The organism is Ruminococcus sp. NK3A76 (genome assembly GCF_000686125.1).
Lineage (GTDB): Bacteria > Bacillota > Clostridia > Oscillospirales > Ruminococcaceae > NK3A76.
In genome coordinates, this window is record NZ_JMMA01000002.1 from 2,364,531 (window position 1) to 2,479,873 (window position 115,343).

Below are 115,343 nucleotides of genomic sequence, written 5' to 3' on the forward strand. Positions count from 1 at the left end.
TACTTGATGCCGCATTTGCAGGTGTATGTCGTAACACCCTCTGCCGAGCAGGTGGGCTTCTTTGTCACCTTTGATGTATACTCGTGGGTGTGTTCGGAGAAAGCCTTGTCCATCCATTTAAGACGGTCATCGACCCACCTGAGAGTATTCTCGGCATTGTCTGTGCCGTAGGCCTGCGTTTTGTTTATATCTTCCTTGTACTGTGCCAAAACTGCTCTTTCCTCGGCAACTGCTGCCTTGACGTTAGCACTCTCAGCTATCCACTTTTTTGTACAAAGGCTGCGGAACCATTCCTGCTTTGCCAAAAGGATGAACCAGGGGTTTGAACGGTCGCCATACTGTTTTGCAAAGCTCTTTTCGCAGAATGCGCCTGCCCAGTAGCGTGATGTGCTGTCGTTGTATGCCCAGTTGAAGTCCCACGGAGAGGTGAATTGCAGCTTGGGAACTTTGCTGTCCTTTGAGAAATCAACACACATATAGAAGCTGCCCTCGCCGCAGTCGTAGTCGTGAACTATCTCATAAAGCAGATACATATCGACAACTGACTCTATATCGAGAACTGCACAGATAGCTTCCTCGGCGCTCTTGTAGTTTGAAGGCACAAGGTTATTGTCCTTGTCAAGCGCTAAGAACTCATTCTTCTCGGTCGCCCTGTAGATAAGCTCAAAAACATTGTTTAAGTACTTATCTATGTAATCGACCTGGTCTATAGAATATATGTCGTTTTTGATGCTGTATTCAGCCGGCACGAACTGCCTCTCCGTTGCCCTAAGGTCGGTAACTGTAGCGCCCTCGTAATCCATGCAGATATAAGGGTCGCTGTCAGATGTTGCGTAGTTGTCAAGCTCAAGATAATAGCCTATGTCAGTGCCTGTATAGTCCTTTTCAGGCTCTGTAACATCGACTCTGTTTTTATCGACCTGCGACTGCTCGCACAGAAGGTATGTGCCCTGCAGCTTGTCGTTTACATAAAGGTGAACATACTCGCAGTCGGACACGAATGCCGTATCATCGAATATCTCACCAGCCATTCTGAACGCAACGGAGTTTGCGCAGATATTCCAGTCGGTCTTCAGCAGCACCCAGCTTTTGCATTTTGCACCGTCGTTGAGTCCGAGCATATTCTGCTTCTTGTCAAACTTTATGCGGTAAGGAACAGGGTTTTTCTTTATCTGCTCAACATTGCCGTAATAAGCCGAGGAGTTTCCTCTTACCTTTATCCCGGCGGAAACTTCGTTAAGATCGTATTTCTCATCAGCCCCGAACACATCGACAACGCAGTCGGTGTATTCTTCTTTGGAGAGTATCATTTCGCTGTTGTTTTTGGTGGTTATGCTGACTACAGGCAGCTGTGTCTTTGCGTCAACGTCCTTCTCAAACGCCGTCTTTGCAGAAGCATCGACCCCGAGCGACTCGTAGTCATGTGCAGACACATCGGCGATGCTCAGCATACTCACCGACAAAGCCGCCGCACAGGCTGCTGCACTTATTCTATTAAATAGCTTCATAGGTTTCCTCCTTTTATATTATAATTGTGTGTTCATTATAACACATTTTTGATACTTCCGCAAGACAGATAATTGTCCAAATAATGATATGGCGTATTGTAGAAAACAGACAAATACCAAAGCGCCCGACTAAGAGCGCTCCGGCCTGTGTATAGCTTTTCCGTCCTTGTCGGTGATGTCCTCATCTATCACCATATGTCAACGCCGCTTATTTGCTTTGCAAGCTCGGCAGGATAATACGAGTGAACAAGCCCTATCACCACATCGCAGCCCTTTTCTCTTAGCTCGGCGGCTGCCTTGTTTGCGTATGCGGCAGGATTGCAAGTATCACCGCAGAAATGCCTGATATGAGCGGTTTGTATGCTTTAAGGCAACACCGCACGAAGATTGTGCGCAAATTGCACAGTCAGCTTTTTCGTCAGATCGCACAGGTTTTCCGAAGGAATACTACCGTATTTCAAGGAAAAAATGTGTAATATGACGGAAAAGATGCAAGTAAGTTGCGTACAAAGCCTTCAGGCGGTCTTTGTGCGGTGTTGCCTTAACATATATGCGAAGACTTTACCTTCTCACTCCACATCGAGCGCCACTTCTCTGTCGGGTGCAGGAAACTCCTTATCAAGCATTGTCAGCTCATCTTCGGTGAGCTGGATATCTGCTGCCTGAGCGTTTTCTGTGGTGTGCTGTTGCGATGAGCTTTTTGGGATAGCGATAGTGTTTCCGTCACGGACAGCCCACGCAAGCATTATCTGCTGCACTGTGGCGCTGTGAGCTGATGCTATCTGCCGAAGCACCGCATTATCAGTGATGCCACGCCTTAAGCTGCCGTTTATCGCAAGGGGGCAGTAGGCCATGAAAGCTATCCCCCGGCCTTTGAGATACGGCTTAAGGCTGTATTCCGTGCCTCGTGAGCCGATGTGGTAGAGATCCTGAACGGCGGTGCAGTTATTGCCGGAGCTGAGCGCTTCAAGCTCCTGCATATCGGCCGTGTTGAAATTCGACACGCCCCACTCACGGATAAGGCCGCTTATCTTTAGCTCCTGCAAGCACTCCACCGTCTCACGCAGAGGTATCCCCCCTCGCCAGTGGTAGAGATAGAGGTCTAAATAGTCTGTCTTCAGGCGCTTCAAGCTCTCCTCGCATGAGCGGCGCATATTCCTGCGGCCGGCGTTTTGCGGCAGGACTTTCGACACGATAAACAGCCCTTCACGGCCGTAGGGGGTTATCGCTTCGCCCACCGCCGACTCGCTCCTGCCGTCGCCGTACATCTCCGCCGTGTCGATAAGCGTCATGCCGTGCTCGATGCCTGTTCTGAGGGCTTGTATCTCCTGCTCTCTTTTGTCAGCACGGTCGCCTATCTTCCACGTTCCCTGCCCTATCGCAGGCACGCTGATGCCGCTTTTGAGTTTGACTTTTTTCATCACTTTACCTTGACTTTCTTGACTGCCGAATAGCCGCTGTAGAACTTTGTCTTGCCGACTGTCTTATAGCTGCGGACTTTGACGTAGTAGGTCTTGCCCTTTGTCAGCTTAGATATCGTCTTGGAAGTGCCCTTGACGTTTACAGACTTTGTTGCTGCCTTTGTAAACTTAGCACTTGTCGAGTATGTCACCTGATAGCCTGTCACGCCTGCGACCTTGCTGTAGGTGACTTTGAGCTGCTTTGTCTTAGGCGACTTGGCGGTTTTAAGGGTGGTCTTTTTCGGGAGAATCTTGAATGTCTTGCTGACTGTGCCCTTATATGCGCCCTTGCCGGTTATGGAGACAGTCGCAGTACCTACGGCCTTGTTGTTCTTGTAGGTTACGGTGTAGTCTGTGCCGGCTTTAAGGGTCTTGCCGCCGGCTTTAACGACAGGCTTCTGAGTTATGGCCTTGCCGGTGTAGGTCTTGTTGGAAAGACCGGAGACTGTGGCTTTTGCTATGCTTGTGCGTGTCAGCTTTGCGGTGTAGGTGTCCTTGTAGCTGTCACCGCAGGAGCAGGTGTGGAGGGTGTAGCCCTGGGCGTCGTAGGTGGGCTTTATGACCTTTTTGGTATAGGAGTGGGTGTGGGCGGGCTTGACTAAAAGCTCATATTTGATGTTTTTTTCTTTGGCGTATTTTTCGGCAGCAGTGCCGCTGTTGCATTTTATGGTAACTACATCGCAGCCATTGAATGCATCATCGCCGATGCTTGTGACGCTGTTTGGTATGGTTACACTTTTAAGTCCTGGGCAACCCAAAAACGCAGAACCACCGATACTTTTAACGCCGTCAGGCAGTACAACGCTTGTGATGCTTCCGCACATAAATGCATGATGCCAGATACTTGTAACACCGCTCGGAATCGTTATACTCGATTTTCCAATCGGACAGAAAATCAATACAGTTTTATTCTTATTATACAATACATCATCGACGGAGGAATATGCCGTATTATCAGCATCAACACTTATTCTTTTAAGATTTTTGCAGTTGGAAAAAGCATCTTCTCCGATACTTGTCAAGCTTTTAGGGATCGATATTTCCATAATATTGTCACAGCTATGAAACGCTCCACATCCAATGCTTTTAACGCTGTCAGGCAAAGCTATCGCTTTAAGGCTTGTACAAGCATGGAATGCCAACTCTCCAATGCTTGTAATACTGTCCGGCAATGTAACAGATGTCATTTTTTTGCAATAGTAAAAAGCATTATCACCAATGCTTGTTACGCCGTTTGGTATATTCAATCTTTGCTTTGCGCCCGGGCAAGTGATCAATTCGGTTTTATTCTTATTAAATAATACTCCGTCATATGATGAAAAAGCTTTGTTGTTTTCATCAACAGTTATACTCCTAAGGTTTTGGCAGATAAATGCACACACACCAATACTTGTAACGCTGTTGGGAATGGTTATGCTTGTAAGGCTATCACAGCCATAAAACGCAAGATTTCCAATGCTTATAACGCTGTTGGGAATGGTTATACTTGTAAGGCTTTCGCAGTAAGAAAATGCACCCTTACCAATGCTTGTAACGCTGTTGGGAATGGTTATGCTTGTAAGGCTTTTGCAGCCACAAAACGCATAATCACCAATGCTTGTAACGCTGTTGGGAATGGTTATGCTTGTAAGGCTTTCGCAGAGATAAAACGCATCTTCGCCAATATTTGTAACGCTGTTGGGAATGGTTATGCTTTTAAGGCTTTCGCAGACATAAAACGCAAAATCGCCAATGCTTGTGACCTTTTTGCCGTCAATAGTTGAAGGAATAGTTACTTCAGCATCACTGCCTTTATACTCGCTTATCTCTACCGTACCGTCATCAAGCACAGTATACTCATAATCTCCATAGGTAACAGCACTCGCCAAAATATCCGAGCCAAGCGACACCGCCCCCTCCGGCAATACCGCCGCAGTACCGAAAACCATGCACAGTGCAAGGACTGATGATAATATCTTCTTAAGCATACAAAACACTCCTTTGATACAATAAATCTGTTTATATTATAACATATTTACAATATTTCCGCAAGCTCGAATATCTACAAATTGACAGAAAAATGATTGTATAATTCCCACAACCCCCCATTCTCCCCCTCCTCTTTGTCTGTTATCTACAATTTTGCCAGGGGATTTTTGGATAAATGAGCCTTGCAGCTTGCTGTTAAATATGGTATAATGAATGCAAAGCATTCATTATAATTTATCTTTATGCCCTTGCAGATACGCAGATCAAAGATCTGCTCCCTGCAAATCGGGCAATTATACCATATGCGCTTTGCTTATATGGTATAATGAATGCGATGCATTCATTATATTCTATCTTTATGCCCTTGCAGATACGCAGATCAAAGATCTGCTCCCTGCAAATCGGGCAATTATACCATATGCGCTTTGCTTATATGGTATAATAAAATTGTATTATTTAATAAAAAAGGAAGTGTTATCATGCTTAAGAAAATTCTCTCGTCTGCCCTTGCGCTGTGTATGGTCTTCGGCACGGCGGCGGCTCTGCCCGAGGGGAGCGTGTCTGTCGGCTCGCTGATATCGGCAAATGCGAAGACATATAATGAGTACGAATACCAGGTGCTCGCTGACGGCACTGTCGAGATAACAAAATACAACGGCAGCCAGTCGCAGGTACAGATACCTTCAAAGATAGACGGCAAAAAGGTCACATCGCTCGGTGAAAATGCGTTTATACATGATTTTTATTCAATGGACGCAGTTGACCTGACTAAGGTCATCATTCCCGAGGGTGTGAAAAAGATAGGAAGATACTGCTTTTGGTCGCAGTGGTATCTGAGCGATATCTCTATCCCCTCAACTGTCGAGCAGATAGATGCTTTTGCATTCAGCTCTACAGCATGGATGTCCAATAAGACATCAGCGTCTTCTGACCCTGTGATAGTAAACAATATCCTTATCGAAGCTATGAACTGCTCCGGCACGCTGGATATACCATACGGTGTCAAAGCCATTGCAGCCTGTGCATTATCGTCTGAGGATTCTGCCATTACAAAGGTAAACATTCCAAGCACTGTTACCTATATCCACGATAAGGGTCTGGTAGGCACATCGTCGCTCAGAGCGATAACCGTTGACAGGAACAACCCTTCGTATGAGAGCGTAGACGGTGTGCTTTACACAAAGGGCGCTAAAAAACTCATCGCCTGCCCTGCGGCTGTCACCGAGCTGACTGTTCCCGATACTGTAACAAGTATAGGCTCGCGGGCTTTCACAGACTGCCGTGGCATAACGCTCCACTGCAAGAGCGGTTCTGCCGCTGTGCAGTACGCAAAGAGCAACGGCATCAGCTATGACCTCTATGACCTCAGAGATGTCTCGGCACTTGATATCAAGCTCAGCCAGACATCGTATACATACGACGGCAAGGCAAAGACCCCCACGCTGACTATCAAAAACGGCAGCATGGCACTTAAGTCCGGCACCGACTACACCGCTGTGTACAAGAACAACACCAACGAAGGCACGGCATCTGTGACAGTTACCGGCAAGGGCAAATACTCCGGCACGGCAACAAAGAGCTTTAAGATAAGCAGGATAAGCCTTTCCAAGGCCGCTGTGACAGGCATCAAAAACAAATCCTACACCGGCAAGGCTATCAAGCAGTCACCTGTTGTCAAACTTAACGGCAAGACCTTAAAGAGCGGCACAGACTACACTGTGACCTACAAAAACAACAAGGCCGTAGGCACTGCAACTCTCACGATAACCGGCAAGGGCAGCTACAAGGGCAGCATAAAAAAGACATTCAAGATATCCAAGGCATCTGTTGCAAAAGCCAAGGTAACAGGCATCAGCAAGAGATACAAATACACCGGCAAGGCAATAAAGCCTGCTGTAAAAAAAGTCACTGTAGGCGGTGTGACGCTCAAAAAGGGCAGAGACTACACAGTGACCTATAAGAACAACAAAAAGACAGGCACAGCCACAGTCATCATAACCGGCAAGGGCAACTACAAAGGCACGATAAAGAAGACCTTCAAGATACTCTCGGCGCAGGACTACAAGATGTGGCAATACACCAAGCAGGTGGTCACGCTCGTAAACAAGGAGCGCACATCACGAGGTCTTAAGGCGCTCAAGCTCAACGAAACGCTGTACAGCAAGGCCATGATACGCTCAAAGGAGATAGTACAGCTGTTCTCACACGCACGCCCGAACGGAACGATGTGCTTTACAGTGCTTGACGATATAGCTTACTACACCTGTGGTGAAAACATCGCAGGCGGCCAGCGCACACCAAAGGAAGTAGTGTCTGCCTGGATGAACTCCACCGGCCACAGAGAAAACATTCTCAATCCGAGCTATACTGACATCGGCGTAGGGCTCGTTTACAAAGCAAACTCGACATACGGCTATTACTGGACGCAGATATTCATGGGATAGACCGTAGTCGTCAAAGGCAACCGGATATAATAATATCGCCCGGAAGTTTTCTTAAAACGCTTCCGGGCATTTTAGGCAACACCGCTGGGCCATTGTACGTCAGACACGCAGTCAAATTTTTCGTCAGATTGGCTAAATTTGCCGCAGGAATACTAACGTATATTCCGTATACTAAAGTATGCGGAGGTGAATTTGGGTAATATGACGGAAAATTTGCAAGTGGATGGCGTGCAAAGGTATCCGCCGGTGGCCCGGCGGTGTTGCCTTTATTGTTTTTAGCTGAATAATACTCCCCACACCGGGCATAATAATATCAAGATGCAGGCGGCTTATGACATTCTCCGCCTATGCATTTCCTCCTCATATATTTTATTACAGAAAAAGGGGCTGTACAAATTAATGTACAGCCTCCTTTTTCGTGTTCAGTAGAATATCGTCCTGTGGGTCTTTGCAAATTCCTTTGCTTCGGCGTTTAAGTCGGCAAGCAGCTGCTCGTAGCCCTCGGGCGAGAACTCGTGGTGGAGCACCTTTTCATACTCCTCCTCGGTCACGTTGTCGATGCTCTTTTTGCCGAACCATATTATCGTGTAGAGCTCGGGCGGCTCGTCTTTTTTCTTCGGGTATATCTTGTAGTTGAACTCTCTGTAGATGCTGCCCGTCCATATGTTGCCGAAGTCGAAATACGCAAATGTCGGCATATCGAAAAGTCCGTGCATCATAAGGCTTTTTCCTCCTTAACCGTAAAGTGCGAGTGCGTTTTTAAGGGCGGCGTTCTCTATGCTGTCATCAAGCTCGCTTAAGTCATTAACACCGTGAGCCTTAAGCGCTGTTAGCAGAATGCTGTCGCAGAAGACCGGGTTTTTCGGCAGAAGCGGCCCGTGACCGTATGTCGCAAATACATTTTTGTAGCGTGCGCCCTCGCCGCCGTCCTCACCGTTGTTGCCAAAGCCCTTTATCACCCTGCCAAGCGGCTCTACTCCCTTGCCGAGGTAGGTCTTGCCGCTGTGGTTCTCAAATGCTGCAACAGGCGATGCGCCGTTGAGCTCAGTAGAATAAACGATGTTTCCTATCATTCGTGGGCTCGATGCCTTGGTGTAGAAATCGACTGCGCCCAAAAACTTTATATTCTCGCCCTTGTCGGTAATGTAGTAGTTGCCGAGCATCTGATATCCGCCGCAGATAGCGAGCACAGTCGTGTCATTCTCTATCTGCTCGGTAAGCCAGCCGGCCTTGTACTTGAATAAGTCCTCTGTGAGTATGCCCTGCTCAAAATCCTGGCCGCCGCCTATGAAGATGATGTCGTATTTCACGTTTCTGTCAAATTCGCCGAATGAAAGGTCGGTAACATCTACTTCAAAGCCACGCCATTCGAGCCTCTTTCTCATCGAGACAACGTTGCCCGTGTCGCCGTAGAGATTGAGCACATCGTGATAAAGGTGGCATATTTTTATTCTATCCATTTTTTTGCCCTCTTTTATTTGCTATCTTGCGTACTTCTTAAGCTCTACTACCTCGCCGAGCTTGTCCCTGAATGCGAGCATGACTGTGTACGAGAGCACCATGTAGGTGTGCCTGCCGGTGCCTTTCAGCGTCTGGATAAGCGTTCTGTAATCCTTGTCGAGCTGGAATTTCGAGGTGTCGAAGCCTGCGTATTTGAGCCTTACCTCAAGGTCCTCGCCACGCTTGCCGGTGAAGTAATATGTCTGTTTTTCTGTACTTATTTCCTTTATGCGTTCGCTGAGCTTTTCAAACTCAACGTCCCATATCCACGAAACGTCAGTGCCGTCAGCCGAGTTGTCGTTAAGGCCGAAAAGTATATCGTCCTCCCCCGTACAGTGTGCTGTCAGGAAGGATATGACTTCGTTGAAGCCGGCAGGGTTTTTGACAAGTATCATCTCAACGCCCTTGTCAGTGAGCGGTATATGCTCCATTCTGCCGAAAGGTGTCGTGAGCTTGCTCATAGATGAGATAACCGTCTTGTCATCGAGCCCTATCGTTTTGCCTATCGCTGCCGCTGCAAGGCCGTTATATAGATTATACGCCCCGGGGAGGGTAATTTTTGCATCATAGCTGCTGCCGTCTATCGACATGACCACTTCAGCCGATGCTGCCTTGAATTCCTTTACTTGCTCTATAGCAACAAATGGCTTTTCCCTGTGGTAGCCGCAGTTCTCGCAGTAGAAATCGCCGAGGTGGCCGAAGGTGTGGCTGCGGTATTTATACTTGGTCTTGCACTTTATGCAGTAAACGGCATCTGAGATATCTGTCGAGCTTGTGTTGTCAAAGCTCGTGTTGACACCAAAGAATGTCACGTCCTTGTGCTCTGTCGTCTCGGCAAGAGAAGATGTCAGCGAGCAGTCGGCATTGAGCACGAGCGAGGTCTGAGGAACATTCGCAAGCCCCTGCTTGATAAGGTCAAGGGTCGTGAGCACCTCGCCGTAGCGGTCGAGCTGGTCACGGAAGACATTCGTCACCACGACTGTGACATCGAGCTTACCGAAGCTCCTTGTTATATGGCGAAGGCTCGCCTCATCGCATTCGAGCACGGCATAGTCACGCTTCACCTTACCAGTGAGCGACGCAGCATTCATAAAGCAGCTGACAACACCATTTAACATATTAGCGCCGGCCTCGTTTGAAAGGCAGGTATAGCCGTTTGCCGTGAGTATATCGGTTATGGCATGGCAGGTGGTCGTCTTGCCGTTTGTGCCGGTAACGCATATCACCTTGATATCCTTAGCAAGTGCGCCGAGGACGTTCGGGCAGAGCTTAAGTGTCACCACCCCGGGGAGAGACGTGCCGCCTCTGCCCATTATATGAAGCATTTTAGCGGTGAACTTTCCGCACATCACCGCAAACGCCGAGCGTATTCCCATTATCATTCCCTCCGCTTATTTAGTTAACAGTTTACAGTTAACAGTTAATAGTTAAGGTGTCCGCCTTCGGCGGACGATATGTCCATTCAGACTCTTGCCCGAACGTTTTGATTTTATATTAGCGATATTGCCGCCCCGACAAGCCCGAATGAGCATCTATCGCCCGAATGAGCATCTATCGCCCGAATGGCGATAACACAACTGTTAACAGTTAACTATTCACTGTTAACTGTACTCTAACTAATAAATTATACCACACTTGCCGCCTGTTTGCAAGATGTTTTGTGAAAATAAAAAAGCCGAGGGGGTTTATTGAAATGCTCCCCTTTTGTTAGACAATGTGGTATAATAGAAACATACCAATTAGGAATCTAACGAAAGGGGGGGCATTTTTATGCCTAAAGGAATACCCAATAAGAGATACACACCCGAATTTAAGATCAAAGTGGTTGAAACAATGCAGAACGAGAAATTAAGTTATATGGAAACTGCAAGACAATTTGACATTCCACAAGGAGATAAGACAGTTGCGAAGTGGGAGCGCATCTATCTTGAAGAAGGCAAAGAAGGATTTTATGTTGAACGTCGTGGGCGCAAATCAACAGGTCGTCCTCCAAAACTGAAAAAAGAAGTCGAAGAAGACCTCATAGCCGAGGTTCAGCGTCTTCGTGCGGAGAATGCATACTTAAAAAAATTGAATGCCTTGGTTTCCGAAAGGGTACGGCAAGAGAAAAAGCACAAGTGATCTGGGAACTGAGGCATGAATTCAAGATAGGTCTGCTCATTGATGTTGCCGGTATCCCTCGCAGCACCTATTACTATTACAGCAAGCAACTCAATGATCCAAAACCGGATAAATATGCAGCGATCAAGGAAGAGATCCGCAGGATATATGATGAAAGCAAAGGACGCTATGGCTATCGTAGGATAACGAAAGAACTGAGAAAAACGCATAGGATAAACCACAAGACAATTCAGCGATTAATGCGTAAAATGGGTATATTCTGCCGCGTTCGCATGAAGAAATACAACTCATTCAGGGGTGAAGTCGGCAGAATAGCACCAAATCTTCTGGAACGTGATTTTAAAGCGGATAAGCCAAATCAGAAATGGGTCACAGATGTGACAGAGTTTGCTCTGTTTGGTGTCAAGCTGTATCTGTCGCCCATCATCGATCTTTTCAACGGAGAGGTTGTGTCCTACAACCTGAGTTACCACCCTAATTTGAATCAAGTGACCGATATGTTGAATAAAGCATTTGCAAAGATACCGGAAAACACCGGACTCATTTTGCATTCAGATCAGGGCTGGCAGTATCAGCACAAGCAGTACCAGAAAATGCTCAAAGATAAAGGCATAAGACAAAGTATGTCACGAAAGGGAAACTGTCTTGATAACGCCTGCGCAGAAAACTTCTTTGGATTGCTGAAAACAGAACTTCTCTACTTACAGGAATTCTCATCTGTTGAGCACTTCATTTCAGAACTACATTCATACATCGTTTGGTACAACACAAAGCGCATCAAGCTTAAGCTTGATGGAATGTCACCTGTTGAATACAGGCTCAACGCTGCATGACAAAAGCGACCAAGATCTCTCTTAGTCGCTTTGCACAAGTTTTCTTTGAAAAGTTTGTCTAACTTTTTGGGGTCAGTTCAGTTTATTCCCTCGGCTTATAGATCATATTATTACTTGATCTTGACTGCCTTTACAGCGCTGTAGCCGCTGTAGTACTTTGTGCCGCTGACAGTTCTGTATGTACGAACCTTTACATAGTATGTCTTGCCCTTTGTAAGACCAGATATAGTCTTTGTGAGCTTAGCGGAATTCTTGGAAGCCTTTGTCTTGAAGTTCTTGTCTGTAGAGTATGTGATCTGATAGCCTGTAACGTCAGCGACCTTTGTGTATGTTACCTTGAGCTGCTTTGTCTTGGGGCTTGTAGCAGTCTTGAGAGTAGTCTTCTTAGGAAGGATCTTGAATGTAGCCTTTGCTGTGCCTGTGTAAGCGCCCTTGCCTGTTATTTTGACTGTTGCTGTACCTACTGCCTTGTTGCTGCTGAAGGATACAGTGTAGTCTGTGCCGGACTTAAGGGTCTTGCTGCCGAGCTTGACATCAGGAGTCTGTGTGATAGCCTTGCCTGTGTAGTACTTGCTCTTAAGGCCTGTTATAGAAGCCTTTGCGATGCTTGTGCGGACAAGCTTTGCTGTGTATGTGTCCTTATAGCTCTTGCCGCATACCGAGCAGGTGTGCAGTGTGTAGCCCTGTGCATCGTATGTAGGCTTTACTACCTTTGCAGTGTACTTGTGATCACCTGTAGCCTTTATAGCTTCTGTGTATGTGCTGCCGCAGGTCGAGCAGGTAAATGTCTTTACGCCGTCCTTGCCGCAGGTAGCTGTCTTAGTTACCTTAGATGTGTACTTGTGGCCTGTAGCCTTTATCGGCTCGGTGTAGCTGCTGTTGCATACAGAGCAGGTATATGTCTTAACGCCTTCCTTGACGCAGGTAGCAGCCTTTGTGACCTTAGATGTGTACTTGTGGCCTGTCTTCTTTATCACTTCTGTGTACTTATCGCCGCAGGAGCAGGTATATGTCTTTTCGCCGTCCTCTGTGCAGGTAGCTCTCTTTGTGATCTCAGATGTGTAGGAATGCTTGTGGAGCTTATCAGTAAAGCTGTCCTTATAGCTGTTGCCGCATACAGAGCAGGTGTGAAGTGTGTAGCCCTCAGACTCATATGTGGGCTTAACTACCTTCGGGCTGTACTTGTGGCCGGGTGCCTTTATTGTTTCGGTATATGTGTTGCCGCATGAGCAGGTGTAGGTTCTGATACCGTCCTCTGCGCAGGTAGCAGCCTTTGTTATCTTTGAGGTGTATGAATGATTATGTACAGGCTTGGTAAGAAGCTGGCACTTGATCTCGTTCTTGTTAGCATACTTCTCAGCTGTCGAACCGCTGTAGCACTTTATTGTGAGGTTATTGCAGTTCTTGAATGCATCGTAGCCGATGTCTGTAACACTGTCCGGGATAGTTATGCTTGTAAAGCTCTCGCAGCTAATAAATGCGCTTGCACCGATGCTTGTAACACTGTCCGGAACAGTTACGCTCTTAAGGCCTTTACAGAAATAGAAAGCAGACTCATCAATAGTTGTGAGGTTGCTTGAGAAGGTCACAGTTGTAAGGCTCGAGCAGGTCCTGAATGCATTTTTACCTATCTTTGTAACAGTGTTGGGCATTGTTACGCTTGTAAGGTTCGAGCATTCTCTGAATGCCCAGTCGCCTATGTTTGTAACGCCATTGCTGATGACTACCTTCTTGACGTTCTCATATTCCCAGTACCACGGAGCTTCAGTATTGCTTGCATAGCTGTAATCATCCATTGCTCCGCTTCCGCTGATAGTGAGAGTGCCGCTGGCATCAAGCGACCATTTTACATTTTTACCGCAAGTTCCTGAGTTTGCAGCCTGTGCTGCGATAATGCTTCCTGTTTCTGAAACTACTGCCTCCGGCAGAACAGCTGCCGTGCCGAACACCATGCTCAGCGCAAGGGCAGATGACAGAATTTTCTTCAACATAATATCACTCCTTAAAAATTATTAAATGTTATTTATATGTTCATTTATTATGCCATTTTATAGTATAACACATTCCAAAGCTCATGTCAATTATTATTATTAATAAATATTTATTGAAAAATCTCCTGCTTTATGTTATAATAGTATTGACCTTAAGATAAAGGACGGATATATGTATGGATATCACAAACAAATACCTAAACCTCATAGACCTTAACGACTACCCTGTTGACTGGTGGCTCTCGCTGCTGGAGCGGGCTCACGGTATCATTTCAGAACCTGAAAAGTACATGGAAAGCTGCAAGGGCAAGATAATGGGCACGCTTTTCTACGAGCCGTCAACAAGAACGCAGATGTCTTTCCAGACGGCGATGCTCAGACTCGGCGGCACGATAATCGGCTTTGACAACCCTGCCACATCGTCTGTTGCCAAGGGCGAGAACCTTAAGGACACGACAAAGATAGTCTCGGGCTATGCCGATATAATGGTAATGCGCCACCCTCTCGCAGGCTCGGTAAAGGCGGCGGCTCTCACGGCGGAATGCCCTGTGATAAACGCAGGCGACGGCGGCCACCTCCACCCGACACAGACGCTCACCGACCTGCTGACCTTAAAAGAAGAAAAGGGCACTCTCGAAGGGCTGACGATAGGCCTTTGCGGCGACCTTAAAAACGGCCGTACCGTTCACTCGCTCATAAAGGCTATGAGCTGCTTTAAAAACAACCGCTTTATACTCATCTCCACCAAGGAGCTCTCGCTGCCTGTATATATAAAGGATATCCTTTCGGCATCGGGGCTCGACTTCAAGGAGGTGCAGAGCCTTGACGATGCTATGCCAGAGCTCGATGTGCTCTATATGACCCGTATCCAGCAGGAGCGCTTCGCTTCAAAGGAGGATTACTTAGCACAGAAGGGCTTCTATATCCTCGACCGCAAAAAGTTAGAAGCTGCAAAGCATGACCTTGTAGTGCTGCACCCGCTGCCGAGAGTTGACGAGATAGCTATGGAGGTAGATGACGACGAGAGAGCGCTCTACTTCAAGCAGGCAAAGTACGGAATGTATGTCAGAATGGCGCTTATCCTCACAATGCTCGAATCAAAGGACAAGGGCAGGAGCCTGCCGCTCGTTATAGGCAGAAAGCATAAGGGCATATCCTGCTCAAACCCCGGCTGCATCACAAACCACGAGCTTTATCTCCCCCGCTATTTCAAGGGCAACGAAAGCCTGCTCGTCTGCGAATACTGCGACGAGAGAAGACTGGTGTAACAGCGCAAACAGGAGGACAAAATGAATATAGTTGATATAGGCACTAAGCAACTGGTCATCAACGGCAGAATAAAGAATTTCAAAAACACCGTTCATCAGGTATGTATGACTGATTCGTTCGTTATAGTATTGTACTTTGACCCTCAGGAAGATACAGAGCTGAATAATATATGTGCTTATGACTATAACGGAGAGTTCTTATGGAGGATTGAAGACCAGAAGCCGTTTCTTCCTCCCAAAGCTACCGAACAGCCGTATGTAGGAATGCACAGCAGAACCGATGACCGGATACTTGTAAATGACTGGCTGGGACGTTCTTATTTTGTCGATGTCCTTACAGGCAAGATAATATACAGAGGAGAGACATACAAGTAATAATATCCCACACTATTCCAAAACATAAAACAACGCCCCCGAGACTTTCGCAAAGTCCGGGGGCTTAACTATTATAAATATAAATATAATATCCGTGCGGCGCAAGCCAAGTTATGCGAAGCAAAACTTGCGTCCTTTAAGGCAACACCTCACCTGTTACCTGTGACCTGTTACCTGTTACCTGAATAAGCTACCCTACCGTTCCGTCGTCAGCAGCCTGTGCGTCGTCCTCGGGCGGAATGGCTTCGGCGGCTGTCGTCGTGGTAATGTCCTCACGCTTTAGGTTCTTGTCCTCGGCGTTCGGGTCTATCGCATCGGCGAATACCGTGTCGCCGTTCTCGGTGTGGTAGGTGTCTGTCTCAGGGTCCCACTGCGGCTTGGTCGAGAGATACTGCCCCTCGTGGAGCCTGCTGCCGTCCTCAGCAACTATGCCGAGCTCCTTTGCTGTCTTGATCACAGCATCTGCTATGCCCTCGGCGTATGCGTCAAAGTTCTTGTCAAGCAGCTCATTGTCCTTGTCGTTGGTTATAAAGCCCAGCTCTACAAGACAGCTTGGCATATGCGTCTGGCGGTTGACCTGATAGTTGCTCTGCGGCTCGCCTATAAAGCCGTAGTTTACGTTTCTGTTCTCGTTAATACCCACACGGTCGAGCGCTGTGAGTATGTTCGACGCAAGCAGCGTGTCAGCCTCGGGCTCGTGGTTGTTTACCCATATCTCAACGCCCTTGAACCGCTTCTCAGCGCTGTTTCTGTGAATGGACACGAAAAGGTCAGCCTTGGAGTTGTTGGCATTTACGCATATCTCCTCAAGCGAGAGCAGAACGTCGGTGTCTCTTGTCATGGCTACCGTAACGCCCTTTGCTTCGAGGTATTCCTTGACCTTGTTACACATATTGAATGTGTCGTCCTTCTCCCAGCGCTTGCCGGTCGAGTCAGTTGCTCCGCCGTCCTCGCCGCCGTGGCCGGGGTCAAGGCAGACTATGAACTGGTATTGCTGCGGTTCTTTGACCTCCGGCTCTGCTTGCGACAAGTCGTCTTCCTCGGCTGCGGCTGCCGCTTCCGTCACGGAAGAACTGTCGTCCGAGCCCTTTATAGCGCCTGCTATGGCCATAATGCCCTTAACTATGCCGAATATGAGAAGTATCAGCAGCACAAGAGCTATCGCTATCCTGTCCCAGTAGACCTTTACCTGGGTGTGCTGCCCCGGCTTTACAGGGTCACGCCCGTATTTTTCTCTGAATTCTTCGTCTGTCATCTTTTTTCCTCACTACTAACTACTATATAGGCAACACCGCCGGGCCACCGGCGTATACCTTTGCACGCCATCCACTTGCAAATTTTCCGTCATATTACCCAAATTTACCTTGAAATACGTTAGTATTCCTGCGGTAAATTTAGCCAATCTGACGAAAAATTTGACTGCGTGTCTGACGTACAATGGCCCAGCGGTGTTGCCTATATAAAACGTCGTTTCTTTTGTTCATACATATTATTATATCACACTTTTTCGCCTGTTGCAATAAGCTAATTCTTAAAATTGACCCCGGCTTATATGATAATATTGTGTATTCAGCGCATAACACAGCCACATATTCCCTTGACAGCGGCACTCAAAGCTGATATAATAAGTAAAGAAAGTAAACGTTATTCACCGTTTATCAGTAAATCAACTAACCAAATATCTGACAGACCACAAGGAGCGTATTATGGCTGATTCAAAGATAATCTCACGGTTGTTTTTCAGGCTGCTGCCCGTGCAGATAATTCTCGTGGCTATAGGCAGCATAAATTCTATAATCGACGGCATGATAGCAGGCAAGCTCATAGGCCCCCTCGCCCTCAGCGTCATAGGGCTTTATATGCCTGTGATAAAGCTGATAGACACGGTAAATGCCGTGCTTGTAGGCGGCTCGCAGATCTTGTGCGGCCAGTTTCTCGGCAAGGGCGAGCTTGACAAGACGAGCAAGGTCTTCTCGCTCGATATGCTCGTTACGGTGGTGTTCTCGCTGATAGCTTCGCTTCTGATGTTCACCATTCCCGGCACTATAGGCATGGGCATAGGCGCTGACAGCGAGACGATAGACGGGCTTGTTTCATACCTGCGTGCGATGTCCTTCGGCATAACCGGGCAGATACTGGCATCGCAGTTCTCGGTATTTCTACAGCTCGAACAGCAGGAAAAGCGCACCTACGCCGGCATAGCAGCAATGGCTGTATCAAACGTCACACTCAACGTCCTCTTTGTTCAGGTGTTTGATATGGGGCTTTTCGGGCTCGGCCTTTCGACCACGGTGAGCAGCTGGCTTTTCTGCATAATACAGGCGACATACTACTTCACCGGCAAGGCGGCTATACGCTTCAGCCTAAAAGACCTTGAGCCTGCATATCTCAAAGACATGATACGCATAGGCATACCCGGGGCGATAGTTCAGTTCTGCCTGACGATAAGAGGCCTTGCACTCAACAAGATAATCCTCGGCTATGCAGGAAACGAGGCTCTCTCGGCATTCTCGGCGGTGGGCACATTCGGCTGCGCATACTACGCTGCGACCGCAGGCGTGGCATCGGCGACAAGGCTTCTCGTCAGCGTCTACTACGGCGAGGAGGACAGAGCAGGCCTGCTGCTGATAATGAAGACAGCTCTCTGCAAGGGCGTGGCTCTCGTTTCTGCCGTGGCGGCTGTGTCTATAGCACTTGCAGTGCCTTTCACAAACATCTTCTGCGCCGACCATTCAAGCGAGGTCTACAGGCTCACGCTGCAATATTTCAGGATATTCCCCCTGTCGATGCCATTCTCGGCGTTCTGCGTGATATTCAACAACTACTACCAATGCTCGGACAGAATGAAGATAGTACACGTCCTATCTATAATAGACGGCATGATAGGCGTAGTGCTCAGTTCTCTTATACTTGCGCCGCCGCTCGGGGCTATGGGCATATGGCTCTCGCAGGTGATGAACGGCGTTTACACGCTCATTGCTATATACGCATACACCATGATAGTGAACAGGCGCTTCCCGACATCTGTCGAGGATATGCTGATACTTCGTGATGACTTCGGCGTGTCTGAGGACGACAGGCTGGATATCAGCATAAAGAGCAGCGAGGAGGTCATAAACACCTCGCAGCAGGTAGTGGATTTCTGCACGCAGCACGGCATATCCGGCAGGCACTCATTCTACAGCGGCCTGTGCATCGAGGAAATGGCCGGCAATATAGTTCAGCACGGATTTGTCAAGGGCAGGAAAAACAGCATCGACATAAGAGTCGTTTACAAGGACGGCGGCGTGCTGATACGTTTTAAAGACACCTGCCGCCCCTTTGACCCGAAGGAGATGTCAAGTATTTTCTCGCCCGAGGATATCACAAAGAACATAGGCATAAGAATGGTCAGCCGCATAAGCAGCAGAATGGATTACAGCTATGTTTTAGGGCTCAATGTGCTGACAATAAAGATATAAGAATACACAGCAGACATCTCAGTGCGGGGTGTCTGCTCTTTTTATAGGCAACACACTCAATTTCAGCCCGAAAACGCTTGCATTCTGTGAGAAAATGTGTTATAATTGTTGTATCATAACAGCTTTTGCTGAGAATGCTTATGCGTTTATTCATTGATTATGCATAAAAAGTGTATATTTTTAGGAATATACATCGCAATATGCATTTTATGCACTAAAAATGTGTATAAATCTTAAAATATACGCCAAAGTGCTTGACAAAGCTGTGTAATCGTGTATAATGTTATTATACTAAATGATTTAATTACAATTTCGGAGGTAATCAAAATGGATCAGAGCATCAAAAAGGTAGTTTTGGCATATTCGGGCGGTCTTGATACATCTATCATAATCCCGTGGCTGAAGGAAAACTATAACAACTGCGAGGTCATCGCTGTTTCAGGTGACGTTGGTCAGGGCACTGAGCTCGACGGCCTGGAGGAAAAGGCAATAAAGACCGGCGCTTCCAAGCTCTATATCGAGCACCTTACTGAGGAGTTCATCAGAGACTATGTATTCCCGACAGTTCAGGCAGGCGCTATCTATGAGAACAGATATATGCTTGGCACATCCTTTGCTCGTCCTATCATAGCTAAGAGAATAGCTGAGATCGCACTCAAAGAGGGCGCTGACGCTATCTGCCACGGCTGCACAGGCAAGGGCAACGATCAGGTAAGATTTGAGCTTGCTATAAAGGCTTTCGCTCCTGATATGAAGATAATTGCTCCCTGGAGAATATGGGATATCAAGTCAAGAGACGAGGAGATAGACTACGCTGAGGCGCACAATATCCCCTTAAAGATAAACAGAGAAACAAACTATTCTAAGGATAAGAATATATGGCATCTTTCGCACGAGGGCTTAGATCTTGAAGATCCTGCTAACGAGCCCCAGTACGAGAAGCCCGGCTTCCTTGAAATGGGCGTATCTCCTATAAACGCTCCCGACAAGCCCACATATGTGACCATCCACTTCGAGAAGGGCGTTCCTACAGCTATCGACGGCAAGGAAATGGGTCCTGTTGAGATAGTTTCCACACTCAATAAGCTCGGCGGCGAGAACGGCATAGGCCTTGCAGACCTCGTTGAGAACCGTCTTGTAGGTATGAAGTCAAGAGGCGTTTACGAGACCCCCGGCGGTGCTATCCTTTACCACGCACACGAAGTTCTCGAAACTATCACTATAGATAAGGAAACTGCAAGAGTTAAGCAGTATCTCTCAATAAAGTTCGCTGATATAGTTTACAACGGTCAGTGGTTCACTCCTCTGCGTGAGGCTATGAGCGCATTCGTTACCGAGACTCAGAAGACAGTTACAGGTGACGTAAAGCTCAAGCTCTACAAGGGCAACATCATCAATGCAGGCGTTACTTCCCCCTATACTCTCTATGATGAGGAAGTTGCTACATTCGATGAGGACAATGTTTATAACCAGGCTGATTCTGCCGGCTTCATAAACCTCTTCGGTCTCCCGATCAAGGTAAGAGCCAAGCTCGAGCAGAAGAGAGAGCAGAAGTAAGCTCCAGGCCGATAAACTATTGCAGGAGGAATCATTATGAGTGAGAAAATAAACGACTTGCTTGAGCCTGCGATCGACAAAAAGGTAGAGATAACCTATGACAGCCTTCCCGGTTCAAGCTTTGAAGATGTAAACCTCGGCGGCGCTACATTCAACAATGTAAGCCTTAAAAAAGCCGACTTCAACGATGTTAATATGGACGGCACAAAATTCAACGACATATCTATGAAGGGCTCGGAGTTCACCGATATGTATATGGTAAATTCCAAGTTTCTGGGTGTCAATCTGTCAAGCAGCAAGTTCGGCTGCTCGATAATGAACAATGTCGAATTCAAGAACCCCGATCTTAAGAACTCGCTGTTTCTGCACTGCGACCTCTCAAATGTTGAGATAAACGAGTGCATTATCGACGGGCTGAAGATAAACGGTATCGACATACAGAAACTCATTGAGCGCTACGAGGAAGAGAAGTCGTAACCTTAACTTTCAGGGCAAGAAGCAGGATCCTTAACAAAGTGTTCTGTTTCTTGCTTTCACTTTTTATTATACGGGAGAATATATTATGAACGACAGCTCTAAAAAGATGATAAACCTTGTTTTCAGGCTTCTCATTTTCGCCTGCTTCGCAATGGCTATAGTAATGGTAGTCAATATCGTGAAGTTTGCACTTATCATGGACAAGAACGACTCAGCTAAAGTTGATGAATTTGCAGATTCTATAAGAACATTCGCAACGCTCTATAACGGCATATTCTTTGCAACGATAGCAGGTGTGATCTTAAGCATACTCGCAAAATACAAATGCAAAACAGTCTCTCAGGTCGCAAGAACACTCTTCCTTGCAGTCACGGCTGCGGCAATGGGGCTCGCATTCAGGGTGACGAGCGCATTTATCGAGGTGTGCGATGTTTTAGACGAGCTCGATACTACCGACTTCAACAGCATAACGGATTCAAAGCTGATAGATGTTGGTATCTCAGCAGAGCGTGCAGATGAGATAGCCGAGCTTATGAGCAAAGACAGCACACCCGTGTTCCTTGCAGCAGGAATGTGCGTATGCGTGCTCGTGTATCTTATACTCACATTCACATCGCTGCATAACCTCTTGAAGAAAGACAAGTCCGCCGGGCAGTAATGACACCCGGCCGGCCCGTATAGGAGCTATACTATGAACGACAGCATAAAAAAAGCATTCAACGTCCTGTTCAGAACAGTTATATTCTGCCTGTTTGTGGCATCAGTGATGATGGTAGCCCGCTTCTTCGGCGTTTTTGAAGATGCGATCGAGGAAGAGAGCGAAAGGCTCACCGTAAACAAAGAACTCTTTGAAAATCTCGGTTCCTACGCTTCGGTTTACAAGGGCGTGTTCATCGCAGGCATAGCAGCAGCGGTGCTGAGTATCCTCAGCGGAAGATACAAGGCCTCGGGCGCTGCGGTGTTTTTCAGAACTATTATCATCGGCTCGCTCGTGCTGTCAATGTCGGGCGGTGTGCAGGTCTGTGACGCTATAGTTGAGATATGCTCCGTAGTCGATGACATAGACACAAGCAAGTATGAAGACATTGAAGACCTCAGCGATATGGACATTGAGATACTTGTCGATGCAGGCATAGACGAAGACCGTGCAAAGGAGTTATCAGAAGCGTTTGATAACGAGGACGCTGTGATACCGTTTGTTTTAGCACCGTTCTCGACGAGCTTTTTCTACTTCATACTCACCTGCACATCGCTTCACAATCTGCTCAAGAAAAATCCCCAGGGCGCTGACTGCGGCGGCTGTGAAGATGCAAGGAGAGTTGAGATGTACGACCCGGCTATGCTAAACGGCGGCGGACACTACGCACAGCCGCAGCCTATGCAGCAGCCTGTAATGAACAGAATGAACGCTGTTCCCCAGACGGCGCATGACCCGTACATACAAAACATTATAAACGCTGCAAATGCAGCACACCCGGCGCACGACCACCACGACAGCGCCGAGATACACGACCTTGAAGCCGACGGCGAATTCCACAACTACGCACAGGCCGAGGCTGATATGCGTGATGACAGCAGCGATTACATCTCGCAGCTGCAAAGGGAAGAAAACAGAGGTCACCGCATAACGGACGAGGACTTTATGTGACTGTGGAACGGTCACAATGCAAAATGCAAAATGCATAATTAAGGTATCGCCTTCGGCGATGTATTGAAATAATGCTTTGCAGCAAGCGATCACATATTGATATTAAGGAGACAAAACAATGGCAGGAAAAATGTGGGCAGGACGTTTCACCAAGGAAACGGACGAGCGTGTAAATGACTTCAACTCATCTATCAAATTCGACGCAAGAATGTACAGGCAGGATATCGAGGGCTCTATCGCTCACGCTGCCATGCTCGGTGAGTGCGGCATCATTGCAGCTGACGACAGCAAGAAGATAATCGAGGGCTTACAGGGCATCCTCGCTGATATCGAAAGCGGCGCTTTGCAGTTTGACCCGACTGCTGAGGACATCCATATGTTCAACGAAGCAGAGCTTACCAAGCGCATAGGCGACGCAGGCAAGAGACTTCACACCGCACGTTCAAGAAACGACCAGGTGGCTCTTGACATAAGAATGAACTTAAAAGTCGAGATAAGAGAGATACAGGCTCTCACAAAGGAGCTTGTTGAAACGCTTTGCAAGATAGCCGAGAACAACCTCACAACAGTAATGCCCGGCTACACACACCTGCAAAGAGCACAGCCGATAACGCTTGCACATCACATGATGGCTTACGCACAGATGCTGCTGCGTGACCTCGGCAGACTTGAAGACACATACAAGAGAACAAACATCATGCCCCTGGGTTCGGGAGCACTTGCTGCTACCACCTACCCTATCAACAGGCAGCGTGTATGCGACCTGTTAGGCTTTGATGAGATAACACAGAATTCACTTGACGGCGTATCTGACAGAGATTTTTGCATAGAGCTCGCATCGGCTATATCAATACTCATGATGCACCTTTCCAGATTCTCCGAGGAGATAATACTCTGGTGCTCGTGGGAGTTCAAGTTCATCGAGCTTGACGATGCTTATGCCACAGGCTCGTCTATCATGCCGCAGAAGAAAAACCCCGACGTAACAGAGCTTATCAGGGGCAAGACCGGCAGAGTATACGGCGACCTCAACACTCTCCTCGTTATGATGAAGGGTATTTCCCTTGCATACGACAAGGATATGCAGGAGGACAAGGAAGCTATATTCGATGCGATAGACACGGTAAAGCTCTGCCTTACAACATTCATACCCATGCTCGACACCATGAAGGTGCTGCCTGAGAACATGAGAAATGCTGCCGCAAAGGGCTTTATAAACGCCACCGACTGCGCAGACTATCTCGTTAAGAAGGGTCTGCCCTTCAGAGATGCTTACAAGATAACAGGCACTCTCGTTCACACCTGCATCGAGAAGGGGCTGACACTTGAAACTCTCCCGCTTGAAGATTATAAGGCGCTGTGCGAGACATTTGATACGGACGTTTACGACGCTATAAGCCTTGACACCTGCGTTATGCAGAGAAAGGCTGCCGGCGGCCCTGCCCCCGAAAGCGTCAAGTCACAGATAGAATACACAAGGAATGCTCTGAACGCCTATGATAAATGAGCGTTTTGAGCTGCCGGTAAAGGCCGGGCTGATAATACTCTGGGCGGCGGCTGTCGTGGGTATGTATTACCTCTCGGAGGGCGTTTCCGAGCCGCTGGTCGCAAGGTTTTACGGCTTTATGATAGCTGACCCCCTGCTGCTCATGGCAGGCAGCTTCATGGCGGCAAAGATATTCGGCTCACGCTGGGTATACAAGGCGGCAATAATTGTCGTTTCGGCGGTGCTGTATTTTGCATCACCTCTCGGCGGCGTCGTGCCGAACCTTATGATAGTAACAGCTATCAGCGTGATATTCGGCAGCGGCATAGGTGCTGTCTTCTCTGACAGGAGCGGCAGCGATGATGAAAAGGCCGCCAAGGAGCACTACACACCTATCCTCGGCGATGAGAACACCCCTGCAAAAAAGAATAGAAAAAAGAAGGCTAAAAGAAAATGAAAACTAAGATATTTATAGACGGAAAAGAAGGCACGACCGGCTTGCAGATATTCGAGCGCTTTGAAAAAAGAAATGACCTCGATATACTGCTCATTGATGACGACAAGAGAAAAGACGTGACTGAGCGTGCAAGGCTTATAAATGAGAGCGACATCACATTCCTCTGCCTGCCTGATGCGGCAGCGATAGAGGCTGTGAGCTTAGTCACAAACGACAAGGTAAGGATAATCGATGCATCAACTGCCCACAGAACAAACCCTGCGTGGGATTACGGCTTCCCGGAGCTTTCGGCAAAACACAGAGAGGCTATCGCAAACTCAAAGAGAGTTGCAAACCCCGGCTGCTATGCAAGCGGCTTTATAAGCCTTGTATATCCGCTCGTGCAGGCAGGCATCTTAGGCGAGGAGTATCCGCTGACAGCACACGCAGTTTCCGGCTACAGCGGCGGCGGCAAGAAGATGATAGCCGCTATCGAGGGTGCAGACAAGACAAAGGAAATGGCTTCCCCGAGACAGTACGCACTCACTCAGGCGCACAAGCACCTGCCCGAGATGCAGACAGTCTGCGGCCTTAAGTACAAGCCGATGTTCAACCCCATAGTTGACGACTACTACGCAGGCATGGTGGTTTCTGTGCCGCTCGTGACAAGAGCGCTTGCAAAAAAGGTAACTCCGGGGGACGTTCACGAGATACTTTCCGCCCACTACGAGGGTCAGAGGTTTGTGAAGGTAATGGAGCTCGGCGGCAAGGAGACTTTACCGGACGGCTTCTTAGCAGCAAACACACTTGAAGGAACGAACAATATGCAGCTGTTCGTATTCGGCAACGATGAGCAGATACTCGTCGCTTCCCGCCTTGATAACTTAGGCAAGGGTGCAAGCGGTGCTGCTGTACAGAACATGAACATAATGCTTGGAATAGATGAGGGAACAGGACTTGAATAATAAAAAGACAAAGATCATATCAGCATCGCTTATCGCAGCGCTCATTCTCACGCTCGGCTCGTGCGGTCAGCAGGTAGACAAATTAAAGCCCAAAATGAGCACAAGAGCTGAGAGCTCGTCTGTGGCAGACGTTATCGACGAGAGCTCGTCAGGCGACAGCAAGGGCAGCGATGAGAGCAGCAAGGCTGATAAAAAAGACCAGAAGGACAAGACAGACAAAACAGACTCAGTCGCAGACAGCAAGACTGACACTGCCGACAAGACCGACAAAACTGACAAGGACATCACCGACCAGAACGCTGAAAAAAGCAAAGCCGAGCAGGTGTTTGAGCAGATGTCGCTCAATGAGAAGATAGGCCAGCTCTTTATAGTAAACCCTGAGCAGATAGACGGCTATGACGAGACAGTCACGGTATACGACGACACGATGAAGGATATCATCAAAAAATACCCCGTCGGCGGTATAATACAGATGACCTCGAACGTCGAAGACCCCGAGCAGATAACAAAGCTCAACAAAAAGCTCCAGAAGATAAGCAAATACGGACTGTTCATCGCAGTTGACGAGGAGGGCGGCTCGGTAGCGAGGATAGCGCTCGATTACGACTTTGATGTGACACGCTACAGCTCGATGTATGACATCGGCAGCACAGGCGACACAGAGCAGGCAAAGGAGGTCGGCGTGACTATCGGCAAGTATCTTAAGAACTACGGCTTCAATGTTGACTTTGCACCCGATGCAGATGTCTACACCAACCCTGAGAACACAGTGATAGGCAGCAGAGCATTCTCCTCTGACCCGCAGACGGCGTCTGACATGGTCTCTGCCTGCATCGACGGCTTCCACAAGAGCAATACGATATGCGCTATCAAGCACTTCCCCGGGCATGGCGACACGGCTGAGGACACGCACGAGGGCGGCGCAGTTGTAGAAAAGAACTGGGAGGAGCTCAAGGACTGCGAGCTTATCCCCTTCATAAACAGCCTTGACAAGACAGATATGGTAATGGTATCGCACATCTCGCTCCCGAATGTAACAGAGGACGACCTGCCGGCATCGCTTTCAAGGCAGCTCGTGACAGATATGCTAAAGGGCGAACTCGGTTATCAGGGCATCGTCATCACAGACTCGCTCTCAATGGGTGCGATAAGCGACAGCTACGACCCGGCGCAGGCAGCAGTCAAGGCATTTGAAGCAGGCGCAGACATTCTTCTGATGCCCGGCAACTTAGGCGAGGCATTTGACGGCATAAAGGAAGCGCTCAGCACAGGCCTTATATCCGAAGACAGGCTCAACGAGAGCGTTATGAAGATACTCACACTCAAAGAAAAATACGGAATCATATAAAGGAAGATGAGATATGAAAGAGATAACACTTGTGCCCTTTGAGGGGTACAAATACATCGAAGGCGGCGTGTGTGCAGCCAAGGGCTTCAAGGCAAGCGGCACATACTGCGGCATCAAAAAATCGGCTGTTCCCGACGGAAATGAGAGCCCGATATCACAGACCAAGAACGATATAGGCATGGTAGTTTCCGACACAGTGTGTGATGCAGCAGCAGTTTACACACAGAACAAGGTAAAGGGCGCACCGATAACAGTCACAAAGGCAAACCTCGCTAAATCAGGCGGCAAGGCAAAGGCTATAATCGTTAACTCAAAGAACGCTAACACCTGCAACGCTGACGGCGAGCAGAAGGCAAACAAAATGTGCGAGCTCACAGCCTCGGCACTCGGCATAAAGGCAGAGGAAGTAATCGTTGCTTCCACAGGCGTTATAGGGCAGATACTCCCGATAGAGCCTATAGAGCAGGCAGTTCCCGTGCTTGTCAAAGAGCTTGACTACAACGGCAACGAGCAGGCTGCAACAGCTATCATGACAACCGACACAGTCAAGAAAGAGATAGCAGTTGAGTTTGAGATAGGCGGCAAGGTATGCCGCTTAGGCGGCATGGGCAAGGGCAGCGGCATGATACACCCGAACATGGCGACCACCCTCAACTTCTACACCACCGACTGCAAAATATCAGCCGCACTCTTACAGAAGGCGCTTGACGAGACAGTTAAAATAACCTACAACTGCTTATCCGTTGACGGCGACCAGTCAACAAATGACATGGTGTGCGTTTTAGCAAACGGCATGGCAGGCAATGATGATATCACAGACGGCTCTGCTGAGTTTGAGGTGTTCAAGAAGGCTCTTTACATCGCTATGATGAGCATTACAAAGATGCTCGCAAAGGACGGCGAGGGCGCTACAAAGCTGCTTGAAGTAACAGTAAACGGCGCTGACACTCTTGACACAGCTATCACAGTCGCAAAGAGCGTTGTCGGCTCTAACCTCTTAAAGTGCGCTATCTTCGGCGCTGATGCAAACTGGGGTCGTGTGCTCTGCGCTATAGGCTATGCAGATGCTGAGTTTGACATAAACAAGGTAGATGTAAAGATGTCGTCAAAGGCCGGCGAGATACACGTCTGCGAAAACGGCGCAGGGATAGAATTCTCAGAGGAGACTGCAAAGACAGTTCTTTTGGAGGACGAGATAACTATCACGATAGACCTTGGCATGGGTCAAGCTCACGCAACATCGTGGGGCTGCGACCTGACATATGACTATGTAAAGATAAACGGCGATTACCGCAGCTAATGATAATGCATAATTCATAATGCATAATGCATAATGATTGTATCGCCCTTGCGGGCGATGTGATGCCCATTCGGGCTTTTTATCCGCAAATCACTAAAAAGTGAAAAAACAAGTCCAAAGGAAGAGATGAAAATGCAGATAGAAAACAGTATAAGAAGCCAGATACTTATTGATGCACTCCCCTACATACAGAAGTATCATGACAAGATAGTAGTCATCAAGTACGGCGGCAATGCCATGACAAACGATGAGCTGAAGGAAGCGGTCATGAGCGACATCGTGCTGCTTTCAGAGGTAGGCATAAAGGTCGTGCTCGTTCACGGCGGCGGCCCTGAGATAAACGCTATGCTCAAAAGAGTCGGCGTTGAGTCAAGATTTATAAACGGCCTGAGATACACCGATGCTGAGACTATGGATATCGTTAAAATGGTGCTCGGCGGCAAGGTGAACAAGGAGCTCGTTTCAGCACTCCAGCTGCACGGCGGCAAGGCTCTGGGTCTTTGTGGCTGCGACGGCGGCATGATACAGGCAAACAAGCTCCAGGGCGATGTTGATCTTGGTTATGTAGGCGAGATAAAGAAGATAACCACAAAGCCGATACTTGATGCTTTAAACAACGGCTACGTTCCGATAATCGCAACTGTCGGCACGAGCGAGACAGGCCAGGCATACAACATAAATGCCGACACGGCAGCCGCAAGGATAGCAAGCTGCTTAAGAGCCGAGAAGCTCATTCTCATGACCGACATCAAGGGTCTTTTAAAAGACAAGGACGATGACAGCACGCTGATACCCTTTGTAAATGTTTCAGAGGTGTCCTACCTTAAGAGCACAGGCATCATCAGCGGCGGCATGATACCTAAGATAGACTGCTGCGTCGAGGCTATAAGACGAGGGGTAAAGAGAACATCTATCATAGACGGCAGAGTGCCCCACTCGATACTTATCGAGCTTTTAACAAACGAAGGCATCGGCACACAGTTTGACTAAGGGCAGTGACTTATGAACGAACAGCTTTTCCTCGGTATGTCCTATAAATTCAGCGATATGAAAAGCCTTGTCACGGCTATCTCGCAGACCTACTACAAAAGAATGAAGACAGTGCCGATAGCAGGTGTGTTCTTCTTTGCTTTGGGCTTTGCGGCATACTTTACAAGCGATACCTTCACTTGGCGTGAGCTTGTCATAACGAGCCTGATAGCAGCGCTCACATTCATTGCTCCTGCTTTGCTTGCGGCAATAATGGCGCTTGCGGTCAAGGGTGCGGCGATAGACAACTACAGCACGCTCTCGGTTTTTGAGACATTCTACACCGAAGCAAGCTCTGCAGGCACCCAGCAGGCAAACTTTTTCGAGATAGACTGGATAAAGATAACCGACACCGCCGTGATAATCTACGCCGGCAGAGTGTTCACGATCATACCGACAGAGGCGTTTGCACAGAACAATGTAAGGATAGCGGATATCCTCGGCTATATGCAGAGCAAGGGCGCAAATATCCCCTTCTCGCTGTTAGAAAAAGCCGACAGGATACAGAACAACACATCAAACAAATGAAACAGGAAACAGAAGTTTTTAAGCTCAGCTACAAATTTGACAGCGGGATAAAATACATAGCCTCAGCAGGAAGTGTGTATATTGTACGCAACAAGGTGGTCATAATCACACTGTTCCTGCTGCTTGCATACTGCATAACATCGCTTTTCCTGCCAATACCCAAGCCTGCGCTCAATTTACAGCCTATTTTAGTACTTTTGGCGTTTCTCTGCACAGAATCATTTTTAATATCATACATTTATGCTGTGATACAGCTGCGACGAAACAGGCAGCAGATAATAGACGTTCCCTGCACGCTGACGATGTATGAGAGCTTTCTTTGTGAGGAGAGCCCCGTTTCAAAGGCGGAGATAGAGTACAAAAGCATCAGGCAGGTAATAGTCACATTTGAAGCGGTAGCGATAGTTACATCAGAAATGGCAGTGTTTATCCCGATGAACTGCTTTTTTGATAAAGACCTCTGCGGGATACTTACGTTTATGCTAAGCAAGGGCGCAGACGTAAGCGGAGGAACAATGAGATTTGCAAAAATTCTCGACACAATAAAAAACATCTCAGACGATGAAGAATAAAACGAGAGGAATGATAACAATGAACACAATAGAAAAATTCAACTCACACGTTATGCCCAGCTACGGCAGGTTCGACCTTGTTGTCGAGTCGGGCGAAGACCGCACAGCAACTGATGAGAACGGCAAGACCTACATAGATTTCGGCTCAGGGATCGGTACAAACTCCCTCGGCTACTGCAACGACAAGTGGGTAGAGGCTATATGCTCTCAGGCACATAAGATACAGCACACATCTAACTACTACTACACAAAGGTGCAGGCAGACTTTGCAAGCAAGCTGTGCGAGGCAACAGGCTACAGCAAGATGTTTTTCGGCAACTCGGGCGCTGAGGCTAACGAGTGCGCTATCAAGATAGCAAGGAAATACAGCTTTGACAAGTACGGCAAGGAAGCAGAGCGTAACATCATCATTACACTTGTAAACTCCTTCCACGGGCGTACTGTTACCACACTTTCCGCAACAGGGCAGGACGTTTTCCACAACTACTTCTTCCCCTTCACACCCGGCTTTGTAAATGTCAAGGCAAACGACATAGAAGACCTCAAAGAAAAACTCAATGAGAACAAAGGCAAGGTCTGTGCTGTGATGTTCGAGCTCATTCAGGGCGAGGGCGGCGTGTGTGCGCTTGAAAAGGAATTTGTTGATGCTATATTTGCCGAGTGCGAAAAGGAAGATATCCTCACCATCTGCGACGAGGTTCAGACAGGTGTCGGCAGGACAGGTACGTTCCTTGCATCCGAGCAGTTTGGTGTAAAGCCTGACATAACCACCCTTGCAAAGGGTCTTGCAGGCGGCATCCCGATAGGCGTATGCCTTGCAAATGAAAAGTGCTGCGACGTGCTCACAAAGGGCACACACGGCTCGACCTTCGGCGGCAACCCTATCTGCTGCGCAGGCGGCAATGCAGTGCTTGACACTGTGCTTTCCGAGGGCTTCCTTGATGAGGTGACACAGAAGGGCTACTACATCTGGCAAAAGCTCATCGACCACCCCGAGGTCGCAGGCATCAGCGGTCTTGGCATGATGATAGGCATATCCTTAAAGACAAAGAAGGCCGCAGACGTATGCAAGGCTTGTCTTGACAACGGCCTTTTGGTACTCACGGCAAAGGAGAAATTAAGGTTCCTCCCTCCCCTCACGATAACCTATGAGGAGATAGACAAGGGACTTGAAATACTGACAAAAATTCTTGATGAAAAGGAGTAATACAAAATGAATCATCTTCTTAAGCTACTCGACCTCTCAAAGGAGGAGATAATCGAGATACTCAATCTCGCCGACCAGCTCAAATATGAGAACAAGAACGGCATAAAGCACCACCTTTTAAAGGGCAAGACTTTAGGCATGATATTCCAGAAGTCCTCGACACGTACAAGGGTGTCATTCGAGACTGGTATGTACCAGCTCGGCGGTCAGGCACTCTTTCTCTCAAACCGTGACCTTCAGATAGGCCGTGGCGAGCCTGTTCAGGACACAGCCCGTGTGCTCTCACGCTATCTTGACGGCATTATGATCCGTACCTTCGAGCAGAAGGAAGTCGAGGATCTTGCAAACTTCGGCTCTATACCGATAATCAACGGCCTTACAGACTTCTGCCACCCCTGCCAGGTGCTTGCTGACCTTATGACTATCAGGGAGTTCAAGGGTCGCTTTGAAGGCCTTAAGATGTGCTACATCGGCGACGGCAACAACATGGCAAACTCACTTATCGTAGGCGGCCTTAAGGTAGGCATGAGCGTTTCTATCGCCTGCCCCGATGATTACCAGCCCGACCCCGAGGTGCTCGAATTTGCAAAGCAGTACGGCGATATGTTCTCGATGACAAATGTGCCATTAGAGGCTGCAAAGGACGCAGACGTGCTCTTTACTGATGTATGGACATCTATGGGCGAGGAAGCTGAAACAGAAAAGCGCAAGATAGCATTTGCAGGCTATCAGATAAACGACGAGATAATGGCTGCTGCAAAGCCTGACGCAATGGTTCAGCACTGCCTGCCTGCTCACCGTGAGGAGGAGATAACCGAGAAGGTATTCGAGGCTCACGCTGACGAGATATTTGAGGAAGCAGAGAACCGTCTGCACGCTCAGAAGGCAGTTATGGTAAAGGTAATGGGCGGCAAGCCGAAGTACAGCGACGACGTTTGATCGCTGACACCGACAAAAACATATACAGGGGGAGAAAATATGGAATTGCTTCAGCAGCGCTGTGAGCTGTTTATCACAAACAAAAACATCATCAAAAAGACCTTCAAGCTCGAGTCTGAGGAGATCTACGCAGCCTGTGCTGCCATATATACCTCCCGTGGTATAGAGGCTGACAGCGGCGATTTGAAGAAATGCAAAAAGCTCATTGACGAGAGCAAGGGCATTTTCTCGTCATTCAGGGGCAATATGCAGCTTGCAAGTGCAGCACTCTTAGCTGTTAGCAGCAAGCCCAAGGAGCTTTTGAAAGAAGTCTCCGACATATACGAGCTGCTAAAGAAATACTTCACAGGCAGCGAGTATCTTGTGCAGTCAGCATTTATCCTCGCAGAGCAAGCCTACCACGGCGACCTTGACGATATCTGCAAGCGTGCAAAGGGTATTTACAAGAAGATGAAGCGGGAGCACCCCTTCCTCACAGGCAGTGAGGACAGCGTTTTCGCTATCACCCTTGCCATGAGCGAGCGTGACGATAAAGAGCTTGTCAAGGATATGGAGAGCTGCTATGATGCCCTGAAATCCGGCTTCGGCAACAACGCCGTGCAGACGGTGTCGCATATTCTCGCACTTACCGACGGCTCATCTGAAAATAAGGCTTCCAAGTTCCGTGGGCTGTATGACGGGCTTGCAAAATCCGGCAGGAAGTTCGGCAAGACCTATGACCTCCCCGTGCTGGCAGGTCTTTCGGCAACAGGCGTGTCTAACGACAGGATAGTTTCCGATGTGCTCTATGCCGACAGCTTCCTTGATGACCAGAAGGGCTACGGCGGCTTGTTCGGCACTTCCAAGTCAACAAGGCTCATGCACGCCGCACTTATAGTTTCGGGCGTTTACGGCGCTCGGGGCTCGCAGATAGCCGCTATCGCCTCAGCCGCTGCTATAATCGCAGCCGAGCAGGCTATGATGGCAGCCATAATTGCCTCCACAGCCGCTGCGACCGCTGCAAATACAAGCAATTAAAAGTATAAGAGCCTGCGATTAAGTGCAGGCTCTTTTATTCTGTCAAAAAACTGAGGTATAAGTCCGAAGGCTAAGCAAAAGCGAAGGGGCATGGGGGCGCAAAGCCCGAATGGGCATATGCGGCGTAAGCCGCACCTCAACTGTTACCTGTTACCTGTTAACTGTTAACTGTTCCCGTTGCCTGTTACCTGTTAACTGAAATATAGTCATTCACCCCAAACAGCAGCGTCAGCGCCATGTGCTTCTGATAGACCGGCGACTCTAAGCGCTGCGCCTCGCCCTCGTTTGATAAAAAGCCGCACTCGGCCATTACCATCGGGCACTTCGCATTGTCAAGCAGGAAAAGCTCGTCGCCGACCGGCTTTGTCTCACGCTCATTCTCGGGCTGTAGGGTGCTCACCACCCTGCTCTTTATCGCCTCGGCAAGTGCGTGCGACTGCTCGTTCTTTTTTGAGTAAAACATCTGAGCGCCGCTGTACTTTTGGTCGGTGAACTGGTTCTGGTGAATGGATACCGCCACGGCGTTGTCGTAGCCGTTGATTATCGCAAGGCGGTTGTCCATGTCAGACTTTTTCTGCTTCGAGAGCCCTGTCACCCCCTCGTCGTGGATCGACACATCGCTCTCCCTCGTGCAGATGACGTCATAGCCCATGAGTGCTGCCGTGTCTCGCATAGTCTGTGCGATGCTCAGGTTTATCCCCTTTTCCGGCGTGCCGTCAACGCTCACGCAGCCGCCGTCAGCACCGCCGTGGCCTGCATCAAGTATAAGCACCGGCCGCTCAAACGCAGTCGATACCACCCCTGCCGACACAGGGCTTGCAGGCTGCTCGTCTGAGAACACCGCCGCTGCGCATATGCACACTATCGCCCCGAAAAGCATGAAAAGCTGTCCTTTTTTCTTCAAGATATATCACTCTCCCGGTATGGTTTGTACATCTTATGCGAGGATATGCGTGAATATTACTGCGATATATCATTGACCTGCGCCTTTGCTGCTGTTATAATAGTTATAACAAGAGGAGGCGGTCATATGAAAATAGTAAACTGGGCGATAATCGGCACAGGGCGCATTGCCCACACCTTTGCAGAGTCTCTGCACGGCACCGAGGGGGCAAGGCTTTACGCTGTCGGCTCACGCACGCTTTCAAAGGCGCAGGCTTTTGCCGATGAGTTCGGCTTTGAAAAGGCCTACGGCAGCTACGACGAGCTTGTCAGAGACAGCAGGATAGATGTCGTGTATATCGCAACACCCATGTCAAGCCACTATAAAGACACGATGCTCTGCCTTGATAACGGGCTGAATGTCCTTTGCGAAAAGTCCGCCGCACTGAGCTTGTCCGAGCTTGACGAGATGCTTGCAAAGGCCGCAGACAAGGGGCTTTTCTTTATGGAGGCCATGTGGATGAAGTGCCGCCCCGTCTACCTCAAAGCGCTTGACTGGGTAAGGACAGGCAGGATAGGCACGCCGCAGTTTTTAAAGGCCGACTTCAACAACCTCGTAAAGTACGACCGCAGCGACAGGCTGTTCGCTCCCGAATGCGGCGGCGGTGCGCTGCTTGACCTGTCGGTTTATCCGCTGACCTTTGCGCTTGACTTCTTAGGTGCGCAGCCTGAGAATATAACGACCTACGCCCACATCGGCAAGGACGGCGTTGACCTTTCTAACACCATCCTATTAAAATATGAAACCGCCTATGCCGATATCAGCGCCGGCTTCGAGGTGCCTGCTATCAACCGTGCGGTCATCTCTGGCGACAAGGGCAGCATAGTTTTTGCCGACTGGTTCTTCTGCTGCTGCGAGGTGAGCCTTTACGATAGTGAAACAAACCTCGTCGAAAAAAGCGAGATACCAAACGAAGTAAACGGCTATGAGTACGAGATAAGAGAAGTCCACCGCTGCCTGGAGCACGGGCTTATCGAGAGCAGCCTTGTGCCGCACTCATCGACAAGGGCTGTCATGAAGATAATGGACGAATGCCGCACACGCTGGGGCATGAAGTTCCCGGGGGAAAACTAAGAAAAGCGCCGGCTTTGTAAATCTAAGGTTTACTGAACCGGCTAAAAGAATATAGAATAAATAATAAAGTTATTGTGTCTTATCAGAGAAAGCCGATAAGACACAATGTTTTTTGAAGATCATCGCCAAAGGCGATACCTTTATTATTCATTACTCTTTATTCTTTATTATTTCTTATTTTAGAATTGGCGGCAATGACAAAGTCATTACCGCCAATGCGCACTTTATTTTCCGCCCGAAACGGTGAGTCTGTTGAGCGCACGTTTGAGCTTCTGCTCGGCACGCTCGAACTCCTTCTGGCTTTTTTGCTCTCTGATGCGCCTTTCAGCGTCCTCTTTTGAGCGTTTTGCCCTTTCAACGTCTATCTCATCAGCCCACTCGACAGCCGATGCCACAACGACGCATTCGCTGTTGCGCACCTTTATCATGCCTGCCGAAATAGCCGCCACACGGAAAGTCCCGTCCTCCTGCATGACCTTCAAAGGCGAAGCCACAAGGTTTGCAGCGTAGGGTGTGTGCCCTGCAAGTATGCCGACATTTCCTGCCGGTGTCTTGGCTATGAGCTGCTGTGTCTCGCCCTCGAAGAAGGTCTTTTCGGGCGTTATAATCTTTAGCTTAAAAGGTTTCATCACAGCTTCTCCCGTTAATTCATGTTCTTGGCTTTCTCTACAGCCTCGTCTATTGTGCCGACAAAGAGGAATGCAGACTCGGGCAGGTCGTCATGCTTGCCCTCGATTATCTCCTTGAAGCCTCTTATCGTCTCCTTGATAGGAACGTACTTGCCCTGATAGCCTGTGAACTGCTCGGCTACGAAGAACGGCTGCGACAGGAAGCGCTGTATCTTTCTTGCACGGGAAACGGTGAGCTTGTCTTCCTCAGACAATTCGTCCATACCCATGATAGCGATGATATCCTGTAATTCCTTGTATCTCTGGAGGATAGACTGGACCTGTCTTGCCACCTGATAATGCTCGTTGCCGACGATCTCGGGCGAGAGTATCCTCGACGAGGAATCCAGCGGATCAACTGCCGGGAAGATACCCAGCGATGCTATCTGCCTTGAAAGAACCGTCTGCGCATCAAGGTGTGCGAAGGTCGTAGCAGGTGCCGGGTCTGTCAGGTCGTCCGCAGGAACATATACTGCCTGAACGGAAGTGATAGAGCCCTTGTTTGTAGAGGTTATCCTCTCCTGGAGTGCGCCCATCTCTGTTGCAAGTGTCGGCTGATAGCCAACTGCCGAAGGCATACGTCCGAGCAGCGCTGAAACCTCAGAGCCCGCCTGTGTAAATCTGAATATGTTGTCGATAAAGAGAAGCACGTCCTGCCCCTCGACATCTCTGAAATACTCAGCCATAGTAAGACCCGAAAGGCCTACTCTCATTCTTGCCCCGGGCGGCTCGTTCATCTGACCGTACACGAGAACGGTCTTGTCGATAACGCCCGATTCCATCATTTCGTTGTAAAGGTCGTTGCCCTCACGGGTACGCTCGCCAACGCCGGTGAATACCGAGATACCGCCGTGCTGGTTAGCTACGTTGTTGATAAGCTCCTGTATAAGAACTGTCTTGCCAACGCCTGCACCGCCGAAAAGGCCTATCTTACCGCCCTTAAGGTATGGTGCGATAAGGTCTATAACCTTGATACCTGTTTCAAGCACTTCGCTTGCAGCCTTCTGCTCCTCGTAGGAGGGCGGCTGACGGTGGATAGCCCACCTTTCCTCTGCTTCCGGGGCAGGCTTGTTGTCAACAGGCTCACCCAGGAGGTTGAATATTCTTCCAAGTGTCGATCTGCCGACAGGAACAGTGATGCTCGAGCCGGTGTCTACGGCATCTGCACCTCTTACCAGTCCGTCAGTCGAGCCCATAGCGATGCATCTTACAACGTCATCGCCTATATGCTGTGCTACCTCGACAACGAGCTTTGTGCCTGCGTTGTCTATCTCGATAGCGTTCAGAAGCTGCGGCAGGCAGTTCTTTTCAAACTTTACATCGACAACAGCGCCGACGATCTGGACTACCTTGCCCACATTTTTCTCACTCATTGGTCTCACACCCTTACTTTATAATGCATAATGCTTAATGCATAATGCATAATTGTGGTATCGGCTTACGCCGATATATGGCCATTCGGCCAACCGCCTAACGGCGGCATTTGTAAATTGATATTTTGCGGCGCAGCCGCTTTAAAATCCGTCCTGCGCAGCAGGACACCTTCATTATGCATTATGCATTATGCATTATGCATTGATCTATCATTCTTCCCTCAGCGAGCCCGAAGCTATCTCCGTCAGCTCCTGAGTTATCTGACCCTGTCTTGCTCTGTTGTACATCAGCGAGAGGTTTGCTATCATCTCGTCGGCGTTGTCTGATGCAGACTCCATAGCAGTTCGCCTTGCCGCCTGCTCTGACGCAAACGAGTCAACAGTTGCCGCATAGATCATACCCGATATGTACTGGGGTATAAGCCCGTCGAATACCTCCTCGGGCGAGGGGTCGTATATCATAAGCGACTTCTTTTCTCCGCTGCCGCTTATCATCTGTTTTACAGGAAGTATCGGCATGAACACCGGCTCCTGAGTCAGCGCCGAAACGAAGGTCGTGTAAACAAGCTCCACCCTGTCAAACTCGCCCATACGGAAGCGCAGTATTATGTTTTCCGCAATGTCGAGCGAATCGTACACGTTAAGGCTCTCAGCTATGCCGGGGTATTCATCGAGCACCTCGAAGTCACGCTTCCTGAAATACTCGACCGCCTTCTTGCCAATAGTTATGACCTTGACTGTAAAGCCTTCATTCTTGTGCTCGTTAGCCTTTTCAAGTGCGAGCTTCAGGACGTTGTTGTTAAAGCCGCCTGCAAGCCCTCTGTCACCTGCGATAACTACCATAAGAATAGTTTTGAGCACTTCCTTTTTGGTGTATATCGAGCTGAAAACATGATCTCTCGAAACATCGGCCATTGTGTCATACACTGCCGCAAAGAAAGGCTGCGCAGCAAGCGCCCTTTCCTTGGCACGCCTCAGCTTTGACGAAGCCACCAGCTCCATAGCCTTGGTTATCTGCCTTGTACTCTCAACGCTTTTTATACGGCGCTTAACGTCCTTCATATTTGCCGTTGCCATATAAACTTACTCCTTTTGAGTTAAAGGTTATTTATTGTATTACTTGTTCTTAAGGAATTTCTTGATGCACTCGTCAAGTGCCTGCTTAAGCTCTGACTCTGTCTCCTCGGAGAGCTCCTTGGTCTCTCTGATATTGCCGGTAACGCTCGGGTGAGCCGACTCTACATAATCAAACAGCTCTGCCTGGAACTCAGCGATATCCTCAACTGCTATATCCTTAAGGTAGTTGTTTACCACCGCATAGATTATGAGCACCTGATGCTCTACCTTAAGCGGCGAATTTCTGCCCTGCTTCAGGACTTCCACGATGCGTTCGCCCTGTGCAAGTCTGTCCTTGGTGTCCTTGTCAAGGTCAGAGCCGAACTGCGAGAAGCTCTGGAGCTCTCGATACTGCGAATAGAGCAGCTTAAGCGAGCCTGCGACCTTCTTCATAGCCTTTATCTGAGCCGAGCCGCCGACACGGGATACCGAGATACCCGGGTTTACCGCAGGTCTTATACCCGAGAAGAAAAGCTCTGTTTCGAGGAATATCTGACCGTCGGTAATGGATATAACATTTGTCGGGATATATGCGGAAACGTCGCCTGCCTGTGTCTCGATGATAGGCAGAGCGGTTATCGAGCCGCCGCCGTAGTCCTTGTTGAGGTTGCAGGCACGCTCGAGCAGTCTTGAATGGAGATAGAATACATCGCCGGGGTAAGCCTCACGTCCTGTAGGACGCTTGAGCAGCAGCGACATGGTTCTGTAAGCCACAGCGTGCTTTGAGAGGTCGTCATAGACACACAGCACGTCCTTGCCCTGCAGCATGAAATACTCAGCCATAGCAACGCCTGCATAAGGTGCTATATACTGGAGCGGTGCAAGCTCGGAAGCCGTAGCCGATACGACGATAGTGTAATCCATAGCGCCTGCCTTGTCGAGCGTTTCAACAACGTTCGCAACAGTCGAGCGCTTCTGGCCTATAGCGACATAAACGCAGATAACGTTCTGCCCCTTCTGGTTGATTATAGTATCAAGGGCGATAGTCGTCTTACCTGTCTGTCTGTCGCCGATGATAAGCTCACGCTGGCCTCTGCCTATCGGTATCATCGAGTCGATAGCCTTGATACCTGTCTGCAGCGGACGGTTTACCGACTGTCTTGTTATGATACCGAAAGCCGGGCTCTCGATAGGTCTTTTTTCGTTTGTAAGTATAGCGCCCTTGCCGTCGATAGGCTGGCCGAGCGAGTTTACGACACGCCCTAAAAGCTCCTCACCAACGGGAACGGAAACTATATTACCTGTTCTCTTTACCTTGCTGCCTTCCTTGATGCCCTCGTCGTTACCGAGCAGAACAGTTCCGACAAAATCCTGCTCGAGGTTGAGAGCCATGCCGAAGATGCCTGTTTCAAATTCCAGCAGCTCACCCGACATACAGTTATCAAGTCCGTGTATCCTTGCTATACCGTCACCGACAGTTACAACAGTACCCGTGTCGGCAAGCTCGAGCTTAGAATGATAATTCTTGATCTGTGACTTGATAATGCCGGTTATTTCATCAGGCCGTAAATTCATAATCTGATCAATGCCTTTCGTTATATTTTTTATGCAATAAACTATGCAATATATGAGTCAATGCTCTTTCTAAGATCATCGAGCCTCTTTCTCAGCGAGCCGTCGATCTCCGAGTCGGAATATCTGACTATGATACCGCCGATTATCGACTTATCGACTTTCTTGTTTATAAGCACCGTCTTGCCCGACTGTGCTTCGAGCTTTGCTCTGAGCTTCTGTTCGAGCTTGTCGCTGATAGGCTCCGAGGTGACCACCTCGACCTCCATGATGCCCTTGCTGTCATTGTACAGCCCGTGGAAAACGTCGTATATCTTATCAAAATACCTGACTCTCCCGTGGTCTGCCAAAACATTTAAGAAGTTGAAGGTGTTTTCGCTCACCCTGCCCCCGAAAATGCTCTTTATGACATCGTGCTTGTCTCCCTCGCCCATAGACGGCGACGAGAGCAGCTGTATAAGCTCATCATTGTCATCAAAAATGACTTTGAGCGCCTTAAGCTCTTCAAAAGTATCCTCTAAGGTCTTCTGCTCGACACTCAGCTCAAACAGAGCATCAGCGTAGACCTTCTCTACCGACTGTGCCATTACAGATCACCTACACTGTCAATAAAGTTCTCGATAAGTCTCTCGTTATCGGCAGAGCTTACCTCCTTCTCGACCACCTTAGCTGCTGCGCCGAGGGCAATATCAGTGATCTCGTCCTTTATCTGATTGACTGCGATCTTCTTTTCACGCTCTATCTGATCGTGTGCATTGTCAACGATAGCCCTTGCCTCGTTCTTGGCATCTGCGATTATCTCATCAGAGCGCACCTGAGCTTTCTTGGTGGCTTCTCTTACTATCTCAGCGCTTTCTTCCTTAGCGCCTTCGAGCTTGTGAGAATACTCCTCTTCGAGTGCCTTTGCATTTTCCTTTGCCTCGTCAGCTTCCTTGTAGGTATTCTCGACCTCAGCCTTGCGTGAATCGAGCACCTTGTTGACAGGCTTGAACAAAAAGTGCTTAAGCACTAAAAACAGTATCAGCAGATTGAGCCAAGTAGGGATCAGCGTCGCAAGATCAATGCTCAGAAAATCAGTCACATTACCTGCTGCATAAAGCATTTATATCCCTCCGAACGTCAGTTTACTTTGTCTTTTTATCAAAGCTTGCCAATGAACGGATTTGCAAACAGCAGGATAAGTGCAACAACGAATGCATAGATACCTGTTGACTCAGCCATAGCAACACCGATGAACATTGTTCTTGTGCAGTCGCCCTGAGCCTCAGGCTGTCTTGCGATAGACTCGATAGTCTTACCTACTGCGTAACCTTCACCAATACCGGGGCCTATACCTGCGATCATTGCAAGTCCTGCACCGATTGCCGAGCAGCCCAATACGATAGCCTTTTCCATAGAAAATTCCTCCAAATAAAAAAGATTTGTCATTCCCTTTGCGGGATAGTTGTTTTATTAAAATGCCGTGCGGCATTTTGTAAACTTCGTTTACAGTTAACAGTCTTATCCAGTTAATAGTTAACAGTTAACAGTTAACAGTTGTGGTATCGCCCTGACGGGCGATGATATGTAAGTTTTGCGAAGCGAAACTTAGCTGTGAAGCGCAAGCAGACGAGCCCCATATCGGGCGTTTGCCCCGACTGTTTTGACTGAAGCCGACCATTTAGCTTACCTCACAGTCAAGTTTCGGAAAATATAAAGCATACAGCCAGACAGAGAACGGTCAACTTTTAAGATCCGTGCGGCGAAGCCAAGTTATGCGAAGCGAAACTTGCGTCCTTTAAGCCTTTGGCTTAAAGACAATACACAATAACTATTCACTATTCACTATTCACTATTCACTGAGCGCCAGCGCTTCAATCTTTCCCTGCCGCTACGTTTACCATAGTCAGCATCGAGAAGATGTAGGCCTGTATAGTGCCTGAGAACAGGTCGAAGTATACAGACAGCACTGCCGGGATACCTACCTGGAACACGTTGAATGCCCACGAGCCGGCTGCGAACGAAAGGCCTATTGCCTGCGACAGCGAGCCCAGAGCTCCGTAGAGAAGGCCTGAGATGACCATACCGCCGGCGATGTTGCCGAACAGACGGAACGCCATAGATGCAGGCGTTGCTATCTCGCTTATGATATTAAGGGGCATCATAAAGCCTATCGGCGAGAAGAAGCCCTTTATGTAGCCGCCGAAGCCGTGATACTTTATCTTTGTGTAGGTTATCATTGCGAATGTGATGATAGCCATGCCGAGTGTCGTGTTAAAGTCAGCCGTTACCGAGCGCAGACCCACAAGGCTGATGAGCGAGCCCAGCAGAGCATACAGCAACAGAGCGCCTATGTACGGTGCATAGCCCATCATATCCTCTCCCATGTTGCTGCGCACCATGTTGTTGACAAACTTCACCATTTCCTCAGCTATGACCTGCCTTTTAGTGTCAGGCACCTTTTTGAGGCTGCTCGTGAGCACCTTGCACAGCACAAACACTATAGCAATGACCAGCCAGCCCATGACGACTGTCTCGGTGCAGTGCCAGCCGAATATCTCAAATACGACCTTAGGACCCTGTCCTACTCCGTCCATAACTAATCCTTCTTTCTTAAGAGCCCGTCAAGGCCCAGCAGTATTTTAGGAAAGAGCTGCGGCATGAGCACGCCGACAAAGCTCATAGATCCAAACCATAAAGACACCGCCCCGAGCATGAACAGCCCGAAGAACCTGTAAAGATAGCAGCGCACCATCATAGCCTTGGCCTTTTTGATATCCTTACAGCCGGCGGCGTATCCGCAGGTGCGTGCAAGGTATATAAGGCAGGCGCAGGCATAGACATACCCCACGGCAAAGCCCGGGATCTCCCGCCAGTCCCTCGTGATAAGAAGGCTCAGGACAAGGCAGACGGCTGTCATAATGCCCATTTTAGGTATCAGCGAGAGAACTATCTCACCTATACCGCTTTTATCAAGTGCCGGTGTTCCGAGCAAGCGCTTAAGCATATTTTTCAAACCCATCACGCCCAATCGGAAATTTGACTAATATCAAACAAGATACAGTCATACAATCATAAATAGATTATATCACATTTGGCGAAGATTTTAAAGTACAATTGAAGATTATATACATTTTATTTACATTTATTACACATCTTGGAAATGTTTATCATATGCATAAACTCAGCAAACAAGCAGATAATAAAATCGGTCATAACCAAACACCAAATTTCAAGAAAAGGAATGAGACTACGATGAAGAAGCTATTAGCATTCATTCTCAGTGCAGCGGCAATAGCTGCGATAACGACAGGCTGCTCGGCGACTGACGGTGACGTAGACGCAGGCAATGGTGCAGGTGCCGGCACAACGACCACCACGACCACAAGAAGCAGGACAGACCGCAGCGACGGCCACGGCTCGTCAAGCGGCGAGATAAGCGACGACATCGCCGACGGCATCAACGACGGTCTTGACAAGACCGAGAGCGTTGTTGACGACATCCTGAAGTAAGAAAAAGAGCCTTGCCTTACGCAGGGCTCTTTTCAGTTAACAGTTAACAGGTAACAGGTAACAGTTGTGGTGTCGGCTTACGCCGACGAGATGCCCATTCGGGCAGAAACGCTGCGCTCAGTGAATAGTGAATAGTGAATAGTGAAGAATGAATAATTGAAGGCAAGTCCGAAGGAGCTGTCTTCTTCGTCTTCGTCGTCCTTGTCGTAAATGTCGTGGCATACCGAAGGGGGTGAGCGGCAGCTTCGCTGACGCAGGGGGGCGACCGGAAAGCCCCCCTACCGTAGCGTGAGGATAGTGAGAGACTACCCTTTTAGCTAAATCGTGGGGTCGGTTTGCCTTCAAGGGAGCACTCTCGCTCCCAAGGGGTACACCGAGGGGCTTTCGAGCCGACCTTGTAGGCTCATGCGCCACCTCGACCCTTCGGTTCGCCGCCTTCGGCGGCTCTGCCCGAATGGGCATAAGCGGCGTAAGCCGCACATCAACTGTTACCTGTTACCTGTTACCTGTTACCTGAATATGCGCCTCTCCTTAATTGTGCATCAAAAAAGCAGCCTCCTCGGAGACTGCTTTCTTATTTATCAGTAGAACTTCGCTTTCAGCTTGACAAACAGTACCGCACCGCCTGCAAGGAGAAGTATCACTACGATCACGATAACTACTACTACAACAGTGTTTGACTTGCTGCTGTCTTCCTTTTCGGTGGTCATCTGTGTGTCTTCAGCCTGCTTCTTCTGCTCCTGTACCTGGAGCTCCTCGACAGTCTCTTTCGGAGTGGCATTCTCGTTGTAGCCGTCAAGGTTCTTGATGTAGCCCTTGTCGTCAGGAAGTGTTATGTCGATGTTGTCTATCGTCATTATCTCGCCTGTGTAGGCCTTCTGTACGGGTATCTCGATAACTATCTTTGTGGAGTTCGCCTTCTTGGGAACTGTCACGAGCGCCTGACGGTACTGGTTGATGTTGTCGGAGATAGTCGTGTTCTTTGCAACTACCGAAACACCGCCTGCGCATGTGTTGTCCTCCTTGGCGGAGAACAGTGCAAACGACTTGCCGACGAGCGCATCAACGCCCTTTTCGTCAAAGCTGTATGTAAGCACGAGCATCGAGCCGTCAAATGTCGATAAGCCGAAGCTCTTTGCGTTGAGCTCGATACCCATTGTGAGCAGACCCTCAGCGCCTTCCTCAACGTCAGGGAACATGGTCTTGTTGTTTTCGTCCTTGAACACCCATGCGACGTTTTGAATATCCTTTATCTCAGCGGTGTTCTTAGCCTTTACCTTAAGCGATGCGCCCTGGTAAGCCCTGTCAGTCTCCGACACGATGCTGAGCCCTGCCTTTTCAGACTCCTCTGTCAGCTTGACATAGTTTTTCCATTCGCTGTTATCGAAGGAGAGCGTATAGCCTATCTTATCCTTTTCTGAAACGGCCATTGACTCATCGTACTTGAATTTGATAGCCTTTTCCTTTTTCTTGCTGTCATCAGCCATTACACAGGCCGCACAGCCGCAGGCGATAACAGCCGCAGCGCATAAGCTGACAAGCCTCTTAAGAAGCATACAAACACCCTTTCATTCACGTTCAGGCAATACCGCACGACCATTGTATGTCAGTAGCAGATGGCATACAAAGGCGTTGGCCGGCGGCCCAGCGGTGTTGCCTTTATAATTCTATAGGTTCCATAAGTGTGAAAAAGAGGCACATAATGCACCTCTTAAATCCCTATAATATTTTACACTATTCTGCAATTTTTGTCAATAGTTAAATCAAATGAAAATATTCCCCCTATCCGACAATGCAAAGTCACTATGCACAATGCTTTTTCAATGCAGAATGCATAATGCATAATGCATAATTGATGTGCGGCTTACGCCGCTTATGCCCATTCGGGCGGAAACGCTGCGCTTAGTGAATAGTGAATAGTGAAGAATGAATAGTGAATTGAACCTGTATAATAAAACTACACATTTGAAGTTAATAATGATATAATATAAAAAAAGGAGTTGGCTTCAAATGAGCACACATGGAGAAAACAGTCGGGAATTCAAATTTAAGATCATGGAACTGCACTTCAAAGATAACATATCTGTGAAAGTGTTATCCGAAAAATTCGCAATACCGGAGCAAACGATCTACACATGGCGCAGAGAGTACAGAAAGTACGGCGAGGATGCATTTGTAGGCTGTGGGAAACAGCGTCCGCAGGATGCAGAACTTAGGCGATTGAAGAAAGAAAACGAAAAGCTCAGGATGCAGGTAGAGATCTTAAAAAAAGTTGCGGCATATCAGGCAGAGCAAGAGTCAAAGAAAAGATAGATGACTTGCGGGCGAGAGGATTGGATAAATATCCGATCAATCTGGTATGTCAGACTCTCGGGATAAGTACAAGATCATATTATGACCGAAAGGAAAACCCTCGCAGCAACAAAGAAAAAGAAGATCTGGAGCTTGTAGAGATAATGCAGACGATCTTCGCTGAAAGCTATGAGGAGTATGGCAGAGTGCGTATGAAAAAAGCACTTGAAGAAGCCGGATACCCGATGAGTGAGGGGAAAGTCGGAAGGCTGATGCGTCAAGGAAATATGTACCCGAAAAAATGCAAAAAATATAGGGCAACGACCAACAGCAGGCACAAGTATCAAGTTGCAGAAAATCTTCTTGACCGCAATTTTAATGCTGATAAGCCAAACCGAAAGTGGTGCGGAGACAGCACTTACATATGGACAGACGAAGGCTGGCTGTACGCAGCAGGGATAATAGACCTATGTGCACGTGATTGTGTCGGATTAAGCTTTAGCAGCAAACACACGCAGGAGCTGATGATCGATTCGCTTGATCAGGCATTCAAAAAATACAAGCCGGGCGAAGGACTGCTGTTCCATTCTGACCGAGGCGTGCAATATGCTTCCAATGCATACAAAAACAAGCTTCATAAGTACAATATGATCCAAAGCATGTCTCGAAGCGGTGTGCCATATGACAATGCACCTATGGAAAGCTTCTGGGCAACGGTCAAAAATGCCTGTGTACATGGCTGTAGGTTCAAAACGAGGAAGGAAGCCGAGCTAAAAATATTTGAATACGTCTTTGGCTTTTACAACACACATCGTTATCACAGCTCAAACGGCTTAAAAACGCCATATGAGCTCAGAAATGAAAAGCTTTCTATTGGCTGATATCAATAGTTTTATTAACTTTATGTGTGCAGAAAACTTGACAGGTTCAAATAGTTAAGGTGTGCGCCGCAGGCGCATATCCGAAGGGTCGAGGTGGCGCATGAGCCGACAAGGTCGGCTCGAAAGCCCCGCTTTTTCAGTTAACAGTTAACAGGTAACAGGTAACAGTTATGGTGTCGCCTCACGGCGACGTATGCCCATTCGGGCGTATTGACCTGACGGTATTGTTAAAATCGTAGGCCAGCATTCCGAATGGTCGAGGGGCGACCGGAAAGCCCCTCAGTGTACCCTATGGGAGCGAGAGGGCTGCCTTGAAGGCAAGCTGACCCCACAATTAAGCGTAAGGGTAGTCTCTCACTATCCCTACGCTACAGGTAGGGGGGGCTTTCGAGCTGTCGCAGACAGCTCATGCGCCACCCCTGCGTCAGCGAAGCTGCCGCTCACCCCCTTCGGGTTGGCAAGCCCTACAGCTTAACCGAAACCGTCCGACTGACAGGCCGAATGGCCATACGTCGGCGTAAGCCGACACCTCAACTGTTACCTGTTACCTGTTAACTGTTACCTGAATATAGCCTGTTACCTAACAAAAAGCCCCCGAGAAAACCTCGGGGGTCTTTGTGTCTTAGCTCATGCCAAGGAAGCCGAAGTATTGCTTCTTGGGCATTACTGAATCATCAACTACGGAAACGTGCTCCTCGCCGCCGTCGGTCAGACGGTAGAAGATGTGCGTCTCGTCAAGCCAGCCGACATCGGGGACTATGCCTCTCTTGCCCTGGCTGGATATCGTCTTCTTGATGCCCTTCTGCCTGAGCTTGAAGAACTTCAGATCCTTGTCCTGACCGTAGGGTACAACGTAGATGTTCACCGAGCCCTTGAAGCTGTTCTGAACGTCTGCTATGTAGAAGCGGTACTTGCCGTCGGGAGATACCGTGTTCTTGTAGTCGGTCATCATGTTTATCTTCTCAGCCGAGGACTTGTAGAGGTCGTAGACTTCTGTGCCGGGCTCTAAGTTTATGTCGATAAGAGTCTCTGTCGAGTTGCCTGTCATGAGCATATTCATAACAATATATGCAACTATGCCGAGAACGTAGAGCAGCAGGTAGATAGTGCCCATTATGACCTTTGCCGTATCCCCCACTCCGCAGACGAAGAAGCCCACGAGCGCCACGATAAACGGCGGTATGATGAGCAGCCAGTTGCCCATATTGAACAGCAGCAGACAGAACACCACAGGCAGCAGTATCAGCGCCATCACGCTGGTGACCTTCTGCTCTCTTGAATATATCATCAGCAGCAGGAAAAGAGCGCTCGCTGCGATATAGATACCGTAGAAGGTACCCTCTGTGCCCTCGTTTATCTCAAGGGTATACAAGAATGTCGCATATGTAAGCATAGTGATGATGCCCACATACATTATGTTAAAGACCGCAACGGTCCTTTTTACCCAGATATTGGATAAAAGATCCATCATAACTGATTCCTCCGTATTTTTAATTGTCTCCGTCGGCTACAGCCTATCCGTCCGCACAGCGGAGCCGTGACTATATGCCAAATTATATTATATAACATATTTTTGAAAAAATCAAGAGCTTTAGGGGAATTTTTTATAATGCCTTTTGCAATGCATAATGCATAATGCATAATGCATAATTGCGGTGTCATGTCCTTTTCGCCTTCAGCTCAAAGGACGCAAGTTTTGCTTCGCATAACTTGGCTTGCGCCGACGTATGGCCATTCGGCCGGTAACGCTGCGCTCAGTGAATAATGAATAGTGAAGAGTGAATAGTGAATAGTTGTGGTGCGGCAAAGCCGCTTATGCCCATTCGGGCTGTCTTCGTCCTCTACTCAGCGTGTTGGGATATCCCCGAAGGGGGTGGCGTAGGCGCAGCCGGAGCAGGGGGGCGACCGGAAAGCCCCCCTACCTGTAGCGTGAGATAAGCGAGAGACTACCCCTGAGCTGATACGTCCGGGTGCTTACCTTCAAGGGAGCTCTCTCGCTCTCCGAGGGTACACGAGGGGCTTTCCGGTCGCCCCTCGACCCTTCGGATATGCGCCTGCGGCGCACACCTTAACTATTCACTATTCACTATTCACTATTCACTGAGCGCAGCGTTTCCCTTCTCCTGTCATATTCTACAAATTGGCCGCCCCTCGCTTGTGAAAGGCTACAAACTTTTGCGGCAATGTTGTATTTTGGACTGTTTGATGTTAAAATATTTATAATGCAATAGTGAAAGATCATTGCCGGCGGCTTGATGTCAGCTGTCGGCTGTGTTAAAGAGGTCATATTATGGATAATGTCAGAAGGATCCTTGCGCTGGTGCTTGCTGCCTGCCTTGCAGCACCCCTTGCTTGCTGCAAAAACAGTGACAGCAGCGCTGAGATAGAGATACCTATTTTGGAAACGAGCTCGCCTGTTTATAATACCGTCAAGGCCGAGGTGGGCGATATATCCGAGAAATATTACGGCGAAGCGTCCTACGGAGTGGCGCATGAGATGGCGGCTATGTTCACACGCTCGGGGCAGATAAAGGAGATAAACGTCGAGATAAACCAGCAGGTCAAAAAGGGCGACGTGCTCTGCGTGCTGCGCTCGGAGGACATAGAAGCTCAGATAGAGGAAGCCCGGGTGTGGCTAAAACAGGCGGAGAGCACATACAATAAGCTCCTTGCCAAGGGCAATGTCCCGGCAACAGAGCTTGAGTACGCACGCATCGACTACGAGCTGCAAAAGCTCAACCAGCAGAAGCTGGAGCGAGAGCTGCTGCAGTACACGGTGACAGCCCCCTGCGACGGAACGATAGTCTGGATAAACAACCGCAACAAGGAACTCAATGTCAACACCAAGGTATACCCCGACTGGCTGTGCAAGATCAGCGACAGCAGCCAGAACGCACTCAGCTGCAAGATGTTACAGCAGATAGACAGCATAGGCTACGGCACGAGGGTGATAATAACCTCCACCACAGGCGAATACGAGGGCTATGTGACGGGTATGTACCAGCAGGGCGACGATGCCACGGCGCAGTTCATCTACGAGATACGCTGCGACAGCAAGGAAGTCGAGGGCACAAACAAGTTCAAGGTGTGCTTTGACGTATACGACAAGAAGGACGTTGTACTTGTCCCTGCGAATGCTGTCAAGAGCATAGGCGAGAGGAAGTTTGTCAACGTGCTTGTCGGCGGTGTAAAGGTCGAGCAGGACGTTGAGACAGGCATTGAGGACGGCGACAAGGTCGAGATAACAAACGGCCTGACCGGCGGCGAGGAGATAATCATCAACGGTGAAGCGGAAGACTGAAAAAAGCGGCGCAAGCCGCTTTTTCAGTTTAGAGTTAAGAGTTAACAGTTAACAGTTAATGTGCGGCTGCGCCGCTTATGCCCATTCGGGCGTATTGACCTGACGGTATTGTTAAAATCGTAGGGCAGCATTCCGAAGGGTCGAGGGGCGACCGGAAAGCCCCTCGTGTACCCCCTGAGAACGAGAGCGTACCCTTGAAAGTAAGCAGCCCCCATACTCTTTGGGAGCAAACACTTTATACTGTATAAAACCTTTCCTCATAATTGTGTCTTTGGTTTTCAACACCTTTATCTGACCGCCGCTTAGGCGTGTCACGCAAAGTCTTTGATAACCGCAGCGTAATTGAGCTATCGAGAGGCAAAGAGAGATTCAGGAAAGGGGGAGTTTGAGGGGGGAAACCTAAAGGGGGAAAGTCCTCCGATAGCGGCGTAAGCCAAATATCCTGTCCTCCTTTGGGTTTCCCCCCTCATATCGTACCCTATGGGAACGAGAGCGTTCCCTTGAAGGAAAGCAGCCCCCACAATTTAGCTAAAGGGTAGTCTCTCGCTATCCCTACGCTACAGGTAGGGGGGGCTTTCCGGTCTATCCCACCACGCTATGAACTCCCCTGTTTAAGCGGTTTCTATGTCGCTTGTGACAACATTCGTGTCAACAATAAGGCTGTTGAAATAATCATCGATACGCTTGTCAACGAGCTTGCGTTCGTCAGAGAATGTGTGCTGATATATCGTCTTTAAGACATCAGGCGTTGACCAGCCGCCGCGTTCCATAGCGTACTTGTCTGGTATGCCGAGCATAAGCATTATCGAGGCATTCAAGTGCCTTAAATCGTGAAATGTCATCTCAATTCCGTTTTCAAGCATAAGTGTTCTGAACTTGTTGTAAATAGCACTGTGCGTGTCCTTGATGATGAAATCATTCTCGGTTTCGTGCGGCACTTTCTCAATAAGCCTTGTGATGTATTCGGGTAACGAAATCGCTCTTGTTGAACAGCTTGTTTTGTTCACTTCCCGAATGTGGTCTGAACCGCCGAACCTGACATTTGCTCTGTTAACGAATAAAACGCCGTTTCTGACGTCACTGAACTTTAACCCCCTGACTTCACTCATACGAAGTGAAAGCCACATAGCGAGCAGGCAGGGCAGTTCTATTGACGTGTTTCTGATTATGTTCAAGACTGTGCGAGCGTCTGGCAGCTCTTTAGTCTTGTTTCTCTTCGGCGGCAGCGTAACGTTAATATCGGGCTTTATGCCGTGTATCTTTAACGCTGCAAGCACTAAACACTTTGCATCTTTTAATGACCTGTACCCGAGCCGCTTTGCATCTTCGTTTATTGCTCTTTGCAGGGTGAGCGTGTCAAGCTTTTCCGCTTTTATGTTCATAACCGACTGTAGGCGCGTTCTGCGTGTTCTTTCATAGCCGTATATTGTTGACGGTGCAAGCACGTTCCTTTTCAGCTCGATGTAATCATCAATAGCCTTGCCGACAGTCAGCGACTTTGCCGAGATTTTTCCTTTTCCCCCTTTTTCAAATTCTCTTGCTAATTTTTCAGCTTTCCAGCGTTCGTCTGCGGTGAATGATTTGAATATCTGTTTTCCGTTTACATCGCGTCCGAGAAAAACTCTCGCTCTCCAGTTTCCACTTTTAAGCTTTTGTATATTTGCCATACTACACCATTCCTTTCAATTTTGACGGTGTGTAATATAGCTCTGTGTTCAAATTTATTATATATTTGCTTTTTAGGTTTGTCAAGTCGGAAAAACGGGCTTTAAGCCGAGACTATCACGGGTGAAACCTCTTTTTTTCATCAAATTGCAGTTTCTATGTTCTGCACAATAGCGATAGATTTAAACTGTGGAATATGCACAGGTGTGAATTCTATCTGATTGGCATAAAACTTTAACCATACGGCATAACATAACTTCTTAATGGTAAATTGTGGGCTATCAGCCATAGGTTATCAGTCCTTTCTGTGTTGGTTGTGTCGGTTGCTGTTCACCGTAGCATCGCAACCGACACACGTAATTTTGCCGTAATTTCGGGACTTTAAGCCCATTTGTGTTGGTTGTGTTGGTTGTGTCGGTTAGTTTTTACGTTTGGTGGGGGTCTGGCAATTTGTACAATGTTTAGGTGCCTAATTTGTGAATATCGCACAGCAATATAATCCGAATACTTTGGGGGAAGTTTCCCCCAAAATCCCCCCTCAAATGCTTTTAGCTTTGTGTGCCTTTGTCACTCGGTATATCATCTTACGCCATATTATTCCACGGTCATATTGACAACGAGCCTCTATGAATGTGTTTTTAAGGTCGCGCAGGGAGCACCCCCAAAAGGGTTGCGCCCTTGGCTCCTCAGCCTAACACATTCATACTCATTGTCAATAAGCTTTCGCGGCATAAGATGTCGTAAGCTGATATACCTCCTTTCGCAGTTACATTCTGTATCTATTCAAGATGAACTTACGCTCTTTGAGTTACAGTCTATGTTTTTCGGGCGGTCTGTAATATAACTCTGCGGAGTATTACAAGGGATTTGTATGCTATAACGAGCTGTGTTACTTAATAGAGCTTGTGCTTGCCCCCTGCGGTGGCAAAGCCACTCGCAAGGGGGGCGATATATGTTAGAAGAAAGGAGAACCACAGAGTTATATTACACACCGTCCGATTATATGAGCGTGTCAACAATTAGTGTCAATTTTCGCGATAAGCTTACACTATCAAGGGTTGCTGACGTGTGAATTTTTGATTTTTACAAGTTTTTCAAGTCTTTGTTTTTGCCCTGTTTTCGGGAGCAAAGCCGAGACTATCAAGGGGTCGAGCCTTGCAAAGCTTTCGGGGCGGATAGTGGGTAAAGGCTTTCCGGTCGCCCCCCTGCTTCGGCTGCGCCTACGCCACCCCCTTCGGGTGCAAATATCTTACGATTTAGCTGAAACCGTCCGACAAACACGCCCGAATGGGCATACGTCCGCCAACGGCGGACACCACAATTATGCATTATGCATTATGCATTGTGCATTGAGAAAGCATTGACAACCTTGCCGTGATTGTGCTATAATATAATTTGACGTATTTTACACTTAAAGGAGATAACTATGAGCGAGTATAATCAGTCGAATATAAGAAATTTCTGTATAATAGCGCATATCGACCACGGTAAATCCACCCTTGCGGACAGGATACTGGAGCTGACATCAACTGTCGAGCTGCGTGAAATGGAAGACCAGCTGCTTGATAATATGGATATCGAGCGTGAGAGAGGTATAACTATCAAGGCAAGAGCCGTTCGCCTTAACTACAAGGCAGACGACGGACAGGACTATATCTTCAACCTCATAGACACCCCCGGACACGTTGACTTTAACTACGAGGTGTCACGTTCGCTTGCGGCGTGTGAGGGAGCAGTGCTCGTTGTGGACGCTTCGCAGGGAATAGAGGCTCAGACGCTCGGCAATACCTACCTTGCTATCGAGCATGACCTTGAAGTGCTGCCGGTGGTCAACAAGATAGACCTGCCCTCGGCAGAGCCTGAGAGAGTATGCGGAGAGATAGAGAATATCATAGGCATTCCCGCTATGGATGCTCCCCGTATCTCCGCAAAGACGGGGCTTAATATCAAGGACGTGCTCGAACGTGTCATCACGGATATACCTGCCCCCAGGGGAGATATCGACAAGCCCTTCAAGGCGCTTATCTTTGACAGCGTTTATGATATGTATAAGGGCGTTATCATATATGTGCGTGTTATGGACGGTTCTGTCAAGGCAGGACAGACGATAAAGCTCATGGCGACAGGGGCGGAGTTTCAGACAGTCGAGATAGGCTATATGGGTGCTAAGGACTTAGTGCCTGTAGGCGAGCTCAAAGCCGGCGAGGTGGGCTATATCACCGCATCTATCAAGTATATAGGCGACACCCGTGTGGGCGATACCGTGACAAGGGCTGATGCCCCCTGCGACGAGGCTCTGCCGGGCTATAAGAAGGTGCAGTCTATGGTCTTCTCGGGCGTTTACCCGGCTGACGGCGCTAAATACCCTGACCTCAGAGATGCTCTTGACAAATTAGCCCTCAACGACGCATCACTGACCTTCGAGCCGGAGACATCGGCTGCCCTGGGCTTTGGCTTCAGATGCGGCTTCTTAGGGCTTTTGCACATGGAGATAATACAGGAGAGGCTGGAGCGTGAATACAACCTCGACCTCATAACCACAGCACCGTCGGTCATCTACAAGGTAAATCTGACAAACGGCGAGACTGTGATGATAGACAACCCCTCAAACTACCCCGACCCGGCGCTCATAGCATCAGCCGAGGAGCCTATGGTGACGGCACACATATTCACTCCGCAGGAGTTTGTCGGCAACATCATGGAGCTCTGTCAGGACAGGCGTGGAAACTACATCGACATGAAATACCTTGACGACACGAGAGTAGACCTGCACTACGAGCTGCCGTTAAACGAGATAGTATACGACTTCTTTGATGCGCTCAAATCACGCACAAGGGGCTATGCATCATTCGACTACGAGATGAAGGGCTATGTACCGAGCAAGCTCGTCAAGCTCGACATACTCCTAAACGGCGAGGTGGTAGATGCGCTGTCGTTCATCGTACACGCTGACAAGGCTTATCAGAGAGGCCGCAAGATAACCGAAAGGCTCAAGGAGAACATTCCGAGACAGCTGTTTGAAGTGCCTGTACAGGCCTCTATCGGCGGCAAGATAATAGCCCGTGAGACTGTCAAGGCTATGCGCAAGGACGTTCTTGCCAAGTGCTACGGCGGTGACATAACAAGAAAGAAGAAGCTGCTCGAAAAGCAGAAGGAAGGCAAGAAGCGTATGCGTCAGCTCGGCACGGTAGAAGTACCGCAGGAGGCGTTTATGAGTGTGCTCAAGCTCGATGAGTAGTTTTTAGGTAACAGGTTACAGGTAACAGGTAACAGTTATGGTGCGGCTTACGCCGCTTATGCCCATTCGGGCGTTCCTTTCCGACAGCATAGCGTAGGGTGACATTCCGAAGGGTCGAGGGGCGACCGGAAAGCCCCTCGGTGTACCCCCTGAGGACGAGAGCGCAGCCTTGAAGGTAAGTAACCCCCACAGAATAGCTTCAAGGGAACGGTCGGCTTATCCCTACGCTACAGGTAGGGGGGCTTTCCGGTCGCCCCCCTGCTTCGGCTTCGCCTGCGCCACCCCCTTCGGGTTCACCCCCACACGCTGAGTTGAGGACGAAGACGAAATGACGAAGAAGACAGCCCACTTTGGACTTGCCTTTCCTCAATTATTCATTCTTCACTATTCACTATTCATTATTCACTGAGCGCAGCGTTACCGGCCGAATGGCCATAACGTCCTGCGTTAGCAGGACACCACAATTATGCATTATGCATTCTTAATTCTGCATTGAAAAAGAGGTGTTAGTATGGATCTTAAACTGCCGATGAAAAATTCAATAATACTCGGGCTTGTCGGCAGTGCGCTGATACCGCTGCTGTATGAGGTCTATGCTAATGTCGGTAAGACCTTTGCGGTGGTGCTGCTGTTTGTGTGGGTGGTGTTCTGCTTTGTAAAGCTCATGCGCTTCCCGGCAAAGGAGGCTGTGCTCTCTATCACCTGCCTTATCGCATATACAGGCATTCTGGGGATAGTCATGTACTGTATCATACACCCGGCTGTGCAGTCGTTTCTGGAGAAGAACTCAAAGTATTACTACCTCTCGCTCAAAGAGGAGATGCTGTTCTTCGGCTTTGCTATCGGCATTATGGCGGTGCTTTACCTGCTGTTTGCCGGCAAGGTCTTTGTGTGCAGGTGTATCGAGAGATTCAAGGATAACAGCATAAAGACTGGGCAGTATATAGATAACGCATTCGACAGCAGTGAGGACGGCGAGGGACTATGAGAGGGATATATGTACACATTCCTTTCTGCCTGCAAAAATGTCCTTACTGCGATTTTTATTCTGTGAGGTTTGATGAGGGCACGGCAGATGCCTACGCAGATGCGCTTGTACGCAATTTCAAGGCATACAGCGGCGTTAAGGCTGACACTGTGTATTTCGGCGGCGGCACGCCCTCCTGCCTGCCTGAAAGCACGCTTGGCAGGATAGTGAGCGGCCTGAAAGAGAGCTTTGATATAGCCGGGAACGCCGAGATAACGATAGAAGCAAACCCCTGCACCGTGACACCTCAAAAGCTGCGTGCATACCGTGATATGGGAATTGACCGTATATCCTTCGGGGTGCAGTCGGCTGATGATAATGAGCTCAGAGGCCTTGGCAGGCTGCACGATGCAGACACGGCAAAGAGGGCTATAAATGCGGCGCACGATGCAGGCTTTGAGAATATCTCGGCCGACCTGATGATAGGCGTTGCAGGGCAGACTAAGGACAGCCTGCAAAGATCAATTGACACGATCACAGCCCTGCCGGTAAGCCATATCTCGGCCTATATGCTAAAGATCGAGCCCGGCACGCCCTTTGACAACGAGCACACAAGAGCCGCCACGGCAGACGACGAGCTTATGAGAGGGATGTATCTCTCGCTTGTTAAAAGCCTTGCAGAGAGGGGCTTTGCGCAGTACGAGATATCTAATTTCGCAAAGGCAGGTTTTGAGAGCCGGCACAACCTTGTATACTGGACAGGCGGCGAGTACATAGGCTTCGGCCCTGCTGCGCACTCGCTGTACAAAGGCAGGCGGTTTTATGTTCCGGGGGATTTAGAGAAGTACATAAGCTCACCCACTCAGCCCGAGCTTGACGAAGACGAGCCGTACAGCGAGCGTGAGGAATACATAATGCTCGCCTTACGCCTGACAAGCGGCCTTGACGCAGGCAAGCTGATATCCTTATATGGTCAGCAGGGTGCCGACAGGGTAACAGCTCTTGCCAGACGGTATGAAAAAGCCGGCTTATGTCATGTAACGCCTGAGCGCATCAGTCTGACCCCGGAAGGGTTTCTGGTTTCAAATAGTATTATTGTGGAGCTTATGGAAGCTATTGAACAGGGGAAACGCTGAGCTCAGTGAATAGTGAAGAGTGAAGAATGAATAGTGAATAGTTGAGGAGCGCCTGACGGCGATTATGGCCATTCGGCCTGTCAGTCGGACGATTTCAGCTAAATCGTAGGATATGCTTCCGAAGGGGGTGGCGAAGGCGCAGCCGAAGCAGGGGGGCGACCGGAAAGCCCCCCTACCCGTAGAGTCAGCAAAGCGAGAGACTCCCCTTGAAGGTAAACCTCTCCCCAACTCTTTCCAACCACTCGCCACCTTTCAACCGATCAGGTTGAAAGCGTGTCAAAATCCAGCGTTGCCTCAAACTCCGCTACTCGCCTTGCAAGCTCTTTCGCCTCACGGTCTATCTTCTCCCTCTCACTCTCGCTGTGATTTCTGTAGCCGTATGAACCGCCCGAGTACCCCGAGTACCCTCGGTCATAATAGCTGGGCTTCCTGCCGTCTTCACGAAGCCACTTCTTGATTGTGCGGCAAGGGTCTTTCATGAAACGCCTGTTCTCCTGCTGCCAGGCAGAGATGCGGTCGATGTACCGCTCGATCTGCTGACGGTCGGACATATTGAAAAGCTCCTCCTTGTCTTCGTCAGAGAAAATGACACGGGAAAAATCTTCACGATATGACGACAAGGACGACGAAGACGACATGGAAGACGACATTTCATTGACAGTGTCTTCTTCATTAACAGTGACAGTCTCATTGACATTTTCATTTACATCTTCATTAACAGTAACATTAACATTGTCATTTACATTTACATTATCATTTACATTAACATTGTCATTTACATTATCGGCATTTTTGGTATCCGATTGTATGCGGTCGCATACGCTTGCATTTTTTGACCATCTCTTTTTTGCATTTATGCGGTTTCTCTCGCAGACGTTTTCCCACTTTTCTGAATCACGGATAAAGCATTCTTTCATCATATTAAAGAGAATTCTGAGCGACCTATCGGGAAGCTCTATCTCCTCGCCTGCTGTGGTGAACGCATAGATCGCTCTTAGCAGCTGGCCGAGTTCAGCGTCGTCAAATTCCTGCAAGCTATTGCCCCAGTCGTTATACATCACAAAGCTCTTATGTTCATTTCTCTTTTCTGCCATTTTGATACGCTCCTTTTTTAGTATTGAAGAAAAAAGTCCTTCTACTAATAGCGCAAAAAGGGGCATTTGTTGCATAGTTTGATGCAACATATGAGAGAGAAATTTTTGAAAAGGGAAAAGTTTGTGTGATGTTACAAATCGAGGTGGGGAAATATAGGCAAAAGAGACAAAGAAAACGGGCTGACCTTCAAGGGTTGCGCTCTCGCTATCCTACGCTACGGATAGGGGGGCTTTCCGGTCGCCCCCCTGCTCCGGCTGCGCCTACGCCACCCCCTTCGGGGTCATCACCACACACTGAGTTGAGGAAGAAGACGACGAAGACAGCCCACTTCGGGTGCAAAGCCTGCGCCACCCCCTTCGGACTTGCCTTTCCTCGGTCACATACCGCCCGAATGGGCATCTCGTCGGCGTAAGCCGACACCACAACTGTTACCTGTTACCTGTTAACTGTTAACTGACCAAGCGGCGCACCTGGGCTATTCACTATTCATTCTTCACTGAGCGCAGCGTTTCTCCTGTTGCCTGAAACAAAAACTCCCCCAAGCCGTAAAGACTTAGGGGAGAAATTTTCTGAATATACCGGCGAAGCCGATACCTTAACTGTTACCTGTTACCTGTAACCTGAAGATCAGGCCTCTTTAATGAGCTTCTTGTAGCAGATAGCTGCCAGAGCACCGCCGATGGCAGGGCCTATGATGAATACCCATACCTGAGAAAGAGCGTCTGTGCCGGAGAAAATAGCAGCACTAAGGCTTCTTGCGGGGTTAACAGATGTGCCTGTGAAGTTGAAGCCTACAAGGTGTACAAGTGTAAGGCCAAGACCTATGAGTATAGGTGCTATCTGTGTGAGAGAATTGTCGTTTGCAACTCTGAGCACGATGAGCACGAATATGCAGGTGATGATAACTTCTAAAAGCAGTGCGCTGAAGAAGTTGATGCCGATAGCGGAATTATCGCCAAAACCGTTTGCGCCGACACCTGTGCCTCTGATATCTGTAATGTCTTCATCAGCCATTACAACGAGGAGCTTGAGTATACCGCTTCCTGCGAGAGCGCCGAACACCTGAGACATGATGTATGCACCAAGGTCTCCTGCATCGAGCGAGCCGTCAAGGAAACAAGCGATAGATACTGCCGGATTAACATGAGCGCCCGATATACCGCCGAAAAGATATGCGATAAAGCAGAGCGAAACGCCGAATGCGAGCGAAGTGCCTACAAGGCCTGCGCCGGAAGCTGCCGCACCGCAGCCGCATATAACGAGCATAGCTGTGCCGATAAACTCGGCAAGATATTTCTTCATCTAAAAGCCACGTCCTTTCTTAAATACCGCCCCGAGAGCACCCGGGGCGAATGTCAGATCTTATTCGTCAACTTCCTCAACTGTTTCTTCTACCTTATCGAGGTCAGCCTCAACATCATCAGTAGTCTCAGCAGTTTCCTCAGCTGCTTCTTCTGCGCCTTCCTCACAAGCCTCGCAGTCGTCTAAGCACTCATCGAAGTCCTCATCGAGCTCTTCGTAGTCATAATCCTCGAGCTCCTTACGCTTTTTAAGAGCGAGAACTGCTGCTGTACCTGCTGCTGCAACGCCTAAAGCTGCTGCTACCTTTAATGCCTTACCCATAATAAAACATCTCCTTATAATTTAATTTTCACACAGTGATATGACCTTATCAGTCAGTTTCACGATAATGTAATTATATCACAATGTATTAAAATTTGCAAGTCCTCACCAAACAAAAAAGATTTGCAATTACATTTTTGTCATTTCTCACAAAAATGTTAAAGTATTTTTTGCAAGTTGTTTAAGACAACTTTTGCTCAGTTAACAGTTAACAGGTAACAGGTAACAGTTGTGGTGTCGGCTTGCGCCGACGTATGCCCATTCGGGCAATATGTGACCGAGGAAAGGTCAGTCCGAAGGGGGCTGTCTTCGTCGTTGTCTTCGTCTTCGTCTTCAACTCAGCGTGTGGGCATATCCCCGAAGGGGGTGTGCGGCAGCTTCGCTGACGCAGGGGGGCGACCGGAAAGCCCCCCTATCTGTAGCGTAGGATAGCGAGAGACTACCCCTTTAGCTATACAGTGGGGTCAGCTTTCCTTCAAGGCGGCTCTCTCGTCACCTTAGGGTACGATATGAGGGGGGAAACCCAAAGGAGGACAGGATATTTGGCTTACGCCGCTATCGGAGGACTTTCCCCCTTTAGGTTTCCCCCCTCAAACTCCCCTTTTCCTGAATCTCTCTTTGCCTCTCGATAGCTCAATTACGCTGCGGTTAGCAAAGACTTTGCGTGACACGCCTAAGCGGCGGTCAGATAAAGGTGTTGAAAACCAAAGACACAATTATGAGGAAAGGTTTTATACAGTATAAAGTGTTTGCTCCCAAAGAGTATGGGGGCTGCTTACCTTCAAGGTAGCACTCTCGCTACCATAGGGTACACCGAGGTGCTTTCCGGTCGCCCCCCTGCGTCAGCAGAGCTGCCGCTCACCCCCTTCGGGTTCACCTCAACACACGAAGTGGAGGACGACGAAGACGAAGACAGCCCACTTCGGACTTGCCTTTCCTCGGTCACATATTGCCCGAATGGGCATAAGCGCCGCAGGCGCACCTTAACTGTTACCTGTTAACTGTTACCTGTTAACTGTTAACTGGCAGCGCCTTGCGCTGCCTTACATTTCCCCTGCTAAGTGCATGATGATGCTCGCAGCGGCAACGGGGGCTGTTTCGCAGCGGAGAATGCGTGCGCCTAAGCCTGTCAGCTCGCCGCCTGCGGATACGAAAGCGTCTGCCTCGGCCTGCTCAAAGCCGCCCTCGCTGCCGATAAACAGGGCTATCCTCTGCCCACGGGATATGCCTGCATCGGATAACGAAGCGCCGCCTTTCTCGTAGCACATGAGCGCCTTGTCAAAGGAAGACAGCCTGCCTGTCAGCTCGCTTAAAGATATTATTCCGCTGACCCTGGGTATTATTCCCCTGCCGCACTGCTTGGCGGCTTCCAATGACACCTTGTTGAGCCGCTCCAGCCGCTTTGCAAAGCTCTTTTCGTCAGGGCGTGAGACACACCTTGCCGTCATCACGAAGACGACCTCATATGCGCCCAGTTCGACGGCTTTCTGAACTATTGTCTCGGCCTTGTCGCCCTTTGGCATCGCCTGAAAGAGCGTCAGCTTAGTCTCCGGCTCGCTCTCAGTCTTGCGTGAGGACACCACATCGCAGCAGACCTCGCTGTCGGTAAAGGCGCTGATGCTGCATTCGTAGTCCGTTCCCTCGCAGCATAAAGTCAGCACATCGCCTACCTTCATGCGCAGGCTGCGGCCTATGTGGCGTGCGTTCTCGCCGGTGAGTATCACCTTATCGCTGTTCACATTATCAACAAAAAATCTCGGCATGATGTTCATTCTCCCAATCGTTCACATTTTACGCAAAATTAAAACGTTTTTTCCTTACACTGTTTTATAATATTTTACCTTGCGGACAAATTTTTTTCACTCTATTTTCACCTGGATATTGTACTATATATACAAGCCAAATTTGTTTTTCATATTTTGGTATGGAGACCTTTTCAATTCAGTCTCCATATTTCGGCAGTTTACTGCCGACTTCTCCCCTATAATTTTTTCTTTTGGTTTCCGCAGCCTTAGCTCGCTGCGGAAATTTTTTTGCCCCTGCACCGGGTAGATCGAAGGGCGGCGAACCGAAGGGTCGAGGGGCGCATGAGCTCGCTTTTTCAGGTAACAGGTTACAGGTAACAGGTAACAGGTGTGGTGTGCGCCAAAGGCGCACGGTATGGCCATTCGGCCGGAAACGCTTCGCTTAGTGAATAGTGAATAGTGAAGAATTAATAGTGAATAGTTATGGTGTGCGCCAAAGGCGCACAGCCGAAGGGTCGAGGGGCGACCGGAAAGCCCCTCGGTGTACCCTCGGAGAGCGAGAGAGCCGCCTTGAAGGTGATTTGTCCGACTGAATAGCTAAAGGGGTAGTCTCTCGTTTTGTTCACGCTACAGGTAGGGGGGCTTTCCGGTCGCCCCCCTGCTCCGGCTGCGCCTGCGCCACCCCCTTCGGGGATATCCCGACACTTACGACAAGGAAGAAGACGAAGACAACGACGACGAAGACAGCCCACTTCGGAAGTATATCCTACAGCTTAGCTGAAATCGTCCGACCGACACGCCCGAATGGGCATACGTCGGCGCCAGCCGACACCTCAACTATTTGAACCTGTCAAGTTTTCTGCACACATAAAGTTAATAAAACTATTGATATCAGCCAATAGAAAGCTTTTCATTTCTGAGCTCATATGGCGTTTTTAAGCCGTTTGAGCTGTGATAACGATGTGTGTTGTAAAAGCCAAAGACGTATTCAAATATTTTTAGCTCGGCTTCCTTCCTCGTTTTGAACCTACAGCCATGTACACAGGCATTTTTGACCGTTGCCCAGAAGCTTTCCATAGGTGCATTGTCATATGGCACACCGCTTCGAGACATACTTTGGATCATCTTGTACTTTTGAAGCTTGTTTTTGTATGCATTGGAAGCATATTGCACGCCTCGGTCAGAATGGAACAGCAGTCCTTCGCCCGGCTTGTATTTTTTGAATGCCTGATCAAGCGAATCGATCATCAGTTCCTGCGTGTGTTTGCTGCTAAAGCTTAATCCGACACAATCACGTGCACATAGGTCTATTATCCCTGCTGCGTACAGCCAGCCTTCGTCTGTCCATATGTAAGTGCTGTCTCCGCACCACTTTCGGTTTGGCTTATCAGCATTAAAATTGCGGTCAAGAAGATTTTCTGCAACTTGATACTTGTGCCTGCTGTTGGTCGTTGCCCTATATTTTTTGCATTTTTTCGGGTACATATTTCCTTGACGCATCAGCCTTCCGACTTTCCCCTCACTCATCGGGTATCCGGCTTCTTCAAGTGCTTTTTTCATACGCACTCTGCCATACTCCTCATAGCTTTCAGCGAAGATCGTCTGCATTTTCTCTACAAGCTCCAGATCTTCTTTTTCTTTGTTGCTGTGAGGGTTTTCCTTTCGGTCATAATATGATCTTGTACTTATCCCGAGAGTCTGACATACCAGATTGATCGGATATTTATCCAATCCTCTCGCCCGCAAGTCATCTATCTTTTCTTTGACTCTTGCTCTGCCTGATATGCCGCAACTTTTTTTAAGATCTCTACCTGCATCCTGAGCTTTTCGTTTTCTTTCTTCAATCGCCTAAGTTCTGCATCCTGCGGACGCTGTTTCCCACAGCCTACAAATGCATCCTCGCCGTACTTTCTGTACTCTCTGCGCCATGTGTAGATCGTTTGCTCCGGTATTGCGAATTTTTCGGATAACACTTTCACAGATATGTTATCTTTGAAGTGCAGTTCCATGATCTTAAATTTGAATTCCCGACTGTTTTCTCCATGTGTGCTCATTTGAAGCCAACTCCTTTTTTATATTATATCATTATTAACTTCAAATGTGTAGTTTTATTATACAGGTTCAATTCACTATTCACTCTTCACTATTCATTATTCACTGAGCGCAGCGTTACCGCCCGAATGGGCATCTGCGGCGTAAGCCGCACCTCAACTGTTACCTGTTAACTGTTACCTGTTAACTGAGATAACTCCCCTCTTGCAGACCTCTGCGCACTTGCCGCAGCCGGTGCAGAGCGAGTAGTCAAGCACTGCATGACCGTTCTCCACCCTGACAGCACCCTCAGGACAGACCCTCTCGCACTGACGACAGCCGATGCAGCCGTTTTGGCAGGCAGCGACGGTGTCCTTGGCGGAGTTTGACGACATACACAGATAATCCACCCCGGCGGATATCTTTCTTAAGGCGATAAGACCGTTCGGGCATTCACGCACGCACAGACCGCAGCCGATGCATAAGCAATCATCAATAACAGCAATGCCGTTCCTGATGCTGATAGCCCCCTTGGGGCAGACCTTTACGCAGTCACCCAGGCCTAAACAGCCTGAGGTGCATTTTTTATAGCCGCTGTAGTATATTTCCGCAGCAGCGCAGCTTTTAACGCCCTCGAAGTCGTATTTTACGCCCGCTGCCTCGCAGTCGCCCTTGCAGCGCACCACGGCACGTTCAGGCTCGCTGGCTGATGCCTCGATGCCCATTATCTCAGATATCGCCGCAAGCGCCTGAGCACCGCCAGTCCTGCAAAGGTCAGGCGCAGCGCCGTCCTTCACTATCGCCTCGGCATAGCCCTCGCAGCCCGAAAAGCCGCAGGCTCCGCAGTTGATATTCGGCAGCGACGAGGCTATCTTTTCGACACGCTCGTCGGTCTTTACATAGAATATCTTCGATGCCGCCGCCAGCAGCAGCCCTGCCGCCAGCCCCAGCACAGCGAAGAATATTATCGGATAGAGTATATTCATCAGATAAGCTCCCTTTTTAAATGCATAATGCATAATGCATAATGCATAATTGTGGTGTGCGCCGCAGGCGCACGGTATGCCCATTCGGGCAGAGCCGCCGAAGGCGGCGAACCGAAGGGTCGAGGGGCGACCGGAAAGCCCCTCGTGTACCCCCTGAGAACGAGAGAGTCGCCTTGAAGGTCAGCTCCCCAACTAAATAGCTTCAAGGGTAGTCTCTCACTATCCTTACGCTACGGGTAGGGGGGCTTTCCGGTCGCCCCCCTGCTACGGCTGCGCCTACGCCACCCCCTTCGGACTTGCCTTTCCTCAGTCACATATCGCCCGAATGGGCATACGTCGGCGCCAGCCGACACCTCAACTATTCACTCTTCACTATTCACTATTCACTATTCATTGAGCGCAGCGTTACTCCTGTTACCTGTTTTATACTATTCCCACAAACCCCATAAAGCTCAGCGAGACTATCGCTGCGGCGACTAAAGTTGCGGGAACGCCTTTGAATGTCTCGGGAATGTCTGAGCTTTCAAGACGTATGCGCACGCCGGCAAACAATACCAGCGCAAGCGTGAAGCCAAGCCCTGTGCCGAAGGAGTTTACAAGACTCTCCCCGAGAGTGTATTTTCTGTCAACATTTGTGATGGCAGCACCGAGTACGGCGCAGTTGGTGGTTATGAGCGGCAGATATACGCCAAGTGCTTTGTACAGCGGCGGCAGATAGCGCTTTATCGCCATTTCGGCAAGCTGGACAAACAGCGCTATGACAAGAATGAACGCTACTGTCTTCAAATACTGCGCATCAATTTTTCCAAGAAGAATGTATACAGGGTATGTCACGAGTGTTGCGAAAAACATGACAAACATTACCGCAAGCCCCATGCCGACCGAGCTTTTTAACTGCTTTGAGGTGCCTAAGAATGCACATATGCCCATGAACTGCGACAGCACCACGTTGTTTATAAGTGCAGCCCCTATGAGTATCATTATAAGCTCTTTCATGCGCTCACCTCACCTTTCTCAGCACAGGCCGACCTGCTGCCGCATTTGGCACACGCCTGTGCAGAAGGGCAGCCCTCGCAGCTTATCTCAGCAGGCGGTCTTCTGCCGGCTATCTTGTTTATCACGGCGATTATCACGCCAAGTGTCAGAAAGCCCCCGGCAGGCATTATGAATATCAGCACAGGCTCTCCTGCGAGTGCTCCGAGCTTGATGCCCCAGAAGCAGCCCGAGCCTAATACCTCACGCACGCTGCCCATCAGAAACAGCGCCAGCGTGAAGCCAAGCCCCATGCCGAGCCCGTCAAGAGCCGAGCGCAGGACGTTGTTCTTGCTTGCAAACACCTCGGCACGCCCGAGGATTATGCAGTTTACCGTTATGAGTGAAAGGAATATGCCGAGAGCGTCGTAAAGCTCGGGCAGACAGCCTTTCATAAGAAACTCTATAAGCGTCACAAAGCCTGCGATTATGACTATGAATGCAGGCAGGCGCACCGAGTCGGGTATCACTTTCTTTAAAAGCGATATCACTATATTCGAGCAGACAAGCACAAAGGTCGTCGCAAGCCCCATGCCTATGCCGTTTTTGGCAAGGGTGGTGACGGCAAGCGTCGGACACATACCGAGCATCGTCACAAACACGGGGTTTTCCTTTATGATGCCCTTTAAAAGCTCCTGCGAAAGCGGTCTTTTCTCGCTCACCTGAAGATCTCCCCCTTGTGTTTATGATAGATGTCAAGGGCAAGTGCTATGCCCCTTTTGAGCCCCTTTGACGAGTAGGTCGCAGAGGTCACGTTGTCGATCTGCTCGGCCTCGTTGCCGTTTTTGAGGTTCTTGTATTTTGCAAGGTATTCTTTTTCCGAGACCTTTGAGCCAAGGCCGGGGGTGTCGGTGTTTGATACAAAGCCCACACCCATGACTATGCCGTTTTTCTCTATGCCGACCACAAAGTGAAGGCCGCCTGTCGAATAGCCGTCCTCAGTCAGCTCGATAAAGCAGATATCACGCTTTTTATCAATGATGACAGAGCTCACCTCGTCGTACCCGAAGGTCACAGGCTCGCCGTCATCGAGCAGCATCTCGTATTCGCCGTTGCCGGCAGCATCGTCGCAGGCGGTTATCAGCTTGGCTGTCAGAACGCCTGTCTCATCAACATATGTCGCATCGTAAGCCAGTGCGAGCAGGCCGCTTACCGCTGCACAGATAAGCGTCAGCACGAGCGGCGGCAGGATATATCTCTTAAGCATCGCTCTCACCGCTTTCTTCAGCCTTTACATACCTGCCGAGAGGTGACTTCTTCTCGGTGGCCATATCAATAAGGGGCGTTGCTATGTTCATCAGCAGTATCGAGAACGACACGCCCTCGGGGTATCCGGCGTAGAACCTTATCACGCAGGTGAGCAGGCCGCAGCCTATGCCGAAGATGAACTTGCCTGTCGTGGTGATAGGTGTAGTGACATAATCTGTCGCCATAAAGAAAGCACCCAAGATAAGTCCGCCGCTTAGTATCTGATAAAGCCCGTCATGCCCTGTGACAGCCGAGAAGACGAACACCGTGCCGATAAATGCAAGCGGTGTGACAGGGTTTATGACGTTTCTTGCTATGAGGTAGAAGCCGCCGAAAAGCAGAGCCGCCTTACACGTCTCGCCAAGGCAGCCGCCGATATTGCCGAGGAAAAGATCCTGGTATGATACGGGGTCGCTCACGAGAGGGGTAGCCCCTGTCACGATATCCTTATCATCATAGAAAGGCACAGCCCAGTTCGTCATAGCCGCCGGGAAAGAGAGCATGAGCACTATCCTGCCGACGATAGCCGGGTTTGCGAAGTTATGCCCGAGGCCGCCGAAAAGCTGCTTTGTGATGACGACAGCGACAAACACGCCGATAAACGCCTTGAAATAGGATATCGTCACAGGCAGGTTGAATGCAAGCAGCATACCCGTCACGGCCGCCGAGAGGTCGCCTATCGAGCTCTCACGCTTCATCACGAGGTTACACAGTCTTTCGAGCGCCATAGCGCTTATCATACAAAATCCCGTCAGCATAAGCGCCCTGCCCCCGAAAACAAATCCCGAGACAACGAGCGCCGGTATCAGTGCAATGATAACATCTGTCATTATCCTTGCCGTTGATGTACTCCCTCTCTCATGAGGGGAAGCGGTGACTGTAAGTTTTTCCATCATATATTCTCCTATATAAATGCATAATTATCTCAGGTAACAGGTTACAGGTAACAGGTAACAGGTATGGTGTGCGCCAAAGGCGCACGGTATGGCCATTCGGCCGTGTTTGTCAGACGATTTCAGCTAAATCGTAGGATATGCATTTCCGAAGGGTCGAGGGGCGACCGGAAAGCCCCTCGTGTACCCCCTGAAAACGAGAGAGCCGCCTTGAAGGAAAGCAACCGGACGTATCAGCTCAGGGGTAGTCTCTCACTATCCTCACGCTACAGTAGGGGGGCTTTCCGGTCGCCCCCCTGCTCCGGCTGCGCCTACGCCACCCCCTTCGGGGTTGCAAGTCCTACGATTTAGCTGAAATCGTCCGACTGACAGGCCGAATGGCCATACGTCGGCGCCAGCCGACACCTTAACTGTTAACTGTTAACTGATAACTGTTAACTATTTTTTCAGTACCATTGCCTTTGCCAGCTGGTGCTTGGCGGCAAGGTCACGCCTTGCGGGGCAGACGTAGGAGCAGGCGCCGCAGTTCATGCAGAGATTGACTTTGAGCGCAGTCAGACGCTGCTTGTCTTTTCTGTCGTAGGCCTTTTCAAGCTCGGTCGGCATGAGCCCCATAGGGCAGGCGCTTATGCAGCGGCCGCAGCGTATGCAGGCAGTCTGCCTGTGAGCTTCGATGTATTTCTTGTCTTTTATCGGCTCGGTGAAAGCCAGCAGGGCATTCGCTGTCTTGATGAGCGGATAGCCCGGGTCGTAGGTGCAAAGCCCCATCATAGGGCCGCCTACCAGCAGCTTCCAGACCTTTTCGGCATCACAGTCGGCGTATTCCAATATGCTCCTGAGCGGCGTGCCGATGACAGCCCTTATGTTGCAGGGAGTGCGCACGGCAGAGCCGTCAACAGTCAGCCTTCTCTTTACAAGCGGCATACCTGTTTTAAGATAGCTGTCGATAAAGCCTGCTGTGGATACGTTCATGACGATAACGCCCTTGTCCGCCGGGAATTCGCCCTCTTTGACTATCATCCCGGTGCAGGAATAGGTTATCATCTTTTCAGCACCCTGCGGATATTCGCTCCTTAAGGTCTTTACCGTGATGTAAGGCTCGTTTGCCGTGAGCTGCTGCATCTTTTCGATAGCATCGGGCTTGTTTGCCTCAATGCCTATTATGCACTTTGGTATATCAAGGTATCTCATGACGCTCTTTGCACCGGATATGACGTTTTCGGCGTTTTCGAGCATCTCTCTGTGGTCTGAGGTGATGTACGGCTCGCACTCGGCACCGTTTAAAACAAGGCAGTCTATCTGCTTATCCTTCGCAGCCGAGAGCTTGACGTGGGTGGGAAATCCTGCACCGCCCAGACCGCAGCAGCCCGATTCTCTGACAGCTTCAATAAACTCCTCACGGCTGTTTATCACAGGCGGCTTTACCTCGTCGCTGAGCGTCTGCTGCCCGTCGCATTTTATGACCACGGCCTTGCAGACCTTGCCGTTTGCGAGCAGCACCTCGGTGATACCCGTCACCTCGCCCGAAACGCTTGAATGCACAGGCGCTGAGAGCAGGGCGTTTGTGTAGCCTATCTTCTGCCCGACCCTGACCAGGTCGCCGTTTTTGACGAGCGGCTCGCAGGGTGCGCCCATGTTCTGCTCCATCATTATGCTGACACTCTCAGGCAGCGGCAGCTCAACCGTTTCAGCCTGTGCGGTGTTCTTTTTTTCTTTAAGGTGTATTCCACGAAAAAGCATATATCAGTGTTCCTCCGCTCTATTCCCCGGTCATGGATATCCTTCCTTCAAGCGAGGGGGAATAGTGTATATTATTGTCTTTGTCTATCGCAATTACCTCTATGCTGTCATCTTCAAGGTACCTGTCAAGCCCCTTTGTGCCGCCTATGAATATGGCAGTAGACAAAAAGTCGCTTTTCAGCCCGTCCTGACAGATGACGGTAACGCTTGCAAGGTCGCTCTCGCTGGGGCGGCCTGTGGCAAGGTCGAGGATATGTATGTATCTCTTACCGCCCGACTCGAAGTATCTTTCATACCCTCCCGAGGTCGAGACAAAGCAGCTGCCGCTCTCGAATTTCAAAAGCAGCCTGTCAGGCGACGAGGGGTCTTTTATACCTGTCCTGAAAGGCTCGCCGTCCGGCTTGCTGCCGTAAAGCAGCGTGGACGAGCCGAGAGAGATCACAGCGCAGCCTGAGTTATCATCATCAAGCTGTTTTTTCACACGGTCAAGGATATACCCCTTTGCGACCGAGCCGAAATCAAGCTGCGTGCCTGAGGGGGCGTTTACCACGCTGCCGTCCTGCTGCAGCTTATCAAAGCCTGTTTTATCAAGCTCGGCTTTTATCTGCGTATCAGACGGCACACGGGGGCTGTCTGAGGTTATGCCCCAGAGCGAGATAAGGCCGCCGCAGGTGACATCTACGCCGCCGTACTGCTCGTAGAGCTGCTTTGAGCGCTCAAAGACCTCCTCTGATGCCCCTGTGAGCACGGCGCTGCCGACAGTGTTGAATTTGCTCACATCGCTCTCAGAGTCGTACCGATCAAGCTCCTTGCCAAGGCGCTCTATCGTCGAGCGGTATGGGGTCAGGTCATCTGTGCCGTAGACAGTCACCTCGCACATGGTATCGAGCGCAAAAAACGAAGAAGTCAGCGCTTCCTCCTCCTGCTGCGAGCTCTTTCTCTGAACAAACAGCAGTATACCGCCGAAAAGTATCAGCGCTATGCCGAAGCACACGCCGAAAAGAGCTGTTTTGTGTTTCATATCCTTATGACCTCATAAATTTGTCATGTCATTATGTCTTATTCTTCTCTTGAAAAAAATATTAAACTGTGTTATAATGTATCTGGAACATGGGAAGCTGTTTGCTCGACCTCCCCGACAAAGGCTCTCAGCGCTGCCGACATTTCAGGCTCAAGCTCTATGCTCTTAGCGCAGGCCTTCTTGCGTGAAAGAGCACCAGGCAGCATATTTTCAAGGTCGCTTTGTGACCTTCTGAGCGCTGCGTCGAGCTGCTCCTCCGAGAGCTTGAAGAGCCTGGTGTTCTTGTGTCTTGGGTTTGCGCAGTAAAGCTCACGCAGGACTTTATAGATATGCAGCTTTATATATGTATCGCAGAGCTTCTTTTCGCTTTCATCGAGCGGTGCTGCGAGCAGCTGTTCGATATCTGCCGCCTCGCTCAGATCTGTCTTTTTATCAGCATCATACGGCTGCGCCTTATCCTCCCCGAGGATAAACGCAAGGCTGCACTCATACGCCTCGCACAGAGCAAGGATATCGCCAAGGCCAAGCTCTCTGCTGCCCGACTCATACGCCGACAGCAGCGACTGTTTTATCTTAGTCTTTTGCTCGACGGTCTTCTGGGTGATCCCTTTTTCATGGCGGATATCACGCAGTCTCTGCCTTACCTCCGCCACACGGCCGCTTGTATTTATTTCACTGCTCATAACGAACACCCCTTTGGCAGGTAACAGGTAACAGGTAACAGGTAACAGTTGAGGTGCGCCTGACGGCGGTTATTGCAAGTTTCGCTTTGCGAAACTTGGCTGTCTGCGCAAGCAGACGAGCCCCATATCGGGCGATATGTGACTGAGGAAAGGCAAGTCCGAAGGGGGTGAGCGGCAGCTACGCTGCCGCAGGGGTGGCGCATGAGCTGTCTGCGACAGCTCAAAAGCCCCCCTACCCGTAGCGTAGGATAAGGAGAGACTACCCTTGTAGCTAAATTGTGGGGGCTGCTTACCTTCAAGGGAACGCTCTCGTTCTCAGGGGGTACACGAGGGGCTTTCCGGTCGCCCCTCGACCCTTCGGCTGTGCGCCTTTGGCGCACCTCAACTATTCACTATTCATTCTTCACTATTCACTATTCACTAAGCGAAGCGTTTCCGCCCGATATGGGGCTCGTCTGCTAACGCAGACAGCCAAGTTTCGCAAAGCGAAACTTGCAATAAGCGGCGTAAGCAGGACACCTCAATTATGCATTATGCATTTTGCATTTTGCATTATTCATTGCAGCACCTCTTTTTATTATATAATAATTTTTACAATTTGTAAATAGTAATATTCACCATAAAAACGCCTGCCCCCGGTGGGGCAATTTGAAACAACGGAGTTGATCTTATTATGAAGGGCTACAGGCTTCAGCTCATACGCCACGGAATGACGAGCGCAAACTTAGAAGGCAGATACATCGGCACGACCGACCTGCCGCTTTGCAGCGAAGGCACCGAAGAACTCTACAAGAAGATAGAGAACAGCGAATACCCCTATGTACAGAGGGTCTACTGCTCGCCGCTCAAAAGATGCACGCAGACGGCGGCGCTTTTATACCCTAACGCTTCTGTGACTATAGTCGAGGAGCTCAGGGAAATGGACTTCGGCGAGTTTGAGAACAAAAAGGCCGAGGAGCTGATAAACGACCCTGCCTACAGGAAATTCATGCAGGGCGGTATTGACAACCCTCCCCCCGGAGGCGAGAGTATGCAGAGCGTCGTCGAGCGCTGCTACGCCGCCCTTGCAAAGATAATCGCCGCCATGATGAGCGAGGGACTGACAAACTGCGCTGTCGTGACGCACGGCGGGATCATCATGAATATGCTCAGCTGCTTCGGTATGCCGAAGATAGACCCCTCACAGCTCTCCTGCGATTTCGGCGAGGGCTTTGAGATACTTATCTCGGCTTCAATGTGGCAGCGCTCAAACTGCTTTGAGATACTCGGCAGAGTACCTTTCTTACCATTCGAGGGTGATACTGATGCTGACTAACAGAGAGATAGCCAAAAAGGCCAGGGAGATACACCGCCGCTGCTGGGCGCAGGGCGTTTTCCTGCACTTTTATTTACTGTTTGTGATACTGCTCATTCTTGTATCTGCAAGAGTGTTCACGCTGCTTTACGAATCCGGCACACCGCCTTTCAACATGATAAAGAACTATGTGCCAAAGGTCACGCAGCTGATATTCTTAGCAGGGCTGACAGCTATAACGCTGCTTGTTATCTATATCCCGGCGCTTTATATGCTAAGGCGCTACTACATAGGCATGGTGCAGAATGACAGGATAAGCACGACAAGGCAGTATTTCGGCGCAAACCTTTCCGGCACAAAGCTGATAGCCATGAGGTGCGCTGTCACGATGCTGTTTTTAAAGCTTTTCACGCTGCTGCCGGCGCTGATGAGCTCATATATAGTTTACCGCTGCGCATTCGTCGCACGCCTTGAAAACCTGAGCAAGCTGATACTTATCATATTCATGCTGGCTCTGGGCTTCACGCTCGTGTGGGTGGGCTTCTGGTTAAAATACTGCATATCCCTGAGCCTTACGAGATACATAGTCACCCTCAGCCCCAAGATGAATATATTCGATGCCTGCGACCTTTCATGCAGGCTGATGGATTCAAAGCACATGAGATATGTCTCATTCTGGTTCTACAACTTAAAATTCCTGCTGCCGTGCCTGGCAGTTTTCCCGATACCGCTGGCTATCCCTTATGTAAAGCTGTCATACACGCTCTTTGTCAAGGAGATACTCGGCACCTACTGGCAGGACAAGTATCCGCTGATGATCGAGCGCTGGAGGCGAAGAAGTGCTGCACACGTTTAAGGCGCAAAAGCCCTGCCGGCTGAGCGACTTTCTTGCAAGAAACGGCGTGTCACGCTCGCTTTTGTGCTATCTTAAGCAGCACGAGGGCGCTATAACCGTAAACGGCAAGCCTGCGCATACCGACTATCATCTCTCGCCCGGCGACATAGCAGGGATAGACGAGCCTGCAGAGCGGTCTGACGATATACTCCCGGTAAAGAGCGACCTGGTCACTGTATTATATGAGGACAGAGAGGTGATAGTGCTTGACAAGCCGCCTTTCATGCCCTCGCACCCTTCCGCAAGGCACCATGACGACACGCTCGCAAACCACTATGCCTACATATCAGGCGGTGGGGTGTTCCACTGCATAAACCGCCTTGACCGTGACACCTCGGGCTGCTGCCTGATAGCAAAAAGCCGCTACAGCGCCGCACTTGCCGCAAAGACAGTGCGCAAGACCTACTACGCCATATGCGAGGGCGACCCGGGCAGCGAGGGGGTCATCGAGATACCGATAAGGCGCAAGAGCGGCTCGGTGATAGAGCGTGAATGCGCCCCCGACGGGCAGTATGCAAAGACTATATTCAAAACACTCAAAAGAAACGAGCGCTATTCGCTTTGCGAGGTCACGCTCGAAACAGGGCGCACGCATCAGATACGGGTGCATTTTTCACACACAGGCCACCCTCTCGCCGGGGACGATATGTACGGCGGCAGTCTTTTGGACATTCCCCGTCAGGCGCTTCACTGCGGCAGGCTGAAATTTGTTTCGCCCGACGAAAACGTTGATGTCTGCATTGAGGCTCCCCTGCCGGAGGATATGCTCGGTTTAGTCAAGGCTTTTCGTTAAATGTTTACAAAAATTCATCCGAAAGTATGTCGCTTTTATTGTAAAAACAATAAAATAATTACCTCTTTTTTGTACAATTATGAACCGCAAACGTTTTCTTCACGAAATATTAACTGAAAATTTTTCGTTTGTCAATCAAAACGTTTTCGCAAAGGTGTATAATTGTAGTATAGAGTAATAGTACAATTTATCGTACTTGTGAGCTGACAGAAAGGAGAGTGCAGATATGCTTAAGAAGTTTTACATCACCAAGGCAGCTGAAGGGGTAAACGCTCCGAGCCTTGACAGATTCCAGAGAATGGAGCAGCTCAATGATATGCTGCACCTCGGCTGGGTCATCAAGGGCTTTGAGAATACCGGAAGTGAGAGCTACTTCCTGCTTGAAAAGGCATAATATCACGGCGGCAGGCGACCCCTGCCGCTTTTTTAGTTAACAGTTGAGGAGTTAACAGTTAACGGTTGAGCCGAGAATTCCCCTAACAGGGGGGGGCGGAGGGGGCGGCCGAATGGCCATACCGTGCGCCTTTGGCGCACACCGTAACTATTCACTATTCATTCTTCACTATTCACTATTCACTGAGCGAAGCGTTACCGCCCGAATGGGCATAATGTCGGTGTGAGCCGACACATCAACTGTTAACTGTTACCTGTTAACTGTTACCTGTCATAGGCCTGTCATAGGCCTGTTATAGAGAGGAGAACAACATGGATACCCTTATACTTGTAATACTCGCACTTGTGGTTGTGCTGCTGGTAGTGCAGATAGTGCTGAGCCTGAGACAGCCCTCGGGCTCAAATGACGAGGAGATAAGAAAGCTCGGCTCGGAGATGCGGCGTGATATCGACAGCTCTGTCTCAAACATGGGGCAGCTGATAAGCAGCAATATGTCAGAGCGCTTAGGCACCCTCGAACAGCGCATATCGACGCTTGAAACAAACAGCGAGCAGAAGCTCGACATGATGCGTGAGACAATGGCAAAGCGCCTTTACTACATTCAGGAGGACAACAACAAGCGCCTTGACGAGATGCGCAGCACGGTAGACGAGCGCCTGCAAAAGAGCCTGGAGGGCAAGATAAGCGAGAGCTTCAAGACGGTAAACGAGCAGCTTGCCGAGGTCTACAAGGGGCTGGGTGAGATGCAGAGCATAGCCGCAGGTGTCGGCGACCTCAAAAAAGTCCTCTCAAACGTCAAGACAAGGGGTATCTTGGGCGAGATACAGCTTGGGAATATACTCTCCGAGATACTTGCGCCGTCGCAGTATGACACCGAGGTAGCAACTATCCCCGGCAGCAGAGAGCACGTCGAGTTTGCGATAAAGCTCCCGGCAGGCGGCGAGGGTGAGTTTTTTTACCTGCCGATAGATTCAAAGTTCCCGGGAGACAGCTACGCAGCGCTCCAGCAAGCATACGACACAGGCGACCCGGAGGCTGTAAAGAACGCATACAAGGCACTTGAAAGCGTTATCAAGAAAAGTGCAAAGGACATCAGAGACAAATACGTCTCGCCGCCGCATACGACAAACTTCGGCATAATGTTCCTGCCGTTCGAGGGGCTGTATGCCGAGGCGGTGAGCCACGGGCTCGTTGAGATATTGCAGCGTGAATACAGCGTCAGCATCGCAGGGCCTTCGACTATGGCGGCTATGCTCAATTCATTGCAGATGGGCTTTCAGACCTTGCAGATACAAAAGCGCTCGAACGAGGTGTGGCAGCTGCTCGCATCGGTCAAGAAGGAATTCGAGAGCTTTGACAAGGTACTAAGCTCCGCACAGACAAGGATACATCAGCTCGATGATGAAATGGAGCGGCTGGTCGGCGTTCGCACAAGGGCTATAAGAAAGAGCCTTGATAAAGTTGATATGTCCGAAATACCGGACAGTAAGGGGGACGAATGAAAACACTCTATGTCAGCGACCTTGACGGCACACTTTTAAACAGCAGCCAGCAGATAACCCCATTCACTGCCTCGGTGATAGCAGAGCTTTTAAGAAAGGGCGGTTGCTTTAGCTATGCGACGGCACGCTCGCTGATAACAGCCGGCGCTGTCACAAAAGAGCTTGACCTGCCCTTCCCGGCGATACTCTACAACGGGGTGTTTATCCGGGACACGCAAAGCGGCGAGTACCTTGCAAGGCACACCTTTGAGAGCGGGCGGATACTCACGCTCATCGACACGCTGTCAAAAAAAGGCTTATGGCCGATAGTCTATTCGGTGATAGACGGGGTCGAAAAGTTTTCCTACATAACAGAGCGGCTGACCCCCGAGCAGAGCCATTTTGTCAGCACCCGTGACAGAGCCGACCCGAGGCTTCGTGAGGTGAGCACTACCGAGGAGCTTTGCATGGGCGAGATATTCTACCTTGCCTACCTCGGCAGCAAGGAACAGCTCTCCCCTCTTGACAGCCTGTGCGAGGGGTACGGCATACACCTTTTTCAGCACGACACATATGATGATTTTTACTGGCTCGAAGTGATGCCGCAGGCTGCTACCAAGGCAAACGCCGCAAAGGAGCTTGCTAAAATGCTCGGCTGCGGGAGGATAGTCGCATTCGGCGACGGGCTGAATGATGCAGAGCTCTTTTCAGCGGCTGACGAATGCTATGCCGTCGGCAATGCCTGCGAGGAGCTGAAACTTAAAGCAGACGCTGTTATCGGGTCAAATGACTCGGACGGTGTGGCGCACTGGATATATGAAAATGTATTGACAAAAGGCGATTTTTAGGCTATAATAATACAAACAGACAATGATGCGTAAGTCTTTTTTGCATCGCTTATTCAGGGGAGGATGATCTTATGTTAATGAGCAGCGACACACTTGAAACTATCAACACGGTATCACTCGTAGTACGTCTTTTATTTGCATTTGCCGGAATGTTCCTCTGGGGCTTTGTCAGCAAGCACATAGTAAAGACAAAGGGCTACCCAGACGAACTCAACAAGGGCTTCTGGTGGGGCTTCTGGCTCGGGTGGATAGGCCTTATCGTCTGCTGCTGCAAAAAGCCCTACTTCGACCCGATGAACCCGATGAACCAGTTTAATCAGTACGGCCAGAACAACCAGTTCGGTCAGGGCGGTTATAATAACTACGGCCAGCCGAATAACTTCAACCAGCCCGGCGGCTACAATAACCAGTACGGCCAGCAGCCGTATCAGCAGACTTATCAGCAGCCGTATCAGCAGACTTATCAGCAGCCGGCACAGCCGACATACACACAGCCTGCACAGACTGCATACCAGCAGCCGAACTACAGCCAGCCGCAGTACGGCCAGCCTGACAACTACTACGCTCAGAACCCCGAGGGCAACAAGCAGTACGACAGCGCAGCTGAAATGGACGGCCTCGACACGAGCAAGCTCAACAATCTTGACGATCTTTACAAATAAACTATCAGAACCAGACTGCCATAACACCTGCGTATCATCACAGGTGCTATGGCGATTTATAACTATGGGAGAACGACTTAAGACCATGCAAAGTAACGAGAGCTTTATACTTCTTGACGAGACCTATCTGCCGCAGATGGCAGAGCTTATCAAAAGCGCCTTTATGGGCGAGCCGTGGAATGACGACTGGAGCGACAAAGGGCAGCTTTACGCATACATAAGCGACATAGCCTGCTGCCCGAATTCACTCAACTACGGGCTGATAAAAGACGGCAGGCTCATAGCACTTTCCACAGGCAGTCTTCGCCACTGGTGGGAGGGCACGAACTACAGCATAGAAGAATTCTGCATAGCCCCTGATATGCAGGGCAGCGGCATCGGCAGCAGGTTTCTCTCAATGGTGGAGGAGGACGCCAAAAAGCGTGGCGCTGACGGGATATTCCTACAGACCGACAACGACAAGCCGTCGTACAGGTTTTACTTGAAGAACGGCTTCGGAGAGCTTAAGGCTCATGTGAGCTTTTTCAAAAAGATATGATTTCAAAGGACAAAGCAATGAAAAGAAAATACAGATTAAAGGCTGTGGTATCCTTTGCGCTCGCACTCGTGATATGCACAGGCGCAGCAGGACAAGGGCAGACGCTCAGAGAAGCCGCCGCCTCGGAAGCACAGCAGAACCAGCAGGACATAGAGGACAAAAAGAGCAAGATATCCGATCTGGAAAAGAAGCAGGAGAAGCTTGACGAAAAGATAGCCTCGACCAAGGACGACATCTCCGCCCACGAGGAGAACCAGCAGGCGATACAGGAGCAGATAGAGACTGTCAGCGAGACTATCGCCACACTCAGCGAGTCGATAACCGAGCTTGACAAGAAGATAGAACGCCTTGGCGCAGACATCATAGAGCAGGAAAAGGCAGTCGCTGAGAAAAAGCAGGAGATAGACCAGGGCATTGACGACTTCAAGGGCAGGCTGAGGGCTCTCTACATAGCAGGCAGCGACAGCTACGCCGACATACTGCTCGGGGCTGATGACTTTTACGATATGCTCATGAAAATGGAGCTCATCAAGCGTGTCACAGACCACGACAACAACGAGATAGACCGTCTTATTGCGATAAAGAACGACTACGAGGCACAGCTCGGTGTTTTAGAGCAGAACCAGGAGGAGCTCAGGACTTCAAACGACGAGCTCAAAGCACGCAAGGAAAAGAGCGAGGCGCAGAAGAAAAAGCTCGCTTCCCTCTACCGGCAGAGCGAGAAGATAATCCAAGAGCTGCAAAAGACCGAGGAAGCGTATGAGAAGAACAAGGAGAAGCTGCAAAGCGAGCGTGACAAGTTCGAGGAAGACCTGCAGGCTCTCTACAAAAAGGAAGAAGCTCGCAAGCAGCGTGAAAAGGCAGAAGCCGAAGCCAAGGCAGAGGCAGAGCGCCAGCGTCAGGCGCAGCAGCAGGCCGAGCAGCAACAGCAACAGCAGCAACAGCAGGACACGGGCAGCAGCGACAGCTACACCGAGCCCGATGAAGACGATGACGAAGAAGAATACACAGCACCTTCGTCGAGCACCGGCTTTATATGGCCTGTGCCGGGGCATTACGGCATAACCTCATACATGGGCTGGCGCTGGGGAGCTTACCACAAGGGAATAGACATAAGCGACTGGGGCGTGCGCGGCGCAAACGTCGTGGCAGCAGCGAGCGGCACTGTTCTCGTCGCTGACGGCTACTGCACACACGACTGGGGCAAGGACGGCAGCTGCGGCTGCGGCGGTGGTTACGGCAACTACGTCATAATCGACCACGGCAACGGCTACTGGACGCTCTACGGACACATGAAGCAGAATTCCGTCGCTGTAACACCCGGGCAGCACGTCGAGCAGGGTCAGAAGATAGGCCAGGTCGGCACTACAGGCTGGTCAACAGGCGACCACTGTCATTTCGAGGTGCGCTTAAACGGCAACCCGGTAGACCCGACGCAGTATGTGAGCTGATAAGCTGAGATAACAGATAAAATGATCCCCTTTGCCAAAAAAGCAAAGGGGATATTGTTTTACAAAACTTGACAAGTACATTTTTTTGTGCTATAATACTGCTACGGGTGTTTGCACGGCGTGGCGGTCAAATCTTCCTCCTGCAAGGGAGGTGAGCAGTAATGAGCGTTATTGAGGTTTTAACTTTGTTAAGGCAATACCGCACGACCATTGTGCGTCAGATGCGCAGTCAGATTTTTCGTTAGCTTGCATAGATTTCTCGCAGAAATACTACCGTATTTCAAGAGAAAGATGTGTAAGATAACGGAAAATATGCAAGCATATGGCGTACAAAGGCATATGCCGGTGGTCGTGCGGTGTTGCCTTACTACTTATCACAGCGATAATCAGTCTCGTAGTAGAGATCTGCAATAATAAAAAGAAATAGCCGCCCATCTTCCACATAGGCGGCTATTATTTTAATGCAACCATTTAGGAGGTGACCGCTCAGTGCAGGCACCTTCTTTCTATATTATAGCACGGTATTGACGATTTGTCAATAGGTCACAAACGACAGCGGGTTCATATAGTTGCCGCCGTAGCGGAGCTCGAAGTGCAGGTGGGGGCCGAGCGAATAGCCGGTGGTGCCGCTGATGCCTATCTTCTGCCCCTTGTCTACCTTCTGCCCTACTGCAACGGTCGCCTCGGTGAGGTGTCCGTAAAGGGTGATAAAGCCGTTGCCGTGGTCGATTATGACATAGTTGCCGTAGCCGCCTCCGCAGCCGCAGCTTCCGTCCTTGGGAACATTGTGCGTGCAAGTGTTTGATGCAACGACCACCGTGCCGCCCTCGGAAGCGACTATCTCGCTGCCCATATTCGCACCGATGTCAACGCCCTTGTGGGTCGTGCCCCACCTTGCGCCGACACCCGAGGTCACCTGCTTGGTAGCCGGGCAGGGCCAGCCGAAGTTGTAAAGGCACACGCCCTTTTTCGTCTCCTCCTGCTCGTCCTTTTCCTTGTCCTTGTCAGCGGCCTGCTCCTTGGCCTGGGCTGCCCACAGCTCACGCAGCTTCTTTATCGCTGCAAGCTCTGTCTGCATCCTGCCTGTCTCCTCTGCCGAGTCGCCGTAGTCGTCCTTTAGGAATTCCGACAGCTTATCAGCATACTGCGATTTCTCAGAGTTCAGTATCTTGTTCTGCTCGGCGAGCTTTTTCTTCAGCTGCTCCGACTCCTGCATTGCGGCCTCGCTCTTGCTGTAGAGGTCGTCAAGATACTGCTTTTTCTCAGCAAGGGCATCATACTGCTGCTTGTATTCGTCCTTCTGCCCTTCGAGAATGGTCTTCTGGTTGTCGTATTCCTCTTTTAAGGCGACCAGCCTGTCAAGCTCGTTCTTGTCGTGGTCGGCAACTCGCCTTACAAGCTCCATTTTCATGAGCATATCGTAAAAATCATCAGCCCCGAGCAGGATATCTGCATAGCTGTCGCTTCCTGCAACGTACATAGCTCTGAGCCTGCCCTTGAAGTCCTCGATGCCTTCGTCTATCTCCTTCTGCTTTTTGTCAACACGCTCCTGCTGTGCTGAAATCTGATCATCGAGCTCGTTTATGTAGTTCTGGGTTATGTTTATCTCCTCGTTTAAGGAGTTTATGCGCTTTGTGATGTTTGTCTGTATCTTTGCCTGTTCTTCGATGCTGTCCTGAGCTTCCTTAAGCTGTTCATCGAGTTCTTTTTGCTCCTTTGCTATCTCGCTGAGGCGCTCACGGTAGCTGTCCATGTCCTTGACCTCGGTCTTGTCAACTGCTCCCTCGCCCTGCGCTGTGCTCTCAGTCTGCTCTGCCGGCTCGTCAGAATCGGAAGCCAGGGTCATTACCCCCGAACCGCCGAATACGCTTACCGATAGTATCAGTGCGACTGCCGCCGCCATTATCCCTTTCAGCCTGAATGATCTCATTCTTTTGCTCCTTTTTGTGTTATGTTTATTTAGGCAACACCGCACGAAGATTGTGCGCAAATTGCGCAGTCAGCTTTTTCGTCAGATTGCACAGATTTTCCGAAGGAATACTACCGTATTTCAAGGAAAAAATGTGTAATATGACGGAAAAGATGCAAGTAAGTTGCGTACAAAGCCTTCAGGCGGTCTTTGTGCGGTGTTGCCTTTATACATCTCAAGCTCTGTGACGCCGCCTTCGTTCAGCTCGCTGCCGGTGAATACAAAGCCCTGCTTTTTGTAGAAGTCTATCGCCTTGTCATTGCCGTCCAGCACAAAAAGCGTTATCCCTCTCTGCCCGAGAGTCTCATACACCGTCTGCATGAGCGCACTCCCCACACCCTGCCGCTGAAACCTTTCAAGCACATAAAGCGCCTGTATCTCTCCGCCGTCCCGGTGTGTGCAGAAGTCCCTCGCATCGCTCACAAAGCATACCGTGCCTGCCGCCTCGCCGTCTATATAGGCTATTCGGTAGCACTCGCTGTATCTCTGCGCACGGGCGGTGCATTTTTCGCTCGTCTGCGCTGCTAACATTTCCTCAGGAACAAGGCCTTTGTAGGCTTCGTTCCACGAGGTGTGTATTATACTGCCTGCATCGGCAGCGTTTTTGGGCAACACCGCACGAAGATTGTGCGCAAATTGCGCAGTCAGCTTTTTCGTCAGATTGCACAGATTTTCCGAAGGAATACTACCGTATTTCAAGGAAAAAATGTGTAATATGACGGAAAAGATGCAAGTAAGTTGCGTACAAAGCCTTCAGGCGGTCTTTGTGCGGTGTTGCCTTTGTGTTACGGGTAATATCTCCATCTGTCAGCCCTTCTCTACAGCAGCGGTGCGAAAAGCCCGAGCACGGCGCTCAGCATTCTCTGCGCTATGGGGCGTGATGCGCACTCCTCGTAGGTGACTCTGCGGCATCGGTTTTCAAACATATCCTCAAAGTCGTCCTTTATGTCTGCTATGCACTCGCAGCCGTACATGAAAGCCGCACACTCAAAGTGCAGATACAGGCTGCGGTAGTCAAGGTTTATCGTGCCGACAACTGCCTTGCTGTCGTCAGAAAGGAAGTTCTTGGCGTGTATGAAGCCCTTGCTGTATTCGTATATCTTTACGCCCTTTGCGATAAGCTCCTTGTAAAACGACTGGCCGATAAGCCTTATATACCACTTATCCGGTATGCCGGGAACGATTATCCGCACATCGACTCCGCTTTTTGCAGCATAGCAGAGGGCGGTCATCATCTCGTTGTCGGGGATAAGGTAGGGGGTGGTGATATAGACGTAATCACGGGCGTTGTTTATTATATTCATATACAAAAGCTCGCCTACGTTCTCATCGTCAAGCGGCGAATCCGAGAAAGGCAGCACAAAGCTGTCGTCCTCAATGCCGAGGCGCTCAAAGGAAGACGGGCGGTAGTTGTCATACTCAGCGGACGACTGCTCGCCGGTTATCTCCCACAGCTGGAAAAACATCATCGTCAGGTTCCACACGGCCTCGCCCCTGAGCATTACTGCCGTGTCCTTCCAGTGACCGAAGCGCTCCTTGCGGTTGATGTATTCGTCCGCAATGTTCACGCCGCCGGTAAAGCCTGTGTGTCCGTCGATAACAAGTATCTTTCTGTGGTCACGGTTATTCTGTATGGTAGTCACGAGCGGCACGAATGGGTTGAAGACCTTGCAGTCTATCCCCTCGGCACGCAGCTTTTTGTCGTACCTGTATGGCAGCTCCGACTGGGTGCCCATGCCGTCGTAGAGGAGCCTTATCTCGACCCCCTGTTTTGCCTTGCGTGCAAGTATCTCGTGTATGGTATCCCACATATAGCCCTTGTCTATTATGAAATACTCCATAAAGATAAAGTGTTTTGCCTTTTCAAGCTCTCTTACCATAGCATGGAACTTCTCCTCGCCGAGCCTGAAATAGGTCACCTCTGTGTTCTGATATATCGGATAGCCGCCGTACACTCTCATATAGTGCGCAAGGTTTGACACACCGCTGCTCTTTTGTTCAAGAGCCTTTATGACAGATGCCTTTTGCTTAAGATACGGCTTGGTGTTCTCTATCTTCTTTATCGAAAGGTTCTTTTCATACCGATAGCTGCTCTGGAATTTGAGGTATATAAACGCAAACGCCCCGAATATCGGGAAAATGAGTATCGGCAGTATCCATGCGAGCTTATATGCCGGGTTCTCGCCGGAATTTATGATATACATAACGGCGATGAGCTCGACAGCTATAAAGAAATAATACACGAACACAAACTGCCCGGCAAGCGACACGACCGCAAAAATAAGGAATGCTATCTGCAAAAGCAGCAGCGATATGACGATAAATTTCTGCGAAAAGACCGCATTTATTATCTTTTTAGGCTCAAATTCCTTGTTCCGTCTCATGCCGTCTGCCCTTTCCAAAAGCGTAATATACATAAAACAACGAGCCGCCTGCGGCAGCTATCATGTCTGGCAGCCGGCACAGGCGAAAATATAAACTGGTATACTATAAGAACATTCTCTCAACGAGAATATCCACTTCTCTTTCATCTGTGAGCTTTTCACTGCCCACCTCGACATATGCGACCTTGCCGTCCTCAAAGACATACTTATAGTGCGTGCCCTTGTTTTCTCCCTCGACAGTCACCTTGCCCGAGAGGATATCATAATCCCACTCGGCCTTGTCAAAGAAACTATCTGCCGCATCGCCGAAATTGCTATAGCTCATCTTTACAGGCGAGTCAGTCTCATAGGAGAGCTTTTTAGCCTCCCTGACCTTGAGCATATAAATAAGCATATACAAAAGCAGCAGCACGGCTGCCACAAACACCGCCACAGCGATGATGAACTTAGCCTTGCCGGAGCTCTTTTTCTGCTTGGTGTTCTTTGCCTTGCCCTTTGCAGAGGGCTTTTTTCTGTGTTCTGCCTGTTTGGCAGGGCGTGGCTGGCGGCGCTCGGTATCCTGCGCAGGACGTGCCGGGCGGCGCTCTCTTATCACAGGCTCGTCCTCAGGGTCTGCGTAGGCCGTGGGGGTGGGCTTGTGGGAATACACTCTTGACTGAGTGGTCACATCAGGTGTGGGCTTTCTCATTGCCGAAGGCTCTGTGCGCAGGCGGTTGTTTTTAGCGACTATCTTGCCGCAGCTCGTACACAGCTTTGCGCCCTCAGGCAGCAATGCGCCGCAGTTTACACACCTTTCACTCATAAGAAATCTCACCACTCTTTTCTAATGCAGAATTCATAATGCACAATGCACAATTGATGTATCGTCTTCGGCGATGAATGCCCTGCTCGGGCAAGCCGCCGAAGACGGCTTATGTGGGGGGCTTTGCGCCCGCCCCGTGCCTGCGTAGCCGGCATTACCCCTTTTGCAGACCAGCCCGTGATCTGCGAAGGGTCAGAAATATCTCATCATTGCAACGACCTTGCCGAGGATCTTTACCTCGTCAACTATGATAGGCTCCATAGTGTCGTTCTCCGGCTGGAGGCGGTAATGGCCGTCCTCCTTATAGAAGGTCTTGACAGTTGCCTCGTCGTCGTTTACGAGAGCGACCACGATATCGCCGTTTGAGGCCACCTCTGTCTGCTCGACGATGACGGTGTCGCCGTCGAAGATACCTATATTTATCATGCTCTCGCCCCTTACCTTAAGGGCAAACAGCTTGCCTGAAAATCTCTTGTCAAGGCTCATGGTTATGTAGCCGTCAACTGTCTCTATGGCGGTTATCGGCTTGCCGGCTGTGACAGTGCCTACAATGGGAATAGTCGTGGTCTTGTTGTAGCCGGCTATCCTTATAGCACGGTTGCAGTTGTTCTCACGCTCCAGAAGCCCCTTCTGCGACAGAGTGATGATATATCTGTGCGCAGTCGAGGTAGATTTGAGCCCGAACTCCTCCTGTATCTCTCTTACAGTAGGTGCGTAGTTGTTCTCGTCAACATAGTTCTTGATAAACTCAAATACCTTTCTTTCCTTATCGGTTATCCTCTTTTTTCTTGTCTGCTTCATACCGGCACATCCTTTCATTCGCCTCTGGCCTGTCTCAGTTTCTTTGCAAGTCTCTTGGCTATCTTGTATGCGTCACCGCAGCCGAGGGTCATTATAAGGTCGCCCTCTTTTGCATTCTCAAAAAGATAATCTATTACCTGAGCGAAGTTTTTGTCCTTCTGCTCTGCCGTCTGCTGGTCAACTATCTCGTGGGGTGTCTTGAAGTAAACGCAGCCGTCTATCTTATCGCCGAGCATCTCGGTGTAGATGCCGTGGGTGTTCTTCTCACGGCTGCCGAATATATCAGTGAGCACGCACACATCAGCGATGCTCAGAGCCGTCACGAAATCCTCCATGAGTATCTCAGTTCTTGAATAGGTGAACGGCTGGAACACAGCGATGACTCTCTCAAAGTCAAGACCCTTTGCCGCCATGAGCGTAGCTGCGAGCTCATTCGGGTGGTGGGCGTAGTCATCGACTATCGTGATGCCGTCTATCTCGTCTATCTTCTCAAATCTTCTCATAGCGCCACGGAACTCTGCAAGGCCTTTTCTTATGCCGTCATACGACACGCCGACCTCTCTTACAGCGGCGATAGATGCAAGCGCATTGAGCACGTTATGCTCGCCCGGCACAAAGATAGAGTAATCCCCCTGCTTCTCGCCCTTTACATAAAGCTCGAAGTCAGTCCTTAAGCCCTTCTTTGCGGTTATCCTGGCGCTGTAGTCATTATCCTCGCCGAAGCCGAAGGTAACTATCCTCTTGTCAAGCCCGTCAACTGCCGTGAGGGTGTTCTCATCATCGCCGTTGACAACAAGGCACTTGGAAGCCATTGAGGCAAATTTTCTGAAGCTCTTGATTATGTTTTCAAGAGTGCCGAAGTAATCAAGGTGGTCGGCATCGACATTGAGTATCACTGCTATATCAGGCGAGAGCTTTAAAAACGTATCAACAAACTCGCAGGACTCGCACACCATAACATCGCTCTGTCCTGCCCTGCCCGAGCCGCCTATGGCCTTGAGCTTGCCGCCGATAACGCAGGAGAGGTCAACGCCCTCCTCCATGAGTATCTGTGTTGTCATCGAAGATGCCGTCGTCTTGCCGTGTGTGCCGGATATGCAGATAGCGTTGTCATACCAGCCTGTCACGATACCGAGCAGGTCTGAGCGCTCGATAACGTCAGCGCCGCTCGCCTTTGCAGCCACGAGCTCAGGGTTGTCTGCCATGATAGCTGCCGAATAGACGATAAGGTCTGCCCCCTCGATATTCTCTGCTGCCTGACCCATGAACACCTTGATGCCCATTTTTCTTACAGCGTCGAGCGTTTCAGTCTCGTTGTTGTCAGAGCCTGTCAGCAGATACCCCTGCGAGTGGAGTATCTGTGCGAGCGGATACATACCCGAGCCGCCTATGCCTATCATGTGTATATGCTTTTTGCCGTTTAAAATGTTTTTATCGACCATATCAAGTCAATGCCTCTTTTCATTATCTGATTAAATATCACTTGCAATAAGGATAGATTTGTTCTACTATATTATACACTATTTTTCCGCAAAAATAAAGCCCTATTTTGAATAAAAAAATCCCTGCCGCCAACACTTAATTTAGTTAACAGTTAACAGGTAACAGGTAACAGTTAATGTGTGCGGCTGCGCCGCACATTATGGCCATTCGGCCTGTTATCAGGCGGTGTTGCCTTAAAATAATGCGGCGCAAGCCGCACCTCAACTGTTACCTGTTACCTGTAACCTGTTACCCGTTACCTGTTACCTGACTAAGGAAAGGACGTAATATCATGACAATAACCGATATCAAGGTAAGAAAGCTGCTCGAACAGGGGAAGCTAAAGGCTATAGTGAGTATAACTATCGACGGGATGATAGCTATCCACGATATAAAGGTCATCGAGGGCAGCAGCAGACTGTTTGTCGCTATGCCGTCACGCAAGGACGACAGCGGTGTCTACCGTGACATTGCTCACCCGATATCCTTCGGGGCAAGAGCCGACCTCGAACAGAAGATACTCGCCGCCTACTACAAAGCAGTTCAGCAGAGCATGAGCTCCTGACAGCCTTTAGGGCAACACCGCACGACCCCTGTGCATCAGTATGCGCCGTCCAGGTTTTCGTCAGATTGCCTAAATTCGACGCAGGCTTGCTGACGCAAGTCAAGGAGAATTTGGGTAATATGACGGAAAGCTGGCAAGCAGATGATGTGCAGAGGCGTTAGCCGCGGGTCGTGCGGTGTTGCCTTTAGTTTCCTGCCGCTCTTACGCTTACCTCGCCGCTTATCAGGGCTTCCGTGCTGCCGTCTTCGTAGCGCACGCAAAGCCTTGCACGCTCATCAACGCCGAGGGCTCTTGCAAATATGCGCTTGTCACCCTTTATCACGACGATGTCACGGTCTATCAGAAGCTGGCGCTGCTTGTATTCTTCCAGACAGGCCTTGTCGTCAGGGGCATCTATCAGGCCGCCAAGCTCTTTCAGCACCTCGGCAGCAATGCGGTTTCTTATGTTGTCCTGCTCGGTGCCGCCGAAAAGCGAGGTGGCTATGCCCTTTATCTCCTCAGGGAAATCCCCCTCGGGAGTGGTTATGTTTATGCCGATGCCTAAGACAGCATAATCAAGCATACCGCTCTCAAAGCTCACGGCCGCCTCGGTAAGTATACCGCAGACCTTTTTCTGATTGATGTAGATGTCGTTTACCCACTTTATCTTCGGGCTCAGCCTGCCGCCGGATATCGTCTCGACTGCACGGCACACGGCGACTGCCGCAGAAGTTGTTATGAAAAGCGAATCCTCGGCCTTCATCTTCGGGCGCAGCAGCAGCGATATATAAACACCGCTCCCGTCAGGGGAATAGAACTTCCTGCCAAAGCGCCCCTTGCCCATAGTCTGCTCGGCCGCTATAAGAGCATAGCCCTCCGGCGTACCGGTCACGGCGAGCTGTTTTAAAAGGTCGTTTGTCGATGTGACGGTGTGGCGCACATCTACCGTAAAGCGCTCGTCACCGAGCAGGGCTGTTATGCCCTCTTTTGAAAGGCTGTTGTCAGATTCGGGCAGAAAGTAGCCCGTCTTTGTCTTTGCATTTATCTTCACACCGCTGCGGCGAAGCTCCTCGATAGCCTTCCACACAGCGTTTCTCGATACGCCTATGGCAGCTGCAAGCTCCTCGCCCGAAACAGCCTTTCCTCTGTTTTGTTCGAGCAGTTCGAGCACATACTGTGAAGTTTTCATAAGCTATCACCTCAGCATTTACTTGTCAGGATCATACAGCCAGCCCGTTTGTGCGCAGAATGCTCATTGCCGCATCTACGGGCAGGTGTTTTATTATGTGTTTTTTGTATTTTTCGTTCTCTGTGCATATCTCGACAGAGCAGTAGCCCTTTTTCTCCTGCGCCCATGTCTGGAGTATCGCCACACGGGTTATCTTGTCTCTTTTGATGACCACCCTGTGGAAGCGGTAGAAGCTGCAATAATCGAGCACACAGCACTTGTCGTTGAAGCCTATGCCCGTGTTGAAAGCCGCCGCGAGCTTTACTATGATCAGCCATATGCAGGGAACTGATGATATAAAGGAGATTATGTTTATCTCGCTGACCCACCTCGGGAAGATGAACACAGCCACCTGCCTGAGCACCGGCACGAACATGAACACCACGAACGGTATACATATAAACCGCCACAGCTCACGCTTGCCTGTGGTGAGGGTCGTTTTGGGGCGTGCAAAGCGTGGCATCAGCAACGAAAGGGTCTTGTCTACCTCTTTGTCGGTGGTTATCGGCGCAATAGTGGGTATCTCGCTGCGGCGCTTGCCGTAGCCTGTGCAGTAGACGTTTATCGTGCATATGCGGAATATCTTCATAAGCAGCGAGCGTGTTATGTCGTAGTAGTATATCCTGTCTCTGTCCATGACATCGTGGCGAAGCGTCCATATACCGCTCCTGACTGTCAGCCTGCCGCCCTGCCTTGTGACCGAGAAATGCCAGTAACGCATGAGGTTTGCAAAGAACGACAAAAGCCAGCCGCCTATCACCACGAGCGCAGATATGACTATGATAAAGGGTATCTTCTGTGTGTATTTTGATATCTCGCCGGCTGCGGTGTTAAGAATGATTATCTCTATCTTTCTGTCAACAATGCGTGAGGCCTCGAAAAGAAGACCCGCAAAGATGACAACACCCGACAGCGTTGACGAGAAGAACATCGAGAACGCAAGCTGGCTGCGCTTTTTGCTCTCGACGGTGTATTTTACCCCGTGCGAGCTGTCATCGGTTATAAGGCCCAAGATATGCTCTGCACGCTTTTTTGGCAGCACGAGTATAATATCAGCCCTTGAGACGCTTTTTGCATCTGTGTCGATATACAGCGTGCTCGCCCCGAAAAGCCGCTGGAACGAGCTCTGGTGTACAGACACGGTGGTCACGACCTCAAAAGCGAGCCTTGTCGCCGCAAGCCCGAAGTAGCCCGAGTGTGCGGTCATGCTCTTTTCGTCTATCTCAAAATATATAAACACCCACCTCAGCACCGCAAAGGCAAATATCGCACTGATAGCAAGGATATCTACCCAGTTGGTGACGAGCCACGAGCGTATATCGAATTTCAGCGCCACAAGGTATTTTACAAGCGGTATCAGCAGCAGCCACATAGCCCTTGACGTATAGCCGAGTATCATCATCGGGTGCTGGCGGTGCCGCAGGAATTCCCTTATGCGCCTCATAGCCTTATGCTGTTTCATCGGCAGCGCTTTCCTTTCTGAGCGTCTTGTCAAGGTATGAGCTTATCTCCTTGACATCGCCCCTGCTTAAAAACATCATGACTACCCTTGAACCGACGGAGTTGACTATAAGGAAATTGAGCCCCGTCGCCTGGCTGAGCGGTGTGACGACAGCCGTGAACGAGCGCACCGAGCTCAGCTTCATAAACTGCTTTTTGTAAATGAATACACCCGTCTTGCAGATAAGCTCATTTCGGCTGACCGAATAGCGTGTCAGCGAGAAAAACAGCGGCACGACAATGAGCAGCACAAGGAAGGTGAGTATGATTATAAACAGCATCACATACCAGAAAATTATGGATTTGAACATAGCAAGAAAGCCGCACGCAAAACACAAAGCAAGCGACAATATTATAACAAAAAGATATATAGATATCATTGCGAGCCTTGACGGCTTATACATATGCATAGGACTTATCTCCTTACGCTCTTTTTGAAGTTAACAGTTTACAGTTATCAGTTAACAGTTAAGGTGTCGTATCTTATCGGCAAAGCCGATAAGAAGAAAGTTTTGCTATGCAAAACATTTCCCTTCGGCGGACGGATGCCCATTCGGGCGTTTCCCTCCGGCGAGTTTCAGAAACTGCCACCTATGGAATGTAAGGGCGCATAAGCCCTCGCCGTGAGCTTATACCGCCCGACCGACAGGCCGAAATGGCGCTCGTCTGCTTACGCAGACAGCCAAGCTTCGCAAAGCGAAACTTGCAATAAACGCCGCAGGCGCACCGGGGCTGTAAACTGTTCACTGTTAACTGTTAACTATCTGAAAAGCCGCAGGCTTATCAGATGACCGCTTCTGCGTGGCGGGTAACATGGCAGCCGACATTCACGCTGACGGGAAGGCCTGCTATGTGGGTCGGTGCTTCCTCGATGTTTACGGCAAGACAGGTCACAGTGCCGCCGAAGCCCTGAGGACCTATGCCGAGAGCGTTTATCTTATCGAGCATCTTCTGCTCAAGCTCACGGTATAGCGGCTTTTCGTTTCTCTTTTCAACATCACGGCAGAGCGCCTTCTTTGCAAGGTAAGCGCACTTTTCAAAATCGCCGCCGATGCCGACACCCACCACTATCGGGGGGCAGGGGTTAGAGCCGGCCTTTGCTATGCTCTCTGCCACGAAATCAACTATCTCGTCGTGCGTAACAGATGGTGTCATCATCTTAAGAGCCGACATATTCTCAGAGCCAAAGCCCTTGGGAGCGACCATTATCTTCACCTTGTCGCCCTGTATAAACTTAAGATGCACGACAGGCGGAGTGTTGTCCTGTGTATTTACTCTCTCTAACGGGTCGGCAACGATAGAGCAGCGCAGCCTGCCGTCTATGTAGCCCCTTGAAACGCCCTTGTTTATAGCTTCGTTTATGTCGCCGCCGACAAAGTGTACGTCCTGCCCGACCTCCATGAAGATTATAGCCATGCCTGTGTCCTGGCATATCGGGATAGTCTGCTCACGGGCAACGTTTATGTTGTCGATTATGTCATCAAAGACATTTTTTCCGACAGGCGACTCTTCCTTTTCCCTGCCGCACTTTATGCATTCTTCAAGAGTCTTGGGCAGGTAGAGGTTGGCCTTTATGCAGAGCTCTCTTACTTTTTCTTCTATCTCGTTAACGTTTATCTCACGCAATGTTATCTTTCCTTCCTGTTTATGATTCACCAAATGCTTCTCCGCCTGCGACGACCAGCTTTGGCGACTGGTAGATGTCGAGCGGGTCGCCCTCAAAGAGCACCATGTCGGCATTCTTTCCTGCTTCAAGCGAGCCGATGATGTCATCAGCACCGACAGCCTTTGCAGGGTTTATGGTTATAGCTTCTATCGCCCTGTCGTGAGGCAGGCCGTTTTTGACAGCCACCGCTGCTGTGAGCGGAAGATACTGTATCGGCGTCTCGCTGTGGTCGGTGCATATAGATACACACACGCCTGCCTTGTCAAGCAGTGCAGGGTTCTCGGGGGTAAGGTTTGCAAGCTCGGGCTTGCACCTGTCGCAAAGCAGAGGGCCGCACACGGCATATGCCCCCTCCTCTTTAAGCTCATCTGCTATCAGATGACCGTCGGTGCAGTGGATAAGAACGTAGTCAAGGTCAAACTCGTTTGCTATCCTTATCGCCGTGAAGATATCATCTGCCCTGTGGCAGTGAAAATGCGCCTTGACCTTCTTTTGCAGAAGCGGTATCAGCGCCTCGTTCTTTATGTCATACTCAGGCTCGTCCTCGTCTTCTTCGAGCGCCTTCTGCTTATCCTGCATATAGCGCTTTGCCTTGTTGAGCGCTTCTCTGATTATCGCAGCGATAGCCTGGCGTGTGTAGGGTGTCTGCTCCTTGCCGGAGTATATCATCTTCGGGTTCTCGCCCATAGCAAATTTTACACCCACCGTGCGCAGCAGCATCTTGTCTATACGCCTGCCGTGAGTGCTCACGAGCGCTATGTCGCCTGCCACGGCGTTTGCCGAGCCGGGTGAGACGACTGCCGAGGTGATGCCTGCCTTGAGCGCTTCGCTGAAGCTGATGTCAAAGGGATTTATGCCGTCTATTATATGCATATGCGGCGTGCAGGGCTCACTTTCCTCGTTGAAGTCCTCGCTCTCCTCGCCGACACCGTTTGTCGTAAGTCCCAGGTGGGTGTGCGCATCAATAAATCCCGGGTAGAGCGTTTGCCCCATAGCGTCATATGCGTTCACATCGCCGCACTCGCCCTCAGCTATCTCGGTTATGATACCGTTTTGCCATTTGATGTAGCCACGGTCTATGATGCGGCGGTCTTTGTCCATTGTTATTATTTTAGCATTTTTTATACAGTTCATTCAGTCAAGTCCTTAGAATATTCAATTAGTTCCCGTTGAGCCGAAGCCGCCCTCGCCTCTTACCGTGTCAGAAAGCTCCTCTACCTCCTGAGTCTCGGGTGTTAAAACGTGCGTTATCACAAGCTGTGCCACCCTGTCGCCGGCCTTTATCTCCCTGTCATCATTGCTGTGGTTGTGAAGGGCTACTATTATCTCGCCCCTGTAATCCCAGTCAACAACGCCCACGCAGTTTGCAGGCGCAAGGCCGAGCTTTGTTGCAAGAGAGCTTCTTGCGTAGATGAAAAGGCAAACGTCCTTTGCCCCCTCGACCTCGACGGAAAGCCCTGTGTGTATCTTTACAGTCTCCCCTGCCTTTGCAGTCACGTCCTCTGTGGCGCAAAGGTCATAGCCTGCGCTGTAGGGTGTCTGCCTTTTGGGTACTACTGCGTTTTCTCTCAGTTTTTTTACAAGTAATCTCATTTGTTTTCCTCTTTCTGTATCAGCCCTCTGAAATATAATCCCCGGGTGATGTTTTTTTCTTCAAGTGCGCTGCCGCTGCGGTAGGCCGATATGACCTCACCCACACGCTTTGCACTTTCGTCAGTAAAATACAGCGACAGGAAATCGACCCCGTCAAATTCACTCAGCCTGTCGCTCATAACGAGCAGGTCTGAATTGAGTATCTCGACATAGCCGCACTCCTTCCGGCATTTTATCTTGAATACCCTGCCTGTGCGGTCATAAAGCTCCATTTTGCAGCCCTTGCAGCCGACAGCCTGCCTTACCGGGCAGTTGACTGTGAGCATCAGCGGCAGCCGCCCGTAAGCAAACACGCCCACAGGCACAGGCGAGCTTATCTGCCTGAGTTTTCCGGCTTTCAGCTCGAACGACAGGGTGATATCCTCTGCGCCCATGTCACAAAGCACCTGCGCCGAGACGGAGTTTGTTATGTTCAGCCCGTAGTCAGCCGACACTCTCATGCCAAGGTCTTTTCCAAGCTGTATATGCGCAATATTTGTCGCTATGAGCCTGTTTATCCCTGCCTGATGCGCCGCCCTCAGCCGCTCTGTGAGCCCCTGCTCGTCGAATGTGAACCTGTCGCACACGACAGCGAGCCTTTCAGCAGCTATCCCGGCAGCAAGCGCTTTTTTCTCCTGCCCGAGCGGTATACACACAAGCGACACGCCGCTTATGTCGGCACCGTCTATTTGCGATACATCGCTTACAAATATCCTGAGCTGCTTATCCTGCCTGCCGTGAGGCTCAGGCTTGAATTTAAAGGGTGAAAATTCGTACACTTTCGTTTTCGCAGCCGCACGCTCCCTGTCAAGCAAGCTGCACGCCTCACGTCGCAGAGCGTTGAGCTGCGATGCCGGTATCATAGCACTTTGCGAGATATCGGCACTCACCTCGCCGAGCGAATAAATCGTATCGCCGAGCTTTGAGAGCTGTGATGTGATGTATTCTATATCAAGCGGGCGCTTAAGTGCCGTCTGCACGGTATCCCCCGTCACGGTGACGGCGGTGCCGCCCTCGTCATATGCTGTGAGCCTTGCCGGCTCGCCCTCGTGGGCATAGAGCGAAAAGCTCACCTGTGCATACTTATGCTGCGTGCGGTAGAGCTCGTGTATCTTCGGTATGGCATCGTTTGCCGCCCTGACGTTTTCCTTTGTGCGTGTGCCGAACATCTCACGGCCTGTCTTCCTGTAATAATACCCGTCGGTAAAGCCCTCACGGGAAAAGACATCCGAGAGCGTCTTCATATCGGGCACGCCGCCTGAAAGTGCCGTGTTGCAGGCATTTGCCGCCGCTGCGACATACTCGGGGCGCTTCATTCTGCCCTCTATCTTAAGCGAGGTGACGCCCATATCGTCAAGCTCTTTTATAAACGGGATATACGACATATCCTTGAGCGACAGGTCATACCTCTCGCTGCCCCTTACAGCGCTTGCCGGCAGCCTGCACGCCTGAGCGCACATACCACGGTTTGCACTTCTTTGGCCGATGACGGCGCTCATATAGCACTGCCCCGAAACGGACATACACAAAGCCCCGTGAACGAACACCTCAGTCTCGATGCCGAGCGAGGCAAGGCTTTTTATAATGTCGCCCGGAAGCTCTCTTGAAAGCACGGCACGGCAGAAGCCGAGCGCTTTGACCGCCCTGACACCTGCCGCAGTATGAACTGTCATCTGAGTCGATGCGTGGATAGGCAGCTTGGGGCAGCATTCTCTTACGATGTAAGGAATGCTTAAGTCCTGCGTGATGATGCCGTCGATACCAAGCCTGCACGCCGTTTCTATCTCACTTATCAGCAGCGGCAGCTCGTCGTCGGTGACCAAGGTATTTATCGCCTGATAGAGCTTGACCCCACGCCTGTGACATTCATAGACCGCACGTTCAAGCTCGCCCTCATCAAAGTTATGCGCCGACGCTCTCGCACTGAAATGCCGTGAGCCGAGGTAGACCGCATCTGTGCCTGTTCTGAGCACTGCTTCGAGTGTCTCATACCCTCCGCAGGGGGAAAGCACCTCTGCCATTATTTATTGCCCTTGCCGGAGTTATTCTGTGTCAGCCCTGCAAGTGTAACACGGCTCGGCTGCTTTACAGCAGGGGCTTTCTCAGCCTCCAGCTGGTTTATCTTCTCCTTAAGGAATGCATTCTCACGCTCAAACTGCTTCATATTCTCTCTGAGCTTGTTGTTCTCGCTCTCCAGCTTGTCAGCCTTGTCCATGAAGACAGCGCTGCCCTTTTCATATTTATCTATCGCCTCGTTAAGCGACTTGTTCTCGTTTTCGAGCTTTCTCATAGCCCCGTCGAGCACTGCCTTTTCGTTCTCCACACGCTTCATGGCAGCGTTCATGGTGGCCTTCTCAGCCTCTATCGTGGTGAGCTTGGTGCTGAGCTCTCTTATCTGCTCGGTCTGCTTGTTGGACTTATCCATATAAAGATTAGTGCCGGCAGCTATCTTGCTTGCATTCTGGACGGCTATCCTGCCCTCCTCCTCGAGCTTTTTGCACCTTGCTTCGAGCTCGCTCACCTGCTTCTCGGCCTTTGCGAGCTTTTGGGCGCAGTCCTTCTTTACATTCTCAGCCTCAGCCTTTGCCTTGTCTGCGGCTTCAACGTAATCCTTTATCTGGCCTCTTATGTTGTCTATGCTCTGGCGGTTCTTGTAAGCCTCGTCAAGTGCTTCTAAAGCCACAAGCATCGCACCGTCAAGGCGTGAGAGCTCGCTCTTGCCTGTCATAGCCTTTCTGAGCTTTTCGTTGAGCATATCGGCCAGCCTGTCGGAATAGCCCTGCGATTCCTCAGTTGCGAGCAGATAATCCCTGCCGTAGATTTTTACCAAGACCTTGTTTTTCATAACACTTCTCACCTTTCAGATATAATAAGTCCTTCTGCTGGGTACTATTATTCATATTATACTATATTTTAGTAAAAACTACAAGAGGTTTTGGGAATTTTTTTTATATTATACAAAAAAATATAACTCTAAATGTGATATTCGCATCTTGCAAAATATTAAATTTTTTGGTATAATATAATCAGGCGTAATATATTCTTTTGTTTTTTAATAATATAAAAATCCTAACTGAAAGGGTGAATTATCTTGGCTAAATTCGAGGCCGGCATGGAGGCCATGCTTGATACCTTTGTGTTTGAAACGTCCTCGCTCCTTGAAGAGCTTGACGATATACTGATGAGAACGGAGAATGACGAGCTGCTGCCCGATGATATCGCCGAGATATTCCGTGTCATGCACACGATAAAGGGCTCGAGCGCTATGATGGGCTTGCAGAATATGTCAAAGCTCGCCCACTCGGTAGAGGACCTTTTCTATATAATCCGTGAGGACAACTCGGTGCAGTACGACAAGCCTGCCATGTACGAGCTGCTTTTCGCTGCATCTGACAGCCTAAAAAACGAGATAGACGTTATCCAGGACGACTCGCAGGAGCTCACAGACTTTACAGAGCTCATGAACAAGATAAGAGCCTTCGCAGCCGTGATGAAGGGCGAGGACGGTGCTGCCGCAGCAGGCGGTAAGGACGAGGGCGGCTTTGACCTTGCATCTATCTTCCCGGAGGACGAGCCGGAGGAGGTCATGACCGCAAAGGTCACATTCTTCGAGGAATGCATGATGCCCACTATCCGAGGGCTGATACTCGTGCGCAACTTAGGCGACATAGCAGAGGTCTGCGGCACATACCCTCCCGACCTCAATGACGACAAATCAGGTGCCGAGATACTCAAAAACGGCCTGTTCATAAAATTTGTGACCGACAGCAACGAGGCAGTGCTCGACAAGCTGCAAAACGGCATAGACGTTGACAAGGCAGAGCTTATCACAAGGCCTGCTGCCGGGGCTTCATCAGGTGCAGCGCCTTCCGGCAATATCCCAGACGGTGTGTTTGCCGACGACGAGCCTGAGGAGCTTCTGACCGTGAGAGTGACCTTTGACGAGGAGTGCATGATGCCGACTATCAGAGCGCTCATTCTCGTAAAGAGCTTAGGCGACATAGCAGAGGTCTGCGGCACATATCCGCCTGACCTGAATGACGACAAGTCCGGCGATGCGATAATGAAAGACGGGCTGTTTATCAAGCTCGTAACAGACGATATAAACGCCGTCACAGAGCAGCTCAAAAAAGGCCTGAACGTAGTATCAGCCGAGTCTGTGACAAAACCCGACAAGAGTGCTGCCCCGGCAGCCCCCACACCGCAGGCAGCTGCTCCCTCACAGGCAGCAGCCCCGGCCGCAGAACAAAAGCCGGAAGCCAAAAAGGCCGCCCCCGCACCCAAAAAGCCCGGCGGCAGCGGTGAGAAGACATCGAGCATCATATCAGTCAAGCTCGAAAAGCTCGACAAGCTGCTCGACCTCGTGGCGGAGATAGTTATCACCGAATCAATGGTAATATCAAGCCCTGACCTTAAAAACGTCAGCACAAACCTTGACAGGTTCCAGAAATCCTCCCGTGACCTCAAAAAGCTCACCGACGAGCTTCAGGACGTGGTAATGAGCATCAGAATGGTGCCTGTATCGAACGCATTCTCCAAGATGACGAGAGTTGTGCGTGACATGAACAAGACGCTCGGCAAGGGGGTAACGCTGGTATTTGAGGGCGAGGAAACAGAAGTTGACAAGTCGATAGTCGATATCTTGAACGACCCGCTCATGCACATAGTTAGAAACGCCGTAGACCACGGCATCGAGACTCCCGACGAAAGAAAGGCTTCAGGCAAGACCGAGCCGCCCACCGTCACCCTCTCGGCAGGGTATGACTCGGGCGAGGTCGTGATATCGTGCCGTGACAACGGTGCCGGCATGGACAGGAACAAGCTGCTTGCAAAGGGCAGAAAGAACGGCATACTCACAAAGCCCGAGAGCGAATACACCGACAGAGAGGCTTTCTCACTCATCATGGCGGCAGGCTTCTCGACCAACGAGGTGGTCACCGAATATTCAGGCCGTGGCGTTGGTATGGACGTTGTAAGAAAGAACATCGAGTCAGTCGGCGGCAAGCTGTATGTTGACTCAAAGCTCGGCGAGGGCTCGACATTCACCATAAAGATACCGCTCTCGCTGTCTATCATAGACGTAATGGGCATAGACGTTGCAGGGTATAATTTCTCGATACCCAAGAATATAATAGTCGAGCTTTTCAGGGCGACACCCGATATGCTCATGGAAAACGACACGCTTATCATGCGCCGTGGTATGTGCCTGCCGCTCTACAGAATGAGCCGCATCTTCGGCGTGCCCGGCGAGAACAAGCCGCTGACCGACGGAGTTATACTTCTTTGCGATGCCGACGGCAGAAAGGCCTGCTTCTTTGCCGACAGGCTGATAGCCGACCAGCAGGTGGTAGTAAAGCCCTTCTCGGTGCTGCTCTCGCAGTACAAGCTAAAGGAGCAGGGGCTCTCGGGCTGCTCGGTGCTGGGTGACGGCTCAATAACGACGATTCTCGACATGAAAGAGATAATAGGTAATTTGGAGGAGAGTGAAGGCAGATGAGTGAAGAAAAAAATGTAACTCTTGATGATCTCAGCGGCCAGATAATGACCTTCACCTGCAGCGGTGATATATACGCCTTTGATATCAAGGACATAACCGATATCATCGAGATACCTGAGATAACCAAGATACCCAAGCTGCCGGATTTTCTGCTGGGCGTTATAAACCTGCGCGGCCAGGTGGTGCCAGTTATGGACTTCAACCTGCGCATAGGCAAGCCCAAGCAGGAATACGATGAAAAGACCTGCATCATCGTCACCGAGCGTGACAAGGCAAACATCGGCGTGATAGTAAACCGTGTGCTCGATGTTGAAAGGGTCACGGCAGAGGAGATAATCCCCTACCCGAAGAAAGGCTCTGTGATAAGAGGCCTGCTCGACCGTGGCGGCACACGCACAGCACTTATCGACTGGAACGAGCTGGTGGGACTTGACAGTCAATAGTCAGCAGGTAACAGTTAACAGTTCGATATTCACTATTGACAATAGGGAGAAATGCTTATGCAGATACTTGACTGTGATTTCGAGCGTCTGGTGACGTTTGTAAAATTCAAATACGGCATAAATTTGCAGGATAAGAAATTCCTTGTTGAAACAAGGCTCTCAAACTACATACTTGACTGCGGCTTCCGTGATTTTTCCGATTACTGCACGGCGCTCTACAACGACACGACCGGCAGAGAAGTCGCCAACATGATAAACAGGATAACGACAAATCACACATACTTCATGCGTGAGACCGAGCATTTTGACCACTTCATGAACGTCTTTCTCGCCGATGCGGTAAAGACAAGGGAGGACAAGACGCTCGCTATATGGAGCGCAGGCTGCTCGTTCGGCAACGAGCCCTACAACCTTGCCATGTGCGCAAACGAGTTCCTGGGTGCTGCGAAAAAGCAGTGGGACTGCCGCATACTTGCAACTGACGTATCCTTCCACGCACTGAGAAACGCCAAGAACGGTATGTACCCCGAGCAGGACTTAGAGCAGCTGCCCCCCGGCTGGCGTGAGAAATACTTTGTAAAGAAGGCCAAGGGCATCTATCAGGTAACAGACGAGATAAGAAGCGATGTCATATTCAAATATCATAACCTTATGGAGCCGATAGAGTTCAAGCGCAAGTTTGACCTCATATTATGCCGCAATGTTATGATATACTTTGACGAGCGCACAAAAAGTATGCTTTGCAGGCGCTTTTACGATGCGTCGGCCGAGGGGGGCTACCTCTACATAGGCCATGCTGAGAGTGCGCCCGAGAATATGATGTACCGCAAGGTCAGGACTGCTATCTATCAGAAAATAACACACGGCGGAGGTGAAGGCTGATGGACAACAAGATAAGAGTGCTCATCTGCGATGACTCGGCCGTTTACCGGACGGTGTTTGAAAAGATACTCAACGACAATCCCGACATTCACGTTGTCGGAAAGGCTGAGGACGCATACAACGCAAGAGACATGATAATCAGCTTAAAGCCCGATGTCATGACGCTTGACATAGAGATGCCGAAGATGAACGGCGTGGAGTTTCTCAAAAAGCTCATACCTCAGTATGCTATACCCGTCGTGGTATGCTCGTCTGAGGAAAAAAGCGCTATCAAGGCGATAGAAGCCGGCGCTGTGGAGTTCGTGGCAAAGCCCCGTAACCTTGCATCGGGCGCTGAGCTTGCAAAGTTCGGCGAGCAGCTTGCAAATGCCGTAAGGCAGGCAAAGAATGCCAAGAATATCCATTCCGGCACGCACAGCTACAAGGTAAAGACCTTCGGCACTGATGAAAAGACCGACAAGATAATAGCCATAGGCGGCTCGACAGGCGCTACAGAAGCACTGCCCAAGGTGCTCGAAGGCATGAACACCCACACGCCGCCGATAATCTGCACGATACATATGCCCGAGGGCTATCCCGAGATATACGCCCAGAGGTTAAACAAGATGCTCAAGATAGATGTCAGGGAGGTAACTGACGGAATGTATCTTAAGCGTGGCATGGCAGTCATCGCACGGGGCAGCCGCCACATGAGGGTATACAAGGACAGAAACGGCTACTTTGTGACCTGCGAGGCAGGCCCCAAGGTGTCAGGCCACTGCCCGAGCGTCGATGTCATGTTTGAGTCCTGCGCTTACTGCGCCAAGGAAAATGCGATAGGCGTAATACTCACAGGCATGGGAGATGACGGTGCGACAGGTCTGCTTGCGATGAAAAAAGCAGGCGCTTTCACCATAGGTCAGGACGAGAAGTCCTCGCTTGTCTACGGTATGCCAAAGGCCGCCTTTGAGATGGGGGCTGTAGATGTTCAGGCACCGCTCAACAAGATATCCTACGAGATATACAAAAAGCTGAAAGGAAAATAAGCCATGATAACCTTAGACAACAAAAACGAATATCTGCGCTTTGAGGTAAACGGCAGGATATTTGCCATACCAATGGGCAGCATCGTCGTCATTTTACAAGCGACCGAGCCCGTGAAGATACCCGAATTTCCCGACTACATAGCAGGCACCGTGACCTACGAGGGCGGCATCGTTCCGGTAATTAATTCAAGGCTGCGCTTTGGCTATCCCGACAAGGAGATAACCAACCGCAACGTAATAATAATCTGCGAGGCCGAGGGCAAGCGTGCAGGCATACTGATAGACACGATACTTAGCTTTCAGAAGCTCGACGAGAGCGACATCAAGCCTCCCCCGAACCTCAACGACGACGCCTGCTCACGCTATCTGACAGGTGTTTTCATGGACGGTGAGCGCACCTGCTACATCATTGACGTACACAAGATGTTCAACGAGAGCGACACGCACATTCTTGACGCTCCCCCGGAGAGCGACGAATAAAAAAGCCCCCTGAGGGGGCTTTTTTTAATTCATAATTTAAAATGCATAATGCATAATTGAGGTGTGCGGCTGCGCCGCACGGATTATAAAACAGTACGCCCCAGAGATTTGTGGATAATCTCCGGGGCATTTGTTTTCATATAGTATTAGGTGTAGCGTATCAGCCGCCGCAGGCGGCTCGCCCGAATGGGCAACTGTCCTGCGTCAGCAGGACACCTTAATTATGCATTATGCATAATGCATTTTCTTCTGAAAAAGCATAGCTTTTTCAGAAGAATGTCGCTACTTCCTGCTTGGGCGGAGTAGACATTGATACCTCGCTGACTTTCAGCACCGGGCCTTTGCCACGGTAGAGCTTGTTCTTTTCGTATGCGATAACGCCTGTGACCTTTATCCAGTCACGGGATTTTATGTTGCTGACCCCTGTCCACTCGGCAGCAAGACCCATGTACTGAATGTCCTCGATGCAGCAGGTCATGACGTGCCTGCCTACAGCAAAGGTGTTCTCAGGGAAAGCCTTGTCAACAGCGACAATGCCCTTGAAGGTCATAGTCTTGCCGACGTATTTCTTGGGCTCCTCCATTATGTCTCTGTACCAGAGCGCAAAGTCCTTGTCATCAAGCACTATCTTGTCTGCGTTGACATCAAAAGGCAGAGGGTCTTCTATGTCGTCATACTGCACCCTGCCGTCGGTGTACTCGTAGGCGATGTTTATGCCCCTGCTGACACCCCGGCATATCTTGTGCAGCGTCATCATGTCTATGCTCTTGTCATAGCGGTTGAATATGATGAGCTCTGCTGTCTGCAGCTTGTCTACAACAAGGCTGCGGATATTTGCGTTGTAGTTTTCAAAGGTCGTCGCATCGGCTATGCATATCTCCTGATAGATGCCGAAATCTGCCGGCAGGGCGTTGAAAAGAGTATTCATCTGCCACATACCGTTGTATTCTATCAGTATCCTCTGTGCATCTGCCTCGTCGCAAAGGCGGCTGATGTTGGCCTCGGTAAGCTCGCTTTCGTCCTCAATGGTGACTACCTTTACGTCCTTTGACGACATCTTTGAAACATCGAGCTCCTCCTCGCCCTCCTCGCAGAGGATAATGAGCGTGCGGTCGCCTGTGTTGAAGCGCTTGTCTTCAAGTGTCTGCTGAATGAACCTTGTCTTGCCTGCTTCGAGAAAACCCGTGAACAGGTATACAGGCACTCTTATCTCGGGCATACCCTGCATTTTTTATGCCTCCTCTACGCCGAAAAGCTCTGAAATAGCCTTTTCGTTTATCTTCGAGCCGATAACGCAAAGCCTGCCCGTAACGCCTGCCGCACCTGTTCTTACATCAGGTGTGCCGGGGATATAATCGTAGTGTATCCAGCTGCCGTCAGTTGCAGGAACGATGCCCTTTGCACGCAGTATAAGACCGTATTTCTCCTCGTTTTCAAGAGCTTCGAGGGCGGCGGTTATCTCCTCCTTGGTGAACTTCTTGGCACTCTCAGCGCCCCAGCTTGTGAACACATCGTCAGCGTGGTGATGATGATGCTCGTGATCGTGGTCATGGTCATGGCAGCCGCAGGTGCAGTCAGGGCCGTGGTCGTGGTGGTGCTCATGCTCATGCTCGTGGTCATGGTCATGGTGGTGGTCATGCTCATGCTCATGCTCATGCTCGTGTTCATGGTCATGGTGATGATGATGCTCGTGCTCCTCGCTCTCCTTCTGCGCCTCGGCAAGAAGCGATGCCAGCTCGTCATCGAGAGTGTTCTTCTGTGTCATAGCCTCAACGATAGCCGCACCCGAAAGCTCGTCCCAGTCGGTGGTGACTATAGTTGCCTTGTCATTGAGCGCTCTGAGCCTTGCCACAGCGTCGTCGAGCTTTTCCTGAGAAAGACCCTTTGTGTGGCTCAGAATAAGGCAGCTTGCGTATGTTATCTGGTTGTCAAAGAACTCGCCGAAGTTCTTCTGATACATCTTGCACTTCTTGGCATCTACTACTGTTGTGAAGCCGTCGAGCTCGACATCGTGTGCGTTTATATTCTGAACTGCCCTGATAACGTCTGAGAGCTTGCCGACACCCGAGGGCTCAATGAGTATCCTGTCGGGGTGGTACTGCTCCAGCACCTGCTCTAATGCCTTGCCGAAGTCGCCTACCAGCGAGCAGCAGATACAGCCGGAATTCATCTCGGTTATCTGCACGCCTGCCTCCTGCAAAAATCCGCCGTCTATGCCTATCTCGCCGAACTCGTTCTCTATGAGCACGAGCTGCTCGTTGTTAAAGCCGTCTGCTATGAGCTTCTTGATGAGCGTTGTCTTGCCTGCACCCAGAAAGCCCGAGAATATGGTTATCTTTGTCATAATGATCTTCCTTTCTGTATTAAGGCAATACCGCACGACCACCGGCACAAGCCTTTGTACGCCATACACTTGCAGATTTTCCGTCATATCACCCAAATTCACCTCCGCATACTTTAGTATACGGAATATACGGTAGTATTCCTGCGGTTAATTTGGGCAATCTGACAAAAAATCTGACTGCGTGTCTGACGCACAATGGTCGTGCGGTATTGCCTTGAATAATTCTTACAAATGTTTATTATATCACTTTTTTGCCGATAAATCAAGGGGGAAATTGTGAATGGAAAAATCCATAAAAAAGTGTAACGCTTCCACCTCCGAATGCGTCAATATAAGTGAAAGGGCGGTGAAGAAATGACCGACAGCGAAATAACCGAGCTTTTTACTAACAGAGACGAGCGTGCGCTGACTGCGTGCGAGGAAAGCTACGGCTCTCTGATAAAAAAGATAGCGCAGAATATCTTGGGCGACACAGGCGAGAGCGAAGAGGTGCAAAATGACACGCTGCTAAAGGCGTGGAACAGCATCCCACCCGACAGCCCCAAAAGCCTTGCTGCATATCTCAGCGTTATGGTGCGCAACATAGCGCTTGACAGATACCGCAAAAAAGCCGCCGCCAAGCGCTCTCACGACAGGCTTTCAGAGCCGCTTGACGAGATAGGCGAGCTGCTCCCCTCCTCGCAGGATCTTGAAAAGGAGACAGAGCAGCAACTGTTCATTGACGCTGTCAATAGGTTTCTTTCCACACTCTCGCAGGACAAAAGAAGGCTTTTTATACGGCGCTATTTCTATCTTGACAGCATAAGCGATATATGCAAGATGTATTCACTCAGCGAGAGCAAGGTCAAGGTAACGCTTATGCGTACAAGAAAAAAGCTTGCCGAATATCTCAAAAAGGAGGACTTTTTATGAATGATAAAAACTTAAAAGCACTCGAGCTTATGTCAGGCATAGACGAGCAGTTTCTCACGGAAGAGAAGAGCATAAGAGTATCACACACAAGACCCAAAAGGCTTATAGCCATAGCGGCAGCGGCTGCGGCGCTGACGGCTGTTTTCACGATAGGCGCAGTTGCGGCAGTCAGGAGCAACATCATCTCAAACAAGGAAAACGTCGCCCACGAATATGATGACAGCGATGTAATGAGCGTAATTGAAAAGACCGAGCAGCAGCCCGCCTACTATCAGAACGAACACATCAGACTGACGGTAGACACCGTGCTTGCCGACAAATACTATGTAAAATGTACAGCCACATTACAGGCACTTGATGATGCGGGCAGAGATTATTTAGAAAAGCTGCTCATTCTCCCCGAAGATGTCGAGCTGATGACCGAAGACGAGTTTTTAGGCTATGATTCGGGTCAGCAGATACCTTTTATGGAGGCTTTTGACAAAAGCGGCAGCCTGCTCTCATATATGAACGGCACAGCAGACCTTATGTACGGCAAGCAGGGCGAAAATGGCGAAATGACCTTCACATTCAGCGTGAACAAAAACCGACTTGCGGGTAATGAGGATATTATCGTCAGGGCATTTGACTTCTCGACTATCACAAGCAAGAATATGGGTCTTGATGATATTCAGCCCGGTATCTTTGAGGGTATCGGCGATATTGAGATAAACGCCACGACCAACCTCAAAGACGTAACTCTCACAGCAGATGACGGCAGCAGCGTTTACTTCTCCGAGCTTGGTATTCGCACAGACACCACCGCAGACGGAGTGGAAAACACCTTCACCAACAACGCCGAGTCTGTCCTCACCTTCAAGGACGGCAGCACGCAGACCTTTAAGGTAGTTGACGTTACCTTCGGCGCACAACACTTTGATGTTGATAACATCGCAAGCTTCAGCTACAACGGCAATACCTACACCCCCGAAAACTGAACCCAAACAGCACAACGCCCCGAAACGGCATCATAACCGTTTCGGGGCGTATTCATATCCTTTTAGAAATACTTTAAAAGCTCTCCCCTTACGCTGTCAAGTCTGGGCTCGCTGAGACCGAAATCCATGCCCCTGAAGCTCCATGCGCTTCTTGCAATGCCGTATTTCTCAAACACCCTGTTGATAGCCTTATACCATTTGAGCGTGTCCTCGGGAGATACAATGTCTATGCAGCCGTACTCGCCGCAGTAGAGGTCTGTGCCCTCAGCCCTGGCCTTCTCGATCGCCGAGCCGAACATCTTCTCAAAGTATTCATCATCGACCTCTGACTCCTCAAAGCTCACACGCTCCTCGGGCTTGATAAGGTCTGTCCAGTATGCGCCCTGATGTGTGAATTTCAGCGGGTCGTAGCTGTGGAAGTTGTATACCACCTTGTCGTCATATGGCTTCTCCAGCGCTGCAACAGCCGATGCGTGGTTGTTCCAGTAGCTGCCTACTATGATTATCGTGTCGGGGGCATACTTTCTTATCCTGCCTATGCAAGTCTTTATGACCTTGTTCCAGACGCCGATGAACTTATCATCTGTAACTTCGTTTAAAAGCTCGAAAGCAGCATCGTCGCTGTACTTGCCAAAGCGCTTTGCCATCTCCTCCCAGAGCTTGTAGAATCTCTCCTGATACTCCTCGCTCTCGAAGAAACCGTGCTCGTTCTCGCTGTAGTAGTCAAACGAGAAGCCTGCTGTCTTGTGCAGGTCAAGCACTATCTTAAGGCCGTTCTTCTTTGCATAGCCTATAGCTCTTTCGATGTGGGCATAGCCCTGCTCGTTCACCGAGCCGTCAGCGTTCTCTAAGATATTGTAGTCAAAGGGAAGCCTTACATGGTCAAGCCCCCATGAGGCGATAGTCGCAAAGTCTTCCTCCTTGATGAAGTTGTTGAGCCTGTCGTCGCTGTAATCGCACTGCGAGAGCCAGCCGCCGAGGTCTACTCCCCTGTAAAAGCCTTTTTCCTTAAGCATATTTTCTTCCTCCAATTATTCCTTTATTATTCGTCAAAGGGAGTGAACTTCACCCACTCGTACTCAGCTGTAAGCGGTATATTGCTGTCGTCAAACCTGTTGAGCCAGCCGTCAACGCCCTTGCCTGCCCATACGTTAGCCATTATCTTGCTCTCTGTAGAGGGGAGGTTGTCTGTTGCCGTGTAGACCTCAACGCCGTCAACGAACCATACTATCTTGTCCTTGTGCCACTCAAAGGCGTATGTGTGGAAATCCTCGGAAGCGTCAAAGCCGAGGTCGTGCATATGCTCGTGGTTGCCCTGGCTGTTGGTGAAGTAGTTAAACTGCACCTTTGTTGTGTCCTTGCCGAGGATCTCGATGTCTATCTCGTCCCACGGGTTGTTGTCAGAGGGGCCTGTGTAGGTAAAGAGCGATGTTACGACACCGTCATTCTTTATAGCCTTGATGCTTGCCTCATATCTGCCGTAGCCGTAGAAATCCTTCGTCCTGAACTCGCCGCCGGAGTAAGGTATACCCTGCTCCTCACGGGGGTCATTGTCTATCACGAGCTGCATCTTGCCGTTTTCAAATTTTGTGTTTTCCTCTCTCCAGAAAACATTGAACATACTTCCGTTCGTCCAGCCGTTAGAGCACTCTGCAAAGGAAGGCATACCCTCTGAGAAGTCAGCATACATACCCTCGTCTGTCTTGTATGATTTAGTATCTGCTGCACCGCTGTCAGCTGCCGAGGAAGCCGCCTGCGAGCTGCCCGATGATGCGCTGTCAGCCGATGAAGACGAGCTGCCGTCACCGCAGGCTGTCATCATAAGTGCTGCAAGCACGAGCGAAAATACCATACCCTTTCTTATCATTTCAAGTTCCTCCTTCAATTAGCCGTTCACTGTGTTTTTTGCGTTTTTCATTGTATGTATTATATCATCTGACAAGGCAAAATAATATAATAGTTTTCGCCTTTATATCAAATCTGTAACATAAGAAAAAAGTTCATATACTTATAGGCAACACCGCACGAAGATTGTGCGCAAATTGCGCAGTCAGCTTTTTCGTCAGATTGCACAGATTTTCCGAAGGAATACTACCGTATTTCAAGGAAAAAATGTGTAATATGACGGAAAAGATGCAAGTAAGTTGCGTACAAAGCCTTCAGGCGGTCTTTGTGCGGTGTTGCCTATAAAATTCTCTCTTTAATTGCGGTCTGCCGGCTTGTTTTTCCTAAGCTTCCGGCTATAAAAATATCCTCTCGAAATGAGAGGATATTTTGAATTTTCGGATGTTTAAGGCAACACCGCTGGGCCATTGTACGTCAGACACGCAGTCAAATTTTTCGTCAGATTGGCTAAATTTACCGCAGGAATACTAACGTATTTCAAGGTAAATTTGGGTAATATGACGGAAAATTTGCAAGTGGATGGCGTGCAAAGGTATCCGCCGGTGGCCCGGCGGTGTTGCCTTAAAGCTCTTATCAGTTGTACCAGCCGCCGAGGTTGCCGTCGGTGCCTATCTGCTTGTTTGAGAGATTAACATTGTAGGCATCTTCCGGTGCGTACTCGCCGCTGTCGGTGTAAATGGTGTTCCATGTGCCCATGCCGATAAAGTGCGCATCTGCTTTTGCATTTGCGATATACTTACCGTCGACGTAAGTTACCATTATACCCTTTCTGTATATCTGCATAAGACGTACAGTACCGTCGGTATTATACACAACGACCAGACCGAAGTTAGTCTTGCAGTCCTTCAGATACTTGGCAGCGTTCTTCTTAGATGTATTGTAACCCATAGGGTTAGTCTTTGTGCCGACTTCCCAGGTCTCGGATACCGAGTTATCAAGTGCGCCTGCAATTACCTTGTCAAGAGACTGAGAGCTGCCGCTGCTGGAACTGCCGTTAGTCTTGTAAACGACCCAGCTGTAGTTTGTGAAGGCACCGACTATCTCCTTGTTCCTGTCCTTAAAGGCCTTGCTGCTGTCCTGATCAAGATAGAGCACCTTGTTGAAGCCGTTCTCAGCTGTCTCGCCGTTTAGCATGATGTTCTTTACAAGCGATGCCTCAACTGCGGACTTGATCGTTCTTGCATCTGCGATAGCAGCCTGTATCTTTGCGTCCTTTACATATCTGTATATGGTCGGGATAAGTATAGCTGCCAGTGTTCCGATAATAGCTATAACAACTATCAGCTCAACGAGCGTAAAACCTTTCTTATTCTCTTTCATAATATCACCCCATTAGTTATTTCACTCCTGCCGATACCCCTTCGGCAATAAGTGATCTTTAAGTTCTTCCCATATACATATTATAGCACATTTCGTATAATATTGCAAATGTTTGAATTGTTCTCAAACGTTTTAAATACTTAATTTTTCCAAAAAAAGTTATATGTATTAAGTAAAGAACTTCTTTTAAATACTCTTTTCACCCGAAAAACAATATAATTTCTTTGATAATATATATATCGGAATAACCCGGAGATCAATAAAGTCACTTAAACGTTTGAAAAACTTAACATTAATTTTAAATGTTATATGAATTAAAAAAAGAAAAAGAGATGCGAGCGTTCAGACTCACATCTCTCTTTTTCTTTTAAGGATAGTGTTTACTGCTGTTCAAACTGATCCTTGCCGACGCCGCATAATGCGCAGGCAAAATCATCGGGAAGGTCTTCAAACTTGGTGCCGGGGGCTATTCCCATATCGGGAGCGCCCTTTTCCTCGTCGTATTCCCAGCCGCATACTGAGCAAGCATATACTGCCATTTTCCTTTACACCTCACTTTCACTTTTATTATTTTGCATTGATATACATAATTATTGTGTGCGTCTTGCATTATAAAAGCAGCTCTCTGAGCTCTGCCACAGTGTCGGCTATCACCTCTGCGCCGTGCTCTTTAAGGAAATCTCTGCCCCTGAAGCCGTATGAAACGCCTATGCAGCCGATACCGCTGTTTTTCGCTGTCATTATATCGACATCTGAATCTCCTATATATATAGTATGCTCAGCGTCAGCGCCCAGCGCACGCATAACTTCAAGCACGCTGTCGGGGGCGGGCTTTTTGCGTATGCCCTCACGCTCGCCTATGGCTATATCGAATATGCCGCCGAAATACTCCTCGCAGAGCTTTTTCACGGCGTAGTCTGCCTTGTTGGATACAACAGCCGTGCGTATGCCGTTAGCTTTCAGCTCGCTCACAAGCTCGGGGATCCCCTCATAAGGCCTTGTCTTGTCCTTGCAGTGAACGGAATAGTAAGCGGTGAACGCCTCGTGCGTCTTCACTGTATCCTCCTCAGAAATGCCGTCGGGGGTCGCACGCTCGATGAGCTTTCTTATGCCGTTGCCGACAAACATTCTCACCTCGTCCTTTGTACGCTTTGGATACCCCATTGATGCCAGTGCAGCATTCGCTGCATCTGCAAGGTCATCAAGCGTGTCAAGTATCGTTCCGTCAAGGTCGAATATCACATATTTGTATCTCATAGTTTTTCCTTTTCTTTATATATGGTATATCAGGGCAGCTCAGGACTTTACGTCCTCATCGAGCACATAGGAGAGGATAAACCGCCTGCCACCTATCACCTCGGAGATGCTGTCGTACTTAGATGCCGAGCTTGCGCTGTTGCGGCGGTTGTAGATATAGATGCTGCTGTGCTTCTTTAAAAAAGCCACCGTGTGCAGCCCCTTGGTAAAAAACAGCAGCCGCCCGGGTCCTTTGCCCTTTATCTCCCTGTTCCAGAAGGAGAGTATGCCGCAGACCGTGTCCTTATCGGCAATGTATCGCTCAAGCTCGTCTACCCTCTTAAAGCTGTGGAACGGCACGCCCTTGTGTTCAAAATAGCGCCTTATCTTTTTGGGCGAAGTGCCGAAATAACCCGAGGGAAGAAGCAGCTGCATCTTGTTCATCTCAAACTCAAACACTATCTCAGGCAGCGGTATGCTGTGCCCTGTTAGCAGCATAGCGTTTGCAACGGCTATCAGCTCGCAGCCGCACCACGAGAGCGAATTCTTGCCGTAGGTGAGCTTTTTTAGCGTCTCACCGCCCTGCCCGTGCAGCAGCTTGCCCTCGCTGCCTGCAAATGCAGCAGTGTTTGCAGCAAGGTTTTGCTGCGCTGTATTCATTCTGCCCTTTTGCAGACCCTTATACTGCTCCGGAGAGGTTATCCACTGCTTCATACGCCTGCTTCCTTTCGATATATTTATACATATTATATCACACCGCAGGGCAAAAATCAACCTGTCGAATCTGGTTACAATTTGGTTACAACAGTAACAGACATATTACGCCAATTTTGCTATTTACTGGTAATTTTACCGTTATTTTAAACTAAAACAATGCAAATCCTTTATACATATTGTCGTTTACGAGGAAAAATCCGCCAAAATGTTTACAGAGCGGTTAAAATGTGGTATACTATAAGTACAACAAAAATCAAACATAGAAACGCCCCACGGGCCCGTGTCCCGGAGAGGGTGTAAAGGCAACACCGCACAAAGACCGCCTGAAGGCTTTGTACGGTGTTGCCTAAAACAACAAAGAGAGGATATGATTTTTTATGAAAGAAAGAACGGTAGTCCGAACGTCGCTCTCGATAGCGACAGCATTAGTTATTTCATTATCGACACTCACCTGTGCAAGCGCTGACAACAGCGACATCGCACAGGGGCAGGCAGCAACAGTATCATCTGTCTGCGAAAAACACAGCTTCGGCGCTCCGGCAGTCACCAAGGCAGCCACAACAGAAATCGAGGGTGAGAGAAAGCTCACCTGCACCGAATGCGGCTATGTCAAGACCGAAGTGACACCGAAGCTCATCGACATCAAGGACATCAGCATCACAAACGTATCGTCACAGTACACCTACAACGGCAAGTCCATTCTCCCCAAGCCGGTTGTCACACTTGACAACAAGGAGCTTCTCCCGGGGAAGGATTACACAGTGACCTACGGCACCAACCGCAACCCCGGCAAGGGCGTTGTCACGATAAAAGGCACCGGCATCTACGGCGGGAGCGTCACAAAGACATTCATCATTCTACCCCCGAAAAGCACCATAGCAAAGGTGACATCTTCCAAGGCCGCCACAGCGACCGTAAAGATAAAAAAGACAAAGGGTGCATCAGGCTACAGGATAGCATACAGCACCGACAAGACCTTCAAGAAAAAGAGCAAGGTAAAATACATCACCGTAAAGCCCGAAAAGCTCAGCGTGACCTTGAAGAAGCTCACAGGCGGCAAGACCTATTACGTCAAGGTGCAGGCTTTCAGGACTATCTCAGGCAAGAAGTATTACGGCAGATACAGCGCTGTCAAGAAGATAAAGATAAAGCAGACAGCCGCTCAGATAAGGGCTGCAAAGATAAAGAAGATAGTTGACTACGGCATCGCAAACGCTGGCGGCTCGTATGTTTACTGCGGTTCGAGCTTCAGGGCTACCGACTGCTCAGGCCTTACGATGCAGTGCTTTGCACAGGCAGGCATCAGCCTCCCCCACAACGCTGCTGCACAGGCAGCCTACGGCAAGGCTGTAAGCTATAAGGATATGCAGGCAGGCGACCTGATAATCTGCTGCGGCTACGGCCATGCAGCGCTCTGCATCGGCGGCGGCAAGTTCGTCCACGCATCTAACCCTGCAAAGGGCATCACGATAGAGCCTGTAAGCCAGCTCGGCTACTACGGCATAAATACGATAAGAAGACTCATATGAGGCGCATCGGCTATGCCGCTGCTAAAATAAAAAAATAATAAAGAAAAAAGAATAACGAATAATAAAGGTATCGGCTGCGCCGATGATATTTAGATCATCGAATGCAAGCCGATACCTTTTTATTATTTCTTCTTTATTATTTATTCTTTTAGCGGTGGCTCATACAAAGCTGTAATTGTCAAATACTTCTTTATCGCCACCGCGCTTTTGCTTTACTCCCTTTTTCAAAAGTGTTACTGAGACATATTGGTTAACCGATCATTGTGTCACCACCATTATACCATAGTTTATCACGCTAAATCAATACACATTTACAGCAAATATAGCCGTTCATATTTGGGATATACTTGCAATAGCCCGGATTAAGTGATATAATATCTATGAAAGGGGTGCGTAAACAATGCCCGATATCAGAAAAGTCACCGATCTTGAAACACCGGATCTTCTGCCCTACCGCACGACCGCCGAAGTGCAGCTGCTTCGCTGGTTTGAGCCAGAGGAGGGCATATTCATAGCCGAGAGCCCTAAGGTCATACGCAGAGCTCTCAATGCAGGGTATGAGCCGCTGTCGCTGCTGCTTGTTGATAAGTACATCACAGGGCAGGCGGCTGATATAGTAGAGCGTGTCGGCGCCCTGCCGGTATACTCAGGCGATGAGCAAACGCTGTGTGCTCTCACAGGCTTCAGGCTGACACAGGGGGTGCTGTGCGCTATGCGCCGAAGACCGCTGCCCGACCCTGCCGCACTGATAAAGAACGCACGCCGCATAGCCGTGCTTGAAGACATAATGAACCAGACGAATATTGGCGCTGTTTTCCGCTCGGCGGCAGCGCTGGGGATAGATGCTGTGCTGCTCACCAAGGCGTGCAGCGACCCGTTATACCGCCGCTCGGTAAGGGTGAGCATGGGCACAGTTTTTCAGGTGCCGTGGGCGTATATGGCAGAGCCTGCGCCTGAGTATGTGGGGTCTTTAAAAGAGCAGGGCTTTTCCACCGCCGCAATGGCGCTTCGGCACGACACTGTGAGCATATCAGACAAGCGGCTCAAAGATGAGCACAAGCTTGCGATCATCCTCGGCACAGAGGGCGAGGGGCTCAGGGAGGAGACTATCCTCTCATGCGACTACACGATAAAGATACCCATGTCACACGGGGTGGATTCACTCAATGTCGCCGCAGCGAGCGCCGTGGCTTTCTGGGAGCTTGGCGGCAAACAGGCCGAATAACCAAATCCAAAGAAGCTGAATAATATGAGATACGAAAGATTCCCGGGGAGTGAAGTATACATGACACACAAAATAACCGACCTTACAGAGCCCGACAACGGCTGCGAGGGCTTTATGCCGGGCGAGGAGCCCAAGGTGACTCTGCTGCTCGATGACGGCAGGCGCATAAAGGTATACGATGCCCTTGCCTACAAAATGGGCTGGGATACCGGCAGCGAGATAACTGACGAGGAGATAGCAGAGCACGGCGAGCTTGTCTGAACACCTATTTGTGAATATTATATTAAGAAATCATAAAACTATTTTCTTTTTTGGAAATATGTGATATAATATATAGGGTATAACTCTGTCGAAAAGAGGTGGGTCATGAGCAGTATAAACAGCAAAAATAGCGAGAAAAGCAAGAAAAGCGGCATAAGCGTCCGCAGCTTTATAATTGCGCTGGTCATATTCCTTATAGCCCACATTGTCATGAGTGTGGCGATTATAGATATGGCTAAAAAAGCGCTCAGAGAGCAGGTCGAGCAGCGAATGCTCGATGTTGCCAACACTGCCGCTCACATGATAAACGGCGACGAGCTAAAAAAGCTCAAAGCAGAAGACAAGGGCTCGCCCGAATACCAGAAGGTCTACGACACGCTGCGCTCCTTCCAGGACAGCATACAGCTTGACTACATCTACGGCATACAGCAGCTTGATGACGGCAGCTTTGCCTTCACTATAGACCCCGAGCCTGTTGACCCCGGCGAATGGGGCGAGGAGATAGACACGACAGATGCTCTTGTAAACGCCTCAAAGGGCAAAGCAGATGTTGACAAGGAGCCCTGCGAGGACGAATGGGGGCTTTTCTACTCGGCATACAGCCCGATATTTGATTCGGACGGAAATGTTGTCGGCATAGTGGGCGTTGACTTCAATGCCGAGTGGTATGACAAGATGCTCGACACAAGAAAGCTCGTGCTGATAATCATGTCAATGGTAGTCCTAACCACCGGCACGGCGCTTGCATTCATAGTACACACCTTCATGCTCGAAAAGGAAAAGAAGGTTATCAGGGAAAAGTTTGAGCAGACGCTTCAAAGAGAGCAGGAGCAGGAGCAGGAACTTGGCTCTGCAAGGCATCTTGCCTATACAGACCCGCTTACGGGAGTCAAGAACAAGCACGCCTACCTCGAAGCCATAGAGCGTATAAACAAGGGTCTTGCCGACGGCTCTGTAAAGGAATTCGGCGTGATAGTGTTTGACCTGAACGGCCTTAAGCTGATAAACGACACCTACGGTCACGACGAGGGCG

At 49.7% G+C, this 115,343-nt stretch carries 107 protein-coding genes (2 of these 107 cut by a window edge); 50 read left to right on the top strand and 57 right to left on the bottom strand.

Annotated elements, in window-relative coordinates:
• From CD05_RS0111015 to CD05_RS19835, 3 genes are all read right to left on the bottom strand, one after another.
• Positions 1 to 1,508: the 5' portion of a CotH kinase family protein gene (locus CD05_RS0111015; RefSeq protein WP_028510540.1), read on the bottom strand. It extends 652 nt beyond the left edge of the window; 1,508 of the gene's 2,160 nt are visible here — the first part of the coding sequence; its start codon is at positions 1,506 to 1,508; the stop codon falls past the left edge of the window.
• A 569-nt stretch (positions 1,509 to 2,077) separates the two neighbouring features.
• Positions 2,078 to 2,929 (bottom strand): aldo/keto reductase, encoded by an 852-nt coding sequence (locus CD05_RS0111020; protein ID WP_028510541.1) that lies wholly within the window; start codon positions 2,927 to 2,929, stop codon positions 2,078 to 2,080.
• Positions 2,929 to 4,935, bottom strand: coding sequence for a leucine-rich repeat domain-containing protein (locus CD05_RS19835; RefSeq protein WP_051588957.1), 2,007 nt, complete (start codon positions 4,933 to 4,935; stop codon positions 2,929 to 2,931). The genes CD05_RS0111020 and CD05_RS19835 overlap by 1 nt, the downstream gene beginning before the upstream one ends.
• Positions 4,936 to 5,415: 480 nt before the next feature.
• Between CD05_RS19835 and CD05_RS19840 the strand changes: the two genes are divergently transcribed.
• Positions 5,416 to 7,380 carry a CAP domain-containing protein gene (locus CD05_RS19840; protein ID WP_051588958.1) on the top strand — a complete coding sequence of 655 codons (1,965 nt, stop codon included), beginning with the start codon at positions 5,416 to 5,418 and terminating at the stop codon, positions 7,378 to 7,380.
• A 422-nt stretch (positions 7,381 to 7,802) separates the two neighbouring features.
• Here the strand turns inward: CD05_RS19840 and CD05_RS0111035 are convergent, their stop codons facing one another.
• The 3 genes from CD05_RS0111035 to CD05_RS0111045 are packed head-to-tail and all read right to left on the bottom strand — an operon-like array spanning position 7,803 to position 10,256.
• Complete coding sequence (locus tag CD05_RS0111035; RefSeq protein WP_028510542.1) at positions 7,803 to 8,099, bottom strand: hypothetical protein; 297 nt, start codon at positions 8,097 to 8,099, stop codon at positions 7,803 to 7,805.
• Positions 8,100 to 8,114: 15 nt separating this feature from the next.
• Positions 8,115 to 8,840, bottom strand: a complete 726-nt coding sequence (locus CD05_RS0111040; RefSeq protein WP_028510543.1) for a glutamine amidotransferase — start codon at positions 8,838 to 8,840, stop codon at positions 8,115 to 8,117.
• A gap of 21 nt (positions 8,841 to 8,861) precedes the next feature.
• Entirely contained in the window at positions 8,862 to 10,256 is a 1,395-nt protein-coding gene (locus CD05_RS0111045; RefSeq protein WP_028510544.1) for a MurT ligase domain-containing protein, read from the bottom strand.
• A 394-nt stretch (positions 10,257 to 10,650) separates the two neighbouring features.
• Here CD05_RS0111045 and CD05_RS0111050 point away from each other — a divergent pair, with 394 nt between their 5' ends.
• Positions 10,651 to 11,001, top strand: coding sequence for a helix-turn-helix domain-containing protein (locus CD05_RS0111050; RefSeq protein WP_028510136.1), 351 nt, complete (start codon positions 10,651 to 10,653; stop codon positions 10,999 to 11,001).
• Positions 10,998 to 11,834 (top strand): IS3 family transposase, encoded by an 837-nt coding sequence (locus CD05_RS0111055; RefSeq protein WP_028510545.1) that lies wholly within the window; start codon positions 10,998 to 11,000, stop codon positions 11,832 to 11,834. The genes CD05_RS0111050 and CD05_RS0111055 overlap by 4 nt, the downstream gene beginning before the upstream one ends.
• A gap of 110 nt (positions 11,835 to 11,944) precedes the next feature.
• On the opposite strand, the gene CD05_RS19845 is transcribed toward CD05_RS0111055, so the two are convergent.
• Positions 11,945 to 13,825, bottom strand: a complete 1,881-nt coding sequence (locus CD05_RS19845; protein ID WP_051588959.1) for a leucine-rich repeat domain-containing protein — start codon at positions 13,823 to 13,825, stop codon at positions 11,945 to 11,947.
• 176 nt (positions 13,826 to 14,001) lie between these two features.
• Between CD05_RS19845 and pyrB the strand changes: the two genes are divergently transcribed.
• Together pyrB and CD05_RS0111070 are read left to right on the top strand one after the other, a co-directional pair.
• Entirely contained in the window at positions 14,002 to 15,093 is a 1,092-nt protein-coding gene (gene pyrB / locus CD05_RS0111065; protein WP_037322961.1) for an aspartate carbamoyltransferase, read from the top strand.
• A gap of 21 nt (positions 15,094 to 15,114) precedes the next feature.
• The gene (locus CD05_RS0111070; RefSeq protein WP_028510547.1) at positions 15,115 to 15,468 is read left to right on the top strand and encodes a hypothetical protein; all 354 of its coding nucleotides are present in this window, start codon (positions 15,115 to 15,117) and stop codon (positions 15,466 to 15,468) included.
• A 190-nt stretch (positions 15,469 to 15,658) separates the two neighbouring features.
• Here CD05_RS0111070 and CD05_RS0111075 read toward each other — a convergent pair whose 3' ends face one another.
• Positions 15,659 to 16,723 (bottom strand): N-acetylmuramoyl-L-alanine amidase, encoded by a 1,065-nt coding sequence (locus CD05_RS0111075; protein WP_028510548.1) that lies wholly within the window; start codon positions 16,721 to 16,723, stop codon positions 15,659 to 15,661.
• A gap of 451 nt (positions 16,724 to 17,174) precedes the next feature.
• Between CD05_RS0111075 and CD05_RS0111080 the strand changes: the two genes are divergently transcribed.
• The 16 genes from CD05_RS0111080 to CD05_RS0111155 all read left to right on the top strand — a co-directional run bounded on the left by CD05_RS0111080 (position 17,175) and on the right by CD05_RS0111155 (position 33,438).
• Positions 17,175 to 18,929, top strand: a complete 1,755-nt coding sequence (locus CD05_RS0111080; protein ID WP_028510549.1) for an MATE family efflux transporter — start codon at positions 17,175 to 17,177, stop codon at positions 18,927 to 18,929.
• Between the two features lie 327 nt (positions 18,930 to 19,256).
• Entirely contained in the window at positions 19,257 to 20,486 is a 1,230-nt protein-coding gene (locus CD05_RS0111085) for an argininosuccinate synthase (protein ID WP_037322963.1), read from the top strand.
• Between the two features lie 36 nt (positions 20,487 to 20,522).
• A complete protein-coding gene (locus CD05_RS0111090) occupies positions 20,523 to 20,963 on the top strand; it encodes a pentapeptide repeat-containing protein (protein WP_028510551.1) in 441 nt (146 codons plus the stop codon).
• An 85-nt stretch (positions 20,964 to 21,048) separates the two neighbouring features.
• Positions 21,049 to 21,621: a hypothetical protein gene (locus CD05_RS0111095; RefSeq protein ID WP_028510552.1), complete on the top strand. Its 573-nt coding sequence runs from the start codon at positions 21,049 to 21,051 to the stop codon at positions 21,619 to 21,621.
• Positions 21,622 to 21,654: 33 nt separating this feature from the next.
• Positions 21,655 to 22,611, top strand: coding sequence for a hypothetical protein (locus CD05_RS0111100; RefSeq protein WP_028510553.1), 957 nt, complete (start codon positions 21,655 to 21,657; stop codon positions 22,609 to 22,611).
• A gap of 118 nt (positions 22,612 to 22,729) precedes the next feature.
• On the top strand, positions 22,730 to 24,118 hold the full coding sequence (gene argH, locus CD05_RS18415; protein WP_037322964.1) for an argininosuccinate lyase: 1,389 nt from the start codon (positions 22,730 to 22,732) through the stop codon (positions 24,116 to 24,118).
• Positions 24,108 to 24,554 (top strand): hypothetical protein, encoded by a 447-nt coding sequence (locus CD05_RS0111110; protein ID WP_028510554.1) that lies wholly within the window; start codon positions 24,108 to 24,110, stop codon positions 24,552 to 24,554. The genes argH and CD05_RS0111110 overlap by 11 nt, the downstream gene beginning before the upstream one ends.
• The gene (gene argC, locus CD05_RS0111115; RefSeq protein WP_028510555.1) at positions 24,551 to 25,498 is read left to right on the top strand and encodes an N-acetyl-gamma-glutamyl-phosphate reductase; all 948 of its coding nucleotides are present in this window, start codon (positions 24,551 to 24,553) and stop codon (positions 25,496 to 25,498) included. Before CD05_RS0111110 ends, argC begins: the two co-directional genes overlap by 4 nt.
• Positions 25,491 to 26,846 carry a glycoside hydrolase family 3 protein gene (locus CD05_RS18420; protein WP_051588960.1) on the top strand — a complete coding sequence of 452 codons (1,356 nt, stop codon included), beginning with the start codon at positions 25,491 to 25,493 and terminating at the stop codon, positions 26,844 to 26,846. Before argC ends, CD05_RS18420 begins: the two co-directional genes overlap by 8 nt.
• A gap of 13 nt (positions 26,847 to 26,859) precedes the next feature.
• A complete protein-coding gene (argJ, locus tag CD05_RS0111125; protein WP_037322965.1) occupies positions 26,860 to 28,146 on the top strand; it encodes a bifunctional ornithine acetyltransferase/N-acetylglutamate synthase in 1,287 nt (428 codons plus the stop codon).
• A 132-nt stretch (positions 28,147 to 28,278) separates the two neighbouring features.
• The gene (gene argB / locus CD05_RS0111130) at positions 28,279 to 29,136 is read left to right on the top strand and encodes an acetylglutamate kinase (protein WP_028510557.1); all 858 of its coding nucleotides are present in this window, start codon (positions 28,279 to 28,281) and stop codon (positions 29,134 to 29,136) included.
• Positions 29,137 to 29,148: 12 nt separating this feature from the next.
• Entirely contained in the window at positions 29,149 to 29,703 is a 555-nt protein-coding gene (locus tag CD05_RS0111135) for a hypothetical protein (RefSeq protein ID WP_028510558.1), read from the top strand.
• Complete coding sequence (locus CD05_RS0111140; protein ID WP_028510559.1) at positions 29,700 to 30,275, top strand: hypothetical protein; 576 nt, start codon at positions 29,700 to 29,702, stop codon at positions 30,273 to 30,275. Before CD05_RS0111135 ends, CD05_RS0111140 begins: the two co-directional genes overlap by 4 nt.
• A 19-nt stretch (positions 30,276 to 30,294) precedes the next feature.
• On the top strand, positions 30,295 to 31,482 hold the full coding sequence (locus CD05_RS0111145; protein ID WP_028510560.1) for an aspartate aminotransferase family protein: 1,188 nt from the start codon (positions 30,295 to 30,297) through the stop codon (positions 31,480 to 31,482).
• 6 nt (positions 31,483 to 31,488) lie between these two features.
• On the top strand, positions 31,489 to 32,421 hold the full coding sequence (argF, locus tag CD05_RS0111150) for an ornithine carbamoyltransferase (RefSeq protein ID WP_028510561.1): 933 nt from the start codon (positions 31,489 to 31,491) through the stop codon (positions 32,419 to 32,421).
• 39 nt (positions 32,422 to 32,460) lie between these two features.
• Positions 32,461 to 33,438, top strand: coding sequence for a DUF4003 family protein (locus tag CD05_RS0111155; RefSeq protein ID WP_028510562.1), 978 nt, complete (start codon positions 32,461 to 32,463; stop codon positions 33,436 to 33,438).
• A gap of 184 nt (positions 33,439 to 33,622) precedes the next feature.
• Here CD05_RS0111155 and CD05_RS18425 read toward each other — a convergent pair whose 3' ends face one another.
• Positions 33,623 to 34,342 carry an N-acetylmuramoyl-L-alanine amidase gene (locus tag CD05_RS18425; RefSeq protein WP_242841253.1) on the bottom strand — a complete coding sequence of 240 codons (720 nt, stop codon included), beginning with the start codon at positions 34,340 to 34,342 and terminating at the stop codon, positions 33,623 to 33,625.
• 126 nt (positions 34,343 to 34,468) lie between these two features.
• Between CD05_RS18425 and CD05_RS0111165 the strand changes: the two genes are divergently transcribed.
• Positions 34,469 to 35,455 (top strand): Gfo/Idh/MocA family oxidoreductase, encoded by a 987-nt coding sequence (locus CD05_RS0111165; RefSeq protein WP_028510563.1) that lies wholly within the window; start codon positions 34,469 to 34,471, stop codon positions 35,453 to 35,455.
• 224 nt (positions 35,456 to 35,679) lie between these two features.
• Here CD05_RS0111165 and atpC read toward each other — a convergent pair whose 3' ends face one another.
• From atpC to CD05_RS0111210, 9 genes are all read right to left on the bottom strand, one after another.
• Positions 35,680 to 36,084, bottom strand: coding sequence for an ATP synthase F1 subunit epsilon (atpC, locus tag CD05_RS0111170; protein ID WP_028510564.1), 405 nt, complete (start codon positions 36,082 to 36,084; stop codon positions 35,680 to 35,682).
• Between the two features lie 14 nt (positions 36,085 to 36,098).
• Positions 36,099 to 37,496 (bottom strand): F0F1 ATP synthase subunit beta, encoded by a 1,398-nt coding sequence (gene atpD / locus CD05_RS0111175; protein WP_028510565.1) that lies wholly within the window; start codon positions 37,494 to 37,496, stop codon positions 36,099 to 36,101.
• A 210-nt stretch (positions 37,497 to 37,706) separates the two neighbouring features.
• Complete coding sequence (gene atpG / locus CD05_RS0111180) at positions 37,707 to 38,573, bottom strand: ATP synthase F1 subunit gamma (RefSeq protein WP_028510566.1); 867 nt, start codon at positions 38,571 to 38,573, stop codon at positions 37,707 to 37,709.
• Between the two features lie 39 nt (positions 38,574 to 38,612).
• The gene (gene atpA, locus CD05_RS0111185; RefSeq protein ID WP_028510567.1) at positions 38,613 to 40,127 is read right to left on the bottom strand and encodes a F0F1 ATP synthase subunit alpha; all 1,515 of its coding nucleotides are present in this window, start codon (positions 40,125 to 40,127) and stop codon (positions 38,613 to 38,615) included.
• Between the two features lie 41 nt (positions 40,128 to 40,168).
• Positions 40,169 to 40,711: an ATP synthase F1 subunit delta gene (atpH, locus tag CD05_RS0111190; protein ID WP_028510568.1), complete on the bottom strand. Its 543-nt coding sequence runs from the start codon at positions 40,709 to 40,711 to the stop codon at positions 40,169 to 40,171.
• Positions 40,711 to 41,226, bottom strand: coding sequence for a F0F1 ATP synthase subunit B (locus CD05_RS0111195; protein ID WP_037322967.1), 516 nt, complete (start codon positions 41,224 to 41,226; stop codon positions 40,711 to 40,713). The genes atpH and CD05_RS0111195 overlap by 1 nt, the downstream gene beginning before the upstream one ends.
• 38 nt (positions 41,227 to 41,264) lie before the next feature.
• Positions 41,265 to 41,519 (bottom strand): ATP synthase F0 subunit C, encoded by a 255-nt coding sequence (gene atpE, locus CD05_RS0111200; RefSeq protein ID WP_028510570.1) that lies wholly within the window; start codon positions 41,517 to 41,519, stop codon positions 41,265 to 41,267.
• 458 nt (positions 41,520 to 41,977) lie between these two features.
• Positions 41,978 to 42,700: a FoF1 ATP synthase subunit a gene (locus CD05_RS0111205; protein ID WP_028510571.1), complete on the bottom strand. Its 723-nt coding sequence runs from the start codon at positions 42,698 to 42,700 to the stop codon at positions 41,978 to 41,980.
• A gap of 2 nt (positions 42,701 to 42,702) precedes the next feature.
• A complete protein-coding gene (locus CD05_RS0111210) occupies positions 42,703 to 43,119 on the bottom strand; it encodes a hypothetical protein (protein WP_028510572.1) in 417 nt (138 codons plus the stop codon).
• 239 nt (positions 43,120 to 43,358) lie between these two features.
• Between CD05_RS0111210 and CD05_RS0111215 the strand changes: the two genes are divergently transcribed.
• Positions 43,359 to 43,616, top strand: a complete 258-nt coding sequence (locus tag CD05_RS0111215; protein WP_028510573.1) for a hypothetical protein — start codon at positions 43,359 to 43,361, stop codon at positions 43,614 to 43,616.
• A 581-nt stretch (positions 43,617 to 44,197) separates the two neighbouring features.
• Here CD05_RS0111215 and CD05_RS0111220 read toward each other — a convergent pair.
• Complete coding sequence (locus CD05_RS0111220; RefSeq protein WP_028510574.1) at positions 44,198 to 45,172, bottom strand: hypothetical protein; 975 nt, start codon at positions 45,170 to 45,172, stop codon at positions 44,198 to 44,200.
• A 454-nt stretch (positions 45,173 to 45,626) separates the two neighbouring features.
• On the opposite strand from CD05_RS0111220, the gene CD05_RS0111225 reads away from it, so the two are divergent.
• Together CD05_RS0111225 and CD05_RS0111230 are read left to right on the top strand one after the other, a co-directional pair.
• Positions 45,627 to 45,929: a helix-turn-helix domain-containing protein gene (locus CD05_RS0111225; protein ID WP_028509370.1), complete on the top strand. Its 303-nt coding sequence runs from the start codon at positions 45,627 to 45,629 to the stop codon at positions 45,927 to 45,929.
• Positions 45,930 to 45,934: 5 nt separating this feature from the next.
• On the top strand, positions 45,935 to 46,789 hold the full coding sequence (locus tag CD05_RS0111230; protein WP_242841254.1) for an IS3 family transposase: 855 nt from the start codon (positions 45,935 to 45,937) through the stop codon (positions 46,787 to 46,789).
• A 622-nt stretch (positions 46,790 to 47,411) separates the two neighbouring features.
• Here the strand turns inward: CD05_RS0111230 and CD05_RS0111235 are convergent.
• Positions 47,412 to 48,260 carry a hypothetical protein gene (locus tag CD05_RS0111235; protein WP_028510576.1) on the bottom strand — a complete coding sequence of 283 codons (849 nt, stop codon included), beginning with the start codon at positions 48,258 to 48,260 and terminating at the stop codon, positions 47,412 to 47,414.
• 819 nt (positions 48,261 to 49,079) lie between these two features.
• On the opposite strand from CD05_RS0111235, the gene CD05_RS0111240 reads away from it, so the two are divergent.
• On the top strand, positions 49,080 to 50,090 hold the full coding sequence (locus CD05_RS0111240) for an efflux RND transporter periplasmic adaptor subunit (protein WP_028510577.1): 1,011 nt from the start codon (positions 49,080 to 49,082) through the stop codon (positions 50,088 to 50,090).
• A gap of 611 nt (positions 50,091 to 50,701) precedes the next feature.
• On the opposite strand, the gene CD05_RS0111245 is transcribed toward CD05_RS0111240, so the two are convergent.
• Complete coding sequence (locus CD05_RS0111245; protein ID WP_028510578.1) at positions 50,702 to 51,757, bottom strand: site-specific integrase; 1,056 nt, start codon at positions 51,755 to 51,757, stop codon at positions 50,702 to 50,704.
• A 1,424-nt stretch (positions 51,758 to 53,181) separates the two neighbouring features.
• Here CD05_RS0111245 and lepA point away from each other — a divergent pair.
• The 3 genes from lepA (at position 53,182) to hemW (ending at position 57,096) form a co-directional block, all read left to right on the top strand.
• Positions 53,182 to 54,993, top strand: coding sequence for a translation elongation factor 4 (gene lepA / locus CD05_RS0111255; RefSeq protein WP_037322968.1), 1,812 nt, complete (start codon positions 53,182 to 53,184; stop codon positions 54,991 to 54,993).
• Between the two features lie 511 nt (positions 54,994 to 55,504).
• Entirely contained in the window at positions 55,505 to 55,981 is a 477-nt protein-coding gene (locus CD05_RS0111260) for a hypothetical protein (protein ID WP_051588962.1), read from the top strand.
• Positions 55,978 to 57,096 carry a radical SAM family heme chaperone HemW gene (hemW, locus tag CD05_RS0111265; RefSeq protein ID WP_028510581.1) on the top strand — a complete coding sequence of 373 codons (1,119 nt, stop codon included), beginning with the start codon at positions 55,978 to 55,980 and terminating at the stop codon, positions 57,094 to 57,096. Before CD05_RS0111260 ends, hemW begins: the two co-directional genes overlap by 4 nt.
• A 260-nt stretch (positions 57,097 to 57,356) precedes the next feature.
• Here the strand turns inward: hemW and CD05_RS19850 are convergent, their stop codons facing one another.
• The 14 genes from CD05_RS19850 to CD05_RS0111340 all read right to left on the bottom strand — a co-directional run bounded on the left by CD05_RS19850 (position 57,357) and on the right by CD05_RS0111340 (position 71,193).
• Positions 57,357 to 58,190 (bottom strand): DUF6291 domain-containing protein, encoded by an 834-nt coding sequence (locus tag CD05_RS19850; RefSeq protein WP_028510582.1) that lies wholly within the window; start codon positions 58,188 to 58,190, stop codon positions 57,357 to 57,359.
• A gap of 628 nt (positions 58,191 to 58,818) precedes the next feature.
• Entirely contained in the window at positions 58,819 to 59,493 is a 675-nt protein-coding gene (locus CD05_RS0111280; RefSeq protein WP_028510584.1) for an aquaporin, read from the bottom strand.
• Between the two features lie 60 nt (positions 59,494 to 59,553).
• Positions 59,554 to 59,814, bottom strand: a complete 261-nt coding sequence (locus CD05_RS0111285) for a hypothetical protein (RefSeq protein ID WP_028510585.1) — start codon at positions 59,812 to 59,814, stop codon at positions 59,554 to 59,556.
• A gap of 1,043 nt (positions 59,815 to 60,857) precedes the next feature.
• On the bottom strand, positions 60,858 to 61,577 hold the full coding sequence (locus tag CD05_RS0111290) for an RsmE family RNA methyltransferase (RefSeq protein WP_028510586.1): 720 nt from the start codon (positions 61,575 to 61,577) through the stop codon (positions 60,858 to 60,860).
• Positions 61,578 to 62,450: 873 nt separating this feature from the next.
• Complete coding sequence (locus CD05_RS0111295) at positions 62,451 to 63,305, bottom strand: IS3 family transposase (RefSeq protein ID WP_242841255.1); 855 nt, start codon at positions 63,303 to 63,305, stop codon at positions 62,451 to 62,453.
• A gap of 5 nt (positions 63,306 to 63,310) precedes the next feature.
• Positions 63,311 to 63,613, bottom strand: coding sequence for a helix-turn-helix domain-containing protein (locus CD05_RS0111300; RefSeq protein ID WP_028509370.1), 303 nt, complete (start codon positions 63,611 to 63,613; stop codon positions 63,311 to 63,313).
• Positions 63,614 to 63,787: 174 nt separating this feature from the next.
• A complete protein-coding gene (locus CD05_RS0111305; RefSeq protein WP_028510588.1) occupies positions 63,788 to 64,576 on the bottom strand; it encodes an RnfABCDGE type electron transport complex subunit B in 789 nt (262 codons plus the stop codon).
• 423 nt (positions 64,577 to 64,999) lie between these two features.
• Complete coding sequence (locus CD05_RS0111310) at positions 65,000 to 65,572, bottom strand: RnfABCDGE type electron transport complex subunit A (RefSeq protein WP_028510589.1); 573 nt, start codon at positions 65,570 to 65,572, stop codon at positions 65,000 to 65,002.
• Complete coding sequence (locus tag CD05_RS0111315) at positions 65,569 to 66,270, bottom strand: electron transport complex subunit E (RefSeq protein ID WP_028510590.1); 702 nt, start codon at positions 66,268 to 66,270, stop codon at positions 65,569 to 65,571. The genes CD05_RS0111310 and CD05_RS0111315 overlap by 4 nt, the downstream gene beginning before the upstream one ends.
• On the bottom strand, positions 66,267 to 66,815 hold the full coding sequence (locus CD05_RS0111320) for an FMN-binding protein (protein ID WP_028510591.1): 549 nt from the start codon (positions 66,813 to 66,815) through the stop codon (positions 66,267 to 66,269). Before CD05_RS0111320 ends, CD05_RS0111315 begins: the two co-directional genes overlap by 4 nt.
• Positions 66,808 to 67,749, bottom strand: coding sequence for an RnfABCDGE type electron transport complex subunit D (locus CD05_RS0111325; RefSeq protein WP_028510592.1), 942 nt, complete (start codon positions 67,747 to 67,749; stop codon positions 66,808 to 66,810). Before CD05_RS0111325 ends, CD05_RS0111320 begins: the two co-directional genes overlap by 8 nt.
• A gap of 438 nt (positions 67,750 to 68,187) precedes the next feature.
• Positions 68,188 to 69,489, bottom strand: coding sequence for an electron transport complex subunit RsxC (gene rsxC, locus CD05_RS0111330; RefSeq protein WP_028510593.1), 1,302 nt, complete (start codon positions 69,487 to 69,489; stop codon positions 68,188 to 68,190).
• Positions 69,490 to 69,508: 19 nt separating this feature from the next.
• Complete coding sequence (locus CD05_RS0111335) at positions 69,509 to 70,510, bottom strand: FAD:protein FMN transferase (protein WP_028510594.1); 1,002 nt, start codon at positions 70,508 to 70,510, stop codon at positions 69,509 to 69,511.
• Between the two features lie 71 nt (positions 70,511 to 70,581).
• On the bottom strand, positions 70,582 to 71,193 hold the full coding sequence (locus tag CD05_RS0111340) for a helix-turn-helix transcriptional regulator (RefSeq protein WP_028510595.1): 612 nt from the start codon (positions 71,191 to 71,193) through the stop codon (positions 70,582 to 70,584).
• Positions 71,194 to 71,866: 673 nt separating this feature from the next.
• Between CD05_RS0111340 and CD05_RS0111345 the strand changes: the two genes are divergently transcribed.
• From CD05_RS0111345 to CD05_RS0111385, 9 genes are all read left to right on the top strand, one after another.
• Positions 71,867 to 72,508 (top strand): histidine phosphatase family protein, encoded by a 642-nt coding sequence (locus tag CD05_RS0111345; protein WP_028510596.1) that lies wholly within the window; start codon positions 71,867 to 71,869, stop codon positions 72,506 to 72,508.
• A complete protein-coding gene (locus CD05_RS19855) occupies positions 72,498 to 73,343 on the top strand; it encodes a hypothetical protein (protein WP_051588963.1) in 846 nt (281 codons plus the stop codon). Before CD05_RS0111345 ends, CD05_RS19855 begins: the two co-directional genes overlap by 11 nt.
• Complete coding sequence (locus CD05_RS0111355; RefSeq protein WP_051588964.1) at positions 73,327 to 74,175, top strand: RluA family pseudouridine synthase; 849 nt, start codon at positions 73,327 to 73,329, stop codon at positions 74,173 to 74,175. Before CD05_RS19855 ends, CD05_RS0111355 begins: the two co-directional genes overlap by 17 nt.
• 226 nt (positions 74,176 to 74,401) lie before the next feature.
• Positions 74,402 to 74,569 (top strand): hypothetical protein, encoded by a 168-nt coding sequence (locus CD05_RS20680; protein ID WP_156947467.1) that lies wholly within the window; start codon positions 74,402 to 74,404, stop codon positions 74,567 to 74,569.
• Between the two features lie 311 nt (positions 74,570 to 74,880).
• A complete protein-coding gene (rmuC, locus tag CD05_RS0111365) occupies positions 74,881 to 76,071 on the top strand; it encodes a DNA recombination protein RmuC (RefSeq protein ID WP_028510598.1) in 1,191 nt (396 codons plus the stop codon).
• On the top strand, positions 76,068 to 76,898 hold the full coding sequence (locus CD05_RS0111370) for an HAD family hydrolase (RefSeq protein WP_028510599.1): 831 nt from the start codon (positions 76,068 to 76,070) through the stop codon (positions 76,896 to 76,898). The genes rmuC and CD05_RS0111370 overlap by 4 nt, the downstream gene beginning before the upstream one ends.
• A 71-nt stretch (positions 76,899 to 76,969) precedes the next feature.
• On the top strand, positions 76,970 to 77,560 hold the full coding sequence (locus tag CD05_RS0111375) for a hypothetical protein (protein ID WP_028510600.1): 591 nt from the start codon (positions 76,970 to 76,972) through the stop codon (positions 77,558 to 77,560).
• A 64-nt stretch (positions 77,561 to 77,624) separates the two neighbouring features.
• Positions 77,625 to 78,098 carry a GNAT family N-acetyltransferase gene (locus CD05_RS0111380; protein ID WP_242841256.1) on the top strand — a complete coding sequence of 158 codons (474 nt, stop codon included), beginning with the start codon at positions 77,625 to 77,627 and terminating at the stop codon, positions 78,096 to 78,098.
• A gap of 17 nt (positions 78,099 to 78,115) precedes the next feature.
• Positions 78,116 to 79,549 (top strand): M23 family metallopeptidase, encoded by a 1,434-nt coding sequence (locus CD05_RS0111385; RefSeq protein WP_028510602.1) that lies wholly within the window; start codon positions 78,116 to 78,118, stop codon positions 79,547 to 79,549.
• 535 nt (positions 79,550 to 80,084) lie between these two features.
• Here CD05_RS0111385 and CD05_RS19860 read toward each other — a convergent pair.
• The 6 genes from CD05_RS19860 to murC all read right to left on the bottom strand — a co-directional run bounded on the left by CD05_RS19860 (position 80,085) and on the right by murC (position 86,947).
• Positions 80,085 to 81,479 carry a M23 family metallopeptidase gene (locus CD05_RS19860; protein ID WP_051588966.1) on the bottom strand — a complete coding sequence of 465 codons (1,395 nt, stop codon included), beginning with the start codon at positions 81,477 to 81,479 and terminating at the stop codon, positions 80,085 to 80,087.
• A 120-nt stretch (positions 81,480 to 81,599) separates the two neighbouring features.
• Complete coding sequence (locus CD05_RS18445; RefSeq protein WP_242841257.1) at positions 81,600 to 82,133, bottom strand: GNAT family N-acetyltransferase; 534 nt, start codon at positions 82,131 to 82,133, stop codon at positions 81,600 to 81,602.
• A 203-nt stretch (positions 82,134 to 82,336) separates the two neighbouring features.
• A complete protein-coding gene (cls, locus tag CD05_RS0111400) occupies positions 82,337 to 83,902 on the bottom strand; it encodes a cardiolipin synthase (RefSeq protein WP_028510603.1) in 1,566 nt (521 codons plus the stop codon).
• Between the two features lie 103 nt (positions 83,903 to 84,005).
• Positions 84,006 to 84,704 carry a zinc ribbon domain-containing protein gene (locus CD05_RS0111405; RefSeq protein ID WP_028510604.1) on the bottom strand — a complete coding sequence of 233 codons (699 nt, stop codon included), beginning with the start codon at positions 84,702 to 84,704 and terminating at the stop codon, positions 84,006 to 84,008.
• Between the two features lie 192 nt (positions 84,705 to 84,896).
• On the bottom strand, positions 84,897 to 85,505 hold the full coding sequence (lexA, locus tag CD05_RS0111410; protein WP_037322972.1) for a transcriptional repressor LexA: 609 nt from the start codon (positions 85,503 to 85,505) through the stop codon (positions 84,897 to 84,899).
• Between the two features lie 14 nt (positions 85,506 to 85,519).
• Positions 85,520 to 86,947: a UDP-N-acetylmuramate--L-alanine ligase gene (gene murC, locus CD05_RS0111415; RefSeq protein WP_028510606.1), complete on the bottom strand. Its 1,428-nt coding sequence runs from the start codon at positions 86,945 to 86,947 to the stop codon at positions 85,520 to 85,522.
• Between the two features lie 332 nt (positions 86,948 to 87,279).
• Between murC and spoVG the strand changes: the two genes are divergently transcribed.
• Complete coding sequence (spoVG, locus tag CD05_RS0111420; RefSeq protein WP_028510607.1) at positions 87,280 to 87,552, top strand: septation regulator SpoVG; 273 nt, start codon at positions 87,280 to 87,282, stop codon at positions 87,550 to 87,552.
• A gap of 184 nt (positions 87,553 to 87,736) precedes the next feature.
• Here spoVG and CD05_RS0111425 read toward each other — a convergent pair whose 3' ends face one another.
• The 8 genes from CD05_RS0111425 to zapA all read right to left on the bottom strand — a co-directional run bounded on the left by CD05_RS0111425 (position 87,737) and on the right by zapA (position 96,402).
• Entirely contained in the window at positions 87,737 to 88,720 is a 984-nt protein-coding gene (locus tag CD05_RS0111425; protein ID WP_028510608.1) for a biotin--[acetyl-CoA-carboxylase] ligase, read from the bottom strand.
• Between the two features lie 31 nt (positions 88,721 to 88,751).
• Positions 88,752 to 90,221 carry a PH domain-containing protein gene (locus CD05_RS0111430; protein WP_051588967.1) on the bottom strand — a complete coding sequence of 490 codons (1,470 nt, stop codon included), beginning with the start codon at positions 90,219 to 90,221 and terminating at the stop codon, positions 88,752 to 88,754.
• Positions 90,208 to 90,669, bottom strand: coding sequence for a hypothetical protein (locus tag CD05_RS0111435; protein ID WP_028510610.1), 462 nt, complete (start codon positions 90,667 to 90,669; stop codon positions 90,208 to 90,210). The genes CD05_RS0111430 and CD05_RS0111435 overlap by 14 nt, the downstream gene beginning before the upstream one ends.
• A gap of 373 nt (positions 90,670 to 91,042) precedes the next feature.
• Positions 91,043 to 91,885 (bottom strand): fumarate hydratase, encoded by an 843-nt coding sequence (locus CD05_RS0111440; RefSeq protein WP_028510611.1) that lies wholly within the window; start codon positions 91,883 to 91,885, stop codon positions 91,043 to 91,045.
• A gap of 19 nt (positions 91,886 to 91,904) precedes the next feature.
• Positions 91,905 to 93,059, bottom strand: a complete 1,155-nt coding sequence (locus tag CD05_RS0111445) for an amidohydrolase (RefSeq protein ID WP_028510612.1) — start codon at positions 93,057 to 93,059, stop codon at positions 91,905 to 91,907.
• Between the two features lie 21 nt (positions 93,060 to 93,080).
• Positions 93,081 to 93,518 (bottom strand): dUTP diphosphatase, encoded by a 438-nt coding sequence (dut, locus tag CD05_RS0111450; protein WP_028510613.1) that lies wholly within the window; start codon positions 93,516 to 93,518, stop codon positions 93,081 to 93,083.
• Complete coding sequence (locus tag CD05_RS0111455; RefSeq protein WP_028510614.1) at positions 93,515 to 95,578, bottom strand: U32 family peptidase; 2,064 nt, start codon at positions 95,576 to 95,578, stop codon at positions 93,515 to 93,517. Before CD05_RS0111455 ends, dut begins: the two co-directional genes overlap by 4 nt.
• The gene (gene zapA / locus CD05_RS0111460) at positions 95,578 to 96,402 is read right to left on the bottom strand and encodes a cell division protein ZapA (RefSeq protein WP_028510615.1); all 825 of its coding nucleotides are present in this window, start codon (positions 96,400 to 96,402) and stop codon (positions 95,578 to 95,580) included. The genes CD05_RS0111455 and zapA overlap by 1 nt, the downstream gene beginning before the upstream one ends.
• A 246-nt stretch (positions 96,403 to 96,648) precedes the next feature.
• Here zapA and CD05_RS0111465 point away from each other — a divergent pair, with 246 nt between their 5' ends.
• The 5 genes from CD05_RS0111465 to CD05_RS18450 are packed head-to-tail and all read left to right on the top strand — an operon-like array spanning position 96,649 to position 101,884.
• Positions 96,649 to 99,054 carry a chemotaxis protein CheA gene (locus CD05_RS0111465; protein ID WP_028510616.1) on the top strand — a complete coding sequence of 802 codons (2,406 nt, stop codon included), beginning with the start codon at positions 96,649 to 96,651 and terminating at the stop codon, positions 99,052 to 99,054.
• Entirely contained in the window at positions 99,051 to 99,497 is a 447-nt protein-coding gene (locus tag CD05_RS0111470; protein ID WP_028510617.1) for a chemotaxis protein CheW, read from the top strand. The genes CD05_RS0111465 and CD05_RS0111470 overlap by 4 nt, the downstream gene beginning before the upstream one ends.
• 57 nt (positions 99,498 to 99,554) lie before the next feature.
• Positions 99,555 to 100,379: a protein-glutamate O-methyltransferase CheR gene (locus CD05_RS0111475; protein ID WP_242841258.1), complete on the top strand. Its 825-nt coding sequence runs from the start codon at positions 99,555 to 99,557 to the stop codon at positions 100,377 to 100,379.
• The gene (gene cheB, locus CD05_RS0111480) at positions 100,379 to 101,404 is read left to right on the top strand and encodes a chemotaxis-specific protein-glutamate methyltransferase CheB (RefSeq protein ID WP_037322974.1); all 1,026 of its coding nucleotides are present in this window, start codon (positions 100,379 to 100,381) and stop codon (positions 101,402 to 101,404) included. The genes CD05_RS0111475 and cheB overlap by 1 nt, the downstream gene beginning before the upstream one ends.
• 3 nt (positions 101,405 to 101,407) lie before the next feature.
• Positions 101,408 to 101,884 carry a chemotaxis protein CheW gene (locus CD05_RS18450; RefSeq protein ID WP_051588968.1) on the top strand — a complete coding sequence of 159 codons (477 nt, stop codon included), beginning with the start codon at positions 101,408 to 101,410 and terminating at the stop codon, positions 101,882 to 101,884.
• 268 nt (positions 101,885 to 102,152) lie between these two features.
• Here CD05_RS18450 and CD05_RS0111490 read toward each other — a convergent pair whose 3' ends face one another.
• Positions 102,153 to 103,112: a TIGR03943 family protein gene (locus tag CD05_RS0111490; protein WP_242841259.1), complete on the bottom strand. Its 960-nt coding sequence runs from the start codon at positions 103,110 to 103,112 to the stop codon at positions 102,153 to 102,155.
• A 3-nt stretch (positions 103,113 to 103,115) separates the two neighbouring features.
• Positions 103,116 to 104,228, bottom strand: coding sequence for a CobW family GTP-binding protein (locus tag CD05_RS0111495; RefSeq protein ID WP_028510621.1), 1,113 nt, complete (start codon positions 104,226 to 104,228; stop codon positions 103,116 to 103,118).
• 354 nt (positions 104,229 to 104,582) lie between these two features.
• On the opposite strand from CD05_RS0111495, the gene CD05_RS0111500 reads away from it, so the two are divergent.
• Both CD05_RS0111500 and CD05_RS0111505 read left to right on the top strand, forming a co-directional pair.
• Entirely contained in the window at positions 104,583 to 105,140 is a 558-nt protein-coding gene (locus tag CD05_RS0111500) for a sigma-70 family RNA polymerase sigma factor (protein WP_028510622.1), read from the top strand.
• Complete coding sequence (locus CD05_RS0111505) at positions 105,137 to 106,117, top strand: hypothetical protein (protein WP_028510623.1); 981 nt, start codon at positions 105,137 to 105,139, stop codon at positions 106,115 to 106,117. Before CD05_RS0111500 ends, CD05_RS0111505 begins: the two co-directional genes overlap by 4 nt.
• Positions 106,118 to 106,179: 62 nt before the next feature.
• Here CD05_RS0111505 and CD05_RS0111510 read toward each other — a convergent pair whose 3' ends face one another.
• From CD05_RS0111510 to CD05_RS0111535, 6 genes are all read right to left on the bottom strand, one after another.
• Complete coding sequence (locus tag CD05_RS0111510; RefSeq protein ID WP_028510624.1) at positions 106,180 to 107,133, bottom strand: glycoside hydrolase family 5 protein; 954 nt, start codon at positions 107,131 to 107,133, stop codon at positions 106,180 to 106,182.
• Positions 107,134 to 107,159: 26 nt separating this feature from the next.
• Positions 107,160 to 107,984, bottom strand: coding sequence for a glycoside hydrolase family 16 protein (locus CD05_RS0111515; protein WP_242841260.1), 825 nt, complete (start codon positions 107,982 to 107,984; stop codon positions 107,160 to 107,162).
• A gap of 611 nt (positions 107,985 to 108,595) precedes the next feature.
• Positions 108,596 to 109,342: a type II secretion system protein gene (locus CD05_RS0111520; protein WP_028510626.1), complete on the bottom strand. Its 747-nt coding sequence runs from the start codon at positions 109,340 to 109,342 to the stop codon at positions 108,596 to 108,598.
• Between the two features lie 380 nt (positions 109,343 to 109,722).
• On the bottom strand, positions 109,723 to 109,881 hold the full coding sequence (locus CD05_RS20370) for a rubredoxin (protein WP_084262170.1): 159 nt from the start codon (positions 109,879 to 109,881) through the stop codon (positions 109,723 to 109,725).
• A gap of 70 nt (positions 109,882 to 109,951) precedes the next feature.
• Positions 109,952 to 110,599, bottom strand: coding sequence for an HAD family hydrolase (locus tag CD05_RS0111530; RefSeq protein WP_028510627.1), 648 nt, complete (start codon positions 110,597 to 110,599; stop codon positions 109,952 to 109,954).
• A 39-nt stretch (positions 110,600 to 110,638) separates the two neighbouring features.
• Positions 110,639 to 111,292, bottom strand: coding sequence for a hypothetical protein (locus tag CD05_RS0111535; RefSeq protein WP_028510628.1), 654 nt, complete (start codon positions 111,290 to 111,292; stop codon positions 110,639 to 110,641).
• A gap of 380 nt (positions 111,293 to 111,672) precedes the next feature.
• Between CD05_RS0111535 and CD05_RS19865 the strand changes: the two genes are divergently transcribed.
• From CD05_RS19865 to CD05_RS19870, 4 genes are all read left to right on the top strand, one after another.
• Positions 111,673 to 112,824: an NlpC/P60 family protein gene (locus tag CD05_RS19865; RefSeq protein ID WP_051588969.1), complete on the top strand. Its 1,152-nt coding sequence runs from the start codon at positions 111,673 to 111,675 to the stop codon at positions 112,822 to 112,824.
• A 400-nt stretch (positions 112,825 to 113,224) separates the two neighbouring features.
• On the top strand, positions 113,225 to 114,049 hold the full coding sequence (locus tag CD05_RS0111545) for an RNA methyltransferase (RefSeq protein ID WP_028510629.1): 825 nt from the start codon (positions 113,225 to 113,227) through the stop codon (positions 114,047 to 114,049).
• Between the two features lie 60 nt (positions 114,050 to 114,109).
• Complete coding sequence (locus tag CD05_RS0111550) at positions 114,110 to 114,310, top strand: hypothetical protein (RefSeq protein WP_028510630.1); 201 nt, start codon at positions 114,110 to 114,112, stop codon at positions 114,308 to 114,310.
• A 105-nt stretch (positions 114,311 to 114,415) separates the two neighbouring features.
• Positions 114,416 to 115,343, top strand: the 5' portion of a protein-coding gene (locus CD05_RS19870) for a diguanylate cyclase (RefSeq protein ID WP_028510631.1). The gene runs 299 nt beyond the window's last position; only the first 928 of its 1,227 coding nucleotides appear in the window; its start codon is at positions 114,416 to 114,418; its stop codon lies beyond the right edge, outside the window.

What these genes read in the sequence shown, in the direction of transcription:
- murC (WP_028510606.1), bottom strand. Translation starts at nt 86,947, where the DNA reads ATGGTCGATAAAAACATTTTAAACGGCAAAAAGCATATACACATGATA.
- CD05_RS0111320 (WP_028510591.1), bottom strand. Translation starts at nt 66,815, where the DNA reads ATGCTTAAGAGATATATCCTGCCGCCGCTCGTGCTGACGCTTATCTGT.
- CD05_RS0111215 (WP_028510573.1), top strand. Translation starts at nt 43,359, where the DNA reads ATGAAGAAGCTATTAGCATTCATTCTCAGTGCAGCGGCAATAGCTGCG.
- CD05_RS0111280 (WP_028510584.1), bottom strand. Translation starts at nt 59,493, where the DNA reads ATGAAGAAATATCTTGCCGAGTTTATCGGCACAGCTATGCTCGTTATA.
- CD05_RS0111205 (WP_028510571.1), bottom strand. Translation starts at nt 42,700, where the DNA reads ATGGACGGAGTAGGACAGGGTCCTAAGGTCGTATTTGAGATATTCGGC.
- atpD (WP_028510565.1), bottom strand. Translation starts at nt 37,496, where the DNA reads ATGAGTGAGAAAAATGTGGGCAAGGTAGTCCAGATCGTCGGCGCTGTT.
- CD05_RS0111380 (WP_242841256.1), top strand. Translation starts at nt 77,625, where the DNA reads ATGGGAGAACGACTTAAGACCATGCAAAGTAACGAGAGCTTTATACTT.
- CD05_RS19835 (WP_051588957.1), bottom strand. Translation starts at nt 4,935, where the DNA reads ATGCTTAAGAAGATATTATCATCAGTCCTTGCACTGTGCATGGTTTTC.
- CD05_RS0111135 (WP_028510558.1), top strand. Translation starts at nt 29,149, where the DNA reads ATGAACGAACAGCTTTTCCTCGGTATGTCCTATAAATTCAGCGATATG.
- CD05_RS0111340 (WP_028510595.1), bottom strand. Translation starts at nt 71,193, where the DNA reads ATGAGCAGTGAAATAAATACAAGCGGCCGTGTGGCGGAGGTAAGGCAG.
- zapA (WP_028510615.1), bottom strand. Translation starts at nt 96,402, where the DNA reads ATGAAAAACAAGGTCTTGGTAAAAATCTACGGCAGGGATTATCTGCTC.
- CD05_RS0111510 (WP_028510624.1), bottom strand. Translation starts at nt 107,133, where the DNA reads ATGCTTAAGGAAAAAGGCTTTTACAGGGGAGTAGACCTCGGCGGCTGG.
- CD05_RS19840 (WP_051588958.1), top strand. Translation starts at nt 5,416, where the DNA reads ATGCTTAAGAAAATTCTCTCGTCTGCCCTTGCGCTGTGTATGGTCTTC.
- CD05_RS0111100 (WP_028510553.1), top strand. Translation starts at nt 21,655, where the DNA reads ATGAACGACAGCATAAAAAAAGCATTCAACGTCCTGTTCAGAACAGTT.
- CD05_RS0111260 (WP_051588962.1), top strand. Translation starts at nt 55,505, where the DNA reads ATGGATCTTAAACTGCCGATGAAAAATTCAATAATACTCGGGCTTGTC.
- CD05_RS0111310 (WP_028510589.1), bottom strand. Translation starts at nt 65,572, where the DNA reads ATGAAAGAGCTTATAATGATACTCATAGGGGCTGCACTTATAAACAAC.
- CD05_RS0111070 (WP_028510547.1), top strand. Translation starts at nt 15,115, where the DNA reads ATGAATATAGTTGATATAGGCACTAAGCAACTGGTCATCAACGGCAGA.
- CD05_RS0111545 (WP_028510629.1), top strand. Translation starts at nt 113,225, where the DNA reads ATGCCCGATATCAGAAAAGTCACCGATCTTGAAACACCGGATCTTCTG.
- CD05_RS0111075 (WP_028510548.1), bottom strand. Translation starts at nt 16,723, where the DNA reads ATGACAGACGAAGAATTCAGAGAAAAATACGGGCGTGACCCTGTAAAG.
- CD05_RS0111490 (WP_242841259.1), bottom strand. Translation starts at nt 103,112, where the DNA reads ATGCAGGGTATGCCCGAGATAAGAGTGCCTGTATACCTGTTCACGGGT.
- CD05_RS19850 (WP_028510582.1), bottom strand. Translation starts at nt 58,190, where the DNA reads ATGGCAGAAAAGAGAAATGAACATAAGAGCTTTGTGATGTATAACGAC.
- CD05_RS0111535 (WP_028510628.1), bottom strand. Translation starts at nt 111,292, where the DNA reads ATGAAGCAGTGGATAACCTCTCCGGAGCAGTATAAGGGTCTGCAAAAG.
- CD05_RS0111325 (WP_028510592.1), bottom strand. Translation starts at nt 67,749, where the DNA reads ATGGAAAAACTTACAGTCACCGCTTCCCCTCATGAGAGAGGGAGTACA.
- CD05_RS0111110 (WP_028510554.1), top strand. Translation starts at nt 24,108, where the DNA reads ATGATAAATGAGCGTTTTGAGCTGCCGGTAAAGGCCGGGCTGATAATA.
- CD05_RS0111040 (WP_028510543.1), bottom strand. Translation starts at nt 8,840, where the DNA reads ATGGATAGAATAAAAATATGCCACCTTTATCACGATGTGCTCAATCTC.
- CD05_RS0111435 (WP_028510610.1), bottom strand. Translation starts at nt 90,669, where the DNA reads ATGCATATGTATAAGCCGTCAAGGCTCGCAATGATATCTATATATCTT.
- rmuC (WP_028510598.1), top strand. Translation starts at nt 74,881, where the DNA reads ATGGATACCCTTATACTTGTAATACTCGCACTTGTGGTTGTGCTGCTG.
- CD05_RS19845 (WP_051588959.1), bottom strand. Translation starts at nt 13,825, where the DNA reads ATGTTGAAGAAAATTCTGTCATCTGCCCTTGCGCTGAGCATGGTGTTC.
- CD05_RS0111035 (WP_028510542.1), bottom strand. Translation starts at nt 8,099, where the DNA reads ATGATGCACGGACTTTTCGATATGCCGACATTTGCGTATTTCGACTTC.
- dut (WP_028510613.1), bottom strand. Translation starts at nt 93,518, where the DNA reads ATGAGATTACTTGTAAAAAAACTGAGAGAAAACGCAGTAGTACCCAAA.
- pyrB (WP_037322961.1), top strand. Translation starts at nt 14,002, where the DNA reads ATGGATATCACAAACAAATACCTAAACCTCATAGACCTTAACGACTAC.
- lexA (WP_037322972.1), bottom strand. Translation starts at nt 85,505, where the DNA reads ATGAAGCAGACAAGAAAAAAGAGGATAACCGATAAGGAAAGAAAGGTA.
- CD05_RS0111245 (WP_028510578.1), bottom strand. Translation starts at nt 51,757, where the DNA reads ATGGCAAATATACAAAAGCTTAAAAGTGGAAACTGGAGAGCGAGAGTT.
- CD05_RS20680 (WP_156947467.1), top strand. Translation starts at nt 74,402, where the DNA reads ATGCTTAAGAAGTTTTACATCACCAAGGCAGCTGAAGGGGTAAACGCT.
- CD05_RS0111085 (WP_037322963.1), top strand. Translation starts at nt 19,257, where the DNA reads ATGGATCAGAGCATCAAAAAGGTAGTTTTGGCATATTCGGGCGGTCTT.
- CD05_RS0111140 (WP_028510559.1), top strand. Translation starts at nt 29,700, where the DNA reads ATGAAACAGGAAACAGAAGTTTTTAAGCTCAGCTACAAATTTGACAGC.
- CD05_RS0111080 (WP_028510549.1), top strand. Translation starts at nt 17,175, where the DNA reads ATGGCTGATTCAAAGATAATCTCACGGTTGTTTTTCAGGCTGCTGCCC.
- argJ (WP_037322965.1), top strand. Translation starts at nt 26,860, where the DNA reads ATGAAAGAGATAACACTTGTGCCCTTTGAGGGGTACAAATACATCGAA.
- CD05_RS0111385 (WP_028510602.1), top strand. Translation starts at nt 78,116, where the DNA reads ATGAAAAGAAAATACAGATTAAAGGCTGTGGTATCCTTTGCGCTCGCA.
- CD05_RS0111475 (WP_242841258.1), top strand. Translation starts at nt 99,555, where the DNA reads ATGCAGATACTTGACTGTGATTTCGAGCGTCTGGTGACGTTTGTAAAA.
- CD05_RS0111430 (WP_051588967.1), bottom strand. Translation starts at nt 90,221, where the DNA reads ATGAAACAGCATAAGGCTATGAGGCGCATAAGGGAATTCCTGCGGCAC.
- CD05_RS0111155 (WP_028510562.1), top strand. Translation starts at nt 32,461, where the DNA reads ATGGAATTGCTTCAGCAGCGCTGTGAGCTGTTTATCACAAACAAAAAC.
- CD05_RS0111370 (WP_028510599.1), top strand. Translation starts at nt 76,068, where the DNA reads ATGAAAACACTCTATGTCAGCGACCTTGACGGCACACTTTTAAACAGC.
- argH (WP_037322964.1), top strand. Translation starts at nt 22,730, where the DNA reads ATGGCAGGAAAAATGTGGGCAGGACGTTTCACCAAGGAAACGGACGAG.
- CD05_RS0111220 (WP_028510574.1), bottom strand. Translation starts at nt 45,172, where the DNA reads ATGCTTCTTAAGAGGCTTGTCAGCTTATGCGCTGCGGCTGTTATCGCC.
- atpH (WP_028510568.1), bottom strand. Translation starts at nt 40,711, where the DNA reads ATGGCACAGTCGGTAGAGAAGGTCTACGCTGATGCTCTGTTTGAGCTG.
- spoVG (WP_028510607.1), top strand. Translation starts at nt 87,280, where the DNA reads ATGACAATAACCGATATCAAGGTAAGAAAGCTGCTCGAACAGGGGAAG.
- CD05_RS19865 (WP_051588969.1), top strand. Translation starts at nt 111,673, where the DNA reads ATGAAAGAAAGAACGGTAGTCCGAACGTCGCTCTCGATAGCGACAGCA.
- CD05_RS0111145 (WP_028510560.1), top strand. Translation starts at nt 30,295, where the DNA reads ATGAACACAATAGAAAAATTCAACTCACACGTTATGCCCAGCTACGGC.
- CD05_RS0111335 (WP_028510594.1), bottom strand. Translation starts at nt 70,510, where the DNA reads ATGAAACACAAAACAGCTCTTTTCGGCGTGTGCTTCGGCATAGCGCTG.
- CD05_RS0111305 (WP_028510588.1), bottom strand. Translation starts at nt 64,576, where the DNA reads ATGAATATACTCTATCCGATAATATTCTTCGCTGTGCTGGGGCTGGCG.
- CD05_RS0111240 (WP_028510577.1), top strand. Translation starts at nt 49,080, where the DNA reads ATGGATAATGTCAGAAGGATCCTTGCGCTGGTGCTTGCTGCCTGCCTT.
- CD05_RS0111290 (WP_028510586.1), bottom strand. Translation starts at nt 61,577, where the DNA reads ATGCCGAGATTTTTTGTTGATAATGTGAACAGCGATAAGGTGATACTC.
- CD05_RS0111235 (WP_028510576.1), bottom strand. Translation starts at nt 48,260, where the DNA reads ATGATGGATCTTTTATCCAATATCTGGGTAAAAAGGACCGTTGCGGTC.
- hemW (WP_028510581.1), top strand. Translation starts at nt 55,978, where the DNA reads ATGAGAGGGATATATGTACACATTCCTTTCTGCCTGCAAAAATGTCCT.
- lepA (WP_037322968.1), top strand. Translation starts at nt 53,182, where the DNA reads ATGAGCGAGTATAATCAGTCGAATATAAGAAATTTCTGTATAATAGCG.
- CD05_RS0111425 (WP_028510608.1), bottom strand. Translation starts at nt 88,720, where the DNA reads ATGAAAACTTCACAGTATGTGCTCGAACTGCTCGAACAAAACAGAGGA.
- CD05_RS0111195 (WP_037322967.1), bottom strand. Translation starts at nt 41,226, where the DNA reads ATGCTTTATGCAGCAGGTAATGTGACTGATTTTCTGAGCATTGATCTT.
- rsxC (WP_028510593.1), bottom strand. Translation starts at nt 69,489, where the DNA reads ATGCTTTTTCGTGGAATACACCTTAAAGAAAAAAAGAACACCGCACAG.
- CD05_RS0111300 (WP_028509370.1), bottom strand. Translation starts at nt 63,613, where the DNA reads ATGAGCACACATGGAGAAAACAGTCGGGAATTCAAATTTAAGATCATG.
- CD05_RS0111500 (WP_028510622.1), top strand. Translation starts at nt 104,583, where the DNA reads ATGACCGACAGCGAAATAACCGAGCTTTTTACTAACAGAGACGAGCGT.
- CD05_RS0111515 (WP_242841260.1), bottom strand. Translation starts at nt 107,984, where the DNA reads ATGATAAGAAAGGGTATGGTATTTTCGCTCGTGCTTGCAGCACTTATG.
- argB (WP_028510557.1), top strand. Translation starts at nt 28,279, where the DNA reads ATGCAGATAGAAAACAGTATAAGAAGCCAGATACTTATTGATGCACTC.
- CD05_RS0111045 (WP_028510544.1), bottom strand. Translation starts at nt 10,256, where the DNA reads ATGGGAATACGCTCGGCGTTTGCGGTGATGTGCGGAAAGTTCACCGCT.
- CD05_RS0111520 (WP_028510626.1), bottom strand. Translation starts at nt 109,342, where the DNA reads ATGAAAGAGAATAAGAAAGGTTTTACGCTCGTTGAGCTGATAGTTGTT.
- CD05_RS20370 (WP_084262170.1), bottom strand. Translation starts at nt 109,881, where the DNA reads ATGGCAGTATATGCTTGCTCAGTATGCGGCTGGGAATACGACGAGGAA.
- CD05_RS19855 (WP_051588963.1), top strand. Translation starts at nt 72,498, where the DNA reads ATGCTGACTAACAGAGAGATAGCCAAAAAGGCCAGGGAGATACACCGC.
- argF (WP_028510561.1), top strand. Translation starts at nt 31,489, where the DNA reads ATGAATCATCTTCTTAAGCTACTCGACCTCTCAAAGGAGGAGATAATC.
- CD05_RS0111495 (WP_028510621.1), bottom strand. Translation starts at nt 104,228, where the DNA reads ATGACAAAGATAACCATATTCTCGGGCTTTCTGGGTGCAGGCAAGACA.
- CD05_RS0111095 (WP_028510552.1), top strand. Translation starts at nt 21,049, where the DNA reads ATGAACGACAGCTCTAAAAAGATGATAAACCTTGTTTTCAGGCTTCTC.
- CD05_RS0111470 (WP_028510617.1), top strand. Translation starts at nt 99,051, where the DNA reads ATGAGTGAAGAAAAAAATGTAACTCTTGATGATCTCAGCGGCCAGATA.
- CD05_RS0111050 (WP_028510136.1), top strand. Translation starts at nt 10,651, where the DNA reads ATGCCTAAAGGAATACCCAATAAGAGATACACACCCGAATTTAAGATC.
- cls (WP_028510603.1), bottom strand. Translation starts at nt 83,902, where the DNA reads ATGAGACGGAACAAGGAATTTGAGCCTAAAAAGATAATAAATGCGGTC.
- CD05_RS0111165 (WP_028510563.1), top strand. Translation starts at nt 34,469, where the DNA reads ATGAAAATAGTAAACTGGGCGATAATCGGCACAGGGCGCATTGCCCAC.
- CD05_RS0111455 (WP_028510614.1), bottom strand. Translation starts at nt 95,578, where the DNA reads ATGGCAGAGGTGCTTTCCCCCTGCGGAGGGTATGAGACACTCGAAGCA.
- CD05_RS0111020 (WP_028510541.1), bottom strand. Translation starts at nt 2,929, where the DNA reads ATGAAAAAAGTCAAACTCAAAAGCGGCATCAGCGTGCCTGCGATAGGG.
- CD05_RS0111505 (WP_028510623.1), top strand. Translation starts at nt 105,137, where the DNA reads ATGAATGATAAAAACTTAAAAGCACTCGAGCTTATGTCAGGCATAGAC.
- CD05_RS0111285 (WP_028510585.1), bottom strand. Translation starts at nt 59,814, where the DNA reads ATGGGTAAGGCATTAAAGGTAGCAGCAGCTTTAGGCGTTGCAGCAGCA.
- CD05_RS0111225 (WP_028509370.1), top strand. Translation starts at nt 45,627, where the DNA reads ATGAGCACACATGGAGAAAACAGTCGGGAATTCAAATTTAAGATCATG.
- atpG (WP_028510566.1), bottom strand. Translation starts at nt 38,573, where the DNA reads ATGGCAACGGCAAATATGAAGGACGTTAAGCGCCGTATAAAAAGCGTT.
- atpE (WP_028510570.1), bottom strand. Translation starts at nt 41,519, where the DNA reads ATGGAAAAGGCTATCGTATTGGGCTGCTCGGCAATCGGTGCAGGACTT.
- cheB (WP_037322974.1), top strand. Translation starts at nt 100,379, where the DNA reads ATGGACAACAAGATAAGAGTGCTCATCTGCGATGACTCGGCCGTTTAC.
- CD05_RS0111445 (WP_028510612.1), bottom strand. Translation starts at nt 93,059, where the DNA reads ATGAACTGTATAAAAAATGCTAAAATAATAACAATGGACAAAGACCGC.
- CD05_RS0111345 (WP_028510596.1), top strand. Translation starts at nt 71,867, where the DNA reads ATGAAGGGCTACAGGCTTCAGCTCATACGCCACGGAATGACGAGCGCA.
- CD05_RS0111530 (WP_028510627.1), bottom strand. Translation starts at nt 110,599, where the DNA reads ATGAGATACAAATATGTGATATTCGACCTTGACGGAACGATACTTGAC.
- CD05_RS19860 (WP_051588966.1), bottom strand. Translation starts at nt 81,479, where the DNA reads ATGAGATCATTCAGGCTGAAAGGGATAATGGCGGCGGCAGTCGCACTG.
- CD05_RS0111375 (WP_028510600.1), top strand. Translation starts at nt 76,970, where the DNA reads ATGTTAATGAGCAGCGACACACTTGAAACTATCAACACGGTATCACTC.
- argC (WP_028510555.1), top strand. Translation starts at nt 24,551, where the DNA reads ATGAAAACTAAGATATTTATAGACGGAAAAGAAGGCACGACCGGCTTG.
- CD05_RS0111550 (WP_028510630.1), top strand. Translation starts at nt 114,110, where the DNA reads ATGACACACAAAATAACCGACCTTACAGAGCCCGACAACGGCTGCGAG.
- CD05_RS0111405 (WP_028510604.1), bottom strand. Translation starts at nt 84,704, where the DNA reads ATGAGTGAAAGGTGTGTAAACTGCGGCGCATTGCTGCCTGAGGGCGCA.
- CD05_RS0111090 (WP_028510551.1), top strand. Translation starts at nt 20,523, where the DNA reads ATGAGTGAGAAAATAAACGACTTGCTTGAGCCTGCGATCGACAAAAAG.
- CD05_RS18450 (WP_051588968.1), top strand. Translation starts at nt 101,408, where the DNA reads ATGATAACCTTAGACAACAAAAACGAATATCTGCGCTTTGAGGTAAAC.
- atpA (WP_028510567.1), bottom strand. Translation starts at nt 40,127, where the DNA reads ATGAATTTACGGCCTGATGAAATAACCGGCATTATCAAGTCACAGATC.
- atpC (WP_028510564.1), bottom strand. Translation starts at nt 36,084, where the DNA reads ATGAAACCTTTTAAGCTAAAGATTATAACGCCCGAAAAGACCTTCTTC.